The following is a 90,376-nucleotide window of genomic DNA, read 5'->3' as shown; positions in this document are numbered from 1 at the left end:
GGGCGCGGGCCCTCGTACGTACGGCATGAGCCGGGGAGGTCAGTGGGCGGCGGCGCCTTGGGGGATCCCGAGGGCGGCGGAGTACTGCGCGACGGCCAGCTTGCCGAGCGCGGGGTACGCGCCGAGCACGTCGGCGGAGCTGCAGCCGGCCTCCTTGCAGGCGGTGTCGAGGAGCCCCTCGGCGGCCTCCGGGCCGACCAGGTACGGGGCCAGCGCGAGCTGCGTGGAACCCTCGCGGCGCAGCTGGTCGGCGATCGCGGCCACCGAACCCTCCTCGTCCAGCGCGGCGGCCATGACCGGCACCGCGAGGCGGGCGGCCAGCAGCATGCCGGTGATGCCGGCGGCCTGCACGGCCTCCTCGCCACCGGTGGTGGCGAGGACGATGCCGTCGGCGGCGGTGGTCACGCTGAAGAGCCTGGCCCGGTCGGCGCGGGCGAGCCCGGCCTCGGACAGCCGCACGTGCAGCCCCTCGGCGAGCAGAGGGTGCGGACCCAGCGGGTCGGCGAGCTCGGCGGCGGCCGAGGAGTCCATCAGGGCCTGGCGCATGCGGCGCAGCAGATCCCCGTCGGGGCCTGCCAGCAGGGGCACGACCACGGCGTCCGGGCCGGTCGGCGCGGGCACCTCCTGCCCGGCGGCGCGGGCGGACTCGGCGCGCGCGGCGCGGTCACGGGCGACGGTGGTCAGCACGCCCGACAGGGACGGGAACTCGGTGGCGTCGTCACCGTCGAGGAAACCGACCCGGGCGTCCAGGCCGGGCAGCTCGGAGCGGCCGATGCTGATGATCTCTTCCGCGAGCCCCCGCGAGGCGGCCGAGGGGGCACCGGGCACGGCGAGCACCAGCGCGGGCGCGCCCTCGGGCGCCACCGCGGGCTCGGGCCGGCGGTGCCGTCCGGTCTGGCGGGGTCGCGGCATTCGTACGGGCAGGCCATTTGCGGGCCCAGTGGGGGAGCTCATGGCGCCGCATGCTACTGGTTTATCGAAACCGGGTGTTCGGGCAGGGCCTTCTTCGGCGGCATCTGTCCGTATTTATCCGAGGAATGTCAGATACCGTTCAGCTCTCCGGTCACCCGGCCGGTGACGCGGCCGGTCACCCCGTGGCGGGAAGCCGCCAGTCCACGGGCTGCGCACCCTGGCCCACCAGCAGGTCATTGGTCCTGCTGAACGGCCTGGAGCCGAAGAACCCGTTGTCCGCGGACATCGGCGAGGGGTGCACCGACTCCACGGCCGGCAGATCGCCCAGCAGCGGCCGGAGGTTGCGCGCCTCACGCCCCCACAGCACCGACACCAGGGGCTTGCCGCGGGCCGCGAGCGCACGGATGGCCTGCTCGGTCACCGCCTCCCAGCCCTTGCCGCGGTGGGCGTTGGGCTTGCGCGGGGCGGTGGTGAGCGACCGGTTCAGCAGCAGGACGCCCTGCCGGGTCCACGGGGTCAGGTCCCCGTTCCGGGGCTTGCCCGTGCCGAGATCGGCGTGCAGCTCGCGGAAGATGTTGTCGAGGCTCGGGGGCCACGGGCTGACTTCGGGGGCCACGGAGAAGGAGAGGCCGATCGCGTGCCCCGGCGTCGGGTACGGATCCTGCCCGACGATCAGCACCTTCACCTCGTCGAAGGGCTGTTGGAACGCGCGCAGCACGTTCGCCCCCGCGGGCACGTAGGTCCTGCCCGCCGCGATCTCCGCGCGCAGGAAGTCGCCCATCGCGGCGATCTGCTCCGCCACCGGCTCCAGAGCCCGGGCCCAGCCCGGCTCGACGATCTCGTTCAACGGTCGTGCTGCCACGGTGGATCACTCTACTGGCCCAGTCCTGCTCCCGGTGCCCCCCCCGAGTGCGCACAGGGTCCGCGGCGCCCCCTCGGACGTCCGTTGTCGCTTCGATACCTGTTCGCAACTGGTTCGATTGCTCCAACTCCACCTCCCGGACGTCCCATGCAACACCGACGACGTTCGAGGGAGACCGCATGGAGCCCCACGAGGACCGCACGCCCGGCACACCCCGCACGCCCAGTACGGCCCGCACAGCCGGTACGCACCGCACGCCCGGTACGCCCGGCACGCCCGGCACCTCCGGCCCATCGCGCCGGGACCGTCCGGCCCGCCGGAGAACCCGCGGCAGACTGGCCGCCGCACTCCTCGCCGGCGGCCTCCTGCTGGCCGGCTGCGGAAGCGGCGGCTCGAACCGCAGCGCCGACGGGGAGTGGAAGGGGGGCGACTCCAGGCCGCGCCCGTCCGCCAGCCGCCCTGCTGCGGAGGCCACAGAAGGGGAGAGCGACGGGCGGCGCCCGACGGGACCGCCCGCCGACTACCTCTCCACCTTCGCGCTCGACGTCGACACCGCGAGCTACGGCTACGCCCGCCGCACCCTCGCGGACGGAAAGCTCCCCGACCCCGCCACCGTGCGCCCCGAGGAGTTCGTCAACAGCTTCCGGCAGGACTACCGGGAGCCCGACGGAGACGGCTTCTCCGTCACCGTGGACGGAGCCCGCACCAGCGAGGCGAACTGGTCGCTGGTCCGCGTCGGCCTCGCCACCCGGGTCGGCAACGGCGGCGCGGACGGCGCCGAGGCACGGCCGCCCGCGGCGCTCACCTTCGTCGTGGACGTCTCCGGATCCATGGCCGAGCCGGGCCGTCTCGACCTGGTCCGCAGCTCCATGGACCTGATGACCGACCAGCTCCGCGAAGACGACTCCGTGGCCGTCGTCACCTTCAGCGGCAAGGCCCGGACCGTGCTGCCGATGACCCGCCTCCAGGGCAACCGCGACCGGATCCACGAGGTGATCTCCGCACTGCGCACCGCCGATTCGACGAACGTGGAGGCCGGGGTCACCCGCGGCTACGAGGTCGCGGTCGCGTCGCTGCGGTCCGGGGCCACCAACCGGGTCGTCCTGCTCTCCGACGCCCTGGCCAACTCCGGGGCCACCTCCGCCGACACCATCCTGAACCGGATCGGCGAAGCCCGGACCAAGCACGGGATCACCCTGTTCGGCGTGGGCGTGGGCAGCGAGTACAACGACGCCTTCATGGAGCAGCTCGCCGACAAGGGCGACGGGCACACCACCTACGTCTCCGACAAGGAGGGCGCCCGCAAGGTGTTCTGCGAGGACCTCCCGGCGCAGGTGCAGCTGCGGGCCCGCGACGCGAAGGCGCAGGTCGCCTTCGATCCGCAGACCGTCGAACGGTTCCGGCTGATCGGCTACGACGACCGCCGCGTCGCCGACGACGACTTCAGGAACGACGCCGTGGACGGGGGAGAGGTCGGCTCCGGCCACTCCGTGACCGCCCTGTACGCGGTCCGGCTGCGCCCCGGCGCCACCGGCCACCTGGCGACGGCGACCGTGCGCTGGCTGGACCCGCGCACCCGGGCGCCGCACGAGGAGTCCGGCCGGATCGAGGCGGCGGCCCTCTCCTCCGAGGTGTGGACCGGCGCGTCCCCGCGCTTCCAGGTCACCGCCCTGGCCGCCTACTTCGCCTCCGCCCTGCGCGAGCGCGACGGCGGCTGGGAGCGGGTGCCGGGCGCCGTCCCGCTGGGCACCCTGGCCGGGCACGCGGACCGGCTGGCCGCAAGCACCGAGGATCCGGCCGTACGGGACCTGGCGCAGGCCGTGCAGCAGGCCCGCGGACTCACCGGCTGAGGGGCCGGACGCGGGCGACGCGGGTGACGGGAGTACGGGCCGCCGCGGCCTAGCCGTTCAGCACGGCGGCCCGTACGCACAGGACGTCGGGGAGGTGTTCGGCCAGCAGCTGCCAGCTGTCCCCGTCGTCGTGGCTGGCGTACAGCTCGCCGTTGCGGTTGCCGAAGTAGATCCCGGCCGGGTCCGCGTCGTCCGTGCAGAGCGCGTCGCGCAGCACCGTGCCGTAGTGGTCCCCGGCCGGGAGTCCCTTCGTCAGGGGCTCCCAGGTCGTGCCCGCGTCCTGTGTGCGGAAGACCCGGCAGCGGTGCTCCGCCGGGACGCGGTCGGAGTCGGCGTTGAGCGGGAAGACGTAGGCGGTGCCGGGCCGGTGCGGGTGGGCGGCCACCGCGAAGCCGAAGTCGGAGGGCAGGCCGGAGCCGATGTCCGTCCAGCGGGTCCCGGCGTCGTCGCTGCGGTAGACGCCCCAGTGGTTCTGCAGGTACAGCCGGCCGTTGTCGCCCGCGTCTTGGGCGATCTTGTGCACGCACTGGCCGAACTCGGGGTCCGGATCGGGCAGGAACACCGCCGAGACCCCGTGGTTGGACGGGGCCCAGCTCGCCCCGCCGTCCGTGGTCCGGAACACCCCGGCCGTGGAGACGGCCACCGTGACGAGGTCCGGGTCGCGCGGGTCGGTGATCACCGTGTGCAGGCCCTCGCCACCGCCGCCCGGGACCCACTTGTCACGGGTCGGGTGCTCCCACAGGGGGCGCACCAGCTCGAAGGACTCGCCCCGGTCGGCCGAGCGGAACAGGGCGGCCGGCTCGGTCCCCGCGTAGACCACGCCGGGGGCCTCGGGGCCGGCCGGATGGAGCTGCCAGACCCGCTCCAGGGAGGCTCCGGTGTCCTCGGGGAACTTCACGGCGGCCGCGGCGGGCTCGCGCCAGGTCGTGCCCAGGTCGTCGGAGCTGAAGACGGACGGCCCCCAGTGCGAGCTGTCCCCGGCGGCCAGCAGCCGCGGCGCGCCGCCGCGCCGGTCGATGGCGACGGCGGAGACCGCCTGGGCGTTGAAGTGCGGTTCGCCGAACTCCCAGGTGCCGCCGGAGTCCCGGCGGCCGATGAACAGTCCCTTGCGGGTCCCCGCGAGCAGTACCACGTCGGTCATGGCCGACACCTCCGGACGTCTTTGTCCTGCACGGCAGCTTTCCCGCCAGTCTGCACCCGGCCACTGACAGCGGCGGGCCGCCGCGCGCGGGCCCGCTCCGCGACCGCCCGGTCATACGAAGGGTCTCGTACTACGAGAGTTTTCGTAGTACGGTGAATCTCGTACTTAGCGACCGGTTCCCCGGTCCTCTTCCAGACGAGTCGCCTCCGGAGAGCCCTCATGAGTGCTGCCCCCGTATCCTTCGCCGCGCTGTTCCAGCCGTGGACCATCCGCTCGGTCACCGTCCCGAACCGGGTGTGGATGGCCGCGATGTGCCAGTACAGCGCCGAGCCCTCCGGCCCGGACACGGGCGCGGCCACCGACTGGCACTTCGCGCACTACGCGGCCCGCGCCACGGGCGGCACCGGCCTGATCGTCCAGGAGGCCACGGCCGTCTCCCCCGAGGGGCGGATCTCCCCGTACGACCTCGGCATCTGGAACGACACCCAGGTCGAGTCCCTGCGCCGGATCACCTCCTTCGTCACGAGCCAGGGCGCGGTCCCCGGCATCCAGCTCGCCCACGCCGGCCGCAAGGCCTCCACCGACCGCACCTGGAAGGGCGGGCGGCCCGTCGGGCCCGAGGCGCACGGCTGGCTGCCCAGCGCCCCGAGCCCCGTGCCGTTCTCCCCGGACCACCAGGTCCCGCACGAGCTGACGGCCGGTGAGATCCACGACGTGGTGGAGCAGTTCGCGGCCGCCGCCCGGCGCGCGCTCGCCGCCGGCTACCAGGTCGTCGAGATCCACGGCGCCCACGGATACCTGATCGGCGAGTTCCTCTCCCCGCACAGCAACAAGCGCACCGACGAGTACGGCGGCTCCTTCGAGAACCGCACCCGCCTCGCCCTCGAAGTCGTCGACGCCGTACGGGCGGTGTGGCCCGAGGAGCTGCCGCTGTTCTTCCGGATCTCCGCCACCGACTGGCTGGAGGAGGACGGCTGGACCGCGGACGAGACCGTCCGGCTCGCCGGACTGCTCGAACAGCACGGCGTGGACCTCCTCGACGTCTCCACCGGCGGCCTCGCCCCCGGGGTCACGATCCCCGTCGGCCCCGGCTACCAGGTGCCCTTCGCCGCCCGGGTCAAGGCCGAAACCACCCTCCCCGTCGCCGCCGTGGGTCTGATCACCGAGCCGGAGCAGGCCGAGAAGATCCTGGCCAACGGCGAGGCGGACGCCGTCCTGCTGGGCCGCGAGCTGCTGCGCGACCCGTTCTGGGCCCGCCGCGCGGCCGCCGAGCTCGGCGCGGAGATCCGTACGCCCGAGCAGTACCACCGCTCCTGGTGAACCGGTGCGGTGCGGGGACGGGGGTCCCGCACCGCACCCGCCGTTCGGCTCCGCTCCTACGACGGTTCTCGTACGATGGAGGCGGAGACCAGGCAGCACCCAGCGAGTGGAGTACGGACATGACGGAACGTGACGCGGCCCGTGTCCTCGCCCACCCCGAGGCCGCCGAGATCCGGCTCGAAGGGGTCCTGCACGCCCTCTCCGACCCGGTCCGGCTCTCCATCGTCCGCGATCTCGCGGCCACGGAAGCCGAGCTGGCCTGCTCGTACTTCGAGCTCCCGGTCACCAAGTCCACGACCACGCACCACTTCCGGGTCCTGCGCGAAAGCGGTGTGGTGCGCCAGTGCTACCGCGGCACGGCCAAGCTGAACGGGCTGCGCCGTGCCGAGCTGGCGGAGCTGTTCCCCGGACTCCTCGACGGAGTCCTCGCGGCGGCCGCCGCCGAGCAGGCGCGCGACGGGAGCTGAGGCGGGCGGTCCGACCCGGCCCCGGGGGTCACTCGGTGCCGCCGGCCGCCGCCAGCAGGCCCGCCCAGTCCGGGATCTTGACGGAGCGCCGGCCCAGGGACCGACCCAGTTCCGCCTCGGCCTGCTCGATGGCCAGCCACCCGGGCCACCGGACGGGGCGCAGCCCGGCCTCCCGCAGGGCCTCCAGCGGATCCCGCTCCCGGTCGCGCCGGGCCAGCGCCCCCGCGTCCTGGAGCAGGGAGGAGGCCGTCTCCTTCGCGCAGGGCCGGTTCGTGCCGATGACCCCGGTCGGGCCGCGCTTGATCCAGCCCGCCACGTACTCGCCGACGGAGGCCCGGCCCTCCCGCAGCACCCGGCCCGCCGCGTGCGGGACCGTACCGCGCCGCTCGTCGAAGGGCAGCCCGTCCAGTGGCACGCCCTGGTACCCCACCGAGCGCAGGACCAGCTGCGCCGGGACGTCCTCGTAGACCCCGGTGCCGTTGACCCCGCCCAGGCCGTCGGGGGCCGTCCGCTCGAACCGCATCCCGGTGACCCGGCCGTCCGGGCCGCCGAGCACCTCCACCGGCCGCAGGAAGAACCGCAGCGCGATCCGCCGGTCCCCGCCGCCCGCCGGAGCCGCCGCCCAGCCGCGCAGCACCTCCACGTTGCGCCGGTTCACCGCGGGCAGGGCCGCGCCCGGGTCCGCGTACGCCGGGTCGAGGGCCAGCTCCGCCGGGTCGGCCAGGGCGTCCACGCCCGGCAGCGTGCCCAGCTCGCGCAGCTCCTTGGTGGTGAACTTGCCCTGCGAGGGCCCGCGCCGGGCCACCATGTGCACCGCGCGCACCCCGCTGGCGCCGAGCGCCCCCAGGGCCGGCTGCGGCATGTCGGTGGGGGCCAGCTCCGGCACGTCCCGGGCCAGGATCCGCGTCACGTCGACCGCCACGTTCCCGGCGCCGACCACGATCGCGGAATCCACCGCGGGCAGCCCGAAGGCCTCGGCCGCGGCGTCCGGATGGCCGCTGTACCAGGACACGAAGGCCGTCGCGGAGTGCACCCCGGCGAGGTCCTCGCCGGGGATGCCGAGCAGCCGGTCCCGGGCGGCGCCGACGCAGTAGACCACCGCGTGGTACAGCTCCAGGAGCCGGGCGGTGGGCAGGGCGTCCCCGCCGACCTCGACGTTGCCGAGGAAGCGGATCCGCTCGTCCTCCAGCACGGTGCGCAGGCTGCCCTGCAGGGACTTGATCTTCTCGTGGTCGGGGGCCACCCCGTAGCGCACGAGCCCGTACGGGGCCGGCAGCCGGTCGAGGACGTCGACCCGGATCCCCGGCACCTCACGCTGCTGTACGAGTGTCTGCGCGGCGTAGACCCCGCTGGGGCCCGATCCGACGACGGCGATACGAAGCACGGCGGAGCTCCTCCCGCAGGTGTTCCCAGCATGACACCGGGTGCCGGGGCCGTCAGCCCATCGCGCGCATCCGGTGGATCTCGGCGCTCTGGGTGGCCGCCACCTCGTTGGCCATCTCCTCCACGGCCGCGTTGTTGCCGGCGGCGAGGACCTCGCCGGTCATCTTCAGGGCCCCCTCGTGGTGGGCGGTCATCAGGGTCAGGAAGAGCCGGTCGAAGTCCGGCCCCCGGGCCGCGGCCAGCTCCGCCAGCTGCTGTTCGGTGGCCATGCCGGGCATCGCCGCGTGGTCGTGGCCGCCCGGGGCGGCGCTGGGCGCCGGGTTGCGGGCCGCCCATCCCTGCATCGCGCCGATCTCGGGCTTCTGCGCGGCCGCGATCCGCTCGGCGAGCCGCTTGACCCCGTCGGCCGAGGCCCGGTCGGGGGCCAGCGCGCTCATGGTCAGGGCCTGCCCGTGGTGTTCGATCATGTCGCGTACGTACGCTCGGTCCGCCGCGTTGGGGGAGTCGTCGGGCAGCTCCTTCGCCGCCTGTTCGGGGGAGAGGGTACGGGCCTTCGCGCCGGGTTTGCCGGGGGCGATCACCGCCGGCTTGCCCTCTGCCGCGCCGTCGCCGTCGCTGCAGCCGGCGAGGGGGACCAGGAGCCCGAGGGCCAGGGCCGCTGCGACGATTCGCCCGAGTGACACTTTCGCCATGTCCATGCAAAGGACCATACTGCCGGGGTCCGCGTTCCGTTCCCACCACGGGCGGAACCGACCGGACCCATGGGAGGGCACAGTGACCCCGATGCACACCAGCAGAGCGCGGCGCACATCCCTGGGAGTGGCCGCAGCCGCGGCCGGACTCCTCACCTCGTTACTGGCGGCCGGACCCGCGGCCGCCACCCCCGATCCGGGGGACCTGCTCCCGGGCGCGGGTGCGCCGCAGAGTGCCGCCACCGCGGCCGGCGCGGGACGGGAGCTCGCACCCGGAGAGATACCCGGCCAGGACGAGATCGTCCACAGCCGCAACATCAAACCCCTGGCCAACATCCCCAGCACCGACCCGAATCAGATCAACTCCGACATGACGTTCCAGGGCAAGTACGCCTACGCGGGCAACTACAACGGCTTCGTCATCTATGACATCGGCAACCCGAAGGCTCCGAAGAAGGTCACCGAAGTGCTCTGCCCCGGCGGGCAGAACGACATCTCGGTCGACGGAGACCTGCTCTTCCTGTCCACCGACTCCTCGCGCAGCGACGACTCCTGCAACAGCGTCTCGCAGCCGGCCACGGAGAAGTCCTCGTGGGAGGGCATCAGGATCTTCGACATCAAGGACAAGAAGAACCCCAAGTACATCAAGTCCGTGGAGACCCCGTGCGGTTCCCACACCCACACGCTCGTGCCGGGTGGCCGCGAGGACTACCTCTACGTCTCCTCGTACAACCCGAGCGAGACGTTCCCCGACTGCCAGCCGCCCCACGACGGCATCTCGATCGTGAAGGTCCCCAAGAAGAAGCCGACGCAGGCCGCCGTCGTGGCCTTCCCGATCCTCTTCCCGGACGGCGGCAACCCGGGCGGGCCCGTCAACCCGGGCGTCTCCAAGACCACGGGCTGCCACGACATCACCGTGCTGCCCTCCAAGGACCTCGCCGCGGGTGCCTGCATGGGTGACGGCATCCTCTTCGACATCAGCAGGCCCGAGGCGCCGCGCGTCATCGACCGGGTGCAGGACAACGTGAACTTCTCGTTCTGGCACTCGGCCACCTTCAACGAGCGTGCGAACAAGGTGGTGTTCACCGACGAGCTGGGCGGCGGTGGCGGCGCCACCTGCAACGAGGCCACCGGCCCCAACCGGGGCGCCGACGGCATCTACGAGATCACCGGCCGCGGCGACCAGCGCAAGCTCGTCTTCAAGAGCTACTTCAAGATCCCGCGCGCGCAGTCCGACACGGAGAACTGCGTGGCCCACAACGGCTCGCTGATCCCGGTCGGCGGCGGCCGCGACATCATGGTGCAGGCCTGGTACCAGGGTGGCATCTCCGTCTGGGAGTTCACCGATTCCACCAGCCCGAAGGAGATCGCCTACTTCGAGCGGGGCCCGCTGACCACCGACAAGCTCGGCCTCGGCGGCTCCTGGTCCGCGTACTACTACAACGGGCACATCTACTCGAACGACATCGTCAAGGGCCTCGACGTCCTGCGGCTCGACGACTGGCGCACGGACAGCGCCAAGTGGGTGCGGCTGGACCGGCTCAACGTGCAGACCCAGCCCGACTACCGCTGACCCGCTAGAGCCGCAAGGCGCCAAGGCGCCAAGGCGCCAAAGCGCTAACGGGGCGAGGGAAACGTTCCGCCGGGCGGCCCGCCGTCCGGCGGAACACCCAACTCCCAGTCCAGCCCGTACCGCTGGAACAGCTCGGCCCGCAGCCGGGCGGCCGGCATCGGCGCCCCCGGCAGCAGCACCGCCACCACCGCACCCATCAGCAGCGCCCGCAGCAGCGGGTAGTCGGTGTCCGCCTCCGCAGATCCGTACCGTACGACCGTGTCCCGCAGCAGCTCCGCGAGCCGCTGCTGCTCGGCGCACTGGACGAAACCCTCCGCCTGCAGGATCCCCGCCATGTGGGTCCGCATCAGCCGGGGCTGGTCCATGGCCAGCCCGAGGATCGCGTCGATGGCCCGGGCCAGGCGCTCCCTGCCCGCATCGGGTCCCGCGGGCCGGGGCTCCCGCTCCAGGGCCGCCGCCAGCGTGAGGTGCATCAGCCGGTGCACGGCGGACTGCAGGAGCTGGCGCTTGCCCGGGAAGTAGTAGGACACCAGACCGCGGGCGGCTCCCGCCCGGTCGGCGATGTCGCCCAGGGTGGTGGCTTCGAAGCCGCGCTCCGCGACGAGCTCGACCGTGGCTTGCAGCAGTCGTTCCCGGGAACGCCTGCGCAATTCTTCATTGACCGATGCGCTGCGCGGGGACATGCTTGCTCCTGCGTTGACTGGCTCGCGGCCAGTATACTCAGCGCACCGGACCGTCTGCTCTGGGCGACACGGGGGATCGCCCAGAGCAGGCACCGTCCGAGACCGAAACCGCGACCGTGAGCGCCACGAGCACCGCGCCCAGCAGCCAGCCCGCCAGGACGTCCGAGAACCAGTGGACGCCCAGGTAGATCCGGGTGAAGCCGACCCCGAGCACCGAGACCGCGGCCAGTAACACGGCCGCCGCCAGGACGGGACGGGACCGCGCGAGCGGGCGCGGGAACGGCCGCCCGGCCGCGCGTGCGGGCCCGCGCGCGAGCAGCCACACGAGCAGGCCGCAGACCACCGTCGCCGTCAGCGCGTGCCCGGACGGATAGGACGCGTAGTCCGCCGAGTCGACCGGATCCGGCCATACCGGCCGCTCCCGACCCACCAGGAACTTCAGCCCCTGGCTGACCGCCCCGGCCGCGAGGACGGCCAGGGCGATCCGCAGCGCGCACCGGCCCCCGCCCCGCCACCACAGCCACAGACAGGCCGCGCCGGCCAGGGCCCGCATGGTCCACGGATCCCACACCCAGTCGGTGAGCACCCGCATCAGCCGGGTGACCCCGGGGTGGGAGACGGCGTAGGAGTGCAGCCCGCGCGCGATGCGGCCGTCGAAGGACAGGAGCGGACCCCAGCCGACGGCCACCAGGACCGTCAGTGCGATGGAGGCGAGCGACGCGGCGAACAGCGCGCACACCAGGGGGGTCCGCAACCGTACGTGCTCGCTCCGCATCCGCCGATCCTCGCACCCGCGGCCGCCGTAGCCCCGCAAGGGCGGCGGCCCCGCGATCCCCGGCGGGCGGCCCTCAGGCGGGCGGCGCTCAGGCGGGCGGCGCTCAGGCGGGCGGCGCTCAGGCGGGCGGCGCTCAGGCGGGCGGTCCTCAGGTCAGCGCGCCGAGCCCCGGTCCGAGGGCCACCAGCACCGGAACCGCCGGAGCCAGCAGCGCCAGGGCCGTCAGCCGCATCCGGCGCACCGCAGACAGCCGGGGCGCGGCCGCCAGCAGCCGCCGGACCCGTTCGGGGACGTGGGAGTGCGGCGCGGGGGACGGGCCGAAGACCCCGCGGTCCTCGTTCAGCCCGATCAGGGCCAGAGCGGTGGTCAGGCGCCCGTACCGCCGCGAGGCCACGTCGTCGGCCGCCAGCTCCACCAGCCGGTGCATCTGCGCCTCGAACGCGGCGAAGACCGGGATCTGCGGGAAGCCCCCGGACAGCGCCCGCGAGCAGTTCAGCAGCCAGTCGTGCCGGGCCGCCGCGTGCCCCTGCTCGTGGGCCAGCACGGCGTCCAGCTGACTCCCCTTGAGCCGGCCCAGCGCCGCCGTCGTGACCACCAGCTGCGGGACCGGACCGGGCAGCCACCAGCTGTCGGGCCGCCGCCCCTCCAGCACCACGAGCCGCGCCCCGGCGGCCTGCTCCCCGGGCAGCAGCGGGGCCCGCAGCAGCAGTTCGGCGCCCTGCGCGCGCCGCCGGGCGCGGGCCCGCAGGATCTCCCGGGCCAGCATCGCCCCGGTCCACAGCCCGCAGCCCGCCAGTGCGACGGCGGTGCCCGCGGCCCAGAGCCCGCCCGCCGCGTCCAGCGCGTAGGCGTCGACCACGCCGTGCGGCGCCGGGGCGAACAGCCGGCCCCGCACGGCCTGCCAGGCGGCGGCCGCGCTGAGCAGCATCGACAGGGCGAAGCACAGGAGCACGGCCCCGACCACGCACTGCCACACCCACAGGGCCACGACGGGTTCGCGCTCGGGCCATTGGGCCCGGGCCAGCAGGCGGGGTGCGAGCACCGCGGTCAGGGCGCCGAGCAGCAGGAGAACGGCGGGGACCATCATGGGCCCCAGCCTAGGAGCGTGCGACTACCTGCGGGTATGGTCCTGGCCAAGGGTGACGCAGGACACGTTTGCCCGCGCCGGTGGCGGCCTCACATCGTGAGCAGCATCGCCAACATCCCGATTCCCATGGCCAGTCGGCAGGCCCGGATCACTTCCGCCGGTCCGGCGGGGGCTCCCGTGCCGCCCGTACCGCCCGTGCCGCCGGCGGTGACCAGCCGGGCGCCGCCCAGCACCACGTACCCGGCGTAGTAGAGGAGCAGCAGGCCGGTGAGCAGGGGCAGCCCGGCGCCCTGCCCGTGGGCATGGCCGGAGGAGCCCGGGGCCGCGCCCGACCCGGCGGCCAGCACCATGTAGACCATGGTCAGCGAGCCCACCAGATGGTGCGCGTGGTGCGGGCCGGCGCGCAGCAGCCACAGTGCGTGCAGCGCCGCCCCGCAGAAGACGGCGCCCAGCACGGGAGCCTGCCAGCCGCCGCCCAGCCGCAGGGGCACCGCCATCAGGGCCATGCCGAACCCCATCGCCGCCTCCCCGGCCGCCGGTCCGCCGCCGGCTCTCCCCGCGCGCCGCAGACAGTACGCCCCGCTCACCGCGCAGAGCAGGACCAGCAGCCAGGCGGAGACGGAGGTGGAGAGGGACGTGGCGGGACCGTGCACGGCGGAACCTCCCGGTTCGTCGGCTTCACCGGAAGAGATGCCCCCTTCACACGGCCATCACGCCGGGCGAGGTTAGGCTCTGTGCGACCACCGGAAGACGCACCTCGCACACCCAGCGCAGAACGGAGCCCTCGATGCCGAGCGCCGCCCCCCACGCCTTGACCTACCGCAGTGCCGTGGAGGCGGACATCCCGGAGCTCGTGACGCTCGTGGAATCGGCGTACCGGGGCGATGCGAGCCGCGGCGGCTGGACCACCGAGGCGGACTTCCTCGACGGGCAGCGGACCGACGCCGAGGACGTGGCCCGGATCGTCGCGCACCCCGAGGGCATGCTCCTCGTGGCGGAGCGCGACGGCGGGATCGTCTCCTGCTGCCACCTCGAACACCGCGGTGACCACGTCTACTTCGGCATGTTCGCGGTCCGCCCCGGTCAGCAGGGCGGCGGGCTGGGCAAGGAGGTCATGCAGGAGGCGGAGCGGCGCGCCCGCGAGCAGTGGGCGGCCAAGGAGATGCGGATGACCGTGATCAACGTACGGGAGGAGCTCATCGCCTTCTACGTGCGCCGCGGCTACGAGCGCACCGGCGAGATGAGCCCCTTCCCCTACGGGGACGAGCGGTTCGGCGTCCCGCTCCGCGACGACCTGGCCTTCGAGCTGCTGGTCAAGACGCTGTAGCCGCCGGGGCGGGAGCGGGAGCGGCGCCTTCGGCCCGCCGCCGCTCCGCCGTGCGCGGTCCTCAGGCGGTGAAGCGGCCCGTGGAGCGGATCTCGGGGAAGTCGGTGAGCACGCCGTCGAGTTCGAGGGCCCGCGCCAGCCGCAGCCGCTCCAGCGTGTTGACGATCCACCCCGTCACGCGCAGTCCGGCCTCGTGCGCCGACTCCACGGTGTGCAGGGTGAGGTGGCCGATGTTGAGGGCCACCGTCTCCGCGCCCGCCAGGGCGGCCCGGGCGACGACCTCCCCGGCGTCCGCCGGGGTCTGGTTCGCGTAGAGCACGGTCCGCACGCCCGGCACCAGCCGGGCCGCCTCCACGATCACCTCGTCGCGGAACGACGCCACTTCCACCCGGCCGGTCAGATCGCGGCGCAGCAGCAGCTCCGCGAAGGTTCCGACGGCGGCGAGGTCGTGGACCTGGATCCGGAGCGGGGCGCGGACCGCGTCGACGACCTCGTCCAGGACCGGCACGTGCTCGCCGTCCCCGGCGTCCAGCCCGCGCAGTTCGGCCAGGGTCAGATCGGCCACGGCCCCCGAGCCGTCGGTGGTCCGGTCCACCTCGGCGTCGTGCAGGACGACGAGGGCGCCGTCCTTGCTGAGCCGCACGTCCAGCGCGACGACGTCCATGCCGGAACGTTCCGCGCGGACGAACGAGCGCAGCGTGTTCTCCGGTTCGACACCCATGACCCCGCGGTGTCCGATGGTGAGGAAAGTCAAGGTTCTCATCCTTCCGTCGACGGCGGCTCCCCGCGCGGTCGCGGTGTCCCGACCGGCCGCGCGCGATGTGAGGCGCATGCTAGTGCGCCCCGCGAGCGATGAAACCGCCTTTGCGGGGCCTTCGCAACGCCCTCCGGCCGCTTCCCGACGGGCCCGCCGGGGGCGGGGGAGCACCCGGCGCGGCCCGCGTGGTCACCCGGGGGTGGGCGCGTCCCCGCCGGCTTGACGTTCCTGCCCGCTCAGGTCCTCCAGCCCTTCGAGGTCCGCGAGCAGCGCCCGCGTCAGCTCCAGTTCGGCCAGGTGCTGGCGCTCGCTCCAGCGCAGGGCGAGGACCGGGAAGGCCCAGTCCGGCTCGGCGGCCGCGTGCGCCATGGCCTCCCGTACGGAGGCCAACTCCTCGGTGGTGCGCTCCAGATGCTCCGTCACCATCGCGCGCAGCCGCTCCGGCTCGGCCAGGTGCCCGAGCCATACCCGCAGCAGCAGCCCGTGCTTGAGCACCGGGGGCCCCGCCTCGGCGGTGTCGGAGGCCCACCCGGCCAGCGCCTCGCGCCCGGCGGGGGTGATGCCGTAGCGACGCTTGGCCCGGACCTCTTCGGGCCCCGAGCGCACGGAGGCCGCGTAGCCGAGCTCCTCCAGGCGGCGCAGTTCGGCGTAGATCTGGCTGATGGCCGGGGACCAGTAGAAGAAGCGCAGCGAGGAGTCCGCCCACTTCTTCAGCTCGTAGCCGGTCCGCTCCCCGGGGAAGGAGAGGAGACCGAGAACCGCCCACGCGGTCGGTGGAAGCTCTTGCTTCTTCGGCGTCTGACTACTAGTCATATTTCGAATAGAAGTGAGACCGGGTACGGGACGCAACCCTGGAGGCACCGTGAAATTCTCCGTGATCTTCGAAGCTCAGCTCGCCGACCCGACCGTGGAACGGGAGCACCAGGTCATCCGGGACTGCGTCGAGCAGGCCGTGCTCGCCGAGCAGATGGGGTTCGACCGGATCTGGGCCGTGGAGCACCACTCCTTGAAGTGGTATGCCCATATGTCCGCTCCCGAGATCTTCCTGACCTGGGTGGCGGCCCGGACCAACACCATACGCATCGGCCACGGCGTCGTGTGCATGCCCTTCGCCTTCAACCATCCCGTCCGGGTCGCCGAGCGTGCCGCGATGCTCGACCTGCTCTCCGGCGGGCGGGTCGACCTCGGGGCCGGGCGGGGCGGCACCGTGCAGGAGACCTCGCTGTGCGGGGTGGACAAGGAGCGCACCACCGCGGAGGTGGAGGAGGCGCTGCGGATCATCGGGAAGGCCTGGCAGGAGGAGGAGCTGGAGTACCACGGGGAGCTCATCGACATCGATCCGCACCCCATCCTGCCGCGGCCGAGCCAGCGTCCCCATCCGCCGCTGTTCCTCGCGTGCAGCCGGGCCGAGACCCTGGTGCAGGCCGCGGAACTGGGCGTGGGGGCCCTGGTGATGGGATTCGCGGGGCCCGGGTCCATCGCCGGGATGCGCTCCGTCTACGACGCCGCGATCGCCGGCCGCGACGGCGGCCGCTTCGTCTCGACGGCCGTCAACGACCACTTCTCGGTGCTCTGCCCGACGATCGTGCTCGACGACCCCGAGGAGGCCCGCCGGATCGGGATCCGGGGGCAGCGGTTCTTCGCGCAGTCCATCGGCCACTGGTACGGCGGGGCGGGGGTGCCGGACGAGGCGGTGGTCGCGGGCGCCGACGAGGGGGCCGAGATGCGCAGGGCGGCCGAGCAGGTGGTGGCCCGGCTGCACGAGCAGGACATCCCGGTCCGGCCCACCGCCACGGCCACCTTCAACGCGGACCACGCCTACGGGAGCGCGGACGAGGCGATCGCGTACGCGGAGCGGCTGCGGGAGGCGGGGGCCGACGAGATCATGTGCCTCATCCAGATGGGCACCGTGCCGCAGGAGGCCTGCCTGGAGACCCTGCGGCAGTGGGGCGAGAAGGTCATCCCGCACTTCGCGGACCAGCGGGCGTAGGGGCCGCCGCCGTGAGCGAAGAAACGGCCGGAGCGGCCCCGGGGGACGAGACGGCCCCGGCGGCCCCGGGTGACCGGCTCGATCCCGCCGCCCGCCCCTACGCCGACGCGCTGGCCGCCCTCTTCCCCGACCTCGGGGGCCGCGTCACCGACGCCGACGAGGCCCGCCGGATCCTCGCCGCCGTGCCCGCGACGGCCCGGCCGGCCGTCGTGGGCGCCGTGGAGGACCGGGAGGTCCCCGGGCCCGCCGGGGCGCCGCCCGTCCCCGTGCGCGTCTACTACCCCGACCCGGAGCGGTGGCCGGGGTCCCGGCCCACCGTGGTGTTCTGCCACGGCGGCGGCTGGGTCCTCGGTGACCTCGACGGCTACGACGCCACCGCGAGGGCGCTCTGCCGGGCCTCCGGCGCCGTCCTGGTCTCGGTGGACTACCGGCGGGCGCCCGAGGCCCGCTTCCCCGCCGCCCTCCACGACGCGTACGCCGCCCTGTGCTGGGCCGGCGCGCACCTCGACCAGCTCGGCGGGGACCCGGACGCGCTGGTCGTGGCCGGCGACAGCGCCGGCGGAAACCTCGCGGCCGCCTGCTGTCTGCTGGCGCGCGAGCGCGGGGGCCCCGCCGTCGCGCTGCAGGTGCTGATCTACCCGTGCCTGGACGCCGCCCAGGACACCGGGTCCTACCGGAGCAACGCCGAGGGGTACTTCCTGACCGCGGCGCACCTGCGCTGGTTCTGGGAGCAGTACCTCGGCCCCGGCGGCGACGGCGGCCATCCGCTGGCCTCCCCGCTCGCCGGGGACCCGCGGGGGCTGCCGCCCGCGCACGTGGTGGTCGCCGGCTGCGATCCGCTGCGGGACGAGGGGGAGGCGTACCACCACCGGCTGCTCGGGGCCGGGGTCCGTTCGGCCCTCGACTCCCACCCCGGGATGTTCCACGGGTTCCTCGCCCTGGCCGGAGTCCTCCCCGAGGCCCGGCAGACCTTGGCGCGACTGGGCGAAGTCATCGACTCCACCCGTAAGAACGGGAAGACTTCCGGTGAAACTGGGGGTGACGCAGGATAATTTCCCGGATCTCCTCTTGAGCGGAAGAGCCTCACGCGCTTACGCTGTGCCGACGTGAGGTTCTCCTGTGGAGGAAGTGACATGACGGAAACTCTTGTGCCGGGTACCGGCGGTGCCGTGATAACCGCTGGTGTACGGGTGGTCGACCACCCGGCGTGGCCCGAGCTCAAGGCCGCCGTGGAGGAGATCCGGCCCTGGCAGTCGGCCGACGGCTCCATCGACTTCGAGGCCGAGGGCGAGCACGCCCGTGCCACCGTCCAGGCCGCGGTCGAGCGCGTGATCGAGGGCATCGAGGCGCTGTCGCCGCTGCTCCCGCACGCAGCCCCGTACCACCGCGCCCTCGTCGGCGACCTGCGCAAGTGGGCCGACGGCGGCTTCGGCGTGCCGGACTTCCTCGACTCCCTGCTGGCCTTCGCCCCGGCCGCCGAGCGCGCCGACGGGCTCCAGCACCTCGTGGTCTTCCCGATGTACACGCAGAACGGCAACCCGGACCGCAACCTCGAAGCCGTCGTGCTGAAGATGGTGTGGCCCGAGTGGCTCTCCGAGCTGGAGCGCACCCGGTACGACAACCCGCTGTTCCTCGGCATCACCTTCGAGGACTTCACCCCGGGCTACGACACCCACTCCGCCGTGCTCTTCCCGGAGACCATCGCGGTGCGCGAGGCCCCCGAGCGCTTCACCTGGGGCGGCATCTTCTGCGACCGCGAGGCCGCCCGCTACCGCAAGGTCACCGAGGCCGCCGTGGACATCCTGGGCATCGAGCTGCCCGAGGACATCGCCCGGATGGTCGAGGACCAGGAGCGCTGCGAGAAGGCCTTCGTCCTGTGGGACATGGTCCACGACCGCACCCACAGCCACGGTGACCTGCCGTTCGACCCCTTCATGATCAAGCAGCGCCAGCCGTTCTGGATGTACGGCCTGGAGGAGCTGCGCTGCGACCTCACCGCCTTCAAGGAGGCCGTGAAGCTGGAGTCCGAGGGCAACGAGCACGGCCGCGACGTGCAGTACGCCGTCCTCTTCGACCGGATGTTCCGCTTCCCGGTGTCCGGCGACCGCACCCGCAACTACGACGGCCTCGGCGGCCAGCTCCTCTTCGCGTACCTCCACAAGCACGACGTCGTGCGCTGGACGGACAACAAGCTGAAGATCGACTGGATGCGCGCCCCGCAGGTCACCAACCAGCTCTGCGCCGAGATCGAGGACCTCTACCGGGCCGGCATCGACCGCCCGAAGCTCGTCCACTGGTTCAAGGCGTACGACCTGGTCGCCGAGTACCTCGCCCCCCACCCGGGCTCCAAGTGGGCCAAGGGCCCCGACGCCCTGGACCTGACGCAGCCGCCCCGCAAACTCGTGGACGACGTGCTTCCGGACGAGTTTCCGCTCAGCATGTTCTATGAGGCCCTGGCCAAGAAGCTCAAGGGCGTGATCGCCTCGACCAAGGGCATCACGGCAGGGAACGCCGCGGAACGCGAGACCGCCGCGCGGGTCGCCGCGTGAGCGCTCGCCCACAGGAGGCTGCACAGATGAACGGCTCCGGTAACGGAAACGGAAAGCTCCACGGGGCGGTAGTGGCGGTGGCGGGGGCCGGCGGGCCCGCCGGCCGCGCCACCCTGCTCCGCCTCGCCGAGGCGGGAGCCGTGGTCGTCGCCTCCGACGCCGACGCGGCCCGGCTCGCGGAGGCCGTGGACGCCGCGCGCTACGCCCACGGCGGCGCCACCATCACCGGTGACACCGTCGACCTGCTCGACCTGGACGCCACCAAGGCCTGGGCCGAGCAGACCGAGAAGGAGTTCGGCCGCATCGACGGCCTGGTCCACCTCGTCGGCGGCTGGCGCGGCAGCAAGACCTTCACCGACGTCGACCTCGCGGACTGGACCTTCCTGGAGAAGCTCCTCATCCGCACCGTCCAGCACACCTCCCTCGCCTTCCACGACGGGCTGCTGCGCAGCGCCGTAGGACGCTACGTGCTGGTCAGCCAGTCCGGTGCGCACAAGCCGGTCGCCAACAACGCCGCGTACAACGCGGGCAAGGCGGCGGCCGAGGCCTGGACGCTCGCGATGGCGGATTCCTTCCGCAAGGCGGGTGGCGAGGACGGCCCGGGCGCCGCTGCTGCGATCCTGGTGATCAAGGCATTGGTACACGACGCGATGCGCGCCGAGCGTCCCACTGCGAAGTTCGCGGGCTTCACCGACGTCAAGGAGCTGGCCGAGGCCATCGCCGGCGTCTGGGAGCGGCCCGCCACCGATGTGAACGGACAGCGCCTGTGGCTCACCCCCCAACCGTGAAGACCGGTGCCGCGAAGGCCGGTCCCGTGAAGACCGCGATACGCAAGTCCGCCGCGCACACCGACGCCCGCCGGCACCACGACCCGGCGGTGCGCGGTTTCGCGAGCGACAACTACGCCGGGATCCACCCGGAGATCCTCGCGGCCATCGCGCTCGCCAACGGCGGCCACCAGGTCTCCTACGGCGACGACGAGTACACCGAGAACCTCCAGCAGGTCTTCCGCGGCCACTTCGGAGCGCACGCCGAGGCCTACCCGGTCTTCAACGGCACCGGCGCCAACGTGACCGCCCTGCAGGCGCTGACCGACCGCTGGGGCGCGGTGATCTGCGCCGAGTCGGCGCACATCAACGTCGACGAGGGCGGTGCGCCCGAGCGGATGGCGGGCCTCAAGCTGCTCACCGTCCCCACGCCGGACGGCAAGCTCACCCCCGAGCTCATCGACCGGCAGGCCTGGGGCTGGGAGGACGAGCACCGGGCGATGCCGCAGGTCGTCTCGATCACCCAGAACACCGAGCTCGGCACGGTCTACACCGTGGACGAGATCCGGGCCATCTGCGAGCACGCGCACGCCAAGGGGATGAAGGTCCACCTCGACGGCGCCCGGATAGCCAACGCCGCGGCCTCGCTCGACGTGCCGATGCGCAGCTTCACCAACGCGGTCGGCGTGGACGTGCTGTCCTACGGCGGCACCAAGAACGGGATGATGGCCGGCGAGGCCGTCGTCGTGCTGAACCCGGACTCCGTCCGGCAGATGAAGCACATCCGCAAGATGTCGATGCAGCTCGCCTCGAAGATGCGCTTCGTGTCGGTGCAGCTCGAAGCGCTCCTCGCGAAGGACCTGTGGCTGCGCAACGCCCGCCACGCCAACGCGATGGCGCAGCGGCTGGCGGCCGGGGTGCGCGAGACCGACGGGGTGGAGATCCTCTACCCGGTGCAGGCGAACGCGGTGTTCGCGCGGCTTCCGCACGAGGTCTCGCGGCGGCTGCAGGAGCGCTACCGCTTCTACTTCTGGGACGAGATCGCGGGCGACGTCCGGTGGATGTGCAGCTACGACACCCAGGAAGAGGACGTGGACGGCTTCCTCCAGGCCCTCAAGGAAGAGCTGGCTCGCTAGCGCCGCGAATCCACCCCCATAGATTTATAGGCATGCAGGGTCCTGCATGAGTATGCTCCTGGATCATGGAATTGATCCAGGAGCATACTGAGCTTGCCGCCTACCTGGCCGCCGATGACGTCGTGGACCACGACCATCCGCTGGTCCAGGAGACGGCCGACGCCCTGTGGACTGCCACCGGCGATGCATATTCATACGCCAAGGTGGCCTTCGAGTTCGTCCGCGACACCATCCCGCACTCCGCCGACTCCGGGGACGACCGCGTCGCCTGGCGCGCCTCCGACGTCCTGGATACGCGCAACGGGATCTGCTACGCTAAGTCCCACGCGCTGACCGCGCTGCTGCGAGCCCGGGGCATCCCGGCCGGCCTCTGCTACCAGCTCCTGGGCGACGCCGAGGGGGCGAACCCCGTCGTCCACGGCCTCGTCGCGCTGCGCCTGCCCGGCAGCGAGCACTGGTCCCGGGTGGACCCCCGGGGCAACAAGCCGGGCGTGGACGCCCAGTTCACCCTGGACCGCGAACAACTCGCCTTCCCCGTACGTCCGGAGCTCGGCGAGATCGACTACCCCGGGCTGTACGTGACCGGTCACCCGGCCACGCTCAAGGCGCTCCAGGAGTCCGCGGACCGGCCGCAGTTGATGCGGAACCTGCCGACGGCACTGTAACCGCAGGGGTGGCGGAGCCAGTCGTCTCCCGTACGCGGCCGCGCGCCGTCACCACGGTGTGCAGCAGGGCGGCGGCCAGTTGCAGGACCGCGATCGCGAGCACCAGGATCCCGGGCCGGACATCGGCGGCGAGCCCCACCAGGGCGGCGCCCGTCGAGGCGGCCGTCACCTTCAGCCCGGCGCCGAGGGTGAACACCTGGGTCCGCGTCCCGTCGGGCGCGAACTCCGAGCGGATCCGCAGGGTGGCCGTCAGCAGCGGCCCGTCGCACACCCCGGCCGCGGCGAACGCCACGGCCGCGAGCGGGAGGGACGGGGTGAACGCGGCCACCGTCAGCGCCACCCCGGTCGCCGCCATGGCCCAGCGGGCGAGCCGGCCCGGGGAGACGCTCGTGATCCTGCCCAGCGTCAGGGAGCCGGTCAGGGCGCCCAGGGCGAAGGCGGTCATCAGCACGCCGCCGCCGCCCGGGCTGCCGAGCGAGGTGGCCAGGAGGACCGAGGTGACGGTGAGCGCCCCGAGGCCCAGGAAGGCCAGGGTCGTGGCCGAGGTGATGGCCCGCAGCTGCCGGACCCGCCACAGGGCGGCCAGCCCGGCGCCCATCCCGACCCGGGGTGCGCCGGGGCCCGGCTCCGGGCCGCCGTGCGGGCTCCCGTACGGAAGGGTCGCGGCCAATGCCGCCGCCAGTGCGCCGGACGCGGCCAGGAGGCCCATCGCCGGCCCGGCCGAACCGAAGGCCGCGACCAGGCTGACGGCCGCCGGAGCGGTGACCGCGGCGCCGTTGTAGGTCGACGCGTCCCAGCCGTACGCCCGGTCCCGCGCGGGACCGGGCGGGATCAGCCCCGCCACCAGGCTCGACAGCCCGCCCGTCACCATCGGCCCGCAGGAGCCGCCGAGCACCGCCACCGCGAGCACCACCGGGGTCGGGGCCCGCCCGAGCAGGAGCGCCAGCGCCGCCACGGCCGTGGTGAATCCCGCCAGGGCGCCCACGTGGAAGAGGCGGGGCCGGCGCGACCTGGCCGCGGCGACGCCGGCGAGCGGGGCCGCGAGCACGTGCGGGGCCAGCCAGGCGGTCAGGACGAACGCGCCGTGGGCCGCGCTCCCGGTCCGCTGGAGGGCGAGCAGCACGACGGCCATGCCCATGCCCTCGGAGGCGAAGCGGGCCGCCAGTGCGGCGGCCAAGTACCGTCCGAGCCCCGGCATCCCGGCCCCTTTCGCCAGGTGACGTGGCAGAGGGTGCGAGGCTACGTCATACGGGTGTAGGGCGAAAGGATCGCGGTTTTCCCGCCACCCCTGCCCTACCAGAAGCACTTCGAGGCGTGGGAGACGCTGACCCACGCGGAGAACCCGAACTGACGCACCGCGACGCCGGATTGCGGCCCCGCCCGGGACGGGCCGGGCCGCGATCCGTACGAAAGGCTCAGCCGGCTTCCTTGACCTGCGCCGGGGTCGGCGCGGTGCCGCCGAGGTGGGCCGGCAGCCACCAGGAGTCCTCGGTGCCCTTGGGCTTGGCCGGGTAGGCGGCCTGGGCGGCGTCGAGCAGTTCCTGCACCCGCTCGCGCAGCCGGCGGGTGATGGCCCCGGCGTACTGGTCGGAGGGCGCCTCCAGCGGCTCGCCCACCCGCATCGTCACCGGGATGTGGCTGCGCTTGAGGTCCTTGGGACGGCCCTTGGTCCACATCCGCTGTGTCCCCCACAGCGCCACCGGGATCAGCGGGACACCGGCCTCCTGGGCCATGCGCGCCGCACCGGACTTGAAGCTCTTGAGCGTGAAGGACTGGGAGATCGTCGCCTCCGGGAACACGCCGATGATCTCGCCGGAGCGCAGCGAGTCGAGCGCGTGCTGGTAGGCCGTCTCACCCTGGGCGCGGTCCACCGGGATGTGCTTCATCGCGCGCATCAGCGGACCGGACACCTTGTGCCGGAACACCGACTCCTTCGCCATGAAGCGGACGAGCCGCTTCTGCGGGCGCGCGGTCAGCCCGGCGAAGATGAAGTCCAGGTAGCCGATGTGGTTCGACACCAGAACGGCCCCGCCCTTGAGCGGGATGTTCTCGGTGCCCTTCATGTCGATGCGGACGTCGAGCGCACGGAAGAGGGTGTGCGCGGCACCGATAACCGGGGGGTAGACGAGCTCAGCCATGGTGGGGAGACCCCGCTTTCTGCCTGGAGGTGCTCCCGGCCGGAAGTTACGGCAGCGTAGGTACGCGGCCATGGGGATCGTGCCCCATACGAGAGCCGCAGGCCAGCCCAGACGCCCGTGCCCGGCGAGATTCTCGTCACGCAGGGAATGCGGCGGGCCCGTGGGGCGCTCGGATCAGCGTACGACCGTACCGGGATGATGGCCGAGTGCCCGTACGGGCACGGTGAAGGCGGAGACGGCGGAGACGGCGGAGACGGGGGCGCGGGTGCGCGCAGGTGAGCGGGACGAGGGCGCGGGCCGGGGCGAGGGCCACGGCGAGGGCCACGGCGAGGGCCGGCTGGGCATCGCCGAGCTGGGCGCCGAGCCGGGGGAGCGGGCCACGCTCGTGCAGTTCTCCAGCGCCTTCTGCCAGCCCTGCCGGGCCACCCGGCGGATCCTGGACGAGGTCGCGGAGATGGTCGGGGGCGTCCGGCACATCGAGATCGACGCCGAGAAGAACCTGGACCTCGTACGGGCCCTCGGCATCGAGAAGACCCCGACCGTACTGGTCCTCGACGCGGCCGGCCGGATCGTGCGGCGGGCCGTCGGGATGCCGCGCAAGGCGGACGTGATCGCCGCCCTGGGCGCCGCCGTGTGACCCGGGCGCGGAACGCGGCGACCTGCGGCACGCCGGGGCCGCCGTGGAGGGCGCGGGCGTCCGGTGAGCCGGTACGCGCGTCCGCACGCAGCGTGACGCGCCCTACATCTGCCCGATCAGGCTTGACTGTGTACACGGGAGATCGCCACGCTTGCGATATGCGGTATGAACTCCTGCTTTACGGACGGGGCACCTCCTGATGACGGCTCCGACGGCTCCGTCCCCACGGACCGAGGCCGGTCTGCCCGGCTCGCCCGCACTGTTGCGCTCGGTGTTCCGCCGGCACGCCGCGGGCGTCGCCGTGATCACCGCCGAGAGCGGTGGCCGGCCGGCGGGTTTCACCGCGACCTCCCTCAACTCCGTCTCGGCCGACCCCCCGCTGCTGTCGTTCACCATCGGCACCGGGTCCTCCAGCTGGCCCGCGATACGTGACTCCGAGCACCTCGGGGTCCACATACTCGGCGAGCACCAGGCGGAGCTGGCCGGGCTGTTCGCGCGCAACGGGGCCGACCGCTTCGGGCCGGCGACCGACTGGGCGCCGGGCCCGCACGGGGTTCCGGTGCTGGGCGGCGTGCCGGCCTGGCTGGTGTGCCGGGTCGTGGCGCGGGTTCCGGCCGGCGAGCACCGGGTGATCATCGCGGAGGCGGTCGCCGGGGACCCGGCGGGGGACCCCGTGGGGGATCCGGCCGGCGAGGGGCGTCCGCTGCTGTACCACCAGGGGCGCTTCAACGCGTTGAGGGACTGAATCGTCCCTGCTGGGGCCGGTTCCGCCGGCGTTGGCCAGATCACAGTTCACCGGCCTTGCAACCTGGCGGAACCCGCTGTGTACTGACGAGTAACATTCCTGACGGGGCGCGGGCCGCCCCGGCGGGAACGGCCCGAGATGGCGCCTATGCTGCCTGAACAAGGCGGTACCAGAAATGTCGATGCGGTAGGAGAGCCGGCGTGAGCCTGAGGATCGTTGTCTGTGTGAAGTACGTGCCCGACGCCACTGGCGACCGGCAGTTCACCGAAGACCTGACCGTCAACCGTGACGACGTCGACGGCCTGCTGTCGGAGCTCGACGAGTACGCCGTCGAGCAGGCGCTGCAGATCGCCGACGAGGCCGACGATGCGGAGATCACCGTCCTGACGGTGGGCCCCGAGGACGCGAAGGACGCGCTGCGCAAGGCGCTGTCGATGGGTGCCGACAAGGCCATCCACGTCGAGGACGACGACCTGCACGGCAGCGACGTCATGGCGACCTCGCTGGTGCTCGCCAAGGCGATCGAGAAGGCCGGTTACGACCTGGTCATCACGGGCATGGCCTCGACCGACGGCACCATGGGTGTCCTCCCGGCGATCCTGGCCGAGCGCCTGGGCGTCCCGCAGGTCACCCTGCTCTCCGAGGTCAAGGTCGAGGACGGTGTCGTCACCGGCCGCCGCGACGGTGACACCGCGAGCGAGCAGCTGGAGGCCTCCCTCCCCGCGCTCGTCTCGGTGACGGACCAGTCGGGCGAGGCCCGCTACCCGTCCTTCAAGGGCATCATGGCGGCCAAGAAGAAGCCGGTGGAGTCCTGGGACCTGGAGGAGCTGGAGATCGAGTCCGACGAGGTCGGTCTCGAAGGCTCCTGGACCGCGGTCGACTCCGCGACCCAGCGTCCGGCCCGCACCGCCGGCACGATCGTCAAGGACGAGGGCGAGGGCGGCAAGTCGCTGGCCGAGTTCCTGGCCGGCCAGAAGTTCATCTAAGAGCTTCGGCCATCCCTCGACAGTCCCCCTGACTACTTCGCATTCGCAGGAGCATCCCCATGGCTGAAGTCCTCGTCTACGTCGACCACGTCGACGGCGCCGTCCGCAAGCCCACCCTTGAACTGCTGACCCTGGCCCGCCGCATCGGCGAGCCCGTCGCCGTCGCCCTCGGCGCCGGTGCCGAGGCCACCGCCGCCGTGCTCGCCGAGCACGGTGCCGTCAAGGTCCTCACCGCCGACGCCCCGGAGTTCTCCGACTACCTCGTCGTACCGAAGGTGGACGCGCTCCAGGCCGCGTACGACGCCGTCTCCCCGGCCGCCGTACTGCTCCCCTCCTCCGCGGAGAACAAGGAGATCGGCGCCCGCCTGGCCGTCCGCATCGGCTCCGGCATCATCACCGACGCCACCGACCTGGAGGCGGGTGACGAGGGCCCGGTCGCGACGCAGGCCGCGTTCGCCGCGTCCTTCAGCGTCAAGGCCCGCGTCTCCAAGGGCACCCCGGTCATCACCGTGAAGCCCAACTCGGCCCCGGTCGAGGCCGCTCCGGCCGCCGGCACCGTCGAGGCGCTCGCCGTCACCTTCGGCGCCCTGGCCACCGGCACCAAGGTCACCTCCCGCACCCCGCGCGAGTCGACCGGCCGCCCCGAGCTGACCGAGGCCGCGATCGTGGTCTCCGGCGGCCGCGGCGTCAACGGCGCCGAGAACTTCCACATCATCGAGGCCCTCGCGGACTCCCTCGGTGCGGCCGTCGGCGCCTCGCGCGCGGCCGTGGACGCCGGCTGGTACCCGCACTCCAACCAGGTCGGCCAGACCGGCAAGTCGGTCTCCCCGCAGCTGTACATCGCCTCCGGCATCTCGGGCGCGATCCAGCACCGCGCCGGCATGCAGACGTCGAAGACGATCGTCGCGATCAACAAGGACGCCGAGGCCCCGATCTTCGACCTCGTCGACTACGGCGTGGTCGGCGACCTCTTCGCCGTCGTCCCGCAGCTGACCGACGAGATCAAGGCGCGCAAGGGCTAAAACCCTGCCGCAGGCGTTGACCTGCGGGTAAGTGGTCTCCGGGGCCGTGTGGTGTTTCTCACCACACGGCCCCGAGTCGTTTGTCCAGGACGGCGGAGGGACCATTGACTGGGCGGAACCCCGTGACTAAATTCTGTAATGCGGATCTAAGATTCCGTGAAGCGGAAAAGAGGAGAGTGCACGATGGGTCAGCAGGAGAAGGTGGCGACGAGCCTCGCAGGCGCGGTCAGCGAGGGCATCAGCGCTTCCCTCAAGCCGGTGGACGCGGAACTCGCGCGCCACTACCCGGGCGACCCCGGCACCCGTCAGCCCATCCACACGGTCTACGTGCCCGGTGACGTCTTCGCGGCGGACACCATCCGTACCTGGGGCGACCAGGCCCTCGCGGCCCTCGACGAGCACGCCCCGGACGCCGCGACCTTCGCCAAGGTGCTCGGCATCTCCGACGAGCTCGCGGTACCGGTCTACGACCGCGTCCGCGCCAAGCTCGCCTCCGAGCCCATCGAGGACCTGCGCGTCGACTTCGAGGACGGCTTCGGCGTCCGCTCCGACGAGGAGGAGGACCAGGCCGCGGCCCGCGCCGCCCGCCTCGTCGCCGAAGCCTTCTCCAACGGCACGAACGCCCCGTACATGGGCATCCGGATGAAGTGCATGGAGTCCAACGTCCGCGACCGCGGCATCCGGACCACCGACATCTTCCTCTCCGGCCTGCTCGCGCACGGCGGCCTGCCCGAGGGCCTGGTCCTGACCCTGCCCAAGGTCACCTACCCCGAGCAGGTCACGGCCTTCGTGCAGCTGCTGGAGGCCTTCGAGACCGCCCGCGGCCTGCGCCCGGGCCGGATCGGCTTCGAGATCCAGATCGAGACCAGCCAGTCCATCCTGGCCTCCGACGGCACCGCCGCGGTCGCCCGGATGATCGAGGCCTCCAAGGGCCGCGCCACCGGCCTGCACTACGGCACCTTCGACTACAGCGCCTGCGTCGGCGTCTCCGCCGCGTACCAGTCGAGCGACCACCCCGCCGCCGACCACGCCAAGGCGATCATGCAGGTCGCGGCCGCCGGCACCGGCGTGCGCGTCTCCGACGGCTCGACCAACGTCCTGCCGATCGGCACCACCGAGCACGTCCACGAGGCCTGGAAGCTGCACTACGGCCTCACCCGCCGCGCCCTGGCCCGTGCCTACTACCAGGGCTGGGACATGCACCCGGCGCACCTGCCGACCCGCTACGCGGCCGTCTTCGTCTTCTACCGCGAGGGCCTCGAAACGGCCGCCGCGCGCCTGAAGGCGTACGTCGCCAAGATCGAGGGCGACGTCATGGACGAGCCCGCCACCGCGAAGGCCCTGGCCGGCTACCTGGTCCGCGGCCTGGACTGCGGCGCCGTCGGCGCCGACGAGGTCACCGCCCTCACCGGCCTGACCCGCGCCGAGCTCGACGCCTTCGCCATCCCGCGCCGCTCGGCGACGCTGACGGCGACCGCCTGAGGCGCGTAGCCCCGTACGAGGCCCGGCCGGTCTGCCGCCGGCCGGGCCTTCGGCGTTCCCGCTCCCCGGTCAGCCGGCCGGTGGGAGCTCGCCCGAGCCGCGGGGGATCAGGCGGGTGGGGAGCTCGATGCGGGCCGGGGGGAGGTCGGCGCCCGCCAGACGCTGGAAGAGGCGGTCCGTGGCCACCCGGCCCAGGGCCGCGGCGTCCTGGGCGATGACCGTGATGCCGGGGTTCAGCAGGTCGGCGAGTTCGAAGTCGTCGAAGCCGACCAGGGCCACCGGGCGGGACAGGGAGGCGAGGACGCGTACGGCCGTGACCGTCACGCGGTTGTTGCCGGCGAAGAGGGCCGTGACCGGCTCCGGGCCGGACAGCATCGCCCGGGCGGCGGCCGAGACGCGCTCCGGGGCCGTGGTGCCGAGGGAGATCCAGGATTCGGCGACGGGCAGGCCGGCGTCCGCCATCGCCGCGCGGTAGCCCCGCAGGCGCTCGGTCGCCGTGTGGATGTGCGGCTGGTCGCCGATGAAGCCGATCCGGCGGTGGCCGCCCGCGATCAGGTGGGCCACCCCGTTCACGGCGCCCCCGAAACTGTCGGACAGCACCACGTCCGCGTCGATCCGGCCGGCCGGGCGGTCCACGAACACCGTGGCCACCCCGGCCCGGATCTCCGGCTCCAGATAGCGGTGGTCGTCCCCGGCCGGGATCACCACGAGCCCGTCCACCCGGCGGGCGCACAGCGCGAGCGCCAACTCCCGCTCGCGCTCCGGGTCCTCGTCGCTGGAGCCGTTGATGAGCAGGGCGCCGTGGGCGCGGGCCACTTCTTCCACGGCCCGGTTGAGCGGCCCGTAGAAGGGGTCGGAGAGGTCCTCCAGTACCAGGCCGACGGTCGCGGTGCGCCCCTTGCGGAGCACGCGCGCACTGTCGTTGCGGCGGAAACCGAGGGCCTCGATGGCCTCCTGGACCCGCTGCTCGGTGTCCGGGGTGACCCCCGGCTCCCCGTTGACCACGCGCGACACCGTTTTCAGGCCCACGCCGGCCCGGGCCGCCACGTCCTTCATGGTCGGCCGGTTGCCGTAGCGGGGCTCGGGCGGGCGGCGGGAGTGCGGCACGGTGTCGGACCTCCGGAAGGACGGGCGCTGCGTCGGTGCGGGCCCGGCGCTGCGGAGGGGCCCCTGACCTTGAGGATAAGCACTCGGCGGAGCACCGGGGTTTCCGTGGCAGGGTGGTGCGGGCAAGCCACTGGGGGCATCGGGAGAGGGGTAGACGTGATTGTCTGGATCAACGGCACCTTCGGCGCCGGGAAGAGCAGCACAGCGCGCGAGCTGACCGGCCTCCTGCCGGAGAGCACCTTGTTCGACCCGGAGTTCATCGGTGACGCGCTGCGCGTGCTGCTGCCGCGCAAACGCCTCGCGGAGGTGTCCGACTACCAGGACCTGCCGAGTTGGCGCCGGCTCGTCGTGGATACGGCGGCGGCGATGCTGGCGGAGCTGGGCGGGGTGCTGGTGGTCCCCATGACGCTGCTGCGGCAGGAGTACCGCGACGAGATCTTCGGAGGGCTCGCGGCGCGCAGGATCGAGGTGCGGCACGTGCTGCTCGCCCCTGAGGAAACGATCCTTCGGGAGCGGATCGCGACCCGTGAGGAGCCCGGGGCGGCGCAGGACGTGGACCTGCGGGTGCGGCAATGGGCCTACGCCCACATCCCGGCCTACCAGCACGCGCTGGGCTGGCTCGCCGCCGACGCCCACGTCATCGACAACGGGACCCTGACCGTACGGGAGACGGCCGAGCGGATCGCCGAGGCCGTACGCACCGGCACGGCCCGGGTCTGCGACATCGTGCAGACCCCGCAGCCGACGCGCGAGACGGTCGCGGCCGGGGTGCTGCTCTTCGACGACGCGGACCGGGTGCTGCTGGTGGACCCGACCTACAAGCCGGGCTGGGAGTTCCCCGGCGGGGTCGTCGAAGCGGGGGAGGCCCCGGCGTGCGCGGGGGTGCGGGAGGTCGAGGAGGAACTCGGGCTGGTACTGGAACGCCTCCCGGAGCTCCTGGTCGTCGACTGGGAGCCGCCGTGCCCCCCGGCGGGCTACGGCGGCCTGCGGCTGCTCTTCGACGGGGGCCGGCTGTCGCCCGCGCAGACCGGGCGGCTGCGGCTGCCCGGGCCGGAGCTGCGGGCCTGGCGGTTCGTGACGGAGCAGGAAGCGGCCGACCTGCTGCCCCCGGTGCGCTACGAGAGGCTCCGATGGGCCCTGCGGGCCCGCGAACGGGGCCGGGCGGCGTACCTGGAGGCGGGCCGGGCGGTTCCGTAGGCGGGGGGCGGGGCGGGGCGGGGCCTGGGCCGGGGGCTGTGCCCGGCCGGGTCGGCCGGGCCGGGCGCACGGGCCGGGCAGGGCCCCGTACGCCGTGCGGATCAGGATGCCGGCGCCGCCGCCGCTCGTGCTGCCGCGAGGAGGGTGGCCGCGGTGTCGGACGTCAGGGGGTCGCCGTGGCCGAAGCAGGCCACCGACGGGGCCAGGCCGGCGAGGCGGAACATCGACTCGACGGCCAGGTCCCGGTCCACGTTGAAGACGCCGAGCATCACCTGGACGACGCCCGCGACGCAGTCGCCCGTGAACAGCACGCCGTGCGCCGGGAGATGGATGCCGATGCTGCCCGGGGTGTGACCCGGAGCGTGTACGACGACCGCGCCGTCGCCGAAGGCGAGTACCTCGCCGTCCTTCACCTCCCGGTCCACCCGGGTGGCCGGGGCCTGTGGGGCCGTCAGGCCGTGTGCGTACAGCGGGAGTTCCCAGTCCAGCAGGACCGGCTCCGGGACCGGCCGCTCCCCGCGGATCACCGGCGCGTCGAGCCCGTGCGCCAGTACCTCCGCGCCCCAGCGGGCGGCCAGTTCGCCCGCCGCGCCGACGTGGTCGCGGTGGCAGTGGGTCAGGACGATCCGCTCCAGCCCCTCCGGCAGCAGCCCGAGGGAACGTATCGCCCCCTCGATCGCGTCCGCCGAACCGGCTTGACCGGCGTCGATCAGGGTCAGGGCCCCGCCATCGCGCCAGAGGTAGGCCTGGCCGATCGGGAAGCGGAGCATGTGCAGGCGGTCGGGGATGACTTCTACGAGGTCCATCACCCGAACGTATGCGGGCGAACCACGCCGGCGGCGCAGGTTGCGCCGTCAGCGTGGTTCGCTCCTGGCGGAGCGCCGGGGAACCGGAGAGTCGGCCGCGAAGCCGTCAGGCGCGCTTGGACTCCGCGTAGTTGAGGAGGAACAGCGCCTCCGTGACCGACAGGCGCTCCAGCTCCTCCGGGGAGACGCTCTCGTTCACCGCGTGGATCTGCGCCTCCGGCTCGCTGAGGCCGATGAGCAGCATCTCCGCGTCCGGGTACAGCTCGGTCAGGGTGTTGCACAGGGGGATGGAGCCGCCCATGCCGCTGATCTGCATCTCCTGGCCCGGGTAGGCCTCCTGCATGGCCTGCGCCATCGAGGCGTACGCCGGGCTGGCCGTGTCCGCCTGGAACGGCTGCCCCTGGCCCACGACTTCGATCTCCAGACGCGCCTTCCACGGGGTGTGCGCCACCAGGTGCGCCTCCAGCAGCTTGATCGCCTCCGCGGTGTCCACGCCCGGCGGCACCCGCAGGCTCACCAGCGCGCCCGCGCTCGCGTGCACCGAGGGAGTGGCGCCGACCAGCGGCGGGGAGTCGATGGCCAGCACGGTGACGGCCGGCCGGGACCACAGCCGGTCCGCGATCGTGCCCTCACCGATCAGCTCGACCCCGTCGATCACCTTCGCGTCGGAACGGAAGTCGGACTCCGGGTACTGGAGCCCCTCCCACACCGCGTCCGAGGCCAGCCCGTCCACCGTGGTGGAACCGTCCGGCGCGCGCAGCGAGGCCAGCAGCTGGATCAGGGCGGCCATCGCGTCGGGGGCGGCCCCGCCGAACATGCCGGAGTGCAGGTTGCCGCCCAGGGTGTCGATCTTGACCTTCAGCAGGCACATGCCGCGCAGGGTCGCGGTGACCGTCGGCAGGCCCGTACGGAAGTTGCCCGCGTCACCGATCACGACGGCGTCGGCGGCCAGCAGTTCGGGGTGGGCCGTCGCGTACTGCTGGAGCCCGCCGGTGCCCTGCTCCTCCGAGCCCTCGACGATCACCTTCACGTTCACCGGGACGCCGCCGTTGGCCTTCAGGGCGCGCAGCGCGAGCAGGTGCAGGATGAAGCCGCCCTTGCAGTCCGCCGTACCGCGGCCGTACCAGCGGCCGTTCCGCTCGGTCAGCTCGAAGGCGGGGGAGATCCAGGCCGCGTCGTCCAGCGGGGGCTGCACGTCGTAGTGCGCGTACAGCAGGACCGTCGGCGCGTCCGCCGGGCCGGGCAGGAACCCGTACACCGACTGGGTGCCGTCGGGGGTGTCGAGCAGCGCCACGTCCTGGAAGCCCTCGGTGCGCAGCGCGTCGGCCACCCACTTCGCGGCGGCCTGGCTCTCGCTCTGCGGGAACTGGGCCCAGTCCGCCACCGACTGGAAAGCCACCAGCTCGGACAGCTCCTGCTTGGCGCGGGGCATCAGCGAGGCGACGGTCTCGGCGATCGGATGAGACGGCATGGGCACGCTCCTCTTGGGTGCGACGTTGGTGTATGTGTACGGGTTGCGCATACGTCTCCCGCATGCGCGGGATGTGCGTATGCGGGCTACGGCAAAAGACTCTTCCGATCCTCGCACAACGGGGCAGTCGATCTCGCGCCGTAGGATTTCCCCGGCATCGGAGCAACGGCATGAACCGCAGGATCAGGAGCAGCAGCACATCGTGAGCAGCGACGAGAGCGACAGCGGCGACGTACGCGACGCGGCGGCAGGACAGACCGCTCAGGGGGCGGACGCGCAGACGGCCGGGGACACCGGCGAGGTGGGCGAGGTGTGGGACGTGGTCGTGGTCGGGGCCGGGCCGGCCGGGTCCTCGGCCGCGCACGCGGCGGCCGCCGCGGGGCGGCGCGTTCTGCTGTTGGAGAAGGCGGAACTGCCCCGGTACAAGACCTGCGGCGGAGGCATCATCGGCCCCTCGCGCGATGCGCTCCCGCCGGGTTTCGTGCTGCCCTTCAAGGACCGCGTCCACGCGGTCACCTTCTCGCTGGACGGGAAGTTCGCCCGGACCCGGCGCTCGAAGCAGATGTTGTTCGGGCTGATCAACCGGCCCGAGTTCGACGCGGCGCTGGTCGCCGAGGCGGAGAAGGCCGGCGCCACGGTCCGTACGGGTACGGCCGTCGCGCGGGTGGAACAGCACGGGGCGTCCGTGCCCGACCGGCGGACCGTGGCGGTGATCCTCGCCGACGGCGAGACCGTGCTGGCCCGGGCCGTGGTCGGCGCGGACGGCAGCGCGAGCCGGATCGGCGCGCACGTCGGCGTCGAGATGGACCAGGTCGACCTCGGCCTGGAGGCGGAGATCCCCGTCCCGGAGACGGTCGCCGCGGACTGGAAGGGCCGGGTCCTCATCGACTGGGGACCGCTGCCCGGCAGCTACGGCTGGGTCTTCCCCAAGGGCGACACCCTCACCGTCGGGGTCATCTCGGCGAAGGGCGAGGGCGCAGCGACCAAGCGGTACCTGGACGACTTCATCGCCCGTCTCGGCCTGTCGGGCTTCGAACCGGCCATCTCCTCAGGGCACTTGACCCGCTGCCGCAAGCCCGGATCGCCGCTTTCGCGCGGGCGGGTGCTGGTCGCGGGCGACGCGGCCGGACTGCTGGAGCCGTGGACCCGGGAGGGCATCTCCTTCGCGCTGCGCTCGGGGCGGCTCGCGGGGGAATGGGCCGTGAAGATCTCCGAGGCCCAGGACGCGGTGGACGCACGCCGCCAGGCCCTCAACTACGCCTTCGCGGTGAAGGCGGGGCTGGGTGTGGAGATGGGCGTCGGCAAGCGGATGCTGGAACTCTTCGAGGCCAAGCCGGGCCTGCTGCACGCGGCGATCACCGGCTTCCGGCCGGCCTGGCTGGCCTTCGCCCGCATCGCACGAGGCTCGCTGACGCTGGCCGAGATGGTCCGTACGTACCCACTGGCACGCAAGGCCCTGCACGTCCTGGACGCCCGCCAGGCGCGGAGCCGGGGGCCGGCGGGCGCGGATGCGGGCGTCGACGCCGGGGCTGGGGCTGAGCCCGGGGCCAAGGCCAAGGCCGAGTCCGGGGCTGCGGAGCAGGACGGAGCCCAGGGCGGGTCCAAGGACTGAGGCCGGTAGCCGCCCCGGCCTGACCCCAGGGCCGAAGCCGCCGTCCCCGGTGGGGCGACGGTGGCGCCGAGGTGCGGGGTGTGGCGGTCTTGCCGGTTGTCGGCGAGGCCGCCGCCGCGTTTTCGCGGGGGCGGGCCGGGGCCGCGCCGGAGCCGGGCTCCAGTGCCGGCGGGCGGCGGGTCGCCGGGCCTGAGCGGTCGGCTCCGTAAACCCTTCGGGGTTGATGTGAGGTCAGGCGGAGGCGGCTTGGAGGAGGGTTTCGGCTGCGGCGGTGCGGGCGTAGAGGACGGAGCGGCCGGCGCGGTGGGCGCTGACCAGGCCCGCGTTGCGCAGCGCGGTGAGACATTGGGATACCCCTGCGGGGGAGAGTCCGGTGCGGTGGGCCAGGTGTGTGGTGGAGGCCGGGATCTCCAACTCGGTGAGCAGCAAGGTCCGCGAGCGGCCCAGTACGGCGGAGAGGGTGTCAGTCCGGGTGACGGGGCGCTTGGTCCACAGGGAGCCGACACCGCGTGCCGGATAGGCGAGTTGGGGCGGGTCCGGCGGCGTCGTTCGGGTGCGCAGACCCGGTCCGGTGAAGGCCGAGGGGATCAGCAGCAGTCCTGTTCCTGCCGTCGTGCGGGTCAGTGGCTGCTTGCGGTGGTCCATCCGTAGCGCGTTGTCGTCCCAGCTCAGCGACGTGTGCAGATCGTCGAGGAGGTGGCCGGTACCGTGCTCGGCGGCCAGGCGGGCCCGGTGGAGGATGTCCGTGTCCAGGACGGCCCGGATGCGTGCCCAGTAGGGGGCCAGCGCCAGTTCCCAGTACGCTTCGATCTCTTCTGCGACCTTGGGCAGGAAGCCCTGTGGGTCGTTGTGCAGGGCTCGCAGCCGGGGGCCGCGGGTCCCCTGGTGGCGGGCCAGGTGGTCGAGGTCCTGGCGTACCCGGTCGGCGGGAGAGGCCCGGATCGCATCCCGCTCTGCCGCCGGTGTGGGGGCCGGTCCCGTGGGAGCCGGGTTGAGGAAGTCGGGGACGTAGCCGCTGGTGGGCGGGATCAGCTCGCGGAGCCATCCCCGGTCCAGCCCGGCAGCCATCGCGCGCGGGCGTACCTGGTCGACCCAGGGCCGGTGGACCGGGTGCACGGTGCCGGAGGTCAGCAGCCGGAAGCTGGGCGCGATCTCCCACATCGGTGAGACGGCGAACCGCACCTGCGCCAGATCGCTCGTCGAGAACACCAGCTCTGCCAGGACAACCACGCTCCAATGGATTCAGGCATGTGCGAATCAATGGCGGGCCAGCCTACCGTGCGGAGATCATCCCGCCATGACCTCACAGACGATCACCGCGGCGGCATCGGGCACCTGGAAGCTCGGAGACCTGACGGTCAACCGGGTCGGCTTCGGCGCGATGCGCCTGACACAGCGCGGCGAGGCGTTCGCGGCCGATGCCGTCCCACTCGATCGCGACCGGGCGATCAGCGTGCTGCGTCGGGCGGCCGAGCTCGGCGTGAACCACATCGACACCGCAGCGTTCTACTTCTCGTCGCTGCGCTCGGCCAACGAGCTGATCAACCAGGCGCTGGCCCCCTACCCGGACGACCTCGTCATCACCACCAAGGTCGGACCAGGCCGTGACCCTGCGGGCCAGTGGCTGCCGCACGCCACCGCCGAGCAGCTGCGCGGCCAGGTCGAGGAGAACCTGCGTCAGCTCGGCCGCGACCACCTCGACGTGGTGAACCTGCGCATCGTCGGCACCGACTCCATCGCCGAACGCTTCGGCGCACTTGCCCAACTGCGCGAGGCCGGCCTCATCCGGCACCTGGGGCTGTCCAACGTCCGCCCCCACCACCTCGCGGAGGCCCGGAGCATCGCACCGGTGGTCTGCGTCCAGAACATGTACGGCATCGGCGCATCACCCGAGCAGAAGGAGTTCCTGGAAATCTGCGGTGAACAAGACATCGCGTTCGTGCCGTTCTACTCGATCGCCGGCACCGGACGCACCGCCGGCGCGACCACAGGCCCCAGCGAGGAGGTGCACGCCGTCGCCCGCGCTCACGGCGTGAGCCCAGCCCAGATCCTGCTGGCGTGGACACTCCACCAAGGCCCCCACGTCCTGGCCATCCCCGGCACCGGCGACCTCGACCACCTCGCCCAGAACGTCGCCGTCGGCTCCCTGCGTCTGTCGGACGAGGAACTGGCCTCCTTGGATCCCCTCCACTGCGAGGTGGCATGAGCAAGACACCCATGGCGTAGTGATCCACTTCTGCCGGACGGGCCGGGCGGAGTGCCGGGTCAGGGGGTGAGGGTGATGCGGAAGACCGGGTGGTCGGGGGCGGCGGCCATGAGGTCGGGCTCCGGGGACTTCGCGGTGACTCCGTTGAAGAAGCGGTTGACCTCCCAGCCCCACTTCTTCAGGTAGCCGCGCAGCACGACGGCCTGCTCCGCGGGGTCGGTGACCTCCGTGACGGTGAAGGTGTGGACGGTGCGGCCCAGCCGGAGCTCGCCGCCGCCCGCCGCGCGCATGTTGCGGACCCACTGGGAGTGGCCGCGGGCGGAGACCAGGTACCGGGTGCCGTCCTGGTGGTACGGGTTCACCGGGATCCGCTGCATCGTGCCGGAGGTGCGGCCGCGCACCGACAGCTCGGCCGTTCCGGCCAGGCTCATGCCCCTGCGGGCGAGCTTGCCGATCAGGGCGTTGAAGCGGATGCCGAGCGGGCCGGCCTGGACGTAGTACGGCTTGGGCGTGTTCATGGTGGCCTCCGGGGCGTTTTGGAGAGCACTGCTCTCGCTTGAGAACAGTGTGCGCGGATCGGCGCTCCAAAGCAAGAGCGGTGCTCTCGAAATGGAGCAGTGGTCTTATTGGTGGGCAGTGCTCTGTTTGCGTGGCACACTGGCCCCCATGAGCACCGTGCGAGGGGCAAGGGAACGAGCCCGCATCGAAGTCACCGCCGCCATCAAGGACGAAGCGCGCCGCGCACTCGCGGCGGAGGGCGCGGCCAAGCTCTCGCTGCGCGCCGTCGCCCGCGAGCTGGGCATGGTCTCCTCCGCCCTCTACCGCTACTTCCCCAGCCGCGACGAGCTCCTCACCGCCCTCATCGTCGACGCCTACAACAGCGTCGGCGCCGCCGCCGAGGCCGCCGACACCCGCTCCCTCGCCGCCGCCGGCACCCCCCGCGCCCGCTGGGCCGAGGTCTGCGCGACCGTCCGGGCCTGGGCGCTGGAGCACCCGCACGAGTACGCCCTCATCTACGGCTCGCCCGTCCCCGGCTACACCGCCCCGCTCGACACCGTCGGCCCCGCCTCCCGCGTGGGCAACGCCCTCATCGGCATCGTGCGCGCCGCCTACGAGGGTCGCGGCATCGCCCTCCCGCCGCTCCCCGCCGAGCTGCGCCCCGAAGCCGCCCGCATGGCCGCGGACTTCGCCGAAGGGCTGCCCCCGGAGGCCGCGGCGGCCCTGGTCGCCGCCTGGGCGCAGCTCGTCGGGCTGATCTCCTTCGAGCTGTTCGGCCAGTTCAACCGGGTCGTCGAGGACCGCGACGCCTTCTTCGCGCATGCCGCCGGGCAGCTGGCGCACGGGGTCGGCCTGCCCGCCGTATAGGGCCGGGCCGGGCCGTACCGGCGGGGGAGGGGACGGTTCGCTTGTCAGTTCCTCGTACTGAAGCAGGGGAATCGGCCCTGGTGCGCCCGGCGGCCCGTCTAGTGTTCCTCGGGCCGGGGTCCCGTCCCGCTGTCCCGGTTGCCGTCCCCGGCGCCCGGCCATCGCCCCGGCGCCGCCCCCGCTCTGCCGTCGCCCCGAGGAGCAGTCATGACCCGCGCCGCGAAGGCCGTTTACGCCGTCCTCGCCACCCTCTTACTGGCCGCGCCGGCGCCGGCCGTCACCGCGTCGGCGAGTTCGGAGCCGGGCCGCGCCCAGGCCCGGGACCGTACCCCGGCCCTCGCCCCGGCCCCGACCCCCGAGGTCAGACCGACCCCCCGGGCGGCCGGCGTACGGGGCCTGGAGATAGCCGTCCCGGCCTACGTCTGGGCCAATGACGCGATGCTCGCCGATCTCACCGCCACCAGCCCGGCCGCCTCGGTGGTGGTCCTCAACCCGGGCAACGGCGACTCCCCGTTCGACGCCCCGTGGCGGGCCCGCGCCGACGTCCTGCGCACCGGGACCACCGCCACCGGCGAGAGGACCAAGGTGCTCGGCTACGTCCACACCGACCACGGAAACCGCGACATCGCCGCCGTGAAGGCCTCCGTGGACAACTACCTCAAGACTCCCGACGGCCGCCTCCACGTGGACGGCATCTTCTTCGACGTGGTCAGCCGCGACTGCGGCCCGGACAACGCCACCCGCGACCACTACGCGGAGCTCCGCCGCTACGTGCAGGACACCATGGAGGCCCTGGCCCCCGGTGCGTCGGACCTGGTCGTCAACAACCCCGGTACGGCCATCGCCGACTGCTACCTGGAGCCCGGCCGCCGCACCGCCGACGTGTTCGTCACCTTCGAGGACACGTACGCGGCCTACACGGGCGCCGGCTGGCTCGGCGGCAACGTCTTCAACGCAGCCACCGGCTACCGCTCCGGCGCCGAACTCGACCCGAGCGGCACCGCGTTCTGGCACCTCGTACACGACGTCCCCGACGCCCCCGTGATGCGCGCGACGCTCCGCACGGCCTTCGAACGCGGCGCGGGCTACGCGTACGCCACCAGCGCGCAGATGCCCAACCCCTGGAACGCCCAGCCCGCTTGGAAGTACCGCGCCCAGACCTCGTACGCCTCAACCCTGGGCTGAGCCGCCCTCCGTCCACCCGGCCGCGGGCACCTCGACCGCGGGGGCCTCGACGGCGGTGATCTCGACGGCGGTGATCTCGACGGTCCGGCCGTCGGGGTCCACGAGCCGGTGGCGCCCCGGGGCGAGCGGCGGCCGCACCGCGGCCCCGTCGACGGCCAGCCCGAGCCGCAGGGCACCGGAGAGACACTCGCCGGTGGCGGGGTAGAGCTCGAGGACCGTGCCGTCGGGGAGGACGGCCGCGTAGTGCTCCGGCCCGCGGCCGTGGCGCTCCGCGGTGAACGCCAGGCCCAGGTCCGCGTAGAACCGGCGGCAGTCCTCCACCCGCGGTGTGTACAGAACGAGGAGTGAGAGCCGGGTCGTTGAGTCCATGCGGCCCAGCCTACGAACCTGCGCGGTTCTAGGAGCGGCCGAGGTCCTCGTGGACGTCGTGCTCCGGGCGGTGGGCGAAGCGCCACAGGACCTGTGCGACCCGGAGGAGGAACACCGTCGCGGCCAGGACGCCGCCCGCCATCGCCAGGGTCCGGTCGGTCGTGGGGGAGAGGTCGAAGGCCAGGACGGGCACGTACAGCGCCGCGAAGGCGAGTCCGGCCGCGAACACGCCGCTGACGAAGGCGAACACGATCTCGATGGTGACCGCGTCCCGGTCGGCCTGGCTACGTCGCTCCATGGGCGCAGTCTCGCCGCCCGGGCCGCACCACGGCAAGGGCGCCCCGGCGCGGTCCAGGGGTCAGATTCCAGCCGTTTCCACCCAGAGCCGGGCCAGTTCCACGTCGCCCGTCACGCCCGGTCCCGTGAGCGGCTGCCGGTTCCACAGCGCCGAGTAGAGCCAGGAGGCCTCGCCCGTCAGCGTGCAGTCGGCCTCCGCGCCGTCCGTGCCGTCCGTGCCGCAGGAGTCCCCGCGTACGGTGCGCGCCGGCTCCGCCGACAGGTGCACGGTCCACACCGCGCCCGTGTCGGAGGCCCGTACCCGCATCACCCGCGGCTCCGCCGTCCGGACCCGGCTCTGCGGCCGCGCGTGGAAGCCGGTCAGCAGCTCGTCCACCCCGTCCTGCGCGAAGCCGGGGTCCACCGTCCCGAAGGGCACCCCGAGCGCCGCCTCCGCGTCCATCCGGTGCACGGTGGTCTCGTGCGCCTGGCGCCGCGCCCAGAAGGCCAGCGGCGAGGGCGGCGCGGTCGGCAGGAAGGTCCAGCACCGTGCGTCGGCCGATGTGCCGGTCAGGGTCCGCACCAGCGTGGCGTGGCCCTCGCGGAACCAGGCCAGCAGTTCGGCGCCCACCAGCTCCGGCGCCTCCGGGAACGGCGCCCGCTCGGTCAGGCCCTGTGCCACGTACCCGGTGGCCCAGCGGTGCACGGAGCCCGTGTGGCGCAGCAGATCGGCGACCCGCCACTGCGGACAGGTGGGCACCAGGGCGTCCGTACCCGCCTGTTCGGCGATGCCGGCGAGCTGCTCGCCCTCGCGGGCCACGGTCTTCACATAGCTGATGATCTCCATGCCGGGAGTCTCGCAGCCGTCCGCGGGGCGCACAACGAAGGATGATGGAGGTCACGGAGCTGGTCGCGGAGGAGGTTGCGGAGCAGGTGGCGGAGGTCATGGGGGACCCGGAAAGGGAGGACCCGGACACGGAGCACCCGGGTGGTGAGCTCTTCCCGCGCGAGCGGGCCGAGATCGTGCCCGGGGCCGTGCACGTGCCCGACTGGCTGGGGCCCGGGCGGCAGCGGGAGTTGGTGGAGGCCTGCCGGGAATGGGCCCGCCCGCCCGCCGGGCTGCGCACGGTGCGCACGCCGGGCGGGGGAACGATGACCGCCCGGCAGGTGTGCCTGGGGCTGCACTGGTACCCGTACGGATACGCGCCCACCGCCGTCGACGGGGACGGCGCTCCGGTCAAGCCGATGCCCGACTGGCTCGCACGGCTGGGACGCAGTGCCGTGGCCGCCGCGTACGGGCAGGATCCGGAGCAGGGCCTCGCCTACGACATCGCCCTGGTCAACTTCTACGAGGGCGACTCCCGCATGGGCATGCACCGGGACGCCGAGGAACGCTCGGAAGCCCCGGTGGTCTCGCTGAGCCTGGGTGATTCCTGCCTCTTCCGCTTCGGCAACACCGCCTCGCGCGGGCGTCCGTATCGGGACCTTGAGCTGCGCAGCGGGGATCTGTTCGTCTTCGGCGGGCCCGTCCGACGGGCCTTTCACGGGGTGCCGAAAGTCCTGCCCGGGACCGCTCCGCCGGGCCTCGGGCTGACCGGGCGGCTGAACATCACGCTCCGGGTCGGCGGGCTCGGCTAGCGGGCGGCGTCCTCGACGCCCCGATCATGCGAGGATCGCTGTCATGAACGGCAACGGGGCCCCGCGGCGGGTGGGGGATGTGACCACGGTGTCCGCTGGGACGGGCGGTACGGACGGGATGCACGGCGCGGACGGGACCGGCAGGACCAGCGCGGCCGACGGTGCCGGTACGGCCGAGGGATCCGACCAGGCTTCGGCAACGGCCTCGGCTCCGGCAACGGCCTCGGCTCCGACAACGGCCTCGACAACGCCCTCGGCTCCGGCAACGGCCTCCGCCCCCGCCACGCCCCCGCCGTCCGCGGCAGCCGGCTCCGCACGGACCAAGCTCGAGCGGGGCCGGGGCGCGCTCGGCCCGGCGCTGGAGCTCGTCCACACCGGCCGGGCCCCGACCCGCGCGGTCCTGACGGCCGAGCTCGGTGTCACGCGTGCCACCGCGGGCGCCGTCGCCGCCGAGCTGGAGGCGCTGGGCCTGATCCGCGTGGACTCCCGCCCCGGCGGGGCCGGCGGAACCCAGGGCCGCCCCTCGCACCGGCTCTCCGTGGACGAGAACGGCCCGGTGGCCCTGGCCGCGCAGGTGCACTCGGACGGGTTCCGGGCCGCCCTGGTGGGCCTCGGCGGCCGGATCGTCGCCACGGCTCCCGGAAGGGTGCCGGTGTCGGCCGACCCCGCACAGGTACTCGGCGCGGTCGTCGAAGCCGGGGCCGCGCTGCTCGCGCAGACCGGCCGGCGCTGCATCGGCGCCGGGCTCGCGGTGCCCTCGGCGGTCGCGGAGCCGGAGGGCACGGCCCTGAACCCGCTGCACCTGGCCTGGCCCGCCGGTTCCCCCGTGCGGGCCATCTTCGCCGACTGCGTGAAGGAGGCCGGCATCGACGGCCCGGCGCTGACCGGCAACGACGTGAACCTCGCGGCGCTCGCCGAACACCGGCACGGCGCCGGCCGCAGCGCGCAGCACCTGCTGTGCGTGGCCACCGGGCACCGCGGGGTCGGCGGGGCGCTCGTCCTGGACGGCCGTCTGCACAGCGGCAGTTCGGGCCTGGCCCTGGAGGTCGGCCACCTCACCGTGAACCCCGAGGGGCGCGCCTGCCACTGCGGCAGCCGCGGCTGCCTCGACGTGGAGGCCGACCCGCTGGCCTTCCTCACCGCCGCCGGGCGCACCCCCGGCCCGGAGGTGTCCCTGCTCCAGCAGGCCCGTGACCTGCTGCGCGAGGAGTCCGCGGATCCCGGGGTGCGGGCGGCCACCGAGGAACTCATCGACCGGCTCGGCCTGGGGCTGGCGGGCCTGGTCAACATCCTGAATCCGGACCGCATCATCCTGGGCGGACTCCACCGCGAGCTGCTCTACGCGGACCCCGAGCGGCTGCGCGCGGTGGTCGCGGACCGCAGCCTGTGGGGGCGCAGCGGCGGCGTGCCGATCCTGCCGTGCACGCTCGACCACAACAGCCTGGTCGGCGCCGCCGAGCTGGCCTGGCAGCCGGTACTGGACGACCCGCTCGGGACCCTGGGCGCGGCGGCCTGAGCCGCCGACGGCCGCCGCGGGCGGCTGCGGCGGCCGGAGCCTACCCGGGCCTGGCGCCGACCGAGGCGGTCACCGACAGGCCTGCCGGGACCGGCTCGGGGGGTGCGGCGACGGGCAGGGCCGGCGCAGGGTCCCGTACGGCCTTGGTCTCGGGCTTCTTGGGTTTCCCGGGCTTCTCGGACAGGTGCACCGGCCGCTCGGCCAGGAGCACCGGGTGGCGTTCCGGCGCGGCCGGGCCGGGGGCGGCGCGCAGGGAGAACCACACCACCTTGCCCGGGCAGTCCTCCTGCTGCCGGGCTCCCCACGCCTCGCTGAGGGCCTCCACGAGCGCGAGCCCGCGGCCGGAGGTCTCCAGGGCGTCGACCGGGGAACTGCCCGCGGGACAGACGGCCCCGGCGGCCGGGGGATCCCCCGTGGTCGCGGGATCCCCCGCGGCCGTGCGGTCCCCGGGGTGCCGGAGCATCGGGAGCCGGGGATCGCTGTCGTAGACGGAGACGGTCAGCCGGCCGAGGCGCAGCTCGATCTCGACCGTGCAGGTCTTGTCCGGCTGCGCATGACGGTGGACGTTGCTGAGCAGCTCCGTCACGCCGAGCGCGGCCCGGTCTATGAGCGGATCGAGCTGCCAGTGGCGCAGTTGCGCCGAAACGATTCTGCGGATCTGTCCGATCCGCAAGGGCAGGGCCTGCAGTTCGACGACGCAGTGCCTGCGGGAATGACTGATCACGGCTGCGACTCCCCGACATCAGTGTTACGGGTGCTGCACCCTCGGTGACGCCTCCCCAGGGTCACCCACTGTGGGCCTGTGTGCAACCGAACGCGATCGAAAGCGATCCGCATGGATACCCAAAGTGACCGTTTGTGCAGGTGAGGGGGGTACATTGCAAAAGCGGGCGGCGAACGGCGAAGAGGCGCCGGGCCGGCCGAGCACTCGGGGACATCGGGACATTCAGGGCATACGAAGGAGTACGGCGCATGAGCACCACCGGTACGACCGCCACGACCATCGACGTCGACCGCAGTGACGCGGACTACCGCGCGTGGCTGAAAGAGGCCGTCCGCAAGGTGCAGGCGGACGCGAACCGCTCGGCCGACACGCACCTGCTGCGCTTCCCGCTCCCCGAGGCCTGGGGCATCGACCTCTACCTCAAGGACGAGTCCACCCACCCGACGGGCTCCCTCAAGCACCGCCTCGCCCGCTCCCTGTTCCTCTACGCCCTCTGCAACGGCTGGATCCGCCCCGGCCGCCCCGTCATCGAGGCCTCGTCCGGTTCCACCGCCGTCTCGGAGGCGTACTTCGCCAAGCTGATCGGCGTCCCGTTCATCGCCGTCATGCCGCGCACGACGAGCCCCGAGAAGTGCCGGCTCATCGAGTTCCACGGCGGCGAATGCCACTTCGTCGACGACTCGATGAAGATGTACGAGGAGTCCGCCGAGCTGGCCGCCCGCACCGGCGGCCACTACATGGACCAGTTCACGTACGCGGAGCGGGCGACGGACTGGCGCGGCAACAACAACATCGCCGAATCGATGTACCAGCAGCTGCGGTTGGAGCGTTACCCCGAGCCCACCTGGATCGTGGCCACGGCGGGCACCGGCGGCACCTCCGCGACGATCGCCCGCTACGTGCACTACATGCAGCACGACACCCGCATCTGCGTCCCGGACCCGGAGAACTCCTGTTTCTTCGACGGCTGGACCCGGGGCGACCCGCACGCGACCAGCGACTGCGGCTCGCGCATCGAGGGCATCGGCCGGCCCCGGATGGAGCCGAGCTTCGTCCCCGGCGCCATCGACCGGATGATGCGGGTCCCGGACGCCGCGAGCGTCGCCGCGTGCCGTGCGGTGGAGCAGGTGATCGGCCGCAAGGCGGGCGGTTCCACCGGTACCGGGGTGTGGAGCGCACTGAAGATCATCTCGGAGATGGTGGCGGAGGGCCGCACGGGCAGCGTCGTCACCCTGCTCTGCGACGGCGGCGAGCGCTACCTCGACAAGTACTACTCCGACGCGTGGCTGGCGGAGCAGGGGCTCGACATCGCCCCGTACGCGCGGACCCTCGACACCATGCTGGCGACCGGCATCTGGAGCGAGCCCATCGGCTGAAACGTTTCCCTGGCCGGTGCCCGATCCGCTGGCTACGCTGTGCTGACTTTGGGGCGCGGGTCGGTGCGGGTCGGTGTGGTGCGGGTCGGGGTGGGGGAGCCATGGCGGAGTTCACGGACGGCCGTTTGGGCGGCAGTACGGACGGCGTTACGGACGGCTGTACGGGCGTACGGGCCCAAGGCGGGGGCGGCGAGGGCTCGTTCGCCTGCCCCCGGTGCGGCCGGGAGGACCGGGTGCTCGGCGTGTCCGCCGCGTACCTGCGGGCCAAGGCCAAGCTGAGCTTCGAGACCAAGGGCGGCGAGGACGACACCGTCACGACCCGCGAGGAGAACTCGGCGCTGGCCAAGGCCCTCGCGGTCGCCCCGGACGAACCGGACGACGGCACCCTGGGCTGCCTCGGGAGCCTGCTCGTCCTGGTGTCGATCGGCGCCTTCATCTGGGGCGCGATCGCGGGGAAGTGGTTCGACGGAGAAACGACCCCGCGGTTCTACGGGGGCGACGGCGACCTCCCCTTCGGGGTCGAGGACCCCACGGCCTACCTGGGCTGGATCTCGGCGGCCTCACTCGTCCTGGGCCCGCTCCTGCTGGCCCTGTCGGGCCGGGCCGTACGGGCCTGGCGCCGCCGGACCGCACCGGGCCGGGCGGCCGCCGACCGCGTCTGGGCGGAAGCCTGGTACTGCGGGCGCTGCGGCACGGTCCACTTCCCCGGCGAACGGGCCGTGAGCCTGCAGGAGTTCCGCACCCGGGTCTGGACGGCGGGCGGCTACGGGGACCTGGTGGTGCGGCACCCCGCGGTCTGAACGGTGACGCGGCCGTAGCGGGAATCCCTTAGGCGCGGTGGCACCTGCTGCTTACGCTGTGCGGACTTTGAACACGGAGCGGCATCGGGGGCACCATGGCCGGCATCGGGTACAACAGGCCGGAACGGGACGCCCGGACCCGGGGCCAGGTCCCGCCGCCGCAGGTCGCGGACGCCCCGGCTGCGGACGCCGGCTCGCTTCCCGTGTGCCCCGGGTGCGGGCGGCCCGACGAAGTACGAGCGGTCCAGGCGGTGTTCCTGGAGGGACACCGCAACGTCCGCGTGGAGACCGGCCGCGGCAGCGAACACCGGACGTACACCCGGGAAGTGGTCTCCCGCCTGGCCCGGGCCCTTGCGCCCACCCCGCCCACCCCGTCCGTCCAGGGGCGCGGCTGCCTGGGCGCGGTGCTGGTGCTCGTGTCGATCGGCACCTTCCTGGCCGGGCACTGGTTCACCGCGGAGTCCCGGCCGGAGTATCCGTACCCGGGGTGGAACGAGGCCTCCGGCCCGGAGGCGGACCTGCTCTTCCTCGGCGTGATCTCGGCGGTCGCCCTGCTGGGTGCCCTCGGCCTCTTCGCCGCGGTCGTCCGGGCCAACCGGGCGTACGGCGCCCGGGTGCGGCCCGGGCTGGCCGCCGCTGAGCGGGTCTGGCTCCAGGGCTGGTACTGCGGGCGGTGCGCCAGGGTTCACTTCGACGGCGAACGGGCGGCTCTGACCCTGCACGAGTTCCGCCTCCGCGTCTGGACCGCCGGAGGCTACGGCGACCTGGCCGAACGGTACCGGGGCGTCGACCAGATCGTCGGCATCCGCCCTGACGGGACCTCCTGACGGCACCTCCTGACGGGCGCCCCCTACTGATCCGCCCCGCGCCTGCGCTGCGCCAGCCGCAGGTCCAGCGCGCGGACCGCCGAGCGGAAGGAGTGGCCCAATCCCGGCCGGGCCGCGGCGAGGGCGAGGCGCACCGCGGCCGGGCCGTCCGCGGCGAAGGTCCACTGGACGTGGGTACCGGAGCCGGAGGGGGTGAGGCGCCACTCCTCCAGCAGGGCGCGTATGCCGGGTGCGTTGGTCTCGTCGACCCGGTACGCGTAGCGGCGCTCGGGGTCCGCGGCCATGATCGTCTCCTGGAACCGGACTCCGCCCATCAGCCGGACCTCGCGCCCGGCGCCGCCGTGGGTGGGCCGGGCCAGGGTGACGGCACGGAACCAGCTCGGCCAGCCCTCGACCTCCTCGGCCAGCGCCCGGTACACGTCCTCGGGAGCCGCCGTGGTCCGGCCGGCGAAGACCAGGCGGGTGGGGGCGACCTCGATGAAGTCCAGACCTACGGGGCGGAGTCGGCGGGCCATGGCGGCACTCCCTCGGTTCGGCGGGCGAACGGTGGCATCCGGCGGGCTGTCACCCTAGCTGTCGGTCCGTCAGTTGTCCGCCACGGGGTGACGAACCCGTTTCGCCGACCGGGCCCCGGCCGGGACAATGCCGTACATGCTTATCAGAGCAGCGCACATCGACGAGCTGTCCCTCCTTCAGGACATCGAGCGGGCCGCCGGGGAATGCTTCCGGACCATCGGCATGCCGGAGATCGCCGACGACGAGCCGCTTCCCCTGGAGGAGCTCCTCGGCTACCGGAAGGCCGGGCTGGCCTGGGTCGCGGCCGAGGATCCGGGCACGGGGACGGGGACGGGGGCAGGGGCAGGGGCAGGGACAGGGGCAGGGACAGGGGGCAGGACGGGCACCCCCGTCGGTTATCTCCTCGCCGACCGGGTCGACGGGAACCTCCACGTCGAGCAGGTGTCCGTGCATCCGGACCGCGCCCGCCGCCGCATCGGACGGTCCCTGCTGGAACACCTCGCGGAACGGGCCCGGGCGGAGGGCGCCCCCGCGCTGACCCTCACCACCTTCAGCGACGTGCCGTGGAACGCCCCGTACTACGCCCGGTGCGGATTCCGGACCCTGGACGAGAGCGGCCTCGGGCCCGGACTGCGCGACATCCGGGACCGGGAGGCCGTGCACGGGCTCGACCGCTGGCCCCGGGTGTGCATGCGCCGGGACCTGTGAGGGGCGGACGCCGCGGTCAGAGGTCCGGGAGGTCCGCCGGGTAGAGCAGGGTGAGATCGTCCTTGCTCGGCTCGGACAGCTGCGCGACCCGCCCCGCGTGCCGCTCGACCATCGATTCGAAGGTCTGGCGGGCCGTGCGGCCGTTGCCGAAGGCGGGCCCCTTGGGCAGGTCGGTGAAGTACGTCAGCAGCGCCTCGGAGGTCTTCTCGCCGAGCAGGTACTCGTGCTCCTCGGCCTGCTGCTCCACGATCCGCAGCAGCTCCCCGGGGCCGTAGTCCCCGAAGGTGATGGTGCGGGAGAAGCGGGAGGCCACGCCCGGGTTCACGGTGAGGAAGCGGTCCATCTCCGCCGTGTACCCGGCGACGATCACCACCACCGCCTCCCGGTGGTCCTCCATCAGCTTCACCAGCGTGTCGATCGCCTCGCGCCCGAAGTCGCGGCCCGAGTCCTCGGGCGCCAGCGCGTACGCCTCGTCGATGAACAGCACCCCGCCGCGCGCCCGGTCGAAGGCCTCCTGCGTGCGGATCGCGGTGGACCCGATGTGCTCGCCGACCAGGTCGACCCGGGACACCTCCACGAGGTGGCCCCGCTCCAGCACCCCGAGGGAGGCCAGGATCTCCCCGTACAACCGGGCCACGGTGGTCTTTCCGGTACCGGGGGAGCCGGTGAAGACCAGGTGGCGGCGGACCGAGGCGGCCTTGAGCCCCGCCTGCTGCCGGCGCCGGCCCACCTCGATCATGTCGGTGAGCGCGCGGACCTCGCGCTTGACGCTGTCCAGCCCCACGAGCGCGTCGAGGTGTCCGAGCACCTCGACCGAACCGCGGGCCGCGGGCCGCCCGGTACCGGCGGCGTCCGTCTCGTCGGCCGGCCGCTGGCCCGGCACCCGCTCGGCGGTGCCCACCGCCACGGGGTCCGGCAGCGCCGACACCGTACGGATCCCCGCACGCTCCCCGGCCGCGGCGAGGCCCGCACCCGAGCCGGCGCCCGCGCCCGCTCCCGCACCGGAGGCGGACCGGGCGGCGAGGCGCGGTCCGGACTCGTCGCTCGTGCAGTCCTCGGCGACCGGGCCGTCCTCCGCGAACTCGTAGCCCCCGCGCGCGCAGCGCTCGGTGTGGCAGCGGTGCAGGGAGGTGCGGCAGCCGTCGATGACGTGGAAACCGAAGCCCGCGCTGCCCGTGACCCGGCACGCGGTGAAGGTGCCGCGCCCGCCCGCGGACACGTAGAAGCCGGCTTCGGCGGGGGAGCTGACCGTGCACCGCTCTAGCGCGGGATCCGCACCCTTGGTGACGATCACGCCGGTCTGCACGGAGTCGATGGTGCAGTTGGCGAGGGTGCCGCCGCTGCCGTGGTCGCGGAACCAGGCGCCGGTGGCGGCCTCCCGGATCCGGCAGTCGTCCAGCTGGGCCGTCGCACCGTCGCTCACCGACACGGCGGTGTTGCGCACCTGGGAGATGTCGCTGTCCACGACGTCCACCCGGGAGCCGCGGTCCAGGACGAACAGTGCGTCCGGTACGTCGTGCACCCGGCAGGAGTCCAGCGAGACCGCGGCTCCGTCGCTGATCCAGACGGCGGGGTAGTCGCCGGTGCTGTCGTGGATCTCGCAGGAGTCGGCGACGACGCGGGTGCCCGGATCCCACACCGACAGGCCGTTGCGGCCGAACCGGCGGACGCTGGTGCGGCTGAGCGTGAGCACGGAGCGGGAACGCAGGTCCACCGCGTTCTCCGGGATGTCGTGGATGTCGCAGCCGGCGAGCGTGAGGACGGCGTCCGTGTCGAGGGTGACCCCGTCGGCCGAGGTGCGGTGGACCGCGCAGTCGGTGAGCACGGCCGTGGCCCGGGCGGCGATCTGCACGCCCGCGCCCTTGATCTCGTAGACCTCGCAGCCCAGCGCCTCCAGCCCCGAGCCGTCGCCGGTCACGGCGATGCCGGCGCCGGTGGCGTGGTGGATCCGGCAGCGCTCCAGCCGGGGGCGGCCACCGCCGCGCACGGAGACCCCGGTCTGCCCGGCGGCCACCACCTCGCAGTCCGCGAACACCCCGCCGCCGCCGTCCAGTACGGCGATCCCGATCCCGGCCGGATTCTCCACCGTGCAGCGCCGGACCAGTGGCCGCGCGCCGCTCCCGCGGACCTCGATGCCGGCCGCCGAGCGGGTGCTCACCCGTACGTCGGTGAGCTCGGGGGCGCCGTCCTCGACGAGGAGCGCGGGCGCCGTGGGGTCCTGGCCCTCCAGATGGAGGTCCTGGATGACGGCCGAGGCGCGGACCGTCAGCGCGACCCCGTCGAGCGGTGCGATCCGCACCGAACCCAGCGAGCCCTCCGGACCGCGCAGGGTCACGGCGTGGTTCAGCACCAGATTCTCCCGGTAGGTGCCGGGCGCGATGGACAGGACGTCGCCGTCACCCGCCACGGCCAGCGCGGCGGTCAGCGTCGGATAATCACCGGAGCGGCGACGCCACCGCGAGGAACCGCCGTGCGTCACCTGGACCGTGCCCTGAGCCATGGTGCTGTCGTGCCCCCACCCTCGTGTTCCGTAAGTCCGCCTGCTGGTCGGAGCAGCGGCTCCGGCGCTCCACCGTAGCGCGCGCGGGGCCGGTGAGTTGCCAGGTCAGCTGCCCGCATCCGCCCGGCCCCAGTCCGGCCCCGCCGCGGCCCACGCGCGGTCCAGCCGGATGTACCGCCGATGCATGAGCCTTCGTACGACCAGACGTCTGAGCGTCTCCACGAGCGCGGCGATGCCCAGGGCCGCCGCGAGCCCCGCCGTGCCCGCGTGGAAACTGGCGGAGGAGGGGTCGAGGGGCTGTCCGACGAGCCGGCCGTGCGTATCGGTCCATATGCGGAACCGGTCGCCGGGATGCGGGGGTTCCTCCGCGGCCGGCACCGTGCCCTGGTGGTTGCTGCCGTCGGGCGCCGTCCACGATGCGACGATCTGCGTCCGCTGCGGGGCCTGGCGCTGCGCCGCCGGCTCGGTGGCCGCGCCGAGGAGCGGATCCGGTGTCGGCCGGACCACGACCGCCGGTACGAGATGGCGCTCCTGCCGCTGTTCGCGCGCGGCCCGCTGCAGGGTGCCGTCCACCCGCAAGCCGGCGGCCCAGCCGACGGCCGGAGCCACCAGCAGGACGCACAGCAGTGCCGCGAAGGCCACCCACGCCTCGAATAGATCCGTCTGGCGGCGCAGCGGATTGCGCCGCCAACGCCACACTCCCATTGCTGTCCGCACGGTCCGGCTCCCCCTACTTGTGCCAGTCTGCGCCTGCCTGCCGTCCCAGCCTCCCGCATGCCCCGGCCACCCGCATTCCGGGACGCGCGAGACGTGCGTCACCCGATCCGGTACTCACGTCCCGAACGTTCCAACGGGCAGGCGGGGGCGGTTGGTTCCAGGGTGACGCGAGAGCCCCTCGAAGGTGTCATTCCGGGTGGTCTCACCGGCCCTGGCAGGGGTGCGGTGCGGACGCGGTCACGCCGGGCGGTCACACGCCGGGCAGTCACGTCACGCCAGGACGTCCACCTCGTCGCCGACCCGCACCGTCCCCAGCCGCACCGGGACCAGCAGCCGCCCGAAGGCCAGCGACTTCCCGATCCGCCGGTGCCTGGCCAGGGTCTGGAGCGGCTCCTTGCCGCGGAGCGCCGTGGTCTGGTCGGTGGTCGTCACGATGCAGCGCCCGCACTCGCGCGCCCCGCGGAAGACGGCGTCGCCGATCGCGATGCGCTCCCAGCCGTCCTCGGCCCACGCCTCCGCCCCGGACACCACCACGTTCGGGCGGAACCGGTTCATCGGGAGGGGACCCTCGTCCGGATGGCCGCCCTCGGAGATCAGCGCGTTGAGCGCGTCGAGCGACGCGAGGGTGGTGATCAGCAGCGGATAGCCGTCGGCGAGGCTCACGGTCTCGCCGGGCAGCGCGTACTGGGGATCGACCGGCCGGCGGACGGCCGGGTCGTCCAGGTGCACCAGGTGCGCCGGTACGCCCAGGTACGCGGTGAACCACTCGGCGGCGGCCTGCGCCGCCGCCACGGTCTCGATCTTCTTGCCGAAGAGCACCACCGGCTCCAGCGGACCCCGCCCCGGGACCTCCACCGTCAGATCCGCCATGCCCGGCGCCGAGACCTCGAACCCGCCGCCCCCCAGCGGCCGGGCCCGCGCCAAGGCCAGCCTCGGCTGCTGGCGTTGGGTGATGACCGCGCCCTCCCCGTCCACCACCGCCCACCGGCGGTCACCGGACAGACCCCAGGGCTCCACGGCCACCTCGTCGGGTGCCGTCCCCGCCACCGATTTGACGGGATGGACGTGGAGCTCCTGGACACGCAGTTTCGCCATGGGGAAATACTGCCAGCCGTCCTCACGGACTCCGCGGCTACCTCCTCCGAGGGGGCCGGCCGGCCGCGGCGGTCAGTAACCGCGTCCCTGCGGCTGGTACGGACGCCCGTACGGGTCCTCGAACGAGGCGGCCGGGACGGGCGCGGGCTGAGCCTGCATCGGACGCGGCGCGGCCGGGCGCATCGCCTCGTACCCGGTGCCCGTGGCGACCGGCCGGGGCTGCTGCGGCTGGGGCTGCGGAACGTAGCCCGTGCGGGCCGCGAACGGCTGCGGCTGCGGCTGCTGCGGAACGTACGGCACCGGCGCCTGCTGGAGCGGCATCGGCATCGACATGGGCTGCGGCATCGGGGGCATCTGCTGCATCTGTTGCATGTGCGGCATCTGCTGGGGCGCGGCCTGCTGCTGGTACGGGTACCCGTAGGCCGGGGCCTGCTGCTGTTGCTGCGGGCGGGCGGGCGGCAGCGCTGCCGGGAGGGCGGGGAGCGCGGACGCGAGGGCCGGGAGGTACCCACCGCTCGAGTAGCCGGCGCTCGGGGAGTCGTAGGCGGCGGGGACGCGGATCGGGGCGATCTGCGGGGTCCCGCGTTCGGCGACGAGGGAGTCGTAGATAGGGGTGTCCGGGAAGGAGGGCGCGGAGTAGTAACCGCCGCCATAAGTGGAGCGGGGGGAGGTCATGGACCTAAGTTAAGCCCACGACTTCACCGGGTCCATAGCGAGGTTCCGTCAACACCGCCCTGACCTGCATATTCGCAGGTCAGGGCCACAGCTTTCACTTCACGTTCACGTGCACGATTTGGCCACTTCCGCCCCGTCTTGCTCCTACTCGTACTCACCGGTTGGGTGTTGCACGGATGGGGCGTCGCCGCGGCGCTGACGGGGCGTCACAACCCCGTGACCTCGGACGACGTGAAGTTGACGCTTGGAGTCCGGTTTCAGGCGTCGCCGGGGCGGGCATAGGTACGGCCCTTCCACGCCGCACCGCGTCCGCGGTAGTGCTGCACGGCCGAGTCGACGGTCATCAGGAGGTAGAGCAGCGCGGTGAGCGGGAGCAGCGGTGCGAGGGCCGCCGGCTGGCGGTAGTAGCGCAGCATCGGCAGGTACGTGCCGGCCATCAGCAGCCAGGCCAGGCCGCCGGCCCAGGCAACGGCGGGCCGCCCGGCGGCGAGTCCCGCGAGGAGCGCGGCCGGCGGCACGAGGTAGACCAGGACCAGCCCGGCCACCGTCCCGGTCAGGAGCACCGGCTGGTGGCGCAGTTGGGCGTAGGCGCTGCGGGAGACCATCCGCCACAGGTCCGCGAGGGAGGTGTACGGGCGCACGCTGTCGACCCGCTCCGCGAGGCCGAGCCAGATCCGCCCGCCGGTGCGCTGCACGGCCCGGGCGAGCGAGACGTCGTCGATGACGGCCTGCCGGATCGACTCCGGGATCCCGGCCCGCACGGCCGCCCCGGTACGCAGCAGGACGCACCCGCCGGCGGCTGCCGCGGTGCGGGCGGCGGGGTGGTTGATCCAGCGGAAGGGGTAGAGCTGGGCGAAGAAGTACACGAAGGCCGGAACGATCAGCCGCTCCCAGCCGCTGACGGCCCGCAGCCGGGCCATCTGGGAGACCAGGTCGAGATCGGCCGAGGTGGCGGCGCAGACCAGCTCGCGCAGGCTGTCGGGTTCGTGGGCGATGTCGGCGTCGGTGAGGAGGAGGAAGTCGGGACCGGGGTTCGGGTTGGGGCCGACCCCGGAGCGGGCATGGGCGATGCCGTGCCGCAGGGCCCAGAGCTTGCCGGTCCAGCCCGGATCGGGCTCGCCGGGGGAGAGGACCGTCAGGGGCAGCCCGGGGTGCGCGTCGGCGAGGCGCCGGGCGAGGGCGGCCGTGCCGTCGGTACTGCCGTCGTCGACCAGGATGATCTCGGCCTCGCCGGGATAGTCCTGCGCGAGGAGCGAGGGCAGGCTGAGCGGCAGCACCTCGGCCTCGTCCCTGGCCGGGACCACGATCGCGACGGACGGCCAGCGGGCAGGGGCGTGCCGGGGAGGCAGGCGCGTATCGGTCCGCCAGAACATGCCTTGGCCGAGGGTGAGCCAGAGCCAGACGGCGAGCGAGGCGCACGCGGCGACGAGGAGGTAACCCATCCCGGCAGTCTGCCGCGAGCGGCGCCGCGGGAGCCGCGGGACACCGGCGTTCTACGTCCCGGGTCGGGCCGGGGATCCGCTCCGGGCCGGGCCGGGGATCCGCTCCGGGCCGGTGCGGGCCCGGGCTGCCCGGCTGTCCGGGCCCTGCTGCGCCCGGGTGTGCGCAGCGTCGGGGAAGGCGTGCGACGTGGGGTGTGGCGGTGCTGTTGCCTCGGGTGGGGTGGGGGGATCGATTAGGGTGACCAAGTGAAGATCGCCCTTATGGACTCCGGTATCGGCCTCCTCGCGGCGGCCGCCGCGCTGCGGCGGCTGCGGCCGGACGCGGAGCTGGTGCTGTCCAGCGACCCCGACGGGATGCCCTGGGGTCCGAGGACCCCGCAGGACCTCACCGGGCGGGCACTCACCGTCGCGCGGGCCGCCGCCGCGCACCGGCCGGACGCGCTGATCGTCGCCTGCAACACCGCTTCCGTGCACGCGCTGCCCGCGCTGCGCGCCGCGCTGGAGCCGTCGATCCCGGTCATCGGGACCGTACCGGCGATCAAGCCCGCCGCGGCCTCCGGAGGGCGCGTGGCCATCTGGGCCACCCCCGCCACCACGGGCAGCCCCTACCAGCGCGGCCTGATCCGCGACTTCGCCGACGGGGTGCGCGTCACCGAGGTGCCCTGCCCCGGGCTGGCCGACGCCGTCGAGGCCGGTGACGAGGCCGCCGTCGTACGGACCGTCGCCGCGGCCGCCGCGCTGACCCCGGCCGACGTCACCGACGTGGTGCTCGGCTGCACCCACTACGAGCTGGTCGCGGCCTCCATCCGGGCCGCCCTCGACCGGCGCACCGGCGGCGGCGCGTACGTCTTCCACGGCTCCGCCGAGCCCGTCGCCGTCCAGGCACTGCGCCGGCTCGGCGCCCGCCCGGAGCCCGGCCTGCCGTACACAGGCGGCCTGACCGTCCTGCTCAGCGGCCGTCCCGGCACGCTCCCCGCAGCCGCTCTCGGGTACGCCGAAGGCCGTCTGCTGGCCGGGCACGGGAGCGCCGAGGAAGCGGTTGGCGAAACCGTCGGAGGATCCGTCCCGGGGTGACTCGATCCCCGGGCGCGCGGACTTCGTAGCGCCCGTGAAAGGGTCCGCCCCGCACCCGGCGCCACGCCGCTGACCGTACGCGCGCGTCGGCCGGGAGGCACGGCGGTCAGCTGAACGCGCGGCGGTAGGCGTGGGGGCTGACCCCGGTGGTGCGCTTGAAGCGGTCGCGGAAGGCGGTGGGCGAACCGAAGCCGACCTGGGCGCCGATGCGTTCGACGGAGTGCTGCGTGCTCTCCAGGAGGTGCTGCGCCTGGCGGATGCGGGCGCGGTGGAGCCACTGGAGCGGGGTGGTCCCGGTCTGTTCGCGGAAGTGGCGGATCAGGGTCCGCGTGCTGGTTCCGGCGCGGGCGGCGATGTCGGCGAGCGTGAGGTCGGAGGCCAGGTTCGCCTGCAGCCAGGCGAGCAGGGGTTCCAGGACGGACCCCCGTGGCGTGGGCGCGTGGTCGTGCACGATGAACTGCGCCTGCCCGCCCTCCCGCTCCAGGGGCATGACGGACAGCCGGGCCGCGTCGGCGGCGACCGCCGAGCCGTAGTCCCTGCGGATCATGTGCAGGCACAGGTCCAGGCCCGCGGCGGCGCCGGCCGAGGTGAGGATGCGGCCGTTGTCGACGTACAGGACGTCCGGGTCGACCTCGATGTCCGGGTAGGTGGCGGCGAGGAGGTCGGCCGCCATCCAATGGGTCGTCGCCCGCAGGCCGTCGAGGAGCCCGGTGGCGGCCAGCGGGAAGGTGCCCGAGCAGATGGAGGCGATGCGCGTGCCCTGCCCGGCCGCCGCCAGCAGCGCGGCGCGGACGGCGGGGGAGAGCGGGGCCGTGGGGACGTCCGTACCGGGCACGATGATCGTGTCCGCGCCCTGGAGTCCCTCCAGCCCCCACGGTGCGCGCAGGCTGAAGGAACCAGCGTCGACCTCCGGCTGCTCCGCGCACACCCGGATCTGATAGCCCGGGCGGCCGTCCGGCAGGCGGGTACGGGTGAAGACCTCGATCGGGGTGGACAGATCGAAGGGGATCACCCGGTCCAGGGCGAGGACGGCGACGGTATGCATGACCAGAACCTACCTGGTCGCCGGGCCGGTCGGCGCGGTCGCGGAAGCCTCTTTCCACCCTCTTCCCGCAGGTCAACAGAGCTATAGCAGCTCAATGGCGTTATCCCGTTGGAAGGTGTCATTAATGCCACTGGGGCATAGCTCGCCGTACCCCTAGCGTCGAGGGCGAGCCCGGTACGGACCGGACCGCCGCACGCGGAGGAACCCTTCATGCACGCCCAGATCGTCCTGTTCGACGGCTTCGATCCGCTCGACGTCATCGCCCCCTACGAGGTCCTCCACGCCGGGGGCACCGCATCCGGCGGCGCGGTGAGCGTGGAGCTGGTATCCGCCGAAGGGCCGCGCGAGGTGGTCAGCGGTACGGGGGGCCTGGTGCTGCGCGCCACGGGCAGCCTGGACCCCGGCCGTGCGGACGTGGTCCTGGTTCCCGGCGCCTCGGGCCGGGTCGGAGAACCCGGTGAGGTCCCGGACCTCGACGCGGGCCAAGGGCAGTGGCAGCAGGACGAGTTCATCCCCGTCCTGATCGGCCGCACCCTGACCACCGAGCTGCCCGCGCTGCTCGCAGCGGCGATGGCCGACCCGCGGACGACGGTCGCCGCGGTGTGCGGCGGCTCGCTCGTCCTGGCCATGGCCGGCCTGCTAGAGGGCCGCCACGCCACCACCCACCACCTGGGCCTGGACATGCTCGACGCCACCGGGGTGCACGCCGTGCGCGCCCGCCTCGTCGACGACGGCGACCTCGTCACCGGCGCCGGAGTCACCTCCGGACTCGACCTGGGCCTCTACCTGCTGGAACGCGAGGTGGGCCCGAGGATCGCGCAGGCCGTGGAGGAGCTCTTCGCCCACGAACGCCGCGGCACCGTCTGGCGCGAGCAGGGCCCGGCCCCCGTCGGCTTCTGACGGGCGCACCGCGTCCGCTGCCGGCTACCGGCTACCCGCCATCCGCGTGCCCGCACGCTCCGCACATCGAGGAAAGAACCACAGCATGTCCGTTGAAGGAACCTGGGACCTGACCGTCTCCACGCCCATCGGCCGGATCCACGCCGTAGTCGAGCTCCTGCGCCCGCACGGCGTCCTGACCGGGACCGCCCACGGGGCGGGAGAGGCGGTCCCCCTCGGCGACCTCGCCCTCGACGGGGACCTGCTCACCTGGAAGCAGGCCGTCACCAGGCCGATGCGCCTGAACCTGGCCTTCGCCGTCACCGTCACCGGCGACTCCCTGACCGGGACCTCCAGGGCCGGCCGCCTCCCGGCGTCCAAGGTCACCGGCCGGCGCCGCCCCGCCGGCGTCCGGACGGACGCGGAGCTCCGCCCGTGACGAAGCTCTTCCTCTCCCTCCACGTCCTCGCCGCCGTGCTGGCCATCGGTCCGGTCACCGTCGCCGCGAGCATGTTCCCCGCGGCCCTGCGCCGCGCCACCGCGGCAACGGCCGCCCGCGCCCCCGGGACCGGGGAGCCGGGTGACCCGCGTGACCCGCGTGACCCGGATGACCGCGACGCCCTCGCCAACCTGCGGATGCTGCACCGCGTCTGCCGTGTCTACGCGGCCGTCGGCACCGCGGTTCCCGTCCTCGGGTTCGTGACGGCCAGCAGCCTCGGCGTCCTCGGCAGCGCCTGGCTGATCGTCTCGATCGTGCTGACCACCGCGGCGGCCGCCGTCCTCGCCCTGCTGATCCTTCCGGGCCAGGACGCCGCCCTCGCCGCGCTGCAGGACCAAGACCGGGACCGGGACCCGAACAAGGACCAGGCCCCCGCACCTGGCCCCGTTGCTGCTCCCCGCTCGGCCGCCCGCCTCGCGATGCTCACCGGGATCTTCAACCTGCTGTGGGCCACCGTGACCGTTCTGATGGTCATCCGCCCGGGCTCCACCACGGGAGCCTGACGGCGCCGCACCGCCGTCCCGGAGGCCTACGCCTGGGCGGCGGCGGCCCCCGCCGTCGCGAGGCGCCGGGCCAGGTCCCGTAGCCCGGCGGCGTCCAGCACCCGGTCCCCGTGGCCCGGCAGGGGTACGTGCAACGGGGCAGTCCAGGCATCCGGTACCGCCGCCGCGCCGTACCGTGCCCCGGCCAGGGTGCCGGTCACCGCCGCCACCGTGTCGGTGTCGCCGCCCAGGTCCACGGCGGCCCGTACGGCCTGCGCGAACCCCTCCGTGGTGCGCAGGGCCCACACCGCCGAGCCCAGGCAGGGCCACACCGCCCCGTTGAACTCGGTGGCCAGGTCCGGATGCCAGTCCGGGGCCAGGACCCGCGCGTACCGCTCGCGGTGGTCCGGGTGCACCTGCTCCAGCGTCGCGGGCAGCGCGGCGAGGGGGTCGCCCCCGTCGAGTGCCACGCGTACGAGCTCGTGCAGGACGGCCGTGCCCTCCCAGGCGGCCCGGTCCCCGTGGGTGAGCGCGGCGATCCGCCGGGCGGCGTCCATGGTCGCGTCCCGCCCGGCGGGGGCGAAGTACACCGCCGAGGTCGAGGCGCGCATCAGGGAACCGTTGCCCGCCGCGCGCGCGTTGATCTGGAAGTGCAGCGCGGCGGCCAGGTCCCACGGGTCGCCGCCTGTCAGCACGATCTCCGTCTGCAGCCCGATGTCCTTGGGGTCCCCGGCCGCCCAGCGCCGGAACCGGTCGAAGACGTCGGGGAGCTCGAGCCCGCCGCACTCCAGCAGGGACGCGCCGACCAGCACCGCCATCTGCGTGTCGTCGGTGGCCTCGCCGGGATCCCAGCCGCCGCCCCCGCGCATCTCCTCGCCACGGGCACTCAACTGCCCGGCCGGCCCGAACTCGTACGGCGCACCGAGCGCGTCCCCGGCCGCCGAGTCGACCACGGCTCCGGCGGCACGGTCGATCCGGGTGGGGATGGTCATGCGGCCTCCTCGTACTCCTGCTCCTGTGGTCCACGGCGTACGGAGTCCAGCACGTCGCCGCGATCGGGTCCAGCGGCCCGCCCCCCCCACGACCGGGGTCCCGCCGGCGCCTCCGCCATACGGCCCAGCAGGGACGGTGGCGTCCCCGCGGAACGTGAGTACGCTGCTACACATGACGGGTCACCCTGCGGGGCCGCTCTGGACGGGCCGGGCATCCAACCGTGTGCAGTGGCTGCTCGCCGGGGCCGGTGCGGCCTTCCTGGCGCTCGGGATCGAGATCGCCGTCGACTACGCCTGGGACGCCGGTATCGTCGCGCTGCTCATGGCGGTGATCGGCTGTCTCGCCGCGGGCCTGCTCATCCTCTTCGGCACCCTCGCCTTCGTGCACGCCGCCGTCACCGTCGACGCCGAGGCCGTCGAGGTGCGCTGCGGGCACATCGGGCTGCCGCGCCGCAGGATCCGGCTCACGGAGGTGGAGGCCGCCGAGTACGTGCCCCGGATCACCCCGCAGCAGTGGGGCGGCTGGGGCTACCGCTGGCGCCCCGAGCGCGGCACCGCCGTCATCGTCCGGCGCGGCGAGGGCCTGGAGCTGCGGCTCGGCGACGGCAAGCTCTTCACCGTCACGGTCGACGACGCGCAGAACGCGGTCCTCGTGATCCGCGCCCATCTGCGTGCCCTGGCCCACTGACTCCGCCACCGGCACAGCGCGGGGACGTACACTCCGCCAGATGAGCAGCAGTGCGACCCGCGCGGCCGGGAACGATGCCGGGAACGAAGCCGTGGCCGATACCGGGGACGACCGAGGGGCGGGGCCGGTGCCGGAGGCCGTGGCGGGTTCCCCCGGGCGGCGGTGGGCCGGCCGGCTCGCGCGGCCCGCGGCCGCCGTGCTCTCCGGAGTGCTCCTCTACCTCAGCTTCCCGCCCCGCCCCCTGTGGTGGCTGGCCCCCCTCGCGCTCGCCCTGCTCGGCTGGTGCCTGTACGGGCGCCGCGCGCGGGCCGGGTTCGGCCTCGGCGTACTGCACGGCCTCGGCTTCCTGCTGCCGCTGCTCGTCTGGACCGGCGAGGGCGTCGGCCCCATCCCCTGGCTGGCCCTCGTCACCCTCGAATCCCTGCTGATCGGCCTCACCGCCCTCGGCATCGCCCTCGTCAGCCGGCTCCCCGGCTGGCCGCTGTGGGGCGCCGCCGTCTGGATCGCCGGCGAGGCCCTGCGCGCCCGGGCCCCCTTCGGCGGTTTCCCCTGGGGCAAGCTCGCCTTCGGCCAGCCCGACGGGGTCTTCCTGCCGCTCGCCGCGCTCGGCGGCACCCCGCTGCTCTCCTTCGCCGTGGCCCTGTGCGGATTCGGGCTGTACGAGGTGCTGCGCGTCGGCGCCGACACCCGCCGGGCCACCGCCGCGCTGCTCGCCGCCACCGCCGTGGCCGCCCCGCTCGCCGGGGCGCTGGCCGCCCGGCTGCTGGTCTCCGACGCCGGGGAAGACGGCACGGTGGTGGCCGCGGTCATCCAGGGCAACGTGCCGCGCGCCGGGTTCGACTTCAACGCCCAGCGCCGCCAGGTCCTGGACAACCACGCCAACCGGACCATCCAGCTTGCCGAGGACATCAAGCTTGGCAAGGTCGCGAAGCCCGACTTCGTCGTCTGGCCGGAGAACTCCTCCGACATCGACCCGTACGCCGAGCCCGACGCCTACGCCGTCATCGCCAACGCGGTCAAGACCATCGGGGTGCCCGTCGCCATCGGCTCCGTACTGGCCCCGGAGACCGGCCCGCTGCGCAACACGATGATCCTGTGGGATCCGGTCAAGGGTCCCGTCGACACCTACGACAAGCGCAAGATCCAGCCCTTCGGCGAGCGCATCCCGATGCGCTCCTTCGTCCGGCTCTTCAGCTCCGACGTGGACCGGGTGCAGCGCGACTTCGGCCCCGGCAAGGAGCCCGGGGTCTTCGACATGGCGGGCAGCGGGGTCGGCATGGTCACCTGCTACGAGGCCGCCTTCGACGACGCCGTGCGCTCCACCGTCCGGGCCGGAGCCCAGGTCATCGCCGTGCCCAGCAACAACGCCACCTTCGGCCGCACCGAGATGACCTACCAGCAGCTCGCCATGGACCGGGTGCGTGCCGTCGAGCACAGCCGGACCGTCCTGGTGCCCGTCACCAGCGGGGTCAGCGCCGTGATCCGGCCCGACGGCAAGATCGTGCAGCAGACGAAGATGTTCACCGCCGACGCCCTGGTCGCGGAGATCCCGCTGCGCTCCACGCAGACCCCGGCCACCCGCTTCGGTCCGCTCGCCGAGTACCTCCTGCTGGCCGTGGCCGTCGGCGGCCTCGGCTGGACCTTCGCACGCCGGATGCGCAGGGCCTCGTAAGGTCGCAGGGCCTCGTAAGGTCGGGGAATGACCACACCTGACTTCATCCGCACCCTGCGCGCCACCGCCGGCCACCAGTTGCTGCTGCTGCCCGGGGTGACCGCCGTCGTCGTCGACGACCGGGGGCGGGTCCTGCTGGGACGGCGCGCCGACACCGGACGCTGGTCGGTGATCGGCGGGATCGCCGAGCCGGGGGAGCAGCCGGCCGACACGGCGGTGCGCGAGGTGTACGAGGAGACGGCGGTGCGGTGCGTACCGGACCGGGTGGTGCTCGTGCAGATGCTGCCGCCGATCACCTACCCGAACGGGGACGTCTGCCAGTTCCAGGACATCACCTTCCGCTGCCGGGCCACGGGCGGGGAGGCGCGGGTCAACGACAACGAGTCGCTGGAGGTGGCCTGGTTCGAGCCGGACGCGCTGCCGGAGCCGCTGGAGTCCTTCGCGGTGGACCGGATCCGCCAGGCCCTGCTGGACGAGCCCACCTGGTTCGCCGCCCCGGCCACCCTCGGCCCCGGCCGCTGACGACCCGGGCCCGCCCGCCGCGGGCCCCGGATCAGCCGTTGTCGGAGGCCTCGCGGTACAGCTCCACCGCCTGATCGCCCATGACCGCGCTGTACGAGACCTCCGGCACGGTCCCACCGCCCTCGTAGCCTCCGAGGACGCCCGCCAGGGCGCCGTCGACGAGCCAGGGGCTGCCGCTCGTCCCGCCGCTGAGGTCCGGGCACTCGATGCGGCGCTGGGTCCCGGAGAACAGGGTCGTCGCGTTGGCGCAGTACAGCGGGGAGTCCCCGCTGCTCGGGTAGCCCACGACGGACACCGTGGCGTCGGCCGGCTGCTGCGCCGCCACCGGGAAGCCCCCGGTCACGTCCTCGATCTGCCGGCCGTCCAGCGGGGCCACCGTCGCGAAGGCGATGTCCTCGTCGGGGTCCTCGCCCTCCGTCCAGCCCGGAGCCACGTACATGCCGGTCAGCTTCCACAGACCGTACGGGGCCCCGCCGTCGCGGTAGCCCGGCGCGAAGAAGGTGGTGTCGAGGCTGCCCAGGCAGTGCGCGGCGGTGACGATCACGTCCCGGTCCTCGCTGCGCACCACGGAGGCCGTGCAGAAGTGGCCGCCGTCGAGGCCGCCCGCGAAGAGCGCGCCGACCCGCCCCGCGGCCTCGTCGGCCGCGGCCGTGACCGTGACGCCGAGCGGCGGTTCGGCCAGGGCGTCGGGGACGTCGACGCTCAGCAGGGCCGTCATCGCGGCCAGGGCGAGCAGGATCCGTGCCGCGCGCCGGCCACGGGCACGGGCGCGGGAGCGGCGGTCCGGTCGGGAGGGGAGGCACTGGATCATGCTCCGAGCCTCCCGGGGGAACCTGTGACACGGGCCCGGAAATCCATGTGAATCCGCTGTGAATCAGCGGCGGGGTCCTGTCGCGGGCAGAGCGCGGGCAGGTCGTGGACCGCGAACCCGCCGTCTGGACAGGCGGAGCCTCAGCCGCGCCGCTCGTACACCGTCACCCGGCGGCCGCGGACCTGCCGGTCCTCCACCACGGTGAACTCCGCCCGCAGGACGGCCGCCTTCGCCCGGTCCGCCGCCGAGCCGGAGGGCTTGGCCGCGGCCTTCCCCGAGTCCGTCACCAGGAGGACCCGCCGCTGCTCCCGCAGGGCCGCCGAGATCCGGGCCGGGGCGGCCTCCTCGCCCTTCAGGGTCCCCGACTCCACGGGACCGCGGGCCAGCGCGACGTCCTTCAGGCCGGTGAACGCCCCGGGCGAGACCAGCGCGGTGTCCCGCCGGGCCGCCGGGACGAAGAGCACCGCGTCGCCGTCCCGCTTCAGCGCGGACACCTCCCCGGCCACCGCCAGTACGTCGTCCACCCGGCTGGCCGGAGACCGGTCGGCCAGCGCCACGGGCAGCAGCGCCGCCGTCGCCGCCGCGACCGCGGCCGGCACGAGCGCGCCCGACGCCCTCGGGTACCGGGGCGCGAGGGCCCGTACGGCCGCGCCCAGAGCCGCACCGATCAGCAGGGCCAGGCCGAGCATGGCGAACAGCACGTACCGGTCCAGGAACAGCGGCTGGACCAGGGAGGCCGCGGCCAGCCCCAGCAGCGGCACCGCCAGCAGCGGCAGCCCGACCGAAGCCGCCGTCAGCCGGGCCGGGACACCGGTGCGCGGCCCGCCCCGCAGGTCCGCCCAGGCGCCGAGCGCGCCCACCGCCAGCAGGACGGCCGGGCCGATCATCATGTGCCAGGTCGTGGGCGGTATCCAGGACACCTGCCCGGACTGGGTCCGGCTGAACAGGATCAGCGGCAGCGCCCCCGCCCCGGCCGCCGCCGAGGCGAGCAGCCAGGGCGCCACGACTCCGCGCCGGGCCCGCGCCCACCACAGGGTCACCGCGTGGGCGGGCAGGATCAGCAGGGACAGCCAGTTCAGCAGGGCGCAGACCAGCACGAGGGCCCCGTACGCCGTCCAGCGCGGCCACCTCCGCCGCCCGGGACCGGCTCCGGCTCCGGCTCCGGCGGTCGCGATCAGCGAGACCAGGAGCAGGGTCGACAGTCCGGCCCCGCCCGCGATCAGCGCGTACGACCGGCCCTCCTGGAGCTGGAACTGCACGGCCGGCAGCAGCCCGAGGGCCAGCCCGGCGCCCAGCCCCGCCCACGGACCCGCCAGCCGGCGCCCGATCTGTGCGACACAGCCGGCGGCGACCGCAACCGCCAGCACCGAGGGCAGGCGCAGGGTGGTCGTGCTCGCCCCGAACACCTCGAAGAGTGCGTGCATCAGCAGGTAGTACAGGCCGTGGACCGCGTCCACGTTGCCGAGCAGGTGCCAGATCTCACCGGGGGAGCGCTCCGCCACCTGCCAGGTCGCCGCCTCGTCCCGCCACACGCTGTGCTGCCGGGAGAGCCCCCACAGTCCGAGCGCCAGGGTCCAGAGGACCGGGACCAGCCACACGGGGGACGGCCGCCGCCGGATGCCGGGGAAACGGATGCCGGCTGATATGTGCGAAGTCATGAAGGCGTACGGATCCTCGGGCGGCTGTTCGGGCGGAAAGCACCAGTCTATGGACGATACGGAGGGTTCCGGGACCGGCTGTTGTGCACGACGGAGCGTGATCAAGCGGCCCGCCCGCCCCTAGCCTCGCGGCAGCAAGGTGCGCAGCAGGCACGCAGCAGCACGAACGAGGGGCGGTACCCGGTGAACTGGCTGATCCACGACTACCGCGAGAGCGATCTCGCGGCCGTTGTCCATCTGATCGACACCACGGCCGAACTCGGCCAGGAGTCGGTCTTCTCACTCGCCGAATGCATCAGCGCCCTCACCGACCGGCAGCCCTGTGTGGTCGCCGTCCACCAGGGCGTCCCCATCGGCGCCGCCCTCGCCTGCGTCACCGGCGAACGCGCCTGGGTCATGCGCATCGCCATCGCCGCCGGCTGGCGCGGCCGGGGCCTGGCCAGCGCGCTCCTCGTGGAGCTGGAGCGGCGGCTCATCGCCGCCCGCGTCGGGCGCATCGCCTACGTCCTGCCCGAGGAGGATCTGCTCGGCGAGGGACTCCTCAACGCCGGCTACACCCGGCAGCCCGCCGTCGCCTACTTCGAGAAGACCGAGCCGCTGCACGGACCGGCCGCCGGTCTCCTGGACGACCTGGGCGGACGGTTCCTGCCGAGCGACCTGTGGGCCAAGGTCGCCGGGATGGAGACGGAGAAGGACCTCATCGAGCGGCGCGTCGTACTGCCGCTCGCCGAGCCCGAACGGGCCGCCGCGCACGGGGTGCAGCCGCCGCGCGCCATCACCCTCTTCGGCCCGCCCGGCACCGGCAAGACCACCTTCGCCCGGGCCATCGCCTCCCGGCTCGGCTGGCCCTTCGTGGAACTGCTGCCCTCCCGCCTCGCCGACGAGGGCAACCTCGCGGCCGCGCTGCGCGACGCGTTCGCCCGCATCGCCGAGCTGGAGCGGGTCCTCGTCTTCATCGACGAGGTCGAGGAGATCGCGCCCGTGCGCACCGAGCCGGCCCAGCCCGGCGGGATCCACGGAGTGACCAACGAACTGCTCAAGCTGATACCCGGCTTCCGCGAGGGCGACGAACGGCTGCTGGTCTGCGCGACCAACTCCATCCGCTCCCTCGACCCGGCCTTCCTGCGCCCCGGCCGCTTCGACTACCTGATCCCGATCGGCACCCCGGACCCGGGCGCCCGCGCCGCGATCTGGGGCCGGTACACGGCGGGCCGCCCCGATGTGGACGTGGCGGCGCTGGTCGCGGCGAGCGAGCTGTTCACCCCGGCCGACATCGAGCACGCGGCGCGGATCGCGGCGCAGGTGTCCTTCGAACGGGACCTGGAGGCGGTGGGCGCGCGCGGCGCGGCGGCGGCCCAGCTGGGCGCGAGCACGGAGGACTACCTGGCGGCGGTGGCGCAGTGCCGGCCGACGGTGACCCCGGCGATGACGGGGGAGTTCGCGGCGGACATCACCGCGCACGCCCGCTTCTGACACATCCCCGCTTCTGACGGAGGAGCGGCACGAGCCGCCTGCCCGCCACGGACGGGCAGGCAGAAATGGCCCGCAGCCACTCCCCAAAGCGGCTGCGGGCCTCCCGCGCGGACTTGGCATCCGTGCGGGACGGCCACGTTCCGTTGGGGTGTATCGCCGGCTGGAACGTGGCAGTAGAGGTGCCGGGAGGGCCGCATCCCTGATGCCCTGCCGACACGTTCGAGTCAACCAGGGTCAGGGGTGCGCGCACCTCGGCCGCACGGCCACGATCGCCCTGGCCGTAAGGACCGGTCGGCGGGTCCGGACCGTTGGCCGAAAGAAGGACCGGGGTTACGCTCGGGCCATGGCCTTCGTCGTCTTCATGACCATCCCCGGGCTGGCGCTGCTGCTCACGGCCGTGGCCTTCCTGGACCTCGCGCTGGAACGCGCGGGCCGCGCCGGCCTGCTGCCCTGGCGCTGGAACGGCCGCAAGGGACAGATGTCCTCGACGGGCTTCGAGCAGCTGCACGCGAGCTTCTCGCCCGGCAAGCAGAACGAGCTCAAGGAGCGGCAGAGCGCGCTGATCATGCGCGACGACGAGGAGGACGGCGCCCCGCCCCGCTCCCGCGTGGACCTCGACGGCGGGCTCGCGGTGATCCGGCTGCCGGCCGCCGGGTCCCGCTAGACGGCCGGATCCGAAAGAGACGGCCTACGGGCGGCAGCGGTACGTGAACTCCGCCGCGGCCGTGCGGTGTACGGGGGAGACGAGTTCCAGCTCGGCCTTCGCGGGGTAGGTGCCCGCGCCCTGGAAGGTCCACAGCAGGTGCAGCCGGGCCTCCTTGCGGCCGCTCGGCACCCGCTCGCTGAGCTGTTCCGAGCGCGTGCCGTCACTGCGCAGCCAGCGGTACGTGAGGACCCCCGGACGCCCGTTGGTCCCTACGACGGCCACCACGTCGGCGGTCCCGTCGCAGCCGGGCCCCTTGGCGTCGGCGGCTTCGGTGGACACCGCCAGGTCCCGGACCTCCAGGGCGGGGCCGTAGCGCTGCCAGCCCAGGTAGCAGAGGACCCCGATCAGGACCACGGCGGCCAGGGTGTAGCGCCGCCACTCGCGCCGCCGACGGGGTGCCGGGGCCGGGTACAGCGGGAACGGCGCGGGCAGTGCGGCCGTCACCCCCGGTCCGAAGCGCAGGACCGAACCCTCGACCCGGTCGGGCACGGCCCCGACCGGTACGTCGAACCGGGCGGTCGGGCCGGTCCGGTCGGTCCCGCCGACGGGGCCGAGCCGCTCGGTCCGCTCCGTGCCCTGCGGCGGTCCGGTGATCCAGTGGCTGCCGAGCACGGTGGCGCTGTAGTCGTCTTCGCCCTGCGGGGCGTGGGGATCGCTCATGCCGGCTTGCACCCCCGGATGTAGATGCTCTGGACGGAACTCTGGTTGGCGGCGGCCGGCTTGGTCGTGGCGCGGACGCTCCAGTAGCAGCCGGCGCCCCGGGCGAAGGTGTGCGCGAGGGTCTTGGTACCGGGACTCCCGGCCGCGAACTCGAAGCTCTGGCTCCCGTCGGGGACGGTGAGGGCGCCCTGGTCGTCGCCGGTGAACCACTCGACGACCAGGGTGTACGGGCCCGCGCCGTCGCTGTCGACGGAGAAGGCGGCCTCGGTGGTGCCCGGGGCCGTCTGCCGGAAGGAGGTGACGGTCACCGCGGAGATCTTGACCTTCGGGGACGGGGAGGGGGTCGGCGTGGGGGTCGCGGACGGGGTCGGCGGCCTGGTCACCGTCCAGCTCGGTGTCGGTGTCGGTGTCGCCGTGGGAGTGGGCGTGGGCATCGTGTAGCTCGGACTCGGGGTCGCCGACGGAGATGCGGACGGTGTGGGTGTCGGTGTCGCCGATGCGGACGAGGTCGGCCCGGGCGCCGCCGTGGCCGGGCCCGGCGCCGAGGCGCTGGACGTCGCGAAGGCGTTGAGCGCCATCGCGCCGACCGGCTCCGAACCGACCGCCTGGTAGCCGAGTACGGCCACCAGCCCGAGCACCAGCGCCGCTCCCGCCGCGAGCAGCCCGCGCCCGCCCGGGGACCAGCCCGGGGGAGGCGGCGGCAGGACCGTGGTGGCCAGGGCGGTGGCGCCCTGCGCCGGGGCGCCCGCGGAGGGGAACAGCAGCGGCAGCAGGGCGGCCAGCGCGGCCAGCTTGCGCTGTCCGCGCTCCTCCCACTGGGGGCCGTACGCCGCCAGGGCCACCGCCTCCAGTTCCGCGACGAACGCCTCGGCATCCTCGGGCCGCTGTTCGGGGGCCTTCGCCAGCCCGCGCCGGATCAGCGGGCGCACCGGCTCGGGCGCCTCGGTCTCCGGGACCGGAGCCTCGATGTGCTGGACCGCGAGCTCGGCGAAGTTCTGCCCGTCGTAGGGCTTGCGGCCGGTCAGGCATTCGAAGAAGGTCGCCGTCGCCGCGTACACGTCGGCCGCGGGCGAAGCGGGCCGGCCCTGCCACTGCTCCGGTGCCATGTAGGCGGGGGTGCCCGCCGCCCCGGGGGTCGTGCCCAGGGGGGTGGCGATCCCGAAGTCGACCAGCTTGGAGGTGCCGTCGGCCCCGACCAGCACGTTCGCCGGCTTGTAGTCCCGGTGCACCACACCGGCCCGGTGCGCGTCGGCCAGCCCCAGCAAGGAGCCCTTCAGCAGCACCAGCGCCGCCTCCGGTCCGGTCCGTCCGCACTGCTTCAGCAGGGCGTTCAGGGGGATGCCGTCCACGAGCTCCATGACGATCGCGGCGCCGCCGGGCGCCTCGACGTACTCGTACAGCCCGACCACGTAGGGGGAGCGCAGGGCGCCGAGGAGCTGGGCCTCCGCCCGGAACTCCCGGACGAAGACCGGGTTCTCGCGCATCCGGTCGTTCAGGTACTTCACCGCGACGGCCGTGCCGGTGCCCTCGTGGACCGCGAGGACCACGCGGCCGCTGGCGCCCGAACCGAGCTCGCGGATCTCCGGGTAACCGGGAACCGACCACACGCCGTTCATGCCCATCCCCCTTGCCGTGGCGTGACCGCGCCCCGGAGCCGGTCGTTCCAGGGACCGGCCACCACCTGGGACACATTTCCGCCACGGCCGGTTCCCTGCCGGGGGAGTGGGGCGTCAGGCCGCGGCCGCCCGCGCCCCGATCATGGAGTGCAGCCGGTCGGCCGCCGCCCGCCCGAACTCCGGATCGTTGATGTGGGTGTCGTAGTCGTGGATCCGGGCGGCGCTGCCCCGCAGCCCGTCGCGCAGTGCCGAGAACAGCGCCCCGTCGGCTTCGGGGTCGTGGTAGGGCCCGCCGGGGGCGCCGAGCGTGGACAGTCCGCGCAGGGGGACGCAGACGGCCGTGGGCCCGGTGGCCGCACGGAGTTTGGCGGCGACCCGGCGGCCGAGTTCGGCGCATTCGGCCGCGGTCGTACGGATCACCGTGATCGAGGGGTTGTGGACGCGGACCCGGCGGTACCGGACCCGTTCGGGCAGGCTCTCCATCGGCCCGAACTTCACCATGTCCAGCGCCCCCAGGCTCACCACCTGCGGGATCCCGGCCCGCCCGGCCGCGCTGAGCCGGTCGGGTCCGGCGGTCAGGATGCCGCCGCACAGGTCGTCGGCGAGCTCGCTGAGCGTCAGGTCGAGGACGCCGGCGAAGATCCCCTGGCCGGCCAGGGTCTCCAGGGTCCGGCCGCCGGTGCCGCTGACGTGGAAGACCAGTACCTCGTAGCCCAGTTCGGTCAGCCGTTCCCGGGCCGCGTCCACGCCGATCGTGGTCACGCCCGCCATGCTCGCCGCGATCAGCGGCCGGGACCCCGAGCCCAGCCGGGCCGGGCGGTGCAGCTCCAGGCTGGAGCGCGCGTAGGCCTCGGCCATTCCGGAGACGGCCGCGACGGCATTGGCCAGGACCGGCGCCGAGATGCTGTTGATCCCCGCGATGTCCACGACGCTGTACATCATCGTGATGTCCGCCGATCCGACGTACGGGGCCACGTCCCCGGACGCCATGGAGGAGACCATCACCTTCGGAACGCCGAGCGGCAGGGCGCGCATCGCCCTGGTGGCGATGGAGGTGCCGCCGCTGCCCCCGATCGCGAGGACTCCGTGCAGCCGGCCTTCGGCGTGCAGGCGTAAGAGGGTCGCTTCCGCGCCCCGGGCCATCGTGGTGACGGCCGCACCCCGGTCGGCGGCCGCACGCAGTTCGGACAGTTCCGTTTCCGCGGCCCGCGCCACCGCTTCGCGCGGTACGTCGGCGGGCACCCGGGGCTCGTTCATGATTCCTGTGTCGACCGTGATCACTTCGACGCCGGCGCGCAGCAGCCTCTCGCGCAACCAGCCGTACTCCACACCCTTGGTGTCCAGGGTTCCCACCAGCACGACGTTCGTCATACGTGCAATGTCCATGCAGGTGGGGTTTGTTGGCAAGTAAAGGTCAGGTCAACCCTCATGTGCGAGTACGTCCAACAGCCTTTCCAGGAAAGGAATCTGAGCCACCACCAGCTTGGTTCTGGCCACCGCGGGAGTGAACCACTCCACCCGGTCCAGCTCGGGGAACTCCTGCGTCCGGCCCGACTTCGGCGGCCACTCCATCGTGAAGGTGCCGTGGACCGCGAGGGCCGGATCCAGGTCCGCGCGCACCGCCCAGATGGTCACGAGCTTGCCGCCGACCATCCGGATCTCGCCCAGCGGCAGGTACGGACCCTCGGGCGGCGGCAGCCCGACCTCCTCCTCGAACTCCCGGCGGGCCGCGTCGCGCGGGGTCTCGTCCGGCCCGTACTCGCCCTTCGGGATCGCCCAGGCGCCCGCGTCGCGGCGCTCCCAGAGCGGGCCGCCCATGTGGCCGAGCAGGATCTCGACGGGCCGGTCGGCGGTGGGGGTGTCGTCCGTGGTGCCGGGCTGCCTGAACAGGAGGAGCCCGGCGCTGCGCTTCGCGGTCATGGCCCATCCCTACCCCGTCCGGGCGCCCCTCAGGCGGCGGCTCTCGTGGCGGCTCGGGGGCAGGCTCAGGCGGCCCCTCGGGCGCCGGCTCAGTGGTCGTGCGGACCCTGGCGGTGCACCGGCCCGTGGGCGCCCGCGCAGTGCGAGTCGGCCCGGTCCGATCCGGTCCGGTCCTCGCCGGGGCGGCCGACCGTGAGGAGGGAGTCCTGGGCGTGGTCCACCTGGAGGGTGGTGTGCGTGATCCCGTACTCCTTCGCCAGCAGCGCCTCCAGGTCCCGGCGCACGGCGTGGCAGTCCCCCTCCGGGGCCACCAGCACGTGGGCGGACAGGGCGGCCTGCCCGGAGGTGATGGTCCAGATGTGCAGGTCGTGGACCTCGGTCACCGGGGGCTGCCCGACCAGGCGGTCGCCGACCGTGTCCGGGTCCACGTGGGCCGGAGCGGCCTCCAGCAGGATCCGGCCGGACTCGCGGACCAGCCCGTAGCCCGCCTTGACCATCAGGACGACCACGACCAGCGAGGCGATCGAGTCGGCCTGCCGGAAGCCGGTGGTGAGCACGATCAGGCCCGCGACGGCGGTGCCGATGAACGCGAACAGGTCGTTGAGGATGTGCTGGTAGGCGCCCTCGACGGCCAGGGAGGTGCGGTTCGCCTTCGAGATGCACCAGGCCGCCACGATGTTGACGACGATGCCCGCGAGCGCCGTCACCAGCACCAGCCCGCCCTCCACGGGCGGCGGATCGAGCAGCCGCCGTACCGCCTCGTACGCCAGCCAGACCGCCAGCAGCAGCAGTGTGAGGCCGTTGGCCTGGGCGGAGAGTATCTCCGCGCGCTTGAGGCCGTACGTGAAACCGCCGCGCGCCGGCCGGGCCGCCAGCCGCATCGCGATCAGCGCGAGGACGATCGAGACGGCGTCCGTCAGCATGTGGGCGGCGTCCGAGATCAGGGCCAGGGAATGCGCCAGGACGCCGATGACCACCTCGATGGCCATGAAGCCCGCGATCAGGCCGAGGGCGATGCCGAGCCAGCGCCGGTCGGCGTCGGCGGCGACCCCGTGGCTGTGACCCGCGTGACCGTGACCGGACTCCTCAAGGCCGCCGTGACCGCCGTGGCCCTCGTGGCCGGCGGTGCCGTGGTCGTGCGGCGCGTGGTCGTGCGCGCTCATGGTGTCCCCCGTGGGTCGTGGCGGACCGCTCGCGCGTTCCGCTCCGCCTGAAGTGAAGCGCACCTCGGGGCGATGGGCAAAGGCTGCAACGGGGACCGTTGTCATTACCCATAACGCCAGCCTGACCTGCGGTTATGCCGGGCGCGCCGGATCGTGGGAAAATCGGCCCATGGTCCAGCGCCCCGGTGTGCCGACCGCGCCCGAACTCCTCCTGGAAACGGACAGGGGGTCCACCGCGATGAGCCCGCGCCGGACCTACCACGTCGGCCGGGACCCCCTCTGCGAGATCTGCCTCGACGACGCCCGCGTCTCCTGGCACCACGCGGTCCTGCGCCCGGACGGCGACCACTGGACCCTGGAGGACGAGGACAGCACCAACGGCACGTGGGTCGACGGCCACCGCGTCCGCGAGTGGGCGGTCGGCGTAGGCAGCGAGCTGCGCTTCGGCAGCGCCGCCGACGGACCGCGCGTCCGCTTCGCCGAACCCGCCGCCGTCTCCCGCCCCTCCTCGGTCTCCCGCCCGGACATGACCAGCACCTTCCGGCAGCCGACCTCGGTCCGCCCGCTGGCCCACCAGGCAGCCGTCCGCATCGGCCGGGCCCCCGACAACGACCTCGTCGTCGACGACCTCGTCGTCTCCCGCCACCACGCCGAACTGCGCGCCCGCCCCGACGGCCGGTACGAGATCGCCGACCTCGGCAGCCACAACGGCACGTACCTCAACGGCGCCCGCCTCACCGGGGCCGCCGCCATCGGCGAGGGCGACGTCGTCGGCATCGGCCACTCCGCCTTCTGCATGGTCGGCGACCAGCTGCAGGAGTACGTGGACACCGGCCAGGTCTCCCTCGACGTCCAGGACCTCGGCGTGGCCGTCGACAACGGCCGCAAGACCCTCCTCGACCACGTCTCCTTCCCCGTCGGCGCCACCACCCTGCTCGCGGTGGTGGGCCCCAGCGGCGCCGGCAAGTCGACCCTCCTCGGCGCGCTCACCGGCCTGCGCCCCGCCGACCACGGCACCGTCTTCTACGACGGCCGCGACCTCTACCGGGACTACGCCGAACTGCGCAGCCGCATCGGCCTCGTCCCGCAGGACGACATCCTGCACGCCCAGCTCACCGTGCGCCGCGCCCTCGTCTACGCCGCCGAGCTGCGCTTCCCGCAGGACACCGCCAAGGCCGAACGCGAGGCCCGGGTCGACGAGGTGATCGGCGAACTCGGCCTCCAGCAACGTGCCGACCAGCCCATCCACAGCCTCTCCGGCGGCCAGCGCAAACGCGTCTCCGTGGCCCTGGAACTGCTGACCAAGCCCTCCCTGCTCTTCCTGGACGAACCCACCTCCGGGCTCGACCCGGGCATGGACCGCTCGGTGATGAACATGCTGCGCGGCCTCGCCGACGACGGCCGCACGGTCATCGTCGTCACCCACAGCGTCCTCAACCTGAGCGTCTGCGACCGCCTCCTGGTCCTCGCGCCCGGAGGCCGCATCGCGTACTACGGGCCTCCGGACGAGGCGCTCGGCTTCTTCGGCTTCGAGCAGTGGCCCGAGGCCTTCGAGGCCTTCGAGAACGAGCGCGAGCGCGACTGGGCCGGGGAACACCGGTCCTCGCCGCTGTACCGCCGCTACGTGGACGTCGCCGGCCGGGTCCCGCTCGCGGGGGCCGGCGAATGGGCCGCGGGCATCCCGCCGAAGCCGCCGCCCAAGGCACAGAGCTGGGGTTCGCAGCTCTCCACCCTGATCCGCCGGTACGCCGCCGTGCTCAGCGCCGACCGCACCTTCCTGATCATCATGGTCGCCCTGCCGTTCGTCATGGGGGCCATGGCCCGCGCGCTGGCCGGCAGCGAGCTCACCGCGGAGACGGCGCTCAACGCCCTGTTCATCCTGTGCGTGGGCGGGGTCCTGACCGGAGCCGCCAACGCCGTCCGTGAACTGGTCAAGGAACGCGTCATCTACCAGCGCGAACGCGCCGTGGGCCTCTCCCGGTCGGCCTACCTGATGTCCAAGGTGGTGGTCCTCGGCGCCATCACCATCGGCCAGGCCGTGGTCCTCACCCTCGTCGGTCTCGCCGGGGTCAAGACCAACGCCCCCGGCGGCAAGGGCCTCTTCCTGCCCCCGCTCGTCGAGATCACCCTGGTCGTCGCCCTGCTGTCCGTGACCGCCATGGTGCTCGGACTGCTGATCTCCGCCCTGGTGTCCAAGGAAGAGGTCACCATGCCGCTGCTGGTCCTGCTCACCATCGTGCAGGTCGTCTTCTGCGGCTCCCTGCTGAAACTCACCGGGGTCCCCGTCATCGAACAGTTCGCCTGGTTCGTGCCGGCCCGCTGGGCCATGGGCGCCATGTCGGCCACCATCGACCTCGGCGCCATCGTGCCCGGCAAGATCACCCAGGACCCGCTGTTCGACCACAAACCCCGGCTGTGGCTCATGGAGGTGGGGGCGCTGGCCGGCCTGGCGGTGCTGTTCGGCGTGCTGGTCGGCCGGGTGCTGAGGCGCCACGAGCCGGCCATCATGCGGAAGTAGCCGCGATGACCAGCCCCGGCCAAGCCGCGGACTTCCGGCCCACCCACATCGTCCCGCAGGACGGCCTCCCCGCATGGGAGACCCCGGACCTGTCCAGGCCGACCGTGCCGCTCGACGCCTTCCTGCCCGTACGGCTGCTGTCCCGGCGCGGCGAGTGGGGGGAGATCCTGTGCGCCAACGGATGGTCCGCCTGGGTGGACGGACGGCTGCTCCTGGCCGTGCCGCAGCCCCCGCCGACCGGCGGACGCCCGCTGACGCGCGTCGAGGACCCCCAGCCGATGCTCGCCCGGTGCACGGAGGAACTGGAACGCTACCGGCGGGCCGTCACCGACCTCGCGGCCGGGCGGACCGACCCCGAATCCTTCCGGCGCTCCCTGCGCGGACTGCGCGTCGGCGTCGTCGTCGACGGGGAGTCCGTGTGGCTCTACGACGAGGCGGCGGGACGGTGGATGTACGGGGACGGGAGCCGCCTGGCCACCTACGCGGTCGTCACGGGACCCGGTGCCCCGCCCGCGCCGCAGACCCCGCCGGCGGAAGCCGACACCGAGGGCGGGGGCGACGTACGAGATGTTCCGCATGGTCCGGACGCGCCGCACGAACCCACGAGGATCGTGGAGCTGCCCGGGCCGGAGGCGGGCTGATGGGCTCCGGTCCGGCCGCGGAGCCGTTCCGCGGGCGGGAGTCCGACCTGCGGGGGCGGCGGATCGCCGGGTACGTGGTGGAGGCCGAGATCGGGCGCGGGGGGATGGCCGTCGTCTACCGGGCGCACGACGTGCGGCTCGACCGGACGGTCGCGCTCAAGCTCCTCGCGCCCGAACTGGCGCGCAACGACGTCTTCCGGCAGCGGTTCGCGCACGAGTCGAAGGTGGCGGCGGCCATCGACCACCCGCACATCGTGCCCGTCTTCGAGGCGGGGGAGACCGACGGGATGCTGTACATCGCCATGCGGTACGTGGCCGGCCAGGACCTGCGGGCCATGCTGGACCGGACGGGCCCGCTGCCCGTGGAGGCCGCCGCCCGGATCGCCGGCCAGGTCGCCTCGGCCCTGGACGCCGCCCACGCGCACGACCTGGTGCACCGGGACGTGAAGCCCGGCAACATCCTGGTCGCGGGCGGCACCGACAGCGAACACCCCGAGCACGTCTACCTGACCGACTTCGGGCTGACGAAGAAGTCGCTGTCGCTGACCGGGTTCACGACCGTCGGGCAGTTCGTCGGGACCCTGGACTACGTGGCGCCCGAGCAGATCGCCGGGAAACCGGTCGACGGCCGGTGCGACGTCTACAGCCTGGGGTGCGTGGTCTACGAAATGCTGGCCGGCGGCCCGCCGTTCCAGCGCGACGACGACATGGCGCTGCTCTGGGCCCACCAGTACGATCCGCCGCCGGCCGTGTCCTCGCGGCGCGAGGGCCTCCCGCCCGGGGTGGACGAGGTGCTGGCACGGGCCCTCGCGAAGGCGCCCGAGGACCGGTGGGGGAGCTGCCTGGAGTTCACGGGGGCGCTGCGGCGGGCGGGTGCGGGCGAGGGCGCCGGGGCGGCGGCCTTCGTCCGCGCGCCCGCCCGGTCGGCCTCCGAGGGGCCGCCGCCACCGCCGCCCAGGTGGGCACTGCCGGTGTTCTAGGCCCGGGTTTCCAGTCCCGATGCCCTAGTCCCGGTCCTTCTCGGGGGAGGGCGCGCACACGACGTGGGCCGTGACCTCGGCGTGCGCGGCCGAGGCGTACCAGCCCTTGCGGCCGTCCGCGTCGACGACGGGGTAGGAGGCCAGGACGGTGTGCCGGAGCGTGCCGTCGCGGCGGCGGTCCCAGTGGCTGGTGGAGTACCCGCCGGACTGCACGGCCGTGCCGCGCGGACAGAACACCCTGCTGACGGACACCGCCTGCGCCGAGGCGTCCTTGCGGCCGGTGTCGCCGGAGAGGTGTCGGGCTGCGGGGCCGGTCGCCTGGGTGGGGAGGGCGGTGGAGAGGGTCAGGGCCAGCGCGGAGAGGGCGATCAGGCCAGCGGCGTGAAGCGGCCGGAACAGGCCTTTGGTCATGTTCACGGAGACCAGCGTGTCATGCGGAAACGATCCCCCGATGAGCCGATTTGCGACTGTTCACTCGAACGGCGCAACGGGCGGTCGGGTCGGTTCGGGCCCCCGGCGGCGGGGGAGCAGGGCGCCGAGGAAACCCGCCACCCCGCCCGCGAGGAACGCGAACCCGACCGTGCGCCAGAGCAGCGGGCGCAGCTCCACCTCTCCACTGAGTTCGTCGGCGTCGCCGATGCCCAGCAGGGAGAGGCCGAACTGGGCCTGGATCCGGGCCAGCAGGCAGACCACCAGGGTGGCCAGGGCCAGGGCGACGGCCAGGTGGAGGGCGTGCTGCCAGGCGCGGACGTGCGCGGGCGAGCGGGCGGCGGCCAGGGCGCCGGCGGCGAGCAGGAGGACGACGGCCAGGACGACGAGCCACCACGCCCGGGAGTCCCGCTCCGCGAGCGAGGCCACGTCGATGGTGGACAGGTCCGGGGCGGAGCCCTGGCCGGTCGTGCGCAGCACCTCGTCCAGGACCTTCGGTACCGGCAGCCCGAACGGCCCTTCGGCCTTGCCCTCCCAGGCCCCGCCGAAGCCGAGGGTGAGGGCGGGCCAGACCAGGTTGGGCAGACCCAGCAGGATCACCGCCAGGGTGCGGTCCGCGTGCCCCCGGGTCCCCGCCACCACCAGGCCGACGCCGATCCCGAGGACGACGTACGCGAGGAGCAGCGCGACCACGGCGAACGCGGCCGGCCGCACCGCCGCGTGGAAGCGGACCAGCCCCGTCGGGAGCGGTGCGCGGCGGGACACCAGCAGGGAGACCAGCAACAGGCCCAGGATCCAGAGCAGTCCGAAGCCGAGGCTCGCGGGGATCGCCGCTTCGAAGCCCACCGTCGGGCTGGCGTCGAGGACTTCGCCGATGTCGCCGAGGATCGAATCGCCGGTGGAGATCGCGAAGTTCTGGCGGGCCAGCAGGGCCGTGCCGGTCAGCGCGGCCAGCCAGAGGAGCACCAAGGGCACGGCGCGGGCGAGGAGTTCGCGCACTCCCGCCACGGCGCGGTTGTGCAGGGGGCGCAGGAAGAGCCAGCCGGTGGTCAGTGCGCCGGCCAGGCTCACGGAGAGGGGGAGCAGGGACAGGCTCGCGTCGGCCCCGGCCAGGAAGCCGGCCCCGCCCGTCACGTCGACCGACCCGCCCGCGGCCATCAGCACCACGGCGGCCACGACGTGCGGGAACGCGCCGCCGGGCAGACCGCCGGCGCCGGCGAGGACGAGCCCCGCGGAGGCGACCACGGCCATCACCACGAAGCCCGCGAGGACCGCGACGAGGGAGTCGAGCCAGGCTCGCGCGGCCGGTGCCGTTGTAGGGCTCATCCTGCCACCGTAGGCAGCTCCGCCTGAGGCCACCACCCGGACGGCTCCGCTTGCGGGCACCACCCGGACGGCGCACACAATGGTCGCCAGGAGTGCATGAAATCCGGAGATTTCCGCTGATGCCCCGCAGAAGTTCCCCATCGGAACCTCCGCGGAGCACCGCACGCAGGCCAGGTGTGGCCACGTAGGGCCTGGTAAGGCCCGGTGCAGCCACGTGAGGCCGGGCATGGGCCGCAGCGGGACGTCCACAGGGGACCGGAACCCCTCCGCCTGGGAAGAAGAGCCCGTGACCACTCAACCCTCCGGCCAGCAGCCGCCGTGGCCCACACAGCCGTCACAGCCGCCCTCGCAGCCGCCGTCGTCCTCGTCCGGGCGCCCCACGGGACCTCCCTCCGGGCCCCTCTCCGGGGGCCGGGAAGGCCCGCCGCCACCGCCACCGCCGGCCCCTCCCGGAGGATCCGGGAGCGGGGTGCCCCCCGGCCCCCCCGAGCCCCCGCACAAGGCCTGGTGGCGCTCCGTACCCCGGCTCGCCACCACGATCGTCGCCCTCGCCGCCGCCGTGACCCTGGCCGTCGTACTGACCAGGCCCAGCGGCGGCGGGGGCACCACCACCTCCGCGGGCAACGAGGTCTTCCTCCAGCCCGCGGCGGCCTCCGGGCCCGACCCCTTCACCGAGTCCACCGCCTCGAAGCAGGCCACGGCGCAGCCCGAGACCCCGCCGCCCGCGACTCCTCCGCCGGCCTCGACGCCCTCGGCGGCGGAGACGAAGCCCGGGTCGAACCCCCCGGCGAAGACCCCCTCGGCCGCGGCGACCACGGCCACCCGCAGCGTCAGCGGGGCCTCGCCCGAGCTGTACGCGGGCACGCCGTCCGTGCCCGCCTGCGACGTCGAGAAGCAGATACGGGTGCTCTCGGCGCAGCCCGCCAAGAACGCCGCCTTCGCCTCCGGTCTCGGCATCCAGCCGGCGTCCGTGCCGGGGTACCTGCGCTCCCTCACCCCGGTCCAGCTCCGGGTGGACACCCGGGTCACCAACCACGGCTACGTGGACGGGCGCTCCACCAGCTACCAGTCCGTGCTCCAGGCAGGGACCGCCGTGCTCGTGGACGACCGCGGGGTACCGCGGGTCCGCTGCGCCTGCGGCAACCCGCTCGGGCCGCCGGTGGCGCTGCAGGCCAACCCGAAGCGGTTCGGGCAGCCTTGGACCGCGTACCAGCCCTCGCAGGTCGTGGTCATCGCCCCGTCCGTGACCATCGTGAACAACTTCGTGATCTACGACTACCACGACCGCCGCTGGTTCGAGCGTGACCGTGGCGACCACCACGGCCGCCACGACAGGCCGGTCCCGCCGCCGGTGATCCACACCCCGATCTTCCCCACCCCGACCCCGACGCCGACGCCGACGTTCACTTCGCCGTCTCCGACGTTCACGTCGCCGTCTCCGACGTTCACGTCGCCGTCTCCGACGGTCACCTCTCCGTCTCCGACGCTCACTTCGCCGTCTCCGACGGTCACCTCTCCGTCGCCGACGCTCACTTCGCCGTCCCCGACGCTCACCTCCCCGTCCCCGACGGTGTCGCCTTCGGAGTCCGTGTCGGCGTCGGTGACCGGGTCCGAGTCCCCCTCGAAGTCACCGTCCCCCTCGCAGTCCCCGTCCGTCTCGCCGTCGGAGTCGGCCTCCACCTCGCCGTCCGCGGACCGGAAGTCGCAGTCGCCGACGCCGTCCGTGTCGCCTTCGCCCTCGAAGAGCGCGGTAGTGCCGACGCCCCCGCGGAGCTCGGCGGCGCCGCAGCCTCCGAGCCCGCCCAAGATCTCCTCTGCGCAGCCCGAGCCGCCGAAGCCGAAGCCGACGCCTCCGCCGTTGGTTTCGACCCAGCCCGAACTGCCGCCGCCCCCGCCCCCGCCCCCGCCGGTGGCGACGCCCCCGCCGCCCCCGCCGCCGATTCCCGCGACCACGATCGCGCCCCCGCCGCCGCCCCCGCCGCCGCCGTCCGCGGTCGGGCCCGGAGACGGCACCGACCAGAACTCGGACGGAGGTCCGGCCGGTAACGGCAACCAGTAGGGTCCAGTCCGACACGAAGACCTCCCCGAGGGCCGATGGCCCTCGGGGAGGTCTGGTCACGCCGCCGTCGTGCGGGGGTCGCTGCTAGCGGACGCGCCCGTACATGTTCGGGTTGTACGCGCTGAAGCTGGAGACGCGGACCTGCTTGCCGGGGCGGGGGGCCTCGATGTACTTGCCGTCGCCGAGGTAGACGGCGACGTGGTGGATGCCCGAGGTACTGCCGTTCGAGGTCCAGAACACCAGGTCGCCGCGGCGCAGCTCGGAACGGGAGATCGGGGTGGTGGCCCGGTACTGGTCGGAGGCCACGCGGGGGAGGGTGATGCCCGCGGAGCGGTACGCGGCCTGGACCAGGCCCGAGCAGTCCCAGCCGCGAGGGCCGTTGCCGCCCCAGACGTAGGGGTCGCCGAGGTGGCTGCTGGCGAAGGAGATGGCGCCTTCCGTGCCCTGGCGGACGGGCGTTCCGGAGGAGCCGGACGAGCCCGAGGAGCCGGATGAACCGGAGGAGCCGGAGGAGGAGCCGCCGCCGGATCCGGAGCCGCCCGCGAAGCGCTCGTACTTGGCCTTGTGCTGGGTCCAGCGCCACCAGCCGGTGCCGTCCTTGTACCAGTACACGCGGTCCGTGGCGTCCCAGCCCGCACGGCCGCGGAAGGTCGGCTCGGAGGTGCGTACGGAGGACGAGGAGGAGGGAGAGGGGGACGAGGACGAGGCAGAGGCCGAGGAGCCGGCGGATGAACCGCCGCTGTTCGCCGCGTACTTGCTGTAGTGCTGCGTCCAGCGCCACCAGCCGGTCGCGTCCTTGTACCAGTACTTGGAACCGTCCCAGCCGGCGTGGGCCGGTGCCGGCTCGGCGGACGCGGCGCCCGCTCCGGTACCCATCAGCAGAGTGGCACCGACGGCCGCGACCACGGCGCCGCGCAGGGTGCAGCGGCGGCGGCGGGCCGAGGCGGCCGTCATGGCCGTCGCGCCGCGCGCGCAGCCGGTGCAGTCGCAGCTGTCGGGTATCTCTTCGGTGAACTCGGGCGTGCGCATGCAGGATTCCTTTTCCATCGGGGGTGTCGTCAACGGGCGTCGGCGGCAGGGCCGCGCGCCGTGTAGAAGGCCACGGTCAAGTCCTTGACCAGGGCCTTGCGTTCGTAGTCGTCCAGGCTCACGAGCCCGCGGTCCGACATCCGGTGAACGGTGTCGTCGACGGCGTCGAGCACGGAGGTGAGGACGGAGTCCCGGTGCCGGGCGTCGATCGAGGCGATCCGGCGGCGCTGCATCGCGGCGGCGACCTCGGGGGCGTACTCGACGTGCAGCGGCCGGGCGGAGAAGACTTCGATGCCGACGGCCTTGCACTCGGCGGCGAGCAGCCGGGTCAGCTCGTCGCCGACGGCCTCGGTGTCGCGCAGGGTCTCGGGTCCGCCCGGTCCGCCCGGTCCGCCCGGTCCCCGCGGTTCGGGGTCGAAGGAGTCGGCGGGCATCCGGGAGAGCACCCGGGCGGTCGCGGACTCCACCTGCCCGCGCAGGTACGCGGTGTGGTCGTCGACCGCCAGCAGCGCGCGGGCGGTGTCCCTGACCCGCCAGACGACCAGGACGACGGACCGCAGCGCGGTGCCCTCGGAGTCGACGACGCCGAGCGGCTCGCTGCGCCAGTGGCGCAGCCGGACGTCGACCCGGGTGTACCGGGGGACCGGGCTGGACCAGATGAGGCCGGTACGCCGGATCGTGCCGCGGTAGCGGCCGAAGAGGGTCAGCGACCAGGCCTGGCCGGCGCGGCCGCGCCGCAGTCCGCCGAGCGCGGCGAGCGTGAGGAGCGCGCAGCACCCGACGACGGTCAGGGGCCAGGCCTCGGCGGGCGAGGTGGAGGGGCGGAGCTCCTCGGACCGGGCGAGTGCGGCGGCGCCGCCCGTGGCCAGCGCGGCGGTGAGCAGCGCCCACCAGCCGGAACAGGCCCGCGCGGGGCGTTCGGTGAGCTCGGGGTCGAGCACGGCGGGAAGGGTCCGGGGCTGGGTCGTGCCGGCCGTGCCGGTCGTGCGCGCCGCGGCCGGTGCGGTGGGCCGGGGTATCGCCGCGTGGACGGGGGGCTGCCGCAGGGTGTCCGGGTCCGCCGGTGCGGGCCCGGGCCGGCGGGGTCCGACCGGGCCGCCGGGAGTCGCCGGGCCGTGGGTGCCCGGGGTACGGGCGCCGGCCGGCTCCTCGTCGCGGAAGAGGGGGCCGAGCACGAGCGGATCCCGGTACGGACGAACGACCAGACTCCCGCGCCCGGTCCGGGCCGCGGCGCCGGAACCCGAGCCGGTGTCCGAGCCGGGGCCAGACTCTCGGCCGGAGACCGCGGCGTCGGTGACATCGGTGACGTCGGTGGTATCGGGGGAGTCGCCGCCGGGGCCGGTGGAGCCCGCGAGCGGGGTGGGTATCCGTCCGGGGGTCCGGGGCTCTTCGTGGGTCCCTGCCGTTGCCCCTTCCACCCCTCCCCCCGGTATTCCGGCCGGTCCTCCGGTCGACTTCGGCGCTTGCGACAAGCCACACCCCACACAGCCGTGGGCGTCAACGACCCCGTGCCGGGGGGTTCCTGACGCCAGCAAAGATGATCATGAACGGATCGATCTTCGCGAAATCGTACAAGTCACCCATTCGGCGAAAGTCACGACAGGCCGGGTCTTTGGTCCTTTTTCGCCCCGGAATCCGGTGCCGAGGGCCGTCGCTACCGCACCGGCCGGGCGGGGCCCGTTCGACACGCCGGACCGGCCCTCCGCGTACCGCGAACCCGCGCCCCTTCCCGTGCCGTCCGGGCTCGCGCCCACGCCCCTGCGCGGACCGGCACGGACCGGCGCGGGAAGGGGAAGAGTGAGACCCTGAAGGTGTGGCCGAAAGGGGAGTGACCCCCCAGGTCGAGTGGCCTGCCCGGACGGACACGAGCCTCGCGCTCAACCACATGGGCACCTTCGACTGGGACCTCGACAGCGGGCAGATGTTTCTGGACACCACCGCGCTCGAGGTCCTCGACCTGCGCCCCGGGGAGTTCACGGGCACGCCCGCCGGACTGCGGGTCCGCCTGGCGCCCGGCGAGGAGGCCCGGCTCGACGCCCGGGTCGCCCAGGCGCTGAAGACCGGCCGCACCCACTACGGGGCCTACGTGCGCAGCCGCGACCGGGACGGAGCCCCGGGCTGGACCCATGTCCAGGGCCGCATCCTGCGGGACCCGCACGGGCGTCCGTACCGGGTCATCGGGATCGTCCGCGACGCCGTCCACGACCCGGGCGAGCCCGGCGCGGCCGGTGAGCGCGACGAGGGCCGGCGCCGGATGACCGGGGTGATCGAGCGGACCACGGCGATCCTGGCGCACGCCCGCACGGTCAACGACGTCACCGACGTCCTGAAGGACCCCGAGGCCCTCGGCCACCTCGGCGCGGTCAGCGTCATGCTCGGCGTGGTGGACGGCGGCCGGATCCACCTGGTCGCGGAGGGGCAGCTCGGGGCGTACGTACCGGAGACCGAGTACACGCGCATCGACGCGCCCCTGCCGATGAGCGAGGCGGTACGGACGCTGCTGCCGGTGTACCTGGGCTCCCGCGAGGAGTTCCAGCGCCGCTACCCGGACCTGTGGCCGTACATCGAGCCGCTGGCCGTCCGCAGCGGGGTCTACCTGCCGCTGATCGCCCAGGGCCGGCCCGTCGGCGCGCTCGGACTGCTCTACACCCGGGAGGGCGACTTCGACGCCGAGGAGCGCAACGTGCTGATGGCGCTGGGCAGCGGCATCGCGCAGAGCCTCCAGCGGGCCATCCTCTTCGAGCAGGAGCACGACCTCGCCGAGGGGCTCCAGAAGGCCATGCTGCCGCGCCGGATCCCGGAGGTGGCGGGTGCGCTGATCGCCGTGCGGTACCGGGCCGCGCGGATGGGGCGGGACATCGGCGGAGACTGGTACGACGTGATCCCGCTCGGCGAGGGCCGGGTCGGCGTGATGATCGGCGACGTGGAGGGCCACGACACGGACGCCGCCGCCGTCATGGGCCAGCTGCGCATCGCGCTGCGCGCGTACATCGCCGAGGGCCACACGCCCGGCGCGGCCATGGCGCGCGCCTCGGCCTTCCTCCGGGACCTGGAGACGGAACGCTTCGCCACGTGCACGTACGCCGACATCGACCTCACCAGCGGCATGGCCCGGATGGTCCGTGCCGGGCACATCGACCCCGTGGTGCGGCGCGGCGACGGCAGTTGCCACCGGGTGCAGGTGGCGGGCGGGCTGCCGCTGGGCCTGCCCGCGCGCGAGCCGGGGGCGGGTGGTGCGGGGGGAGCAGGTGGCCCCGATGCTTCCGGCGGATCCGGTACGGGATACCCCGTCACCAGCCTCGAACTGCACCCGGGGGACACCCTGCTGCTGTGCACGGACGGCCTGACCGAACGGCCCGGCGGGGACCCCGACACCGGGGTGCACGAGCTCATGGAGGCGGTCCGGGACGGGCCGGCGGACGTGGAGGAACTCGCCGACGTGCTGTGCGACCTGGTCGGGGACTCGGGAGGCGGGGACGACATGGCCCTGCTCCTGCTGCGCCGGCGCGGCACCCCGCTCCCGCGCGGCGGCGGCCCGCTGCGCCACCGCCTCACCCCCGGGGACCCGGACGCCCCGGCGATGGCCCGCCACCTGATCCGGGCCGCCGCCGCGGCGTGGGGTGCGTGGGACCAGGCGGACGAGATCGAGCTGGCGGCGGACGAGCTGATGACCAACGCGCTGGTCCACACGGACGGCGTCGGCGGGGTCAGCATGCGGCTGACCCCGGAGGGCCGGATCCGCATCGAGGTGGAGGACACCAGCAGCGCGCTGCCCCGGCGCCGGGAGGCCGACGACTGGGCGGTGTCGGGACGCGGCCTGATGCTGGTGGACCGGCTCGCGGACGCCTGGGGCGTGGAGCCGCGGGGCGGCGGGAAGTGCGTGTGGTGCGAGTTCGCCGTCCAGTCTCCCTCCGGCTTCCCGGAAGCCGGTCACGCGGATGCCGGTCACGCGGATGCCGGTCACGCGGAAGCCGTTCGGCCGGATCCCGCTCCTGCGTCCGGGGAGCCCGGCGCCGTGCGGGCGCGCGGGGCCGCCGGGCCGGGTGCGGGTGGCTGAGCGGGAGCCGGAAGGGGCGCGGGGCCCCGGGTTCCGGGGCTTACCGGGCCGCGTACGGGCCCTGCGCGCCCCGGGCCGTCTGCATCGCCGTGAGCGCGCGTACGAAGCGGATCGCGAAGACGGAGGCCGCGAGCAGCAGCGCCCCGTACACGGCGGCGGCGGTGGCGGCCGTCGCGAGCCCGTCCGCCTCGGCGGCGCGGTCGTGGAGGATGCCGAAGACGCGGCTGGCGAACAGCGCGGAGATCCACACCAGCCACCACGTGGTGACGGGCGCCGTCGAGACGGGCCGCCGGGCGCCGTCCGGCCCGCGCCGGAGGCTGGCGGCCCAGATCTCCTTCGCCATCCGGTACGGGATGCGGAGGAAGGCGAAGGGTACGAACCAGCCGCCGACGGCCCAGGCCGCGGACCGGGTGACCGCGTCCCGGCCGAGGATCAGGGCGTTGTGGTGGACCCGGTGGAACCAGGCGACGAACAGCGCCGCGGTGACGATCAGCAGCGGAATCTCCAGCAGGCCCGCCAGGGCCATCAAGGTGTCCGGCAGGGTGCGGCCGTCCTCGGTCCCCGCATCCGGGTAGCTCCCGTCCCGCAGGGCCGCGCCGAGGTACAGGCCGGTTCCGGTCAGGAGCAGGGCGTACAGGCCGGAGAGTGCGAGCAGGACGGTCGTGGCCGTCGCGAGCCCCCCGGGCGGGCGCAGCAGGGAGAGGGGTTCCGGGGCGAACTCCTCCGGCGACGGCTCGGCGGAGACCGCCCGCCGGGTGCGCTCCCGGCCGCCCTGCGGGGAGGACTGCCGGGGGGAGGGCACCTTCGGCGGCGTCTGCTGGGCGGGGTCGACGGGCTGCGGTGAGCCGGTCGCTCTGAAAGACATGAAGGGGTACCCCCGGGAACAGGCGGACTGGGCGGGGCCAACATTTCAGACCGCACCTTTGGATGGCTTGGTCGCCCGGACGGCTACCCGGGCCGGCCGGATCCCGTCGGGGCCGAGGCCGAGGGCTCAGGCCGGGGGCTCAGGCCGGGGCGGGCGAATGGCTGATACTCCCGACTCGCGCTGTGTTCATGTGCTCATATGTCCGGGGCTGGCAGATCCTGCCTGGATGTCCCCCCTGCGCCCGCTCCTGCCCGTCATGCTGCCGGCCCTGCTCACCGTGCTGCTCGTGGCCCCGGCGCCCCCGTCGGCCCACGCCTCCGGGAGCGGCGCGGGCGCGGGGATCGAAACGGCCCGTACCGCCCGGCAGATCGCACCCGGGGTGCGGCTGGAGTCGTACGACCGGCTCGAAGCCGACCGGTGGCTGCGCATCGACGAACTCGACGTGCGGCTGGGGGGCGGGGGCGCGGCTGTGGATGGGAGCCTCGGTGCGGGTGCGGGTGCGGGTGCGGGTGCGGGTGCGGGTGCCGGTGCGGGTGCCGGTGCCGGTGTGCGTGCGGAGTACCTCGGCGGCCGGGGCCCCGCCACCCTCTCCGACTCCGCCGCCCGCCACCGCGCCGGGCCGGGCCGCCGCGTGGTCGCCGCCGTGAACGGCGACTTCTTCGACATCCGGGGTACGGGCGCCCCGCTCGGCCCCGGCATCGGCGCCGGACGGCTGCTGCACGCGGCCTCGCCCGGCGCCGGACAGGCCGTCGGATTCGACGCCGACGGGCTGGGCCGGGTACTCCGCCTGACCCTCGACGGGAGCGTCACCCTGCCCGGGGGCGCGGTCCGCCCGCTCGCCGGTTTCAACACCGCGCGGCCGCCCGCCGAGGGCTTCGCCGCCTACACCGCCGACTGGCCGGCGGACGCCATCCCCGCGTCCGGACCGGCGGTGGAACTGCGCGACGGCCGGGTCGCGGCCGTGCGCGCGGCGGTACGCCGGCCCGCGCGCCGGGAGCGTCCCGCACCCGGGACCACCCTGCTGGTCGCGGCGGGCACGGCGGCGCCGGAACTCGCCGCGCTGCGCCCCGGGGACGCGGTCGCCGTGGCGGCCCGGGCCGTCGCGGCCGGGGGCGGGCGGCTTCCGGCGGGAGCGGTCGGGGGCCGGGAGGCGCTCGTGGTGGCCGGGGTCCCGCAGAACCACGACGGCGAGCCGAACAACGCGGCCGCGCCCCGCACCGCCGTCGGCTTCTCCCGCGACGGCCGCCGGGCCCGGTTGGTCACCGTCGACGGCCGCCAGCGCGACAGCGGCGGCCTGACCCTGACGGCGCTCGGCCGGCTGATGCACCGCCTCGGCGCCCACGAGGCCCTCAACCTGGACGGCGGCGGCTCCTCGACGCTGCTCGCGGCGCTGACCGGGGAGTCGGCCCTAGCCGTGGAGAACTCCCCGTCCGACGGCCGCCAGCGCCCGGTCCCCAACGGTCTGGTCCTGACCGCCCCGGCCGGCACCGGCCGCGCCGCGGGCTACCGGATCGAGCCCGTCGGCGGCGCGGCGCGCGCCTTCCCCGGCCTGACCCGGACCCTCAGGGCCACCCCCTACGACGCGCTGCTCGGCCCGGTGCCCGCGCAGGAGGCGGCCCCGTCGTGGTCCCTCCCCGGGGGCGGCGGCCGGATCGACTCCGCCGGCGGGTTGCGCGCGGCCGCGCCCGGTCCGGTGGAGGCGCGGGCGGAGCGGGGACCGGCGCACGGTGCGCTGCGCTTGCAGGTCCTCGGTGCGGTGACCCGGGTCCGGGCGGTTCCGGACCGGATCGGGCTCGCGGAGGAGGGGGAGCGGGCGCGGTTCGTACTGACCGGCTACGACGCGCAGGGCGCCGCCGCCGTCATCGAACCCCGGGACGTGGAGCTGGACTTCGACCGTTCCCGGTGGAGCGTCGCCGACGACGGGCGAGGCGGATTCACGGTGACCGCCCTGGTCCCAAGCGCGGCCGGGCACGTACGCGCCACGGTACGCGGTTCCTCCGTGACCGCGGCCGAACTGGCCCTCGGGGTCGGCCTGTCGGACCGGCCGCTCGCGGACCTGGAAGACGCCGCCCGCTGGACCGGCACCGGCGCCGCCCCCGGCGAGGGTCATCCGGGCCGGGGCCTAGCCCTGGCCCCGCCCACCGCGGGCGGCACCGCCACCGCGACCCCGCCCCGCCCCCTCCGAATCCCCGACCTGGCCCGTTCCCTCCGCCTCTGGGTGAACGGCGACGCCTCGGGCACCCGCCCCGCAGTGGACCTAACCGACGGCGAGGGCGCCCCCATCACCCTGCGCGGCCCCACCGCGGACTGGACCGGCTGGCGCCAAATCGACCTCCCCCTCCCACAGACGGCGCCCCCACCCTTCACACTGACCCACCTAACAGCCACCACCCCAGCCCCCACCCGCACGAAGCCCCACACCCGGACCCGAACCAAGTCCCTGACCAAGCCCCTGCCCCCGACCCCGATCCTGGCTCCGGCCCCGGCTCGGGCTCCGGGGGTGCGCTCGGGCTTGGCTCCGTCCCTGGGCTCGGCACCGGCTCCGGCCCTGGCCCTGGCCCCGGGCTCCCTCAATGTCTCCGCCGGGGGTTCGGTCGGGGGCGGCGGCGAGGGGCGTGCCGGGGTTGGGGGGCCGCGGGTGGTGGTGGACGGGCTGGTGGCGCGGACGCCGCCGACCGGGGTGGTTCGTACGGGGGGCGAGCGCGATGCGATCGTGGGCACCGAGGCGCGGGTGAACTCACGGCCCTGGCGGTTCGCGGTCGCTCCCGGCGGGGTCCGGCCGGCCTCCGGAGCCGGGCGGGCCGCCGCCGTCGACTTCGTGCTGACCGGCGCCGGGCGGCCGGCCTTCGTGCACCGGGGGGTGCGGTTCCTGCCGCTCGGCTCCACGCGGCCCACCCTCGCCGGGGGCGGGCTGGAGCGGATCTCGGCCCTGCGCGCGGGCCTTGCGACGGCCGCCCGGGAGCCGGGTACGGGCGCGCTGGCCGTCGTAGAGCCGTACGCGCCGCAGGCCGTCGACCGCAAGGAGGCCGCGCTGAGGCTGCGGCTGCTGGCGGAGTTCCGCCGGGCCACCGGCAAACGGGCCGTCGTCCTCACCGTCGGCGCCCCCCGCTTCGCGGCCGGCCGCACCGAGGGCGTCCTCACCGTCGCCGCCCCGCACACCGGCCGCACCGTGATCGGCGCCGACGCCTTCGCCACGGACGACTGGCTCTCCGTGCTGCCGGCAGGGACGGCAGGGCAGGCCGGGTAGGCCGGAGGAGCCAGGCCCGACCGGGCCAGCCGGCCCAGGCGGGCCAGGCGGGCCGAACAGGCCGACCGGGCCCCCGTGCCGACCGGGCCGACCGGGCCCCCGTGCCGACCGGGCCGACGGGGCCCCCGTGCCGACCGGGCCGACGGGGCCCCCGTGCCGACCGGGCCCACCGGGTCAGCCGGGCCGACCGGGCCCACCGGGCCGACCGGGCCGACCGGGCCGACCGCGCCCACCGGGTCAGCCGTGCCGACCGGGCCCCCGTGCCGACCGGGCCGACGGGGCCCCCGGGCC

83 protein-coding genes and 1 pseudogene are annotated in these 90,376 nt (G+C 73.8%); 42 read left to right on the top strand and 42 right to left on the bottom strand.

All coding sequences use genetic code 11. The features are described 5' to 3' along the window. Nucleotides 1-39: 39 nt before the first annotated feature. Nucleotides 40-954 carry a sirohydrochlorin chelatase gene (locus ACFWNV_RS09790; protein ID WP_383943180.1) on the bottom strand — a complete coding sequence of 305 codons (915 nt, stop codon included), beginning with the start codon at nucleotides 952-954 and terminating at the stop codon, nucleotides 40-42. A gap of 133 nt (nucleotides 955-1,087) precedes the next feature. Further along, nucleotides 1,088-1,774 (bottom strand): uracil-DNA glycosylase, encoded by a 687-nt coding sequence (locus tag ACFWNV_RS09785; RefSeq protein WP_383943177.1) that lies wholly within the window; start codon nucleotides 1,772-1,774, stop codon nucleotides 1,088-1,090. A gap of 179 nt (nucleotides 1,775-1,953) precedes the next feature. Here ACFWNV_RS09785 and ACFWNV_RS09780 point away from each other — a divergent pair, with 179 nt between their 5' ends. Next, entirely contained in the window at nucleotides 1,954-3,624 is a 1,671-nt protein-coding gene (locus tag ACFWNV_RS09780; protein ID WP_383943175.1) for a von Willebrand factor type A domain-containing protein, read from the top strand. 49 nt (nucleotides 3,625-3,673) lie between these two features. Here the strand turns inward: ACFWNV_RS09780 and ACFWNV_RS09775 are convergent, their stop codons facing one another. Next, the gene (locus ACFWNV_RS09775) at nucleotides 3,674-4,765 is read right to left on the bottom strand and encodes a WD40/YVTN/BNR-like repeat-containing protein (protein ID WP_383943172.1); all 1,092 of its coding nucleotides are present in this window, start codon (nucleotides 4,763-4,765) and stop codon (nucleotides 3,674-3,676) included. A gap of 219 nt (nucleotides 4,766-4,984) precedes the next feature. Between ACFWNV_RS09775 and ACFWNV_RS09770 the strand changes: the two genes are divergently transcribed. Together ACFWNV_RS09770 and ACFWNV_RS09765 are read left to right on the top strand one after the other, a co-directional pair. Further along, nucleotides 4,985-6,085, top strand: coding sequence for an NADH:flavin oxidoreductase/NADH oxidase (locus tag ACFWNV_RS09770; RefSeq protein WP_383943169.1), 1,101 nt, complete (start codon nucleotides 4,985-4,987; stop codon nucleotides 6,083-6,085). 119 nt (nucleotides 6,086-6,204) lie between these two features. After that, entirely contained in the window at nucleotides 6,205-6,552 is a 348-nt protein-coding gene (locus ACFWNV_RS09765) for an ArsR/SmtB family transcription factor (RefSeq protein ID WP_383943167.1), read from the top strand. 28 nt (nucleotides 6,553-6,580) lie between these two features. Here the strand turns inward: ACFWNV_RS09765 and ACFWNV_RS09760 are convergent, their stop codons facing one another. Further along, the gene (locus ACFWNV_RS09760) at nucleotides 6,581-7,936 is read right to left on the bottom strand and encodes an FAD-dependent oxidoreductase (protein ID WP_383943164.1); all 1,356 of its coding nucleotides are present in this window, start codon (nucleotides 7,934-7,936) and stop codon (nucleotides 6,581-6,583) included. 52 nt (nucleotides 7,937-7,988) lie between these two features. Next, on the bottom strand, nucleotides 7,989-8,633 hold the full coding sequence (locus tag ACFWNV_RS09755; RefSeq protein WP_383943161.1) for a DUF305 domain-containing protein: 645 nt from the start codon (nucleotides 8,631-8,633) through the stop codon (nucleotides 7,989-7,991). A gap of 85 nt (nucleotides 8,634-8,718) precedes the next feature. Here ACFWNV_RS09755 and ACFWNV_RS09750 point away from each other — a divergent pair, with 85 nt between their 5' ends. Next, nucleotides 8,719-10,200: an LVIVD repeat-containing protein gene (locus ACFWNV_RS09750; protein ID WP_383943158.1), complete on the top strand. Its 1,482-nt coding sequence runs from the start codon at nucleotides 8,719-8,721 to the stop codon at nucleotides 10,198-10,200. 44 nt (nucleotides 10,201-10,244) lie between these two features. Here the strand turns inward: ACFWNV_RS09750 and ACFWNV_RS09745 are convergent, their stop codons facing one another. The 4 genes from ACFWNV_RS09745 to ACFWNV_RS09730 all read right to left on the bottom strand — a co-directional run bounded on the left by ACFWNV_RS09745 (nucleotide 10,245) and on the right by ACFWNV_RS09730 (nucleotide 13,398). Further along, on the bottom strand, nucleotides 10,245-10,883 hold the full coding sequence (locus ACFWNV_RS09745; protein ID WP_383943155.1) for a TetR/AcrR family transcriptional regulator: 639 nt from the start codon (nucleotides 10,881-10,883) through the stop codon (nucleotides 10,245-10,247). A 37-nt stretch (nucleotides 10,884-10,920) separates the two neighbouring features. Further along, complete coding sequence (locus tag ACFWNV_RS09740; protein WP_383943152.1) at nucleotides 10,921-11,658, bottom strand: phosphatase PAP2 family protein; 738 nt, start codon at nucleotides 11,656-11,658, stop codon at nucleotides 10,921-10,923. A 148-nt stretch (nucleotides 11,659-11,806) separates the two neighbouring features. Further along, complete coding sequence (locus tag ACFWNV_RS09735; RefSeq protein WP_383943149.1) at nucleotides 11,807-12,745, bottom strand: M56 family metallopeptidase; 939 nt, start codon at nucleotides 12,743-12,745, stop codon at nucleotides 11,807-11,809. Nucleotides 12,746-12,834: 89 nt separating this feature from the next. Continuing rightward, nucleotides 12,835-13,398, bottom strand: a complete 564-nt coding sequence (locus ACFWNV_RS09730) for a DUF5134 domain-containing protein (RefSeq protein ID WP_383943147.1) — start codon at nucleotides 13,396-13,398, stop codon at nucleotides 12,835-12,837. 134 nt (nucleotides 13,399-13,532) lie between these two features. On the opposite strand from ACFWNV_RS09730, the gene ACFWNV_RS09725 reads away from it, so the two are divergent. Beyond that, nucleotides 13,533-14,072 (top strand): GNAT family N-acetyltransferase, encoded by a 540-nt coding sequence (locus ACFWNV_RS09725; protein WP_383943144.1) that lies wholly within the window; start codon nucleotides 13,533-13,535, stop codon nucleotides 14,070-14,072. A gap of 61 nt (nucleotides 14,073-14,133) precedes the next feature. Here the strand turns inward: ACFWNV_RS09725 and ACFWNV_RS09720 are convergent, their stop codons facing one another. Beyond that, nucleotides 14,134-14,826: a glycerophosphodiester phosphodiesterase gene (locus ACFWNV_RS09720; protein WP_383943141.1), complete on the bottom strand. Its 693-nt coding sequence runs from the start codon at nucleotides 14,824-14,826 to the stop codon at nucleotides 14,134-14,136. 192 nt (nucleotides 14,827-15,018) lie between these two features. Next, nucleotides 15,019-15,642: a helix-turn-helix transcriptional regulator gene (locus tag ACFWNV_RS09715; RefSeq protein WP_383943138.1), complete on the bottom strand. Its 624-nt coding sequence runs from the start codon at nucleotides 15,640-15,642 to the stop codon at nucleotides 15,019-15,021. A 49-nt stretch (nucleotides 15,643-15,691) separates the two neighbouring features. On the opposite strand from ACFWNV_RS09715, the gene ACFWNV_RS09710 reads away from it, so the two are divergent. From ACFWNV_RS09710 to ACFWNV_RS09685, 6 genes are all read left to right on the top strand, one after another. Beyond that, entirely contained in the window at nucleotides 15,692-16,819 is a 1,128-nt protein-coding gene (locus tag ACFWNV_RS09710; RefSeq protein ID WP_383943135.1) for an LLM class flavin-dependent oxidoreductase, read from the top strand. 11 nt (nucleotides 16,820-16,830) lie between these two features. Beyond that, nucleotides 16,831-17,871, top strand: coding sequence for an alpha/beta hydrolase fold domain-containing protein (locus ACFWNV_RS09705; RefSeq protein WP_383943132.1), 1,041 nt, complete (start codon nucleotides 16,831-16,833; stop codon nucleotides 17,869-17,871). Between the two features lie 81 nt (nucleotides 17,872-17,952). After that, complete coding sequence (locus tag ACFWNV_RS09700) at nucleotides 17,953-19,368, top strand: DUF6421 family protein (protein ID WP_383943129.1); 1,416 nt, start codon at nucleotides 17,953-17,955, stop codon at nucleotides 19,366-19,368. A gap of 26 nt (nucleotides 19,369-19,394) precedes the next feature. Next, nucleotides 19,395-20,156: an SDR family NAD(P)-dependent oxidoreductase gene (locus ACFWNV_RS09695; protein WP_383943125.1), complete on the top strand. Its 762-nt coding sequence runs from the start codon at nucleotides 19,395-19,397 to the stop codon at nucleotides 20,154-20,156. A 38-nt stretch (nucleotides 20,157-20,194) separates the two neighbouring features. After that, nucleotides 20,195-21,271 carry a threonine aldolase family protein gene (locus ACFWNV_RS09690; RefSeq protein ID WP_383943191.1) on the top strand — a complete coding sequence of 359 codons (1,077 nt, stop codon included), beginning with the start codon at nucleotides 20,195-20,197 and terminating at the stop codon, nucleotides 21,269-21,271. A gap of 65 nt (nucleotides 21,272-21,336) precedes the next feature. Further along, nucleotides 21,337-21,936 (top strand): transglutaminase family protein, encoded by a 600-nt coding sequence (locus tag ACFWNV_RS09685; protein WP_383943122.1) that lies wholly within the window; start codon nucleotides 21,337-21,339, stop codon nucleotides 21,934-21,936. Here the strand turns inward: ACFWNV_RS09685 and ACFWNV_RS09680 are convergent. Further along, nucleotides 21,872-23,134 carry an MFS transporter gene (locus tag ACFWNV_RS09680; protein WP_383943120.1) on the bottom strand — a complete coding sequence of 421 codons (1,263 nt, stop codon included), beginning with the start codon at nucleotides 23,132-23,134 and terminating at the stop codon, nucleotides 21,872-21,874. The two genes, ACFWNV_RS09685 and ACFWNV_RS09680, sit on opposite strands and share 65 nt — an antisense overlap. Nucleotides 23,135-23,351: 217 nt before the next feature. Then, entirely contained in the window at nucleotides 23,352-24,074 is a 723-nt protein-coding gene (locus ACFWNV_RS09675; RefSeq protein WP_383943118.1) for a lysophospholipid acyltransferase family protein, read from the bottom strand. 337 nt (nucleotides 24,075-24,411) lie between these two features. Between ACFWNV_RS09675 and ACFWNV_RS09670 the strand changes: the two genes are divergently transcribed. The 5 genes from ACFWNV_RS09670 to ACFWNV_RS09650 all read left to right on the top strand — a co-directional run bounded on the left by ACFWNV_RS09670 (nucleotide 24,412) and on the right by ACFWNV_RS09650 (nucleotide 28,946). Further along, the gene (locus ACFWNV_RS09670; protein ID WP_383943188.1) at nucleotides 24,412-24,711 is read left to right on the top strand and encodes a TlpA family protein disulfide reductase; all 300 of its coding nucleotides are present in this window, start codon (nucleotides 24,412-24,414) and stop codon (nucleotides 24,709-24,711) included. Between the two features lie 199 nt (nucleotides 24,712-24,910). Then, complete coding sequence (locus tag ACFWNV_RS09665) at nucleotides 24,911-25,456, top strand: flavin reductase family protein (RefSeq protein ID WP_383943115.1); 546 nt, start codon at nucleotides 24,911-24,913, stop codon at nucleotides 25,454-25,456. Nucleotides 25,457-25,656: 200 nt separating this feature from the next. After that, nucleotides 25,657-26,442, top strand: a complete 786-nt coding sequence (locus tag ACFWNV_RS09660; protein WP_274547439.1) for an electron transfer flavoprotein subunit beta/FixA family protein — start codon at nucleotides 25,657-25,659, stop codon at nucleotides 26,440-26,442. A 59-nt stretch (nucleotides 26,443-26,501) separates the two neighbouring features. After that, the gene (locus ACFWNV_RS09655) at nucleotides 26,502-27,464 is read left to right on the top strand and encodes an electron transfer flavoprotein subunit alpha/FixB family protein (RefSeq protein ID WP_383943112.1); all 963 of its coding nucleotides are present in this window, start codon (nucleotides 26,502-26,504) and stop codon (nucleotides 27,462-27,464) included. Nucleotides 27,465-27,647: 183 nt separating this feature from the next. After that, nucleotides 27,648-28,946, top strand: coding sequence for a DUF6986 family protein (locus tag ACFWNV_RS09650; protein WP_250738901.1), 1,299 nt, complete (start codon nucleotides 27,648-27,650; stop codon nucleotides 28,944-28,946). Nucleotides 28,947-29,015: 69 nt separating this feature from the next. Here ACFWNV_RS09650 and ACFWNV_RS09645 read toward each other — a convergent pair whose 3' ends face one another. Continuing rightward, a complete protein-coding gene (locus tag ACFWNV_RS09645; RefSeq protein ID WP_383943186.1) occupies nucleotides 29,016-30,002 on the bottom strand; it encodes a LacI family DNA-binding transcriptional regulator in 987 nt (328 codons plus the stop codon). A 207-nt stretch (nucleotides 30,003-30,209) separates the two neighbouring features. Here ACFWNV_RS09645 and ACFWNV_RS09640 point away from each other — a divergent pair, with 207 nt between their 5' ends. Continuing rightward, nucleotides 30,210-31,250 (top strand): NUDIX domain-containing protein, encoded by a 1,041-nt coding sequence (locus ACFWNV_RS09640; RefSeq protein ID WP_383943109.1) that lies wholly within the window; start codon nucleotides 30,210-30,212, stop codon nucleotides 31,248-31,250. 101 nt (nucleotides 31,251-31,351) lie between these two features. Here the strand turns inward: ACFWNV_RS09640 and ACFWNV_RS09635 are convergent, their stop codons facing one another. Together ACFWNV_RS09635 and ACFWNV_RS09630 are read right to left on the bottom strand one after the other, a co-directional pair. Beyond that, nucleotides 31,352-32,056 carry an MBL fold metallo-hydrolase gene (locus ACFWNV_RS09635; RefSeq protein ID WP_383943106.1) on the bottom strand — a complete coding sequence of 235 codons (705 nt, stop codon included), beginning with the start codon at nucleotides 32,054-32,056 and terminating at the stop codon, nucleotides 31,352-31,354. A 106-nt stretch (nucleotides 32,057-32,162) separates the two neighbouring features. Further along, nucleotides 32,163-33,527, bottom strand: coding sequence for a dipeptidase (locus tag ACFWNV_RS09630; protein WP_383943103.1), 1,365 nt, complete (start codon nucleotides 33,525-33,527; stop codon nucleotides 32,163-32,165). 202 nt (nucleotides 33,528-33,729) lie between these two features. On the opposite strand from ACFWNV_RS09630, the gene ACFWNV_RS09625 reads away from it, so the two are divergent. Then, nucleotides 33,730-35,139 carry a geranylgeranyl reductase family protein gene (locus tag ACFWNV_RS09625; protein WP_383943100.1) on the top strand — a complete coding sequence of 470 codons (1,410 nt, stop codon included), beginning with the start codon at nucleotides 33,730-33,732 and terminating at the stop codon, nucleotides 35,137-35,139. 231 nt (nucleotides 35,140-35,370) lie between these two features. Here the strand turns inward: ACFWNV_RS09625 and ACFWNV_RS09620 are convergent, their stop codons facing one another. After that, nucleotides 35,371-36,369: a DUF5937 family protein gene (locus tag ACFWNV_RS09620; protein ID WP_383943097.1), complete on the bottom strand. Its 999-nt coding sequence runs from the start codon at nucleotides 36,367-36,369 to the stop codon at nucleotides 35,371-35,373. 67 nt (nucleotides 36,370-36,436) lie between these two features. Between ACFWNV_RS09620 and ACFWNV_RS09615 the strand changes: the two genes are divergently transcribed. Continuing rightward, on the top strand, nucleotides 36,437-37,345 hold the full coding sequence (locus ACFWNV_RS09615; protein ID WP_383943094.1) for an aldo/keto reductase: 909 nt from the start codon (nucleotides 36,437-36,439) through the stop codon (nucleotides 37,343-37,345). 59 nt (nucleotides 37,346-37,404) lie between these two features. Here the strand turns inward: ACFWNV_RS09615 and ACFWNV_RS09610 are convergent, their stop codons facing one another. Then, nucleotides 37,405-37,863 (bottom strand): nitroreductase/quinone reductase family protein, encoded by a 459-nt coding sequence (locus tag ACFWNV_RS09610; protein WP_383943091.1) that lies wholly within the window; start codon nucleotides 37,861-37,863, stop codon nucleotides 37,405-37,407. A 148-nt stretch (nucleotides 37,864-38,011) separates the two neighbouring features. Here ACFWNV_RS09610 and ACFWNV_RS09605 point away from each other — a divergent pair, with 148 nt between their 5' ends. Both ACFWNV_RS09605 and ACFWNV_RS09600 read left to right on the top strand, forming a co-directional pair. Then, nucleotides 38,012-38,710 (top strand): TetR/AcrR family transcriptional regulator, encoded by a 699-nt coding sequence (locus ACFWNV_RS09605; protein ID WP_383943088.1) that lies wholly within the window; start codon nucleotides 38,012-38,014, stop codon nucleotides 38,708-38,710. 207 nt (nucleotides 38,711-38,917) lie between these two features. Then, nucleotides 38,918-39,895 carry a spherulation-specific family 4 protein gene (locus tag ACFWNV_RS09600; protein ID WP_383943085.1) on the top strand — a complete coding sequence of 326 codons (978 nt, stop codon included), beginning with the start codon at nucleotides 38,918-38,920 and terminating at the stop codon, nucleotides 39,893-39,895. Here the strand turns inward: ACFWNV_RS09600 and ACFWNV_RS09595 are convergent. The 3 genes from ACFWNV_RS09595 to ACFWNV_RS09585 are packed head-to-tail and all read right to left on the bottom strand — an operon-like array spanning nucleotide 39,881 to nucleotide 41,387. Next, nucleotides 39,881-40,264, bottom strand: coding sequence for a glyoxalase/bleomycin resistance/dioxygenase family protein (locus ACFWNV_RS09595; RefSeq protein ID WP_383943082.1), 384 nt, complete (start codon nucleotides 40,262-40,264; stop codon nucleotides 39,881-39,883). The two genes, ACFWNV_RS09600 and ACFWNV_RS09595, sit on opposite strands and share 15 nt — an antisense overlap. A 28-nt stretch (nucleotides 40,265-40,292) precedes the next feature. Next, a complete protein-coding gene (locus ACFWNV_RS09590) occupies nucleotides 40,293-40,562 on the bottom strand; it encodes a DUF6332 family protein (RefSeq protein ID WP_383943079.1) in 270 nt (89 codons plus the stop codon). A 60-nt stretch (nucleotides 40,563-40,622) separates the two neighbouring features. Next, nucleotides 40,623-41,387 carry a maleylpyruvate isomerase family mycothiol-dependent enzyme gene (locus tag ACFWNV_RS09585; protein ID WP_383943076.1) on the bottom strand — a complete coding sequence of 255 codons (765 nt, stop codon included), beginning with the start codon at nucleotides 41,385-41,387 and terminating at the stop codon, nucleotides 40,623-40,625. Between the two features lie 98 nt (nucleotides 41,388-41,485). Here ACFWNV_RS09585 and ACFWNV_RS09580 point away from each other — a divergent pair, with 98 nt between their 5' ends. Beyond that, complete coding sequence (locus ACFWNV_RS09580; protein ID WP_383943183.1) at nucleotides 41,486-42,178, top strand: alpha-ketoglutarate-dependent dioxygenase AlkB family protein; 693 nt, start codon at nucleotides 41,486-41,488, stop codon at nucleotides 42,176-42,178. A 43-nt stretch (nucleotides 42,179-42,221) separates the two neighbouring features. Next, nucleotides 42,222-43,694 carry an ROK family protein gene (locus ACFWNV_RS09575; RefSeq protein ID WP_383943073.1) on the top strand — a complete coding sequence of 491 codons (1,473 nt, stop codon included), beginning with the start codon at nucleotides 42,222-42,224 and terminating at the stop codon, nucleotides 43,692-43,694. Nucleotides 43,695-43,734: 40 nt separating this feature from the next. Here ACFWNV_RS09575 and ACFWNV_RS09570 read toward each other — a convergent pair whose 3' ends face one another. Further along, the gene (locus ACFWNV_RS09570; protein WP_383943070.1) at nucleotides 43,735-44,418 is read right to left on the bottom strand and encodes an ATP-binding protein; all 684 of its coding nucleotides are present in this window, start codon (nucleotides 44,416-44,418) and stop codon (nucleotides 43,735-43,737) included. Between the two features lie 248 nt (nucleotides 44,419-44,666). Here ACFWNV_RS09570 and ACFWNV_RS09565 point away from each other — a divergent pair, with 248 nt between their 5' ends. From ACFWNV_RS09565 to ACFWNV_RS09555, 3 genes are all read left to right on the top strand, one after another. Then, complete coding sequence (locus ACFWNV_RS09565) at nucleotides 44,667-45,794, top strand: PLP-dependent cysteine synthase family protein (protein WP_383943068.1); 1,128 nt, start codon at nucleotides 44,667-44,669, stop codon at nucleotides 45,792-45,794. Between the two features lie 101 nt (nucleotides 45,795-45,895). Beyond that, the gene (locus ACFWNV_RS09560; RefSeq protein ID WP_383943066.1) at nucleotides 45,896-46,594 is read left to right on the top strand and encodes a hypothetical protein; all 699 of its coding nucleotides are present in this window, start codon (nucleotides 45,896-45,898) and stop codon (nucleotides 46,592-46,594) included. A gap of 95 nt (nucleotides 46,595-46,689) precedes the next feature. Next, nucleotides 46,690-47,421 (top strand): hypothetical protein, encoded by a 732-nt coding sequence (locus ACFWNV_RS09555; RefSeq protein ID WP_383943063.1) that lies wholly within the window; start codon nucleotides 46,690-46,692, stop codon nucleotides 47,419-47,421. 23 nt (nucleotides 47,422-47,444) lie between these two features. Here ACFWNV_RS09555 and ACFWNV_RS09550 read toward each other — a convergent pair whose 3' ends face one another. Further along, the gene (locus tag ACFWNV_RS09550) at nucleotides 47,445-47,936 is read right to left on the bottom strand and encodes an SRPBCC family protein (RefSeq protein ID WP_383943060.1); all 492 of its coding nucleotides are present in this window, start codon (nucleotides 47,934-47,936) and stop codon (nucleotides 47,445-47,447) included. 136 nt (nucleotides 47,937-48,072) lie between these two features. Here ACFWNV_RS09550 and ACFWNV_RS09545 point away from each other — a divergent pair, with 136 nt between their 5' ends. Beyond that, nucleotides 48,073-48,645: a GNAT family N-acetyltransferase gene (locus ACFWNV_RS09545; protein ID WP_383943057.1), complete on the top strand. Its 573-nt coding sequence runs from the start codon at nucleotides 48,073-48,075 to the stop codon at nucleotides 48,643-48,645. A gap of 16 nt (nucleotides 48,646-48,661) precedes the next feature. Here ACFWNV_RS09545 and ACFWNV_RS09540 read toward each other — a convergent pair whose 3' ends face one another. The 5 genes from ACFWNV_RS09540 to ACFWNV_RS09520 all read right to left on the bottom strand — a co-directional run bounded on the left by ACFWNV_RS09540 (nucleotide 48,662) and on the right by ACFWNV_RS09520 (nucleotide 55,074). Then, complete coding sequence (locus ACFWNV_RS09540) at nucleotides 48,662-51,145, bottom strand: right-handed parallel beta-helix repeat-containing protein (protein WP_383943055.1); 2,484 nt, start codon at nucleotides 51,143-51,145, stop codon at nucleotides 48,662-48,664. A gap of 105 nt (nucleotides 51,146-51,250) precedes the next feature. Further along, nucleotides 51,251-51,850 (bottom strand): hypothetical protein, encoded by a 600-nt coding sequence (locus ACFWNV_RS09535; protein WP_383943052.1) that lies wholly within the window; start codon nucleotides 51,848-51,850, stop codon nucleotides 51,251-51,253. A gap of 282 nt (nucleotides 51,851-52,132) precedes the next feature. Next, nucleotides 52,133-52,957, bottom strand: a complete 825-nt coding sequence (locus ACFWNV_RS09530; protein WP_383943049.1) for an MOSC domain-containing protein — start codon at nucleotides 52,955-52,957, stop codon at nucleotides 52,133-52,135. 72 nt (nucleotides 52,958-53,029) lie between these two features. Further along, nucleotides 53,030-53,632 carry a DUF6643 family protein gene (locus tag ACFWNV_RS09525; protein ID WP_383943046.1) on the bottom strand — a complete coding sequence of 201 codons (603 nt, stop codon included), beginning with the start codon at nucleotides 53,630-53,632 and terminating at the stop codon, nucleotides 53,030-53,032. A 257-nt stretch (nucleotides 53,633-53,889) separates the two neighbouring features. After that, a complete protein-coding gene (locus ACFWNV_RS09520) occupies nucleotides 53,890-55,074 on the bottom strand; it encodes a glycosyltransferase (RefSeq protein ID WP_383943043.1) in 1,185 nt (394 codons plus the stop codon). A 246-nt stretch (nucleotides 55,075-55,320) separates the two neighbouring features. Between ACFWNV_RS09520 and ACFWNV_RS09515 the strand changes: the two genes are divergently transcribed. Then, the gene (locus ACFWNV_RS09515; RefSeq protein WP_383943041.1) at nucleotides 55,321-56,148 is read left to right on the top strand and encodes a glutamate racemase; all 828 of its coding nucleotides are present in this window, start codon (nucleotides 55,321-55,323) and stop codon (nucleotides 56,146-56,148) included. A 106-nt stretch (nucleotides 56,149-56,254) separates the two neighbouring features. On the opposite strand, the gene ACFWNV_RS09510 is transcribed toward ACFWNV_RS09515, so the two are convergent. Beyond that, nucleotides 56,255-57,193: a GlxA family transcriptional regulator gene (locus tag ACFWNV_RS09510; protein WP_383943038.1), complete on the bottom strand. Its 939-nt coding sequence runs from the start codon at nucleotides 57,191-57,193 to the stop codon at nucleotides 56,255-56,257. A gap of 210 nt (nucleotides 57,194-57,403) precedes the next feature. Here ACFWNV_RS09510 and ACFWNV_RS09505 point away from each other — a divergent pair, with 210 nt between their 5' ends. The 3 genes from ACFWNV_RS09505 (at nucleotide 57,404) to ACFWNV_RS09495 (ending at nucleotide 59,074) form a co-directional block, all read left to right on the top strand. Next, nucleotides 57,404-58,093 carry a DJ-1/PfpI family protein gene (locus ACFWNV_RS09505; protein WP_383943035.1) on the top strand — a complete coding sequence of 230 codons (690 nt, stop codon included), beginning with the start codon at nucleotides 57,404-57,406 and terminating at the stop codon, nucleotides 58,091-58,093. 85 nt (nucleotides 58,094-58,178) lie between these two features. Further along, on the top strand, nucleotides 58,179-58,511 hold the full coding sequence (locus ACFWNV_RS09500) for a hypothetical protein (RefSeq protein WP_383943032.1): 333 nt from the start codon (nucleotides 58,179-58,181) through the stop codon (nucleotides 58,509-58,511). Beyond that, complete coding sequence (locus tag ACFWNV_RS09495) at nucleotides 58,508-59,074, top strand: hypothetical protein (protein WP_383943029.1); 567 nt, start codon at nucleotides 58,508-58,510, stop codon at nucleotides 59,072-59,074. Before ACFWNV_RS09500 ends, ACFWNV_RS09495 begins: the two co-directional genes overlap by 4 nt. A 26-nt stretch (nucleotides 59,075-59,100) precedes the next feature. Here the strand turns inward: ACFWNV_RS09495 and ACFWNV_RS09490 are convergent, their stop codons facing one another. Further along, nucleotides 59,101-60,045: an ADP-ribosylglycohydrolase family protein gene (locus ACFWNV_RS09490; RefSeq protein WP_383943026.1), complete on the bottom strand. Its 945-nt coding sequence runs from the start codon at nucleotides 60,043-60,045 to the stop codon at nucleotides 59,101-59,103. Nucleotides 60,046-60,217: 172 nt separating this feature from the next. Between ACFWNV_RS09490 and ACFWNV_RS09485 the strand changes: the two genes are divergently transcribed. From ACFWNV_RS09485 to ACFWNV_RS09475, 3 genes are read left to right on the top strand one after another with little or no spacing between them, the layout of a single operon-like run. Further along, complete coding sequence (locus ACFWNV_RS09485) at nucleotides 60,218-60,733, top strand: hypothetical protein (protein WP_383943024.1); 516 nt, start codon at nucleotides 60,218-60,220, stop codon at nucleotides 60,731-60,733. Between the two features lie 40 nt (nucleotides 60,734-60,773). After that, nucleotides 60,774-62,405: an apolipoprotein N-acyltransferase gene (gene lnt, locus ACFWNV_RS09480; protein ID WP_383943021.1), complete on the top strand. Its 1,632-nt coding sequence runs from the start codon at nucleotides 60,774-60,776 to the stop codon at nucleotides 62,403-62,405. Nucleotides 62,406-62,432: 27 nt separating this feature from the next. Continuing rightward, the gene (locus ACFWNV_RS09475) at nucleotides 62,433-62,927 is read left to right on the top strand and encodes an NUDIX domain-containing protein (RefSeq protein WP_383943018.1); all 495 of its coding nucleotides are present in this window, start codon (nucleotides 62,433-62,435) and stop codon (nucleotides 62,925-62,927) included. A 31-nt stretch (nucleotides 62,928-62,958) separates the two neighbouring features. On the opposite strand, the gene ACFWNV_RS09470 is transcribed toward ACFWNV_RS09475, so the two are convergent. Both ACFWNV_RS09470 and ACFWNV_RS09465 read right to left on the bottom strand, forming a co-directional pair. Further along, complete coding sequence (locus ACFWNV_RS09470; RefSeq protein ID WP_383943015.1) at nucleotides 62,959-63,738, bottom strand: trypsin-like serine peptidase; 780 nt, start codon at nucleotides 63,736-63,738, stop codon at nucleotides 62,959-62,961. A gap of 140 nt (nucleotides 63,739-63,878) precedes the next feature. Next, nucleotides 63,879-65,396, bottom strand: a complete 1,518-nt coding sequence (locus ACFWNV_RS09465) for a hypothetical protein (protein ID WP_383943012.1) — start codon at nucleotides 65,394-65,396, stop codon at nucleotides 63,879-63,881. Between the two features lie 183 nt (nucleotides 65,397-65,579). On the opposite strand from ACFWNV_RS09465, the gene ACFWNV_RS09460 reads away from it, so the two are divergent. Continuing rightward, a complete protein-coding gene (locus ACFWNV_RS09460) occupies nucleotides 65,580-66,869 on the top strand; it encodes an ATP-binding protein (protein WP_383943009.1) in 1,290 nt (429 codons plus the stop codon). 343 nt (nucleotides 66,870-67,212) lie between these two features. Then, the gene (locus ACFWNV_RS09455; RefSeq protein WP_383943006.1) at nucleotides 67,213-67,533 is read left to right on the top strand and encodes a DUF6191 domain-containing protein; all 321 of its coding nucleotides are present in this window, start codon (nucleotides 67,213-67,215) and stop codon (nucleotides 67,531-67,533) included. 24 nt (nucleotides 67,534-67,557) lie between these two features. Here ACFWNV_RS09455 and ACFWNV_RS09450 read toward each other — a convergent pair whose 3' ends face one another. The 5 genes from ACFWNV_RS09450 to ACFWNV_RS09430 form a co-directional block, all read right to left on the bottom strand. Next, nucleotides 67,558-68,235 carry a hypothetical protein gene (locus ACFWNV_RS09450; RefSeq protein WP_383943003.1) on the bottom strand — a complete coding sequence of 226 codons (678 nt, stop codon included), beginning with the start codon at nucleotides 68,233-68,235 and terminating at the stop codon, nucleotides 67,558-67,560. Next, the gene (locus tag ACFWNV_RS09445; RefSeq protein ID WP_383943001.1) at nucleotides 68,232-69,851 is read right to left on the bottom strand and encodes a serine/threonine-protein kinase; all 1,620 of its coding nucleotides are present in this window, start codon (nucleotides 69,849-69,851) and stop codon (nucleotides 68,232-68,234) included. Before ACFWNV_RS09445 ends, ACFWNV_RS09450 begins: the two co-directional genes overlap by 4 nt. 114 nt (nucleotides 69,852-69,965) lie before the next feature. Beyond that, entirely contained in the window at nucleotides 69,966-71,222 is a 1,257-nt protein-coding gene (locus ACFWNV_RS09440; protein WP_383942998.1) for a Tm-1-like ATP-binding domain-containing protein, read from the bottom strand. A 48-nt stretch (nucleotides 71,223-71,270) separates the two neighbouring features. Then, on the bottom strand, nucleotides 71,271-71,771 hold the full coding sequence (locus ACFWNV_RS09435) for an NUDIX domain-containing protein (protein WP_383942995.1): 501 nt from the start codon (nucleotides 71,769-71,771) through the stop codon (nucleotides 71,271-71,273). 89 nt (nucleotides 71,772-71,860) lie between these two features. Then, complete coding sequence (locus tag ACFWNV_RS09430) at nucleotides 71,861-72,934, bottom strand: cation diffusion facilitator family transporter (protein WP_383942992.1); 1,074 nt, start codon at nucleotides 72,932-72,934, stop codon at nucleotides 71,861-71,863. Between the two features lie 169 nt (nucleotides 72,935-73,103). On the opposite strand from ACFWNV_RS09430, the gene ACFWNV_RS09425 reads away from it, so the two are divergent. Genes ACFWNV_RS09425 through ACFWNV_RS09415 form a run of 3 tightly spaced genes read left to right on the top strand, consistent with a single transcriptional unit; the run spans nucleotide 73,104 to nucleotide 77,073 of the window. Beyond that, the gene (locus tag ACFWNV_RS09425) at nucleotides 73,104-75,452 is read left to right on the top strand and encodes an FHA domain-containing protein (protein ID WP_383942990.1); all 2,349 of its coding nucleotides are present in this window, start codon (nucleotides 73,104-73,106) and stop codon (nucleotides 75,450-75,452) included. 5 nt (nucleotides 75,453-75,457) lie between these two features. Next, entirely contained in the window at nucleotides 75,458-76,093 is a 636-nt protein-coding gene (locus ACFWNV_RS09420) for a hypothetical protein (RefSeq protein WP_383942987.1), read from the top strand. Further along, nucleotides 76,093-77,073, top strand: a complete 981-nt coding sequence (locus tag ACFWNV_RS09415; RefSeq protein WP_383942984.1) for a serine/threonine-protein kinase — start codon at nucleotides 76,093-76,095, stop codon at nucleotides 77,071-77,073. The genes ACFWNV_RS09420 and ACFWNV_RS09415 overlap by 1 nt, the downstream gene beginning before the upstream one ends. Nucleotides 77,074-77,097: 24 nt before the next feature. On the opposite strand, the gene ACFWNV_RS09410 is transcribed toward ACFWNV_RS09415, so the two are convergent. Then, the gene (locus ACFWNV_RS09410; RefSeq protein WP_383942981.1) at nucleotides 77,098-77,490 is read right to left on the bottom strand and encodes a hypothetical protein; all 393 of its coding nucleotides are present in this window, start codon (nucleotides 77,488-77,490) and stop codon (nucleotides 77,098-77,100) included. 54 nt (nucleotides 77,491-77,544) lie between these two features. Next, a complete protein-coding gene (locus ACFWNV_RS09405) occupies nucleotides 77,545-78,828 on the bottom strand; it encodes a streptophobe family protein (protein WP_383942978.1) in 1,284 nt (427 codons plus the stop codon). A 349-nt stretch (nucleotides 78,829-79,177) separates the two neighbouring features. Here ACFWNV_RS09405 and ACFWNV_RS09400 point away from each other — a divergent pair. Next, nucleotides 79,178-80,485: pseudogene (locus ACFWNV_RS09400) on the top strand (DUF6777 domain-containing protein); the annotation flags it as partial. A 486-nt stretch (nucleotides 80,486-80,971) separates the two neighbouring features. On the opposite strand, the gene ACFWNV_RS09395 reads toward ACFWNV_RS09400, so the two are convergent. Beyond that, complete coding sequence (locus ACFWNV_RS09395; RefSeq protein WP_383942975.1) at nucleotides 80,972-81,916, bottom strand: C40 family peptidase; 945 nt, start codon at nucleotides 81,914-81,916, stop codon at nucleotides 80,972-80,974. A 29-nt stretch (nucleotides 81,917-81,945) separates the two neighbouring features. Continuing rightward, on the bottom strand, nucleotides 81,946-83,334 hold the full coding sequence (locus tag ACFWNV_RS09390) for an SPFH domain-containing protein (RefSeq protein WP_383942972.1): 1,389 nt from the start codon (nucleotides 83,332-83,334) through the stop codon (nucleotides 81,946-81,948). A gap of 395 nt (nucleotides 83,335-83,729) precedes the next feature. On the opposite strand from ACFWNV_RS09390, the gene ACFWNV_RS09385 reads away from it, so the two are divergent. After that, a complete protein-coding gene (locus ACFWNV_RS09385) occupies nucleotides 83,730-85,973 on the top strand; it encodes a SpoIIE family protein phosphatase (RefSeq protein WP_383942970.1) in 2,244 nt (747 codons plus the stop codon). A gap of 40 nt (nucleotides 85,974-86,013) precedes the next feature. On the opposite strand, the gene ACFWNV_RS09380 is transcribed toward ACFWNV_RS09385, so the two are convergent. After that, nucleotides 86,014-86,838 carry a DUF4328 domain-containing protein gene (locus tag ACFWNV_RS09380; RefSeq protein WP_383942967.1) on the bottom strand — a complete coding sequence of 275 codons (825 nt, stop codon included), beginning with the start codon at nucleotides 86,836-86,838 and terminating at the stop codon, nucleotides 86,014-86,016. A gap of 226 nt (nucleotides 86,839-87,064) precedes the next feature. On the opposite strand from ACFWNV_RS09380, the gene ACFWNV_RS09375 reads away from it, so the two are divergent. Beyond that, entirely contained in the window at nucleotides 87,065-90,085 is a 3,021-nt protein-coding gene (locus ACFWNV_RS09375) for a phosphodiester glycosidase family protein (protein ID WP_383942964.1), read from the top strand. Nucleotides 90,086-90,376 lie beyond the last annotated feature (291 nt).

The sequence above is a fragment of the Streptomyces sp. NPDC058401 genome (assembly GCF_042722885.1).
Classification (GTDB): domain Bacteria; phylum Actinomycetota; class Actinomycetes; order Streptomycetales; family Streptomycetaceae; genus Streptomyces.
Note: the sequence above shows the minus strand (reverse complement) of the source record. Positions and strands in the feature narration are given on the sequence as shown.

Coding starts and splice junctions, on each gene's coding strand:
- ACFWNV_RS09790 (WP_383943180.1), bottom strand. CDS start 954: ATGAGCTCCCCCACTGGGCCCGCAAATGGCCTGCCCGTACGAATGCCG.
- ACFWNV_RS09780 (WP_383943175.1), top strand. CDS start 1,954: ATGGAGCCCCACGAGGACCGCACGCCCGGCACACCCCGCACGCCCAGT.
- ACFWNV_RS09775 (WP_383943172.1), bottom strand. CDS start 4,765: ATGACCGACGTGGTACTGCTCGCGGGGACCCGCAAGGGACTGTTCATC.
- ACFWNV_RS09770 (WP_383943169.1), top strand. CDS start 4,985: ATGAGTGCTGCCCCCGTATCCTTCGCCGCGCTGTTCCAGCCGTGGACC.
- ACFWNV_RS09765 (WP_383943167.1), top strand. CDS start 6,205: ATGACGGAACGTGACGCGGCCCGTGTCCTCGCCCACCCCGAGGCCGCC.
- ACFWNV_RS09755 (WP_383943161.1), bottom strand. CDS start 8,633: ATGGACATGGCGAAAGTGTCACTCGGGCGAATCGTCGCAGCGGCCCTG.
- ACFWNV_RS09750 (WP_383943158.1), top strand. CDS start 8,719: ATGCACACCAGCAGAGCGCGGCGCACATCCCTGGGAGTGGCCGCAGCC.
- ACFWNV_RS09745 (WP_383943155.1), bottom strand. CDS start 10,883: ATGTCCCCGCGCAGCGCATCGGTCAATGAAGAATTGCGCAGGCGTTCC.
- ACFWNV_RS09740 (WP_383943152.1), bottom strand. CDS start 11,658: ATGCGGAGCGAGCACGTACGGTTGCGGACCCCCCTGGTGTGCGCGCTG.
- ACFWNV_RS09735 (WP_383943149.1), bottom strand. CDS start 12,745: ATGATGGTCCCCGCCGTTCTCCTGCTGCTCGGCGCCCTGACCGCGGTG.
- ACFWNV_RS09725 (WP_383943144.1), top strand. CDS start 13,533: ATGCCGAGCGCCGCCCCCCACGCCTTGACCTACCGCAGTGCCGTGGAG.
- ACFWNV_RS09715 (WP_383943138.1), bottom strand. CDS start 15,642: ATGACTAGTAGTCAGACGCCGAAGAAGCAAGAGCTTCCACCGACCGCG.
- ACFWNV_RS09700 (WP_383943129.1), top strand. CDS start 17,953: ATGACGGAAACTCTTGTGCCGGGTACCGGCGGTGCCGTGATAACCGCT.
- ACFWNV_RS09695 (WP_383943125.1), top strand. CDS start 19,395: ATGAACGGCTCCGGTAACGGAAACGGAAAGCTCCACGGGGCGGTAGTG.
- ACFWNV_RS09685 (WP_383943122.1), top strand. CDS start 21,337: ATGGAATTGATCCAGGAGCATACTGAGCTTGCCGCCTACCTGGCCGCC.
- ACFWNV_RS09680 (WP_383943120.1), bottom strand. CDS start 23,134: ATGCCGGGGCTCGGACGGTACTTGGCCGCCGCACTGGCGGCCCGCTTC.
- ACFWNV_RS09675 (WP_383943118.1), bottom strand. CDS start 24,074: ATGGCTGAGCTCGTCTACCCCCCGGTTATCGGTGCCGCGCACACCCTC.
- ACFWNV_RS09665 (WP_383943115.1), top strand. CDS start 24,911: ATGACGGCTCCGACGGCTCCGTCCCCACGGACCGAGGCCGGTCTGCCC.
- ACFWNV_RS09655 (WP_383943112.1), top strand. CDS start 26,502: ATGGCTGAAGTCCTCGTCTACGTCGACCACGTCGACGGCGCCGTCCGC.
- ACFWNV_RS09650 (WP_250738901.1), top strand. CDS start 27,648: ATGGGTCAGCAGGAGAAGGTGGCGACGAGCCTCGCAGGCGCGGTCAGC.
- ACFWNV_RS09645 (WP_383943186.1), bottom strand. CDS start 30,002: ATGAAGGACGTGGCGGCCCGGGCCGGCGTGGGCCTGAAAACGGTGTCG.
- ACFWNV_RS09635 (WP_383943106.1), bottom strand. CDS start 32,056: ATGGACCTCGTAGAAGTCATCCCCGACCGCCTGCACATGCTCCGCTTC.
- ACFWNV_RS09630 (WP_383943103.1), bottom strand. CDS start 33,527: ATGCCGTCTCATCCGATCGCCGAGACCGTCGCCTCGCTGATGCCCCGC.
- ACFWNV_RS09615 (WP_383943094.1), top strand. CDS start 36,437: ATGACCTCACAGACGATCACCGCGGCGGCATCGGGCACCTGGAAGCTC.
- ACFWNV_RS09610 (WP_383943091.1), bottom strand. CDS start 37,863: ATGAACACGCCCAAGCCGTACTACGTCCAGGCCGGCCCGCTCGGCATC.
- ACFWNV_RS09605 (WP_383943088.1), top strand. CDS start 38,012: ATGAGCACCGTGCGAGGGGCAAGGGAACGAGCCCGCATCGAAGTCACC.
- ACFWNV_RS09600 (WP_383943085.1), top strand. CDS start 38,918: ATGACCCGCGCCGCGAAGGCCGTTTACGCCGTCCTCGCCACCCTCTTA.
- ACFWNV_RS09595 (WP_383943082.1), bottom strand. CDS start 40,264: ATGGACTCAACGACCCGGCTCTCACTCCTCGTTCTGTACACACCGCGG.
- ACFWNV_RS09590 (WP_383943079.1), bottom strand. CDS start 40,562: ATGGAGCGACGTAGCCAGGCCGACCGGGACGCGGTCACCATCGAGATC.
- ACFWNV_RS09585 (WP_383943076.1), bottom strand. CDS start 41,387: ATGGAGATCATCAGCTATGTGAAGACCGTGGCCCGCGAGGGCGAGCAG.
- ACFWNV_RS09580 (WP_383943183.1), top strand. CDS start 41,486: ATGGGGGACCCGGAAAGGGAGGACCCGGACACGGAGCACCCGGGTGGT.
- ACFWNV_RS09575 (WP_383943073.1), top strand. CDS start 42,222: ATGAACGGCAACGGGGCCCCGCGGCGGGTGGGGGATGTGACCACGGTG.
- ACFWNV_RS09565 (WP_383943068.1), top strand. CDS start 44,667: ATGAGCACCACCGGTACGACCGCCACGACCATCGACGTCGACCGCAGT.
- ACFWNV_RS09560 (WP_383943066.1), top strand. CDS start 45,896: ATGGCGGAGTTCACGGACGGCCGTTTGGGCGGCAGTACGGACGGCGTT.
- ACFWNV_RS09555 (WP_383943063.1), top strand. CDS start 46,690: ATGGCCGGCATCGGGTACAACAGGCCGGAACGGGACGCCCGGACCCGG.
- ACFWNV_RS09550 (WP_383943060.1), bottom strand. CDS start 47,936: ATGGCCCGCCGACTCCGCCCCGTAGGTCTGGACTTCATCGAGGTCGCC.
- ACFWNV_RS09545 (WP_383943057.1), top strand. CDS start 48,073: ATGCTTATCAGAGCAGCGCACATCGACGAGCTGTCCCTCCTTCAGGAC.
- ACFWNV_RS09540 (WP_383943055.1), bottom strand. CDS start 51,145: ATGGCTCAGGGCACGGTCCAGGTGACGCACGGCGGTTCCTCGCGGTGG.
- ACFWNV_RS09535 (WP_383943052.1), bottom strand. CDS start 51,850: ATGGGAGTGTGGCGTTGGCGGCGCAATCCGCTGCGCCGCCAGACGGAT.
- ACFWNV_RS09530 (WP_383943049.1), bottom strand. CDS start 52,957: ATGGCGAAACTGCGTGTCCAGGAGCTCCACGTCCATCCCGTCAAATCG.
- ACFWNV_RS09525 (WP_383943046.1), bottom strand. CDS start 53,632: ATGACCTCCCCCCGCTCCACTTATGGCGGCGGTTACTACTCCGCGCCC.
- ACFWNV_RS09520 (WP_383943043.1), bottom strand. CDS start 55,074: ATGGGTTACCTCCTCGTCGCCGCGTGCGCCTCGCTCGCCGTCTGGCTC.
- ACFWNV_RS09510 (WP_383943038.1), bottom strand. CDS start 57,193: ATGCATACCGTCGCCGTCCTCGCCCTGGACCGGGTGATCCCCTTCGAT.
- ACFWNV_RS09505 (WP_383943035.1), top strand. CDS start 57,404: ATGCACGCCCAGATCGTCCTGTTCGACGGCTTCGATCCGCTCGACGTC.
- ACFWNV_RS09500 (WP_383943032.1), top strand. CDS start 58,179: ATGTCCGTTGAAGGAACCTGGGACCTGACCGTCTCCACGCCCATCGGC.
- ACFWNV_RS09490 (WP_383943026.1), bottom strand. CDS start 60,045: ATGACCATCCCCACCCGGATCGACCGTGCCGCCGGAGCCGTGGTCGAC.
- ACFWNV_RS09485 (WP_383943024.1), top strand. CDS start 60,218: ATGACGGGTCACCCTGCGGGGCCGCTCTGGACGGGCCGGGCATCCAAC.
- lnt (WP_383943021.1), top strand. CDS start 60,774: ATGAGCAGCAGTGCGACCCGCGCGGCCGGGAACGATGCCGGGAACGAA.
- ACFWNV_RS09475 (WP_383943018.1), top strand. CDS start 62,433: ATGACCACACCTGACTTCATCCGCACCCTGCGCGCCACCGCCGGCCAC.
- ACFWNV_RS09470 (WP_383943015.1), bottom strand. CDS start 63,738: ATGATCCAGTGCCTCCCCTCCCGACCGGACCGCCGCTCCCGCGCCCGT.
- ACFWNV_RS09465 (WP_383943012.1), bottom strand. CDS start 65,396: ATGACTTCGCACATATCAGCCGGCATCCGTTTCCCCGGCATCCGGCGG.
- ACFWNV_RS09455 (WP_383943006.1), top strand. CDS start 67,213: ATGGCCTTCGTCGTCTTCATGACCATCCCCGGGCTGGCGCTGCTGCTC.
- ACFWNV_RS09450 (WP_383943003.1), bottom strand. CDS start 68,235: ATGAGCGATCCCCACGCCCCGCAGGGCGAAGACGACTACAGCGCCACC.
- ACFWNV_RS09445 (WP_383943001.1), bottom strand. CDS start 69,851: ATGAACGGCGTGTGGTCGGTTCCCGGTTACCCGGAGATCCGCGAGCTC.
- ACFWNV_RS09440 (WP_383942998.1), bottom strand. CDS start 71,222: ATGACGAACGTCGTGCTGGTGGGAACCCTGGACACCAAGGGTGTGGAG.
- ACFWNV_RS09435 (WP_383942995.1), bottom strand. CDS start 71,771: ATGACCGCGAAGCGCAGCGCCGGGCTCCTCCTGTTCAGGCAGCCCGGC.
- ACFWNV_RS09430 (WP_383942992.1), bottom strand. CDS start 72,934: ATGAGCGCGCACGACCACGCGCCGCACGACCACGGCACCGCCGGCCAC.
- ACFWNV_RS09425 (WP_383942990.1), top strand. CDS start 73,104: ATGGTCCAGCGCCCCGGTGTGCCGACCGCGCCCGAACTCCTCCTGGAA.
- ACFWNV_RS09420 (WP_383942987.1), top strand. CDS start 75,458: ATGACCAGCCCCGGCCAAGCCGCGGACTTCCGGCCCACCCACATCGTC.
- ACFWNV_RS09415 (WP_383942984.1), top strand. CDS start 76,093: ATGGGCTCCGGTCCGGCCGCGGAGCCGTTCCGCGGGCGGGAGTCCGAC.
- ACFWNV_RS09405 (WP_383942978.1), bottom strand. CDS start 78,828: ATGAGCCCTACAACGGCACCGGCCGCGCGAGCCTGGCTCGACTCCCTC.
- ACFWNV_RS09395 (WP_383942975.1), bottom strand. CDS start 81,916: ATGCGCACGCCCGAGTTCACCGAAGAGATACCCGACAGCTGCGACTGC.
- ACFWNV_RS09380 (WP_383942967.1), bottom strand. CDS start 86,838: ATGTCTTTCAGAGCGACCGGCTCACCGCAGCCCGTCGACCCCGCCCAG.
- ACFWNV_RS09375 (WP_383942964.1), top strand. CDS start 87,065: ATGTCCCCCCTGCGCCCGCTCCTGCCCGTCATGCTGCCGGCCCTGCTC.